115 protein-coding genes, 4 pseudogenes and 2 riboswitches (1 of these 121 running past the window's edge) are annotated in these 115,343 nt (G+C 37.2%); of the genes and pseudogenes, 38 read left to right on the forward strand and 81 right to left on the reverse strand.

The window, feature by feature from the left end:
* Nucleotides 1-105 precede the first annotated feature (105 nt).
* The 12 genes and pseudogenes from ACOI1C_RS10870 to ACOI1C_RS10925 all read right to left on the reverse strand — a co-directional run bounded on the left by ACOI1C_RS10870 (nt 106) and on the right by ACOI1C_RS10925 (nt 17,046).
* Nucleotides 106-561, reverse strand: a complete 456-nt coding sequence (locus tag ACOI1C_RS10870) for a hypothetical protein (RefSeq protein ID WP_422510556.1) — start codon at nt 559-561, stop codon at nt 106-108.
* Between the two features lie 18 nt (nt 562-579).
* Nucleotides 580-6,960, reverse strand: coding sequence for a DUF6531 domain-containing protein (locus ACOI1C_RS10875; RefSeq protein ID WP_422510557.1), 6,381 nt, complete (start codon nt 6,958-6,960; stop codon nt 580-582).
* Nucleotides 6,935-7,168 (reverse strand): hypothetical protein, encoded by a 234-nt coding sequence (locus ACOI1C_RS10880; protein ID WP_422510558.1) that lies wholly within the window; start codon nt 7,166-7,168, stop codon nt 6,935-6,937. Before ACOI1C_RS10880 ends, ACOI1C_RS10875 begins: the two co-directional genes overlap by 26 nt.
* A gap of 4 nt (nt 7,169-7,172) precedes the next feature.
* Nucleotides 7,173-7,772: a DNRLRE domain-containing protein gene (locus ACOI1C_RS10885; RefSeq protein ID WP_422510559.1), complete on the reverse strand. Its 600-nt coding sequence runs from the start codon at nt 7,770-7,772 to the stop codon at nt 7,173-7,175.
* Nucleotides 7,738-7,872, reverse strand: coding sequence for a hypothetical protein (locus ACOI1C_RS10890; protein ID WP_422510560.1), 135 nt, complete (start codon nt 7,870-7,872; stop codon nt 7,738-7,740). The genes ACOI1C_RS10885 and ACOI1C_RS10890 overlap by 35 nt, the downstream gene beginning before the upstream one ends.
* 422 nt (nt 7,873-8,294) lie before the next feature.
* A pseudogene (locus ACOI1C_RS10895) lies at nt 8,295-8,909 on the reverse strand (thiolase family protein); the annotation flags it as partial.
* 551 nt (nt 8,910-9,460) lie between these two features.
* Nucleotides 9,461-10,324, reverse strand: a complete 864-nt coding sequence (locus ACOI1C_RS10900; RefSeq protein ID WP_422510561.1) for a hypothetical protein — start codon at nt 10,322-10,324, stop codon at nt 9,461-9,463.
* A gap of 1,096 nt (nt 10,325-11,420) precedes the next feature.
* A complete protein-coding gene (locus ACOI1C_RS10905) occupies nt 11,421-12,596 on the reverse strand; it encodes a thiolase family protein (protein ID WP_422510562.1) in 1,176 nt (391 codons plus the stop codon).
* 84 nt (nt 12,597-12,680) lie between these two features.
* Nucleotides 12,681-13,421, reverse strand: a complete 741-nt coding sequence (gene fabG, locus ACOI1C_RS10910) for a 3-oxoacyl-ACP reductase FabG (protein WP_422510563.1) — start codon at nt 13,419-13,421, stop codon at nt 12,681-12,683.
* Nucleotides 13,422-13,712: 291 nt separating this feature from the next.
* Nucleotides 13,713-14,267 (reverse strand): signal peptidase I, encoded by a 555-nt coding sequence (gene lepB / locus ACOI1C_RS10915; RefSeq protein WP_422510564.1) that lies wholly within the window; start codon nt 14,265-14,267, stop codon nt 13,713-13,715.
* Nucleotides 14,264-14,917 (reverse strand): TVP38/TMEM64 family protein, encoded by a 654-nt coding sequence (locus ACOI1C_RS10920; RefSeq protein ID WP_422510565.1) that lies wholly within the window; start codon nt 14,915-14,917, stop codon nt 14,264-14,266. Before ACOI1C_RS10920 ends, lepB begins: the two co-directional genes overlap by 4 nt.
* Nucleotides 14,918-15,078: 161 nt before the next feature.
* A complete protein-coding gene (locus tag ACOI1C_RS10925; RefSeq protein ID WP_422510566.1) occupies nt 15,079-17,046 on the reverse strand; it encodes a S9 family peptidase in 1,968 nt (655 codons plus the stop codon).
* A gap of 159 nt (nt 17,047-17,205) precedes the next feature.
* Between ACOI1C_RS10925 and ACOI1C_RS10930 the strand changes: the two genes are divergently transcribed.
* Entirely contained in the window at nt 17,206-17,565 is a 360-nt protein-coding gene (locus tag ACOI1C_RS10930) for a hypothetical protein (RefSeq protein WP_422510567.1), read from the forward strand.
* A gap of 2 nt (nt 17,566-17,567) precedes the next feature.
* Here ACOI1C_RS10930 and ACOI1C_RS10935 read toward each other — a convergent pair whose 3' ends face one another.
* Both ACOI1C_RS10935 and ACOI1C_RS10940 read right to left on the reverse strand, forming a co-directional pair.
* Entirely contained in the window at nt 17,568-18,098 is a 531-nt protein-coding gene (locus ACOI1C_RS10935) for a competence protein ComK (protein ID WP_422510568.1), read from the reverse strand.
* Nucleotides 18,099-18,233: 135 nt separating this feature from the next.
* Nucleotides 18,234-18,458 (reverse strand): hypothetical protein, encoded by a 225-nt coding sequence (locus ACOI1C_RS10940; protein ID WP_422510569.1) that lies wholly within the window; start codon nt 18,456-18,458, stop codon nt 18,234-18,236.
* A 178-nt stretch (nt 18,459-18,636) separates the two neighbouring features.
* On the opposite strand from ACOI1C_RS10940, the gene ACOI1C_RS10945 reads away from it, so the two are divergent.
* Nucleotides 18,637-18,864: an IDEAL domain-containing protein gene (locus ACOI1C_RS10945; protein WP_422510570.1), complete on the forward strand. Its 228-nt coding sequence runs from the start codon at nt 18,637-18,639 to the stop codon at nt 18,862-18,864.
* 271 nt (nt 18,865-19,135) lie between these two features.
* Here ACOI1C_RS10945 and ACOI1C_RS10950 read toward each other — a convergent pair whose 3' ends face one another.
* Complete coding sequence (locus ACOI1C_RS10950; protein ID WP_422510690.1) at nt 19,136-20,614, reverse strand: flotillin family protein; 1,479 nt, start codon at nt 20,612-20,614, stop codon at nt 19,136-19,138.
* 29 nt (nt 20,615-20,643) lie between these two features.
* The gene (locus tag ACOI1C_RS10955; protein ID WP_422510571.1) at nt 20,644-21,162 is read right to left on the reverse strand and encodes an NfeD family protein; all 519 of its coding nucleotides are present in this window, start codon (nt 21,160-21,162) and stop codon (nt 20,644-20,646) included.
* A 286-nt stretch (nt 21,163-21,448) separates the two neighbouring features.
* Between ACOI1C_RS10955 and ACOI1C_RS10960 the strand changes: the two genes are divergently transcribed.
* Together ACOI1C_RS10960 and ACOI1C_RS10965 are read left to right on the forward strand one after the other, a co-directional pair.
* Nucleotides 21,449-22,411 carry a processed acidic surface protein gene (locus ACOI1C_RS10960; protein WP_422510572.1) on the forward strand — a complete coding sequence of 321 codons (963 nt, stop codon included), beginning with the start codon at nt 21,449-21,451 and terminating at the stop codon, nt 22,409-22,411.
* Between the two features lie 35 nt (nt 22,412-22,446).
* Entirely contained in the window at nt 22,447-22,962 is a 516-nt protein-coding gene (locus ACOI1C_RS10965) for a class D sortase (RefSeq protein WP_422510573.1), read from the forward strand.
* Nucleotides 22,963-23,099: 137 nt separating this feature from the next.
* Here the strand turns inward: ACOI1C_RS10965 and ACOI1C_RS10970 are convergent.
* From ACOI1C_RS10970 to ACOI1C_RS11000, 7 genes and pseudogenes are all read right to left on the reverse strand, one after another.
* A pseudogene (locus ACOI1C_RS10970) lies at nt 23,100-23,615 on the reverse strand (isocitrate lyase); the annotation flags it as partial.
* 71 nt (nt 23,616-23,686) lie between these two features.
* Nucleotides 23,687-24,631, reverse strand: coding sequence for an aminoimidazole riboside kinase (locus ACOI1C_RS10975; RefSeq protein WP_422510691.1), 945 nt, complete (start codon nt 24,629-24,631; stop codon nt 23,687-23,689).
* A 53-nt stretch (nt 24,632-24,684) separates the two neighbouring features.
* Nucleotides 24,685-25,956, reverse strand: a complete 1,272-nt coding sequence (locus tag ACOI1C_RS10980; RefSeq protein ID WP_422510574.1) for a M48 family metallopeptidase — start codon at nt 25,954-25,956, stop codon at nt 24,685-24,687.
* Nucleotides 25,957-26,835: 879 nt separating this feature from the next.
* Nucleotides 26,836-27,147, reverse strand: a complete 312-nt coding sequence (locus ACOI1C_RS10985) for an AzlD domain-containing protein (protein WP_422510575.1) — start codon at nt 27,145-27,147, stop codon at nt 26,836-26,838.
* Nucleotides 27,137-27,850, reverse strand: coding sequence for an AzlC family ABC transporter permease (locus ACOI1C_RS10990; RefSeq protein ID WP_422510692.1), 714 nt, complete (start codon nt 27,848-27,850; stop codon nt 27,137-27,139). The genes ACOI1C_RS10985 and ACOI1C_RS10990 overlap by 11 nt, the downstream gene beginning before the upstream one ends.
* Before the next feature lie 530 nt (nt 27,851-28,380).
* Entirely contained in the window at nt 28,381-29,931 is a 1,551-nt protein-coding gene (locus ACOI1C_RS10995) for a fatty acid--CoA ligase family protein (protein ID WP_422510576.1), read from the reverse strand.
* Between the two features lie 132 nt (nt 29,932-30,063).
* On the reverse strand, nt 30,064-30,807 hold the full coding sequence (locus tag ACOI1C_RS11000) for an MBL fold metallo-hydrolase (RefSeq protein WP_422510577.1): 744 nt from the start codon (nt 30,805-30,807) through the stop codon (nt 30,064-30,066).
* Nucleotides 30,808-30,967: 160 nt separating this feature from the next.
* Between ACOI1C_RS11000 and yhfH the strand changes: the two genes are divergently transcribed.
* Complete coding sequence (yhfH, locus tag ACOI1C_RS11005) at nt 30,968-31,099, forward strand: protein YhfH (protein ID WP_422510578.1); 132 nt, start codon at nt 30,968-30,970, stop codon at nt 31,097-31,099.
* Between the two features lie 271 nt (nt 31,100-31,370).
* Here the strand turns inward: yhfH and hemY are convergent, their stop codons facing one another.
* The 4 genes from hemY to ACOI1C_RS11025 all read right to left on the reverse strand — a co-directional run bounded on the left by hemY (nt 31,371) and on the right by ACOI1C_RS11025 (nt 37,101).
* On the reverse strand, nt 31,371-32,774 hold the full coding sequence (gene hemY / locus ACOI1C_RS11010) for a protoporphyrinogen oxidase (RefSeq protein WP_422510579.1): 1,404 nt from the start codon (nt 32,772-32,774) through the stop codon (nt 31,371-31,373).
* Between the two features lie 17 nt (nt 32,775-32,791).
* The gene (gene hemH / locus ACOI1C_RS11015) at nt 32,792-33,730 is read right to left on the reverse strand and encodes a ferrochelatase (protein ID WP_422510580.1); all 939 of its coding nucleotides are present in this window, start codon (nt 33,728-33,730) and stop codon (nt 32,792-32,794) included.
* A gap of 3 nt (nt 33,731-33,733) precedes the next feature.
* Nucleotides 33,734-34,792, reverse strand: a complete 1,059-nt coding sequence (gene hemE, locus ACOI1C_RS11020) for a uroporphyrinogen decarboxylase (RefSeq protein ID WP_422510581.1) — start codon at nt 34,790-34,792, stop codon at nt 33,734-33,736.
* Nucleotides 34,793-34,980: 188 nt separating this feature from the next.
* Entirely contained in the window at nt 34,981-37,101 is a 2,121-nt protein-coding gene (locus ACOI1C_RS11025) for a transglycosylase domain-containing protein (RefSeq protein ID WP_422510582.1), read from the reverse strand.
* A 182-nt stretch (nt 37,102-37,283) separates the two neighbouring features.
* On the opposite strand from ACOI1C_RS11025, the gene ACOI1C_RS11030 reads away from it, so the two are divergent.
* On the forward strand, nt 37,284-37,796 hold the full coding sequence (locus tag ACOI1C_RS11030) for an antibiotic biosynthesis monooxygenase family protein (RefSeq protein ID WP_422510583.1): 513 nt from the start codon (nt 37,284-37,286) through the stop codon (nt 37,794-37,796).
* A 329-nt stretch (nt 37,797-38,125) separates the two neighbouring features.
* Here ACOI1C_RS11030 and ACOI1C_RS11035 read toward each other — a convergent pair.
* From ACOI1C_RS11035 to ACOI1C_RS11045, 3 genes and pseudogenes are all read right to left on the reverse strand, one after another.
* Nucleotides 38,126-38,484: pseudogene (locus ACOI1C_RS11035) on the reverse strand (terminase large subunit); the annotation flags it as partial.
* 238 nt (nt 38,485-38,722) lie between these two features.
* On the reverse strand, nt 38,723-39,265 hold the full coding sequence (locus tag ACOI1C_RS11040; protein ID WP_422510584.1) for a hypothetical protein: 543 nt from the start codon (nt 39,263-39,265) through the stop codon (nt 38,723-38,725).
* A gap of 72 nt (nt 39,266-39,337) precedes the next feature.
* A complete protein-coding gene (locus ACOI1C_RS11045) occupies nt 39,338-39,778 on the reverse strand; it encodes a hypothetical protein (RefSeq protein WP_422510585.1) in 441 nt (146 codons plus the stop codon).
* 275 nt (nt 39,779-40,053) lie between these two features.
* Here ACOI1C_RS11045 and ACOI1C_RS11050 point away from each other — a divergent pair, with 275 nt between their 5' ends.
* On the forward strand, nt 40,054-40,245 hold the full coding sequence (locus tag ACOI1C_RS11050; protein WP_422510586.1) for a hypothetical protein: 192 nt from the start codon (nt 40,054-40,056) through the stop codon (nt 40,243-40,245).
* Between the two features lie 64 nt (nt 40,246-40,309).
* Nucleotides 40,310-40,459: pseudogene (locus ACOI1C_RS11055) on the forward strand (hypothetical protein); the annotation flags it as partial.
* Between the two features lie 23 nt (nt 40,460-40,482).
* Here ACOI1C_RS11055 and ACOI1C_RS11060 read toward each other — a convergent pair.
* Complete coding sequence (locus ACOI1C_RS11060) at nt 40,483-41,178, reverse strand: phosphatase PAP2 family protein (RefSeq protein ID WP_422510587.1); 696 nt, start codon at nt 41,176-41,178, stop codon at nt 40,483-40,485.
* Between the two features lie 187 nt (nt 41,179-41,365).
* Between ACOI1C_RS11060 and ACOI1C_RS11065 the strand changes: the two genes are divergently transcribed.
* A complete protein-coding gene (locus ACOI1C_RS11065; RefSeq protein WP_422510693.1) occupies nt 41,366-42,529 on the forward strand; it encodes a M20 family metallopeptidase in 1,164 nt (387 codons plus the stop codon).
* 43 nt (nt 42,530-42,572) lie between these two features.
* Here ACOI1C_RS11065 and ACOI1C_RS11070 read toward each other — a convergent pair whose 3' ends face one another.
* Genes ACOI1C_RS11070 through ACOI1C_RS11080 form a run of 3 tightly spaced genes read right to left on the reverse strand, consistent with a single transcriptional unit; the run spans nt 42,573 to nt 45,248 of the window.
* Nucleotides 42,573-43,280: an EcsC family protein gene (locus ACOI1C_RS11070; protein ID WP_422510588.1), complete on the reverse strand. Its 708-nt coding sequence runs from the start codon at nt 43,278-43,280 to the stop codon at nt 42,573-42,575.
* Nucleotides 43,281-43,288: 8 nt separating this feature from the next.
* Nucleotides 43,289-44,509: an ABC transporter permease gene (locus ACOI1C_RS11075; RefSeq protein ID WP_422510589.1), complete on the reverse strand. Its 1,221-nt coding sequence runs from the start codon at nt 44,507-44,509 to the stop codon at nt 43,289-43,291.
* A complete protein-coding gene (locus tag ACOI1C_RS11080) occupies nt 44,496-45,248 on the reverse strand; it encodes an ABC transporter ATP-binding protein (protein WP_422510590.1) in 753 nt (250 codons plus the stop codon). The genes ACOI1C_RS11075 and ACOI1C_RS11080 overlap by 14 nt, the downstream gene beginning before the upstream one ends.
* A 703-nt stretch (nt 45,249-45,951) precedes the next feature.
* Here ACOI1C_RS11080 and ACOI1C_RS11085 point away from each other — a divergent pair.
* Nucleotides 45,952-46,383 carry an HIT family protein gene (locus ACOI1C_RS11085; RefSeq protein WP_422510591.1) on the forward strand — a complete coding sequence of 144 codons (432 nt, stop codon included), beginning with the start codon at nt 45,952-45,954 and terminating at the stop codon, nt 46,381-46,383.
* A 19-nt stretch (nt 46,384-46,402) separates the two neighbouring features.
* Here ACOI1C_RS11085 and ACOI1C_RS11090 read toward each other — a convergent pair whose 3' ends face one another.
* A complete protein-coding gene (locus ACOI1C_RS11090) occupies nt 46,403-47,284 on the reverse strand; it encodes a hypothetical protein (protein WP_422510592.1) in 882 nt (293 codons plus the stop codon).
* Between the two features lie 202 nt (nt 47,285-47,486).
* Here ACOI1C_RS11090 and ACOI1C_RS11095 point away from each other — a divergent pair, with 202 nt between their 5' ends.
* The 3 genes from ACOI1C_RS11095 (at nt 47,487) to ACOI1C_RS11105 (ending at nt 49,345) form a co-directional block, all read left to right on the forward strand.
* Nucleotides 47,487-47,996: a tryptophan transporter gene (locus ACOI1C_RS11095; RefSeq protein WP_422510593.1), complete on the forward strand. Its 510-nt coding sequence runs from the start codon at nt 47,487-47,489 to the stop codon at nt 47,994-47,996.
* Between the two features lie 241 nt (nt 47,997-48,237).
* Nucleotides 48,238-48,618: a YtxH domain-containing protein gene (locus ACOI1C_RS11100; protein WP_422510594.1), complete on the forward strand. Its 381-nt coding sequence runs from the start codon at nt 48,238-48,240 to the stop codon at nt 48,616-48,618.
* Between the two features lie 166 nt (nt 48,619-48,784).
* Nucleotides 48,785-49,345 (forward strand): HTH-type transcriptional regulator Hpr, encoded by a 561-nt coding sequence (locus ACOI1C_RS11105; RefSeq protein WP_422510595.1) that lies wholly within the window; start codon nt 48,785-48,787, stop codon nt 49,343-49,345.
* On the opposite strand, the gene ACOI1C_RS11110 is transcribed toward ACOI1C_RS11105, so the two are convergent.
* Together ACOI1C_RS11110 and ACOI1C_RS11115 are read right to left on the reverse strand one after the other, a co-directional pair.
* Nucleotides 49,342-49,695 carry a DUF1878 family protein gene (locus ACOI1C_RS11110; RefSeq protein WP_422510596.1) on the reverse strand — a complete coding sequence of 118 codons (354 nt, stop codon included), beginning with the start codon at nt 49,693-49,695 and terminating at the stop codon, nt 49,342-49,344. The genes ACOI1C_RS11105 and ACOI1C_RS11110 overlap by 4 nt on opposite strands.
* 33 nt (nt 49,696-49,728) lie before the next feature.
* Nucleotides 49,729-50,316, reverse strand: coding sequence for a YpmS family protein (locus ACOI1C_RS11115; RefSeq protein WP_422510597.1), 588 nt, complete (start codon nt 50,314-50,316; stop codon nt 49,729-49,731).
* Between the two features lie 180 nt (nt 50,317-50,496).
* Between ACOI1C_RS11115 and ACOI1C_RS11120 the strand changes: the two genes are divergently transcribed.
* A complete protein-coding gene (locus ACOI1C_RS11120; RefSeq protein WP_422510598.1) occupies nt 50,497-50,676 on the forward strand; it encodes a hypothetical protein in 180 nt (59 codons plus the stop codon).
* A gap of 198 nt (nt 50,677-50,874) precedes the next feature.
* On the opposite strand, the gene ACOI1C_RS11125 is transcribed toward ACOI1C_RS11120, so the two are convergent.
* The 3 genes from ACOI1C_RS11125 to ACOI1C_RS11135 all read right to left on the reverse strand — a co-directional run bounded on the left by ACOI1C_RS11125 (nt 50,875) and on the right by ACOI1C_RS11135 (nt 51,301).
* Nucleotides 50,875-50,958 (reverse strand): YjcZ family sporulation protein, encoded by an 84-nt coding sequence (locus ACOI1C_RS11125; RefSeq protein ID WP_422510694.1) that lies wholly within the window; start codon nt 50,956-50,958, stop codon nt 50,875-50,877.
* 61 nt (nt 50,959-51,019) lie between these two features.
* Complete coding sequence (locus ACOI1C_RS11130; protein WP_422510599.1) at nt 51,020-51,115, reverse strand: YjcZ family sporulation protein; 96 nt, start codon at nt 51,113-51,115, stop codon at nt 51,020-51,022.
* Nucleotides 51,116-51,211: 96 nt separating this feature from the next.
* A complete protein-coding gene (locus tag ACOI1C_RS11135) occupies nt 51,212-51,301 on the reverse strand; it encodes a YjcZ family sporulation protein (RefSeq protein WP_422510600.1) in 90 nt (29 codons plus the stop codon).
* Nucleotides 51,302-51,629: 328 nt separating this feature from the next.
* Between ACOI1C_RS11135 and ACOI1C_RS11140 the strand changes: the two genes are divergently transcribed.
* The gene (locus ACOI1C_RS11140; RefSeq protein WP_422510601.1) at nt 51,630-52,517 is read left to right on the forward strand and encodes a peptidylprolyl isomerase; all 888 of its coding nucleotides are present in this window, start codon (nt 51,630-51,632) and stop codon (nt 52,515-52,517) included.
* Between the two features lie 49 nt (nt 52,518-52,566).
* Here the strand turns inward: ACOI1C_RS11140 and ACOI1C_RS11145 are convergent, their stop codons facing one another.
* The 6 genes from ACOI1C_RS11145 to ACOI1C_RS11170 all read right to left on the reverse strand — a co-directional run bounded on the left by ACOI1C_RS11145 (nt 52,567) and on the right by ACOI1C_RS11170 (nt 60,549).
* The gene (locus ACOI1C_RS11145; protein ID WP_422510602.1) at nt 52,567-52,770 is read right to left on the reverse strand and encodes a sporulation YhaL family protein; all 204 of its coding nucleotides are present in this window, start codon (nt 52,768-52,770) and stop codon (nt 52,567-52,569) included.
* A gap of 78 nt (nt 52,771-52,848) precedes the next feature.
* Complete coding sequence (yhaM, locus tag ACOI1C_RS11150) at nt 52,849-53,793, reverse strand: 3'-5' exoribonuclease YhaM (protein ID WP_422510603.1); 945 nt, start codon at nt 53,791-53,793, stop codon at nt 52,849-52,851.
* A 227-nt stretch (nt 53,794-54,020) separates the two neighbouring features.
* Nucleotides 54,021-57,050 (reverse strand): AAA family ATPase, encoded by a 3,030-nt coding sequence (locus ACOI1C_RS11155; protein ID WP_422510604.1) that lies wholly within the window; start codon nt 57,048-57,050, stop codon nt 54,021-54,023.
* A gap of 11 nt (nt 57,051-57,061) precedes the next feature.
* Nucleotides 57,062-58,291, reverse strand: a complete 1,230-nt coding sequence (locus ACOI1C_RS11160; protein WP_422510605.1) for a metallophosphoesterase family protein — start codon at nt 58,289-58,291, stop codon at nt 57,062-57,064.
* Between the two features lie 124 nt (nt 58,292-58,415).
* A complete protein-coding gene (locus ACOI1C_RS11165) occupies nt 58,416-59,654 on the reverse strand; it encodes an ABC transporter permease (RefSeq protein WP_422510606.1) in 1,239 nt (412 codons plus the stop codon).
* Nucleotides 59,647-60,549 carry an ABC transporter ATP-binding protein gene (locus ACOI1C_RS11170; RefSeq protein WP_422510607.1) on the reverse strand — a complete coding sequence of 301 codons (903 nt, stop codon included), beginning with the start codon at nt 60,547-60,549 and terminating at the stop codon, nt 59,647-59,649. The genes ACOI1C_RS11165 and ACOI1C_RS11170 overlap by 8 nt, the downstream gene beginning before the upstream one ends.
* A gap of 130 nt (nt 60,550-60,679) precedes the next feature.
* On the opposite strand from ACOI1C_RS11170, the gene ACOI1C_RS11175 reads away from it, so the two are divergent.
* A complete protein-coding gene (locus tag ACOI1C_RS11175; protein ID WP_422510608.1) occupies nt 60,680-60,865 on the forward strand; it encodes a YhzD family protein in 186 nt (61 codons plus the stop codon).
* Between the two features lie 67 nt (nt 60,866-60,932).
* On the opposite strand, the gene ACOI1C_RS11180 is transcribed toward ACOI1C_RS11175, so the two are convergent.
* From ACOI1C_RS11180 to ACOI1C_RS11190, 3 genes are all read right to left on the reverse strand, one after another.
* Nucleotides 60,933-61,700, reverse strand: a complete 768-nt coding sequence (locus ACOI1C_RS11180; RefSeq protein ID WP_422510609.1) for an enoyl-CoA hydratase — start codon at nt 61,698-61,700, stop codon at nt 60,933-60,935.
* A 144-nt stretch (nt 61,701-61,844) separates the two neighbouring features.
* Nucleotides 61,845-62,696: a Cof-type HAD-IIB family hydrolase gene (locus tag ACOI1C_RS11185; protein ID WP_422510610.1), complete on the reverse strand. Its 852-nt coding sequence runs from the start codon at nt 62,694-62,696 to the stop codon at nt 61,845-61,847.
* A gap of 106 nt (nt 62,697-62,802) precedes the next feature.
* A complete protein-coding gene (locus ACOI1C_RS11190; RefSeq protein ID WP_422510611.1) occupies nt 62,803-63,783 on the reverse strand; it encodes a nuclease-related domain-containing protein in 981 nt (326 codons plus the stop codon).
* A 93-nt stretch (nt 63,784-63,876) separates the two neighbouring features.
* On the opposite strand from ACOI1C_RS11190, the gene ACOI1C_RS11195 reads away from it, so the two are divergent.
* Both ACOI1C_RS11195 and ACOI1C_RS11200 read left to right on the forward strand, forming a co-directional pair.
* On the forward strand, nt 63,877-64,872 hold the full coding sequence (locus ACOI1C_RS11195; protein ID WP_422510612.1) for a hypothetical protein: 996 nt from the start codon (nt 63,877-63,879) through the stop codon (nt 64,870-64,872).
* On the forward strand, nt 64,869-65,429 hold the full coding sequence (locus ACOI1C_RS11200; RefSeq protein ID WP_422510613.1) for a hypothetical protein: 561 nt from the start codon (nt 64,869-64,871) through the stop codon (nt 65,427-65,429). Before ACOI1C_RS11195 ends, ACOI1C_RS11200 begins: the two co-directional genes overlap by 4 nt.
* A 24-nt stretch (nt 65,430-65,453) precedes the next feature.
* On the opposite strand, the gene ACOI1C_RS11205 is transcribed toward ACOI1C_RS11200, so the two are convergent.
* Both ACOI1C_RS11205 and ACOI1C_RS11210 read right to left on the reverse strand, forming a co-directional pair.
* Nucleotides 65,454-65,807: a YlbF family regulator gene (locus tag ACOI1C_RS11205; RefSeq protein ID WP_422510614.1), complete on the reverse strand. Its 354-nt coding sequence runs from the start codon at nt 65,805-65,807 to the stop codon at nt 65,454-65,456.
* A gap of 69 nt (nt 65,808-65,876) precedes the next feature.
* Entirely contained in the window at nt 65,877-67,013 is a 1,137-nt protein-coding gene (locus ACOI1C_RS11210; RefSeq protein ID WP_422510615.1) for a DUF445 domain-containing protein, read from the reverse strand.
* A 115-nt stretch (nt 67,014-67,128) separates the two neighbouring features.
* Between ACOI1C_RS11210 and ACOI1C_RS11215 the strand changes: the two genes are divergently transcribed.
* The 6 genes from ACOI1C_RS11215 to ACOI1C_RS11240 all read left to right on the forward strand — a co-directional run bounded on the left by ACOI1C_RS11215 (nt 67,129) and on the right by ACOI1C_RS11240 (nt 72,516).
* On the forward strand, nt 67,129-68,511 hold the full coding sequence (locus tag ACOI1C_RS11215; RefSeq protein WP_422510616.1) for a YheC/YheD family protein: 1,383 nt from the start codon (nt 67,129-67,131) through the stop codon (nt 68,509-68,511).
* Nucleotides 68,508-69,581 (forward strand): YheC/YheD family protein, encoded by a 1,074-nt coding sequence (locus ACOI1C_RS11220; RefSeq protein WP_422510617.1) that lies wholly within the window; start codon nt 68,508-68,510, stop codon nt 69,579-69,581. The genes ACOI1C_RS11215 and ACOI1C_RS11220 overlap by 4 nt, the downstream gene beginning before the upstream one ends.
* A gap of 13 nt (nt 69,582-69,594) precedes the next feature.
* Nucleotides 69,595-70,956 (forward strand): YheC/YheD family protein, encoded by a 1,362-nt coding sequence (locus tag ACOI1C_RS11225; protein WP_422510618.1) that lies wholly within the window; start codon nt 69,595-69,597, stop codon nt 70,954-70,956.
* Nucleotides 70,953-72,026, forward strand: coding sequence for a YheC/YheD family protein (locus ACOI1C_RS11230; protein ID WP_422510619.1), 1,074 nt, complete (start codon nt 70,953-70,955; stop codon nt 72,024-72,026). The genes ACOI1C_RS11225 and ACOI1C_RS11230 overlap by 4 nt, the downstream gene beginning before the upstream one ends.
* 29 nt (nt 72,027-72,055) lie before the next feature.
* Nucleotides 72,056-72,268, forward strand: a complete 213-nt coding sequence (locus ACOI1C_RS11235) for a YheE family protein (protein WP_422510620.1) — start codon at nt 72,056-72,058, stop codon at nt 72,266-72,268.
* Between the two features lie 62 nt (nt 72,269-72,330).
* Nucleotides 72,331-72,516 carry a hypothetical protein gene (locus ACOI1C_RS11240; RefSeq protein ID WP_422510621.1) on the forward strand — a complete coding sequence of 62 codons (186 nt, stop codon included), beginning with the start codon at nt 72,331-72,333 and terminating at the stop codon, nt 72,514-72,516.
* 52 nt (nt 72,517-72,568) lie between these two features.
* On the opposite strand, the gene ACOI1C_RS11245 is transcribed toward ACOI1C_RS11240, so the two are convergent.
* Nucleotides 72,569-73,087, reverse strand: a complete 519-nt coding sequence (locus ACOI1C_RS11245; protein ID WP_422510622.1) for a plastocyanin/azurin family copper-binding protein — start codon at nt 73,085-73,087, stop codon at nt 72,569-72,571.
* A 151-nt stretch (nt 73,088-73,238) separates the two neighbouring features.
* On the opposite strand from ACOI1C_RS11245, the gene ACOI1C_RS11250 reads away from it, so the two are divergent.
* The 4 genes from ACOI1C_RS11250 to ACOI1C_RS11265 all read left to right on the forward strand — a co-directional run bounded on the left by ACOI1C_RS11250 (nt 73,239) and on the right by ACOI1C_RS11265 (nt 76,768).
* Entirely contained in the window at nt 73,239-74,120 is an 882-nt protein-coding gene (locus ACOI1C_RS11250) for a PucR family transcriptional regulator (RefSeq protein WP_422510623.1), read from the forward strand.
* Between the two features lie 222 nt (nt 74,121-74,342).
* Nucleotides 74,343-75,440 carry an ABC transporter ATP-binding protein gene (locus ACOI1C_RS11255; RefSeq protein WP_422510624.1) on the forward strand — a complete coding sequence of 366 codons (1,098 nt, stop codon included), beginning with the start codon at nt 74,343-74,345 and terminating at the stop codon, nt 75,438-75,440.
* Nucleotides 75,441-76,281: 841 nt separating this feature from the next.
* Nucleotides 76,282-76,491 carry a small, acid-soluble spore protein, alpha/beta type gene (locus tag ACOI1C_RS11260; RefSeq protein ID WP_422510625.1) on the forward strand — a complete coding sequence of 70 codons (210 nt, stop codon included), beginning with the start codon at nt 76,282-76,284 and terminating at the stop codon, nt 76,489-76,491.
* 142 nt (nt 76,492-76,633) lie between these two features.
* Nucleotides 76,634-76,768 (forward strand): hypothetical protein, encoded by a 135-nt coding sequence (locus ACOI1C_RS11265; protein ID WP_422510626.1) that lies wholly within the window; start codon nt 76,634-76,636, stop codon nt 76,766-76,768.
* A 36-nt stretch (nt 76,769-76,804) separates the two neighbouring features.
* Here ACOI1C_RS11265 and ACOI1C_RS11270 read toward each other — a convergent pair whose 3' ends face one another.
* From ACOI1C_RS11270 to ACOI1C_RS11290, 5 genes are all read right to left on the reverse strand, one after another.
* Nucleotides 76,805-77,539, reverse strand: a complete 735-nt coding sequence (locus ACOI1C_RS11270; RefSeq protein ID WP_422510627.1) for an amino acid ABC transporter ATP-binding protein — start codon at nt 77,537-77,539, stop codon at nt 76,805-76,807.
* A gap of 19 nt (nt 77,540-77,558) precedes the next feature.
* Nucleotides 77,559-78,257 carry an amino acid ABC transporter permease gene (locus tag ACOI1C_RS11275; RefSeq protein WP_422510695.1) on the reverse strand — a complete coding sequence of 233 codons (699 nt, stop codon included), beginning with the start codon at nt 78,255-78,257 and terminating at the stop codon, nt 77,559-77,561.
* Nucleotides 78,244-79,038 (reverse strand): amino acid ABC transporter substrate-binding protein, encoded by a 795-nt coding sequence (locus ACOI1C_RS11280; RefSeq protein WP_422510628.1) that lies wholly within the window; start codon nt 79,036-79,038, stop codon nt 78,244-78,246. Before ACOI1C_RS11280 ends, ACOI1C_RS11275 begins: the two co-directional genes overlap by 14 nt.
* A 227-nt stretch (nt 79,039-79,265) precedes the next feature.
* Nucleotides 79,266-81,287, reverse strand: coding sequence for an ABC transporter ATP-binding protein (locus tag ACOI1C_RS11285; protein ID WP_422510629.1), 2,022 nt, complete (start codon nt 81,285-81,287; stop codon nt 79,266-79,268).
* Entirely contained in the window at nt 81,284-83,044 is a 1,761-nt protein-coding gene (locus tag ACOI1C_RS11290) for an ABC transporter ATP-binding protein (RefSeq protein ID WP_422510630.1), read from the reverse strand. The genes ACOI1C_RS11285 and ACOI1C_RS11290 overlap by 4 nt, the downstream gene beginning before the upstream one ends.
* A 543-nt stretch (nt 83,045-83,587) precedes the next feature.
* Between ACOI1C_RS11290 and ACOI1C_RS11295 the strand changes: the two genes are divergently transcribed.
* Nucleotides 83,588-84,079 (forward strand): hypothetical protein, encoded by a 492-nt coding sequence (locus tag ACOI1C_RS11295; protein WP_422510631.1) that lies wholly within the window; start codon nt 83,588-83,590, stop codon nt 84,077-84,079.
* Between the two features lie 75 nt (nt 84,080-84,154).
* Nucleotides 84,155-85,168: a DUF3231 family protein gene (locus tag ACOI1C_RS11300; RefSeq protein WP_422510632.1), complete on the forward strand. Its 1,014-nt coding sequence runs from the start codon at nt 84,155-84,157 to the stop codon at nt 85,166-85,168.
* Nucleotides 85,169-85,240: 72 nt separating this feature from the next.
* Here ACOI1C_RS11300 and ACOI1C_RS11305 read toward each other — a convergent pair whose 3' ends face one another.
* From ACOI1C_RS11305 to ACOI1C_RS11375, 15 genes are all read right to left on the reverse strand, one after another.
* Nucleotides 85,241-85,552: a hypothetical protein gene (locus ACOI1C_RS11305; RefSeq protein WP_422510633.1), complete on the reverse strand. Its 312-nt coding sequence runs from the start codon at nt 85,550-85,552 to the stop codon at nt 85,241-85,243.
* On the reverse strand, nt 85,549-85,758 hold the full coding sequence (locus ACOI1C_RS11310; protein ID WP_422510634.1) for a hypothetical protein: 210 nt from the start codon (nt 85,756-85,758) through the stop codon (nt 85,549-85,551). Before ACOI1C_RS11310 ends, ACOI1C_RS11305 begins: the two co-directional genes overlap by 4 nt.
* Before the next feature lie 322 nt (nt 85,759-86,080).
* The gene (thiE, locus tag ACOI1C_RS11315) at nt 86,081-86,716 is read right to left on the reverse strand and encodes a thiamine phosphate synthase (protein ID WP_422510635.1); all 636 of its coding nucleotides are present in this window, start codon (nt 86,714-86,716) and stop codon (nt 86,081-86,083) included.
* A complete protein-coding gene (thiD, locus tag ACOI1C_RS11320) occupies nt 86,713-87,522 on the reverse strand; it encodes a bifunctional hydroxymethylpyrimidine kinase/phosphomethylpyrimidine kinase (protein ID WP_422510636.1) in 810 nt (269 codons plus the stop codon). The genes thiE and thiD overlap by 4 nt, the downstream gene beginning before the upstream one ends.
* 11 nt (nt 87,523-87,533) lie before the next feature.
* A complete protein-coding gene (locus ACOI1C_RS11325) occupies nt 87,534-88,553 on the reverse strand; it encodes a thiazole biosynthesis adenylyltransferase ThiF (protein WP_422510637.1) in 1,020 nt (339 codons plus the stop codon).
* Nucleotides 88,550-89,317 carry a thiazole synthase gene (locus tag ACOI1C_RS11330; RefSeq protein WP_422510638.1) on the reverse strand — a complete coding sequence of 256 codons (768 nt, stop codon included), beginning with the start codon at nt 89,315-89,317 and terminating at the stop codon, nt 88,550-88,552. The genes ACOI1C_RS11325 and ACOI1C_RS11330 overlap by 4 nt, the downstream gene beginning before the upstream one ends.
* 1 nt (nt 89,318) lies before the next feature.
* Nucleotides 89,319-89,522 (reverse strand): sulfur carrier protein ThiS, encoded by a 204-nt coding sequence (gene thiS / locus ACOI1C_RS11335; RefSeq protein WP_422510639.1) that lies wholly within the window; start codon nt 89,520-89,522, stop codon nt 89,319-89,321.
* On the reverse strand, nt 89,506-90,648 hold the full coding sequence (gene thiO, locus ACOI1C_RS11340; protein ID WP_422510640.1) for a glycine oxidase ThiO: 1,143 nt from the start codon (nt 90,646-90,648) through the stop codon (nt 89,506-89,508). The genes thiS and thiO overlap by 17 nt, the downstream gene beginning before the upstream one ends.
* Nucleotides 90,632-91,258: a thiamine phosphate synthase gene (locus tag ACOI1C_RS11345; RefSeq protein WP_422510641.1), complete on the reverse strand. Its 627-nt coding sequence runs from the start codon at nt 91,256-91,258 to the stop codon at nt 90,632-90,634. The genes thiO and ACOI1C_RS11345 overlap by 17 nt, the downstream gene beginning before the upstream one ends.
* Nucleotides 91,259-91,276: 18 nt before the next feature.
* A complete protein-coding gene (locus tag ACOI1C_RS11350) occupies nt 91,277-92,059 on the reverse strand; it encodes an energy-coupling factor transporter transmembrane component T family protein (RefSeq protein WP_422510642.1) in 783 nt (260 codons plus the stop codon).
* A gap of 954 nt (nt 92,060-93,013) precedes the next feature.
* Entirely contained in the window at nt 93,014-94,480 is a 1,467-nt protein-coding gene (locus ACOI1C_RS11355; RefSeq protein ID WP_422510696.1) for an ABC transporter ATP-binding protein, read from the reverse strand.
* 2 nt (nt 94,481-94,482) lie between these two features.
* A complete protein-coding gene (locus ACOI1C_RS11360) occupies nt 94,483-95,064 on the reverse strand; it encodes an ECF transporter S component (protein ID WP_422510643.1) in 582 nt (193 codons plus the stop codon).
* 14 nt (nt 95,065-95,078) lie between these two features.
* On the reverse strand, nt 95,079-95,759 hold the full coding sequence (gene tenA, locus ACOI1C_RS11365) for a thiaminase II (RefSeq protein WP_422510644.1): 681 nt from the start codon (nt 95,757-95,759) through the stop codon (nt 95,079-95,081).
* 105 nt (nt 95,760-95,864) lie between these two features.
* Nucleotides 95,865-95,970, reverse strand: a riboswitch (TPP riboswitch).
* A 153-nt stretch (nt 95,971-96,123) separates the two neighbouring features.
* A complete protein-coding gene (locus ACOI1C_RS11370; protein ID WP_422510645.1) occupies nt 96,124-97,587 on the reverse strand; it encodes a methyl-accepting chemotaxis protein in 1,464 nt (487 codons plus the stop codon).
* 526 nt (nt 97,588-98,113) lie between these two features.
* Nucleotides 98,114-99,331: an EAL and HDOD domain-containing protein gene (locus ACOI1C_RS11375; RefSeq protein WP_422510646.1), complete on the reverse strand. Its 1,218-nt coding sequence runs from the start codon at nt 99,329-99,331 to the stop codon at nt 98,114-98,116.
* A gap of 610 nt (nt 99,332-99,941) precedes the next feature.
* Between ACOI1C_RS11375 and ACOI1C_RS11380 the strand changes: the two genes are divergently transcribed.
* Complete coding sequence (locus ACOI1C_RS11380; protein ID WP_422510647.1) at nt 99,942-100,319, forward strand: hypothetical protein; 378 nt, start codon at nt 99,942-99,944, stop codon at nt 100,317-100,319.
* Between the two features lie 231 nt (nt 100,320-100,550).
* Complete coding sequence (locus ACOI1C_RS11385; protein WP_422510648.1) at nt 100,551-100,751, forward strand: hypothetical protein; 201 nt, start codon at nt 100,551-100,553, stop codon at nt 100,749-100,751.
* A gap of 719 nt (nt 100,752-101,470) precedes the next feature.
* Here ACOI1C_RS11385 and modB read toward each other — a convergent pair.
* Complete coding sequence (modB, locus tag ACOI1C_RS11390) at nt 101,471-102,133, reverse strand: molybdate ABC transporter permease subunit (protein WP_422510697.1); 663 nt, start codon at nt 102,131-102,133, stop codon at nt 101,471-101,473.
* Between the two features lies 1 nt (nt 102,134).
* Nucleotides 102,135-102,902: a molybdate ABC transporter substrate-binding protein gene (gene modA / locus ACOI1C_RS11395; protein ID WP_422510649.1), complete on the reverse strand. Its 768-nt coding sequence runs from the start codon at nt 102,900-102,902 to the stop codon at nt 102,135-102,137.
* A 164-nt stretch (nt 102,903-103,066) separates the two neighbouring features.
* Here modA and ACOI1C_RS11400 point away from each other — a divergent pair, with 164 nt between their 5' ends.
* The 3 genes from ACOI1C_RS11400 (at nt 103,067) to ACOI1C_RS11410 (ending at nt 104,461) form a co-directional block, all read left to right on the forward strand.
* Nucleotides 103,067-103,879, forward strand: a complete 813-nt coding sequence (locus ACOI1C_RS11400) for an EcsC family protein (protein WP_422510650.1) — start codon at nt 103,067-103,069, stop codon at nt 103,877-103,879.
* A gap of 139 nt (nt 103,880-104,018) precedes the next feature.
* Nucleotides 104,019-104,357, forward strand: coding sequence for an erythromycin esterase family protein (locus ACOI1C_RS11405; protein WP_422510651.1), 339 nt, complete (start codon nt 104,019-104,021; stop codon nt 104,355-104,357).
* The gene (locus tag ACOI1C_RS11410) at nt 104,330-104,461 is read left to right on the forward strand and encodes a hypothetical protein (RefSeq protein ID WP_422510698.1); all 132 of its coding nucleotides are present in this window, start codon (nt 104,330-104,332) and stop codon (nt 104,459-104,461) included. Before ACOI1C_RS11405 ends, ACOI1C_RS11410 begins: the two co-directional genes overlap by 28 nt.
* A 279-nt stretch (nt 104,462-104,740) precedes the next feature.
* Here the strand turns inward: ACOI1C_RS11410 and ACOI1C_RS11415 are convergent, their stop codons facing one another.
* Both ACOI1C_RS11415 and sugE read right to left on the reverse strand, forming a co-directional pair.
* Complete coding sequence (locus ACOI1C_RS11415; protein ID WP_422510652.1) at nt 104,741-106,126, reverse strand: aldehyde dehydrogenase; 1,386 nt, start codon at nt 106,124-106,126, stop codon at nt 104,741-104,743.
* A 196-nt stretch (nt 106,127-106,322) separates the two neighbouring features.
* Nucleotides 106,323-106,646 carry a quaternary ammonium compound efflux SMR transporter SugE gene (gene sugE / locus ACOI1C_RS11420; RefSeq protein WP_422510653.1) on the reverse strand — a complete coding sequence of 108 codons (324 nt, stop codon included), beginning with the start codon at nt 106,644-106,646 and terminating at the stop codon, nt 106,323-106,325.
* Between the two features lie 127 nt (nt 106,647-106,773).
* Nucleotides 106,774-106,871: riboswitch (guanidine-I (ykkC/yxkD leader) on the reverse strand.
* Between the two features lie 437 nt (nt 106,872-107,308).
* Here sugE and ACOI1C_RS11425 point away from each other — a divergent pair.
* Both ACOI1C_RS11425 and ACOI1C_RS11430 read left to right on the forward strand, forming a co-directional pair.
* A complete protein-coding gene (locus tag ACOI1C_RS11425; RefSeq protein WP_422510654.1) occupies nt 107,309-108,619 on the forward strand; it encodes a hemolysin family protein in 1,311 nt (436 codons plus the stop codon).
* 125 nt (nt 108,620-108,744) lie between these two features.
* Nucleotides 108,745-109,707, forward strand: a complete 963-nt coding sequence (locus ACOI1C_RS11430) for a cation diffusion facilitator family transporter (RefSeq protein ID WP_422510655.1) — start codon at nt 108,745-108,747, stop codon at nt 109,705-109,707.
* A gap of 40 nt (nt 109,708-109,747) precedes the next feature.
* Here the strand turns inward: ACOI1C_RS11430 and ACOI1C_RS11435 are convergent, their stop codons facing one another.
* The 5 genes from ACOI1C_RS11435 to ACOI1C_RS11455 form a co-directional block, all read right to left on the reverse strand.
* Entirely contained in the window at nt 109,748-111,052 is a 1,305-nt protein-coding gene (locus ACOI1C_RS11435) for a hemolysin family protein (RefSeq protein WP_422510656.1), read from the reverse strand.
* A gap of 107 nt (nt 111,053-111,159) precedes the next feature.
* Nucleotides 111,160-111,582, reverse strand: a complete 423-nt coding sequence (locus ACOI1C_RS11440; protein WP_422510699.1) for a MerR family transcriptional regulator — start codon at nt 111,580-111,582, stop codon at nt 111,160-111,162.
* A 152-nt stretch (nt 111,583-111,734) separates the two neighbouring features.
* Nucleotides 111,735-112,379: a CPBP family intramembrane glutamic endopeptidase gene (locus ACOI1C_RS11445; protein WP_422510657.1), complete on the reverse strand. Its 645-nt coding sequence runs from the start codon at nt 112,377-112,379 to the stop codon at nt 111,735-111,737.
* Between the two features lie 165 nt (nt 112,380-112,544).
* The gene (locus tag ACOI1C_RS11450; protein ID WP_422510658.1) at nt 112,545-113,756 is read right to left on the reverse strand and encodes an efflux RND transporter periplasmic adaptor subunit; all 1,212 of its coding nucleotides are present in this window, start codon (nt 113,754-113,756) and stop codon (nt 112,545-112,547) included.
* Between the two features lie 11 nt (nt 113,757-113,767).
* On the reverse strand, nt 113,768-114,442 hold the full coding sequence (locus tag ACOI1C_RS11455) for a hypothetical protein (protein ID WP_422510659.1): 675 nt from the start codon (nt 114,440-114,442) through the stop codon (nt 113,768-113,770).
* A gap of 223 nt (nt 114,443-114,665) precedes the next feature.
* Here ACOI1C_RS11455 and ACOI1C_RS11460 point away from each other — a divergent pair, with 223 nt between their 5' ends.
* A protein-coding gene (locus tag ACOI1C_RS11460) for a DUF6044 family protein (RefSeq protein WP_422510660.1) crosses the window boundary here: on the forward strand, nt 114,666-115,343 show its 5' portion. The gene runs 990 nt beyond the window's last position; the window shows 678 of its 1,668 coding nt (coding positions 1-678); it begins with the start codon at nt 114,666-114,668; its stop codon lies off the right edge, out of view.

Raw genomic sequence — 115,343 nt, forward strand, 5'->3', positions numbered from 1 at the left:
GTTTATCCGTCAAGCCTTCTACCAATTCAAATTCGCCTGCATTACCACCATATAATAATAAAAAACCTTGAGAGGCTTACAAGCCACTCAAGGGTTTATCGAATATTATTCTATATCAGACAGATCGAGTTCTAATGTCTCCTCTTCAGAATTGTAATTAGGATTTCCAACAATTTCATCTGCAACTATTCTTTGTACTTTTCTAATATCCTCTTCAGGCACATTATAATTATTAAACACTAATACTACCGCGTCAAAATAATAACTTAAATAAGATTCCACCTGATTGGTGTTATTTACAATCTCATAATAAGGTAGCCACAATCCCCAATTTACAAAGCCCTCTTTATTATTAACATCAGGTCCTTTTGCATCTACACATGTAGTGTTTTTATTAGTTGAAACAATTAAATTTAAATATTTTTCCTTTTCACTTCTACTTATTTGGAGTTTTCCTCCAATCAAATAATTCAATTTTTGTCTAATAAGCAGGTCAACTTTATGGCTAATTGAAAAATAACTTTCCTGCTCACTATACAAACTACTCGTCGTTATTTTCAAAAATTACACACCTTTCTCTTACTCTTTTAAACCAGGGTGATTTTTATTACCTTGTGGGTACTGTTTATATTTATCATAATAGTTTTGAACTGCTTTAGTTTCTATCTTTTTAATGACCCGTGTACTTATACTTTTGTTATCATAAATCACCCTCCCCATAACTTGTGAGTCTGGATTTTGTTTCTGTAGCTTGTTTAATTGAGACTGTAACCTTTTAGGAAGACCAGTACTTGATGTGCTTGTCATATCTGCCTTCCCGTACTTATGAAGTTTACCATCTTTCTTTATTTCATAAACACCTTGGTGCCCAACGTAATCATTTGAGTTTTTGTGTACTTTACCCGTACTCTTATTTGGATTAGATCTAATCTTCTTTTCATCTTTCACTGAGCCCGAAGCTAACTTCTGAACCTTCTTAGCCTTCTTGCCATATTTAACCCCTGCAACTGCACCTTTTACTGCCCACTTAGCTTGACCTGCACCAGGTACAAAGTTACTTGCAATGGAAAGAGTAGCTCCTGCCTTTTGATACCATTTTGCTTTTGGATTCCTTAAGGTGTTGATATCATCACCAATCGCAAGGTTGTAAGCCGACTTGCTGTATTTTTTTGTCGCCTTCCACCCTTTTTGCAACCACTTCGGCGCATGTCCATCTGGATCAATGTTGTTGACTGGATCTGCGTCCGCATACAGGTAACGGTTTAGGGAAGTTGGGTCCTCTTCTGTTCCTTCATATTCATCTGGAGTAATGAATCTTCCAGTTGTTGGATCGTAGTCTCTCCAACCCATGAAGTAAAGATTTGTATCCTTATCATACATGACCCCATACTTACCTACATAGCGATAAATGTTGGCTTCAGCTAATGCTTTGTCACCTGTGATTTGGATGACATTTCCCCACTCATCGTAATCATACGTGGCTTTGATGTTTCCTGCCGCATCTGTAATTGCGATGACATCACCACGTGCATTGAACTGATAGTAATACACCACTTCATCTAAGCTAAAGCTGATCGGGTTTCCGCTCGCATCACGATAATATTTTAATCGTTGTACTTTAGTTGGCCCCTCAATCGTTTCTAAGAAAACATTTCCGTTTGTGTCGCGGTGGTAATGGTAATGTGTATTAGAAGTGCCATCATTGACGTTTTTCGCAATTCTGGTTCCTTCTGTGTCGTATTCATACAAAATGGTTGGTTGTGCCTGATCATTGACAACCTTATTAATTTTCATTAACTGGTCATCACTATTGTATCCATAATCAACGACGGTTGTGGAAGAACCTTCTTTTGTCGTCACCTTAGAAATCGTTCCATTTTCATTATGAACGTAATCGATGGTGCGAAGCAAAGAACCTGTCGATTCATTGAATTCTTTCTTTTGAAGAATTCGATTTCCAGTAGAGTACGTGTAGGCCTCTTTTACTTTTCCTGTTGTAAGGTTGTCTACTTGTATGATGTTTGAATTTCCATCATACGTGTATTTTAACACCTTACCGTTTGCCTCAACTGTCTCTAAATTACCCGTTGGGGTATAGGTGTACTTCTTCTTGACAGCACCGTTTTCTGAGATTTGAGTAATCTGGTCGGTTGCTGAGTGCTGATATTCTAGATCGATAATAGAAGAACTATTTCCTCGGTTTATGCCCTTGATTGTCTTAACTTTTGAACCTCCGTTATACGTAAGCGAGGTTTCAATTCCTGGTGCCGAAACCTTGGAGAGGGTATCATCCACATTATAGTCATACGTAAACATGTCAAAGTTTGGCGTGACAATTTGTTTGGTTCGGTCGTTATTATCGTACGTCACAACTGTATTCCCAAGCGATGTGGTCAGTGTTTCTTCATTCTTCCTATCATCGAACGTATTGGTCGTTGTTGTCCCAGTATGACTGATTGTTTCTCTTAGTAGACGGTTATTCTGATCGTATACTGAAACCGTTTCACTATTAAAGAATCCATCTTTGTCAGGGTCAACATATATCGGGACAGGATTGGTTTCGTCGTAAATCCATGTGTTTATAACGTTTCCATTATTATCATGGTAGAATCGACTTTCGGTTTTAAAACCAGTATCAATCGATTTACCTGTTTCTTTTACTAATCGACCTAGTTCATCGTAAAGATAGGAAATCTCCTTGGATGTCGTAGTCGATAGTAGTCCTTTCGATTCTTTTATAATTTTCTTCGTAACTTGTCCAAGAGAATTATACTCGTACAAAACAATTTGAGTACTTTCCTCTTTTGTATCAGGGTTGATGATGGTTTTTCTTTCTTCTTTTAGTTGTCCTTCTGCATCATACTCCCAATTTGTTACAGTGCCAGTTGCATCAACTAGCTTCGTCTTATCTCCAGCAGCATTGTATGTGTAAACTGTTCGCTTACCTAATGCGTCCACTACTTCCTTAAGAAGCCCATTGGCATCATGTATGGTCGTTGTAGCTCCTAGCTTATCCAGGAAGATGGCCTGATTCCCCATCCCATCATAATGCGACCATGTCTCAACTGCTGGAGTCGATGAATCTTTACTGTAAAAACTTTGGTTATATTCATCAAAAGCAAACTCCGTTGAAGCTGATCCAATCGTTTTTTTGACGATATTACCAATTGCATCAAGTTTATACTTTTCTACAAGAGTATTCTGATCTTTTGTCGGATCTGAGAATGCTGTTAAGCGATTTAATTGATCGTAACGATAATGTGTAATGCCTTTAGAATACAATGTTGAAGTAATATTATCCCATGCAAGATTCTCTTCTGTACGTTTATTTCCGTTTTCATCGTACGTCATTCTCAATTCATTACGCAAAGGATCTATACTTTTAACTTGTCGACCCATAGCGTCATACTCATAGAGAATGACCGATTGATTCCCATCACTTTCTGCTACTTTGTCTCCAAGCTCATTGTACTCATTTACTAGCGCAAGAGAGACTATTTCCGGAGTTCTAGCAATCTGATAATCATAGAATGTCTTCGTAACGGTAGGATTTTTTGTGACAGTAAGTTGATTTCTCTCATCGTATTGATACTCCACAACGTGACCTAGCGCATTGGTTTCTTTTACTAGATTACCATTTGTATCATATACAAAAACTGTCTTCTTTCCTAATCGGTCCATAGACTCCAAGATTTGATTATCTGCATTATACAAAAAGGTGGCTGACTGGTTTAATTCGTTGGTTTCTTTAATCTTGTTCCCAGTCAAATCGTATTCCGATACTTTCTTCTTTCCGTAAGGGTCGCGAGACTCTATGACGTTTAACCCATCTGGACTATACACAGAAGTGTGTGAGTAATTCGATTCCTCTAGAGTTATTTCATCCACATACACATTACCAGACTGATTAACGATCTTGTACGAAACATATTCTGCATCTGTGGGGATGCTCGAAACAATATGCTGCATATTCCAGTCATTAGTACCTGTAATAGAACTACTTTCTTTAGAAGAAATTAGTTGTTTTGAAGCATCATAGAACTGAATGAGCGTCTTAACTCCTGTCGTATTCTCCGTTTTAACGTAACCTAAAGCACGTGCAGGTAGTCGTCCATCTTTAACAGGTACCAATTCTGACTCTAACGAGGCTGCATTAGTAAGAACAAGACTTCTGCTACCACTTTTCTTGTTCGTCGTGTCATAAGCCCATGTACCATTAACCTTCCAATTTTTAACAGAAGTAGTTTCTCCTTCTTCAAAACTGAAGTTCGGAGTCCTTCCATATAGAGGACCTCTCTCATACGTAGTTTTTTCCAAGTTACCAAAAGGATCATAAGCTAAGACTTCTTTAAATCCTTTTGCATCCGTCTTAGATACTTGGTTACCACGATCATCGTACTCATAACTAGTGACTCTAGTTAGCGGGTCGATTACTTTTGAAATCAAACTTGAATTTGGTTTATATTCGTACGAGATGTTTGGAGTTACGGATCCATTTTCCACATCGACTGTAGTTGGTAAAGTTTTGGTTAAAATATTCCCACGATTATCGTAGGTGTATTTTGTCAGTAACCCTTTACCGTCAATGTTCTCAAACAATAAATTATTTTGATATACATATCTTGTATTTATCTTTGCTCCTTGTGTATCTTCCGTAACAGATGTCAGATTTCCGTTTTCATTTGTTATATATTCAGTAGAAGTAGTTACGTTGGGTCCACCCTCTGAAAACGCGACTTTCCCATTCGTAAGATCATAAATAAACCCTTCATTGATAGTATAGGGCTCCTTGGCTAAGCCTGTAGAAGCACTAATAGATGTTAATGAACTCTTAACATTGACTACTCTTAAGCCGTTATACTCATATGTTACTTTATGTCCTCTTGGTGAGGTGCTAGTTTTGAGTTTACCATTCTCGTATGAGTAAGGTATGGTACGATATACGGTGCCAGCACTATTTATATAATCAACTTTTGACAGCAATGAGTCTGTGTAGCTGTACTTTATTTTTGTCCCAGTAAAAGATGTTACCTGGTCTATCTTATTGTCTACATAACTTAAGGATATCTTCCTCCCAACTGAATCTACTATTTCTTTTAGTAGATTTGCTTCATAGAGGTAAGAAATTTTGTTGTTGTTTCGGTCTTGTATAGAAGATAACCTTCCATTTTGGTTAAATGTTTGTACGAGTTCATAAGAATCTAAATCGCTCAGTGTATAGGATCCATCTGCTAGTTTTTTTAATTCTTTAAAGATACCAATTGGAGAAGTAAAAGCTTCATCTGCATTCTTAGTGAATTTATGGTGAGTACCGTCCGCGTCTATATAGACAATATCCCCATTTGTTTCATCTACTATTTTTGTATCGGTGTTAAATCTCCACCCTTTTCCTAGAGCACTTTCAGTAGAATCTTGACTATTGTATGTTCGGTTGAAGACAGTGTTTAATCCTCTTCCTTTCAGGTTCATATCTTCTACTTGAAGGACAAGATTACCGTTTGCGAGATTTACTTTGCTTTGCCCAAACGCACTTTCCGTGTCAACAAACCCCCAGAAAGATTCCATACCTAGCGAGTTTTTGAATGGGTCTACCCAAACGTATCTTCTTTCTTCAGAAGTGTTACCCGCTTGGTCTTCTACTAATAATCGAATCGTATAGATTCCAGTAGTAATACCAGACGTATTCCAATCAGCTAATACAGCTTTATCAACTACAGAATTATTTGTTTTAATTACTGACCATGTCATAGGAGAAGTGCCTTCTCCAAAGCTAATCTGATAAGATTTTAAATCGTTATCAGAAGCAGTTCCTATTATTTTTACGATACCATTAAGGTAATCCAACGCATTAGGTGTGTCTAACTTTGCAGTTGGATAAGAAGTATCCAGCCGAATTGTATCTAAAGAGACAACAGATTCATTTCCACTTGGATCCTTATATTGTACAGAAACCGTTTTATCACCGTTCCCCTCAGAAAGTGTCCATTCTTTTGATTGGCTAGAGGCTTCATATTCATTCCAAGCTAATTCTTCATTTTTTAATCGTTGTGAGAATGGACCATTTGCGTTGTCGGTTAACCCTAAGCTTAGACTAACAATTGGAGAGTTTGTTAAATTTGCTCCATTGTTAATAATGATGTTTCCTGTTGGTGGTATTGTATCTACAACATTCACTTCTCTACTTAATGTGTCACCTAGTCTACCCACATTTAATTTGAGCATTCCCCACTCGGTTCGGTAACTTCCAATATTCTTAGAACCTGTGAAACTCAAATTATAGGTTTTAGTTTGAGTTGGACCAATTGAATCAGTACTTACCAATGGTAAACGAGTATCTAAAGTTAACGGATCTGTATCCTCAATTGATCCTAGGTAATAACCTCCTGCGGATGTCCATGTTTCTAATCCTTCATTTCTAACCGTAATTTGAACAGTATATGCTCCACTAGCTTCCATGGTAGAAGGGATTGAATACGAATTAATAGAAGCATCCCGTGGCAACCTTGCTATATATTGATTGGATGTTGAAGAAGTCCCTGAAACATTGTTTGTATTATCTACTGCTTTAACAAAAGCGTAGTAACGTTGTCTTGGAATCAAAGCAGTTGGATGCGTATAGGAATTTGTTGAAACAAAACTTCCATCTACAACATCAGTAGCACCCGGTGTTGTTCCTACATAAATGTGATAGCCTTTTACTCCAGAGTTAGAATCTGAAGAGCCACTCCAAGTCCAAGTAAATGCTGAATTTAAAGCGTTACTCACTGCTGGGATTCCAGGAGTTGAAGGTTTAGTTTGGTCTATAATGGTTGGCGTAAAAGGTTCTGATTGAGCAGTTTCTCCATATGCATTATATGCTTTTACTCTAAACCAATAATTTTTATTGTCTATATAGGTAGGATTACCTGAATTCCGGTATACAGAACGAGGATCATCAGATAATTCTGTTCCTGATTCCATCTTTTCTCATTGTGTAATTACCCTGAGAAATTTGAGTGGGTGTTGGCCAGATTCTTTTATTCTGACTCGTCCATGAGGTTGTGTTTCCAACATCAAATTCTTCATAGTAACTTCCATTAAAAATTAATACTTTGTAGCCAGTTGCCCCTGAGACACCAGCCCATTTTAAATTAACATGGCCAGAATCTGTCCCTGACCCATTGCCCACTGCATTACCTGTAGGTACTGATGGCTTTGGAGAATAAGTGATTTCTAGTCTTGGGTGAGTAAGCACCACCGCTATAATCACTTGAGTAAAACTTTCGATAGCTCCCACTTGTATCTTCGTTGGAAGCTTGCATAACGAGTCCATGATAATTGTTTGGATTATCATACCAGTAGTCAGCTAAGCTAGAGACATCCCAGGAATACCATCCATTTGCTGCTCCTTTGGGAAGGTTTAATGAAGAGTATGAACCCCCGAAACCAGGTTGGTTATTCCACTTTACGGTCGAACTTGCCCAAGAAGAATAGGCTCTATGAATAGTAACTGATGTATCAACACTTGAAGGTTCATAATATTTATAAGCCTTAAATGTAGCATTCGTTATGATTCCACCTTCCAACCCAGGCAAAGTGCTTCCAAATTTAATATAGGATCTATGACTGTTTACTGATGGAGCATATCCTGTCCTTAACTCCGTTGCTCCACCATAATTAACACCGCTATAATACTCTCCGACATAAGAGTCATAGGTATTACTAATACTTCCTCCAGCAGTTACTGAAGGATCATCATTACCTGTCCACCAACTCTTTGAAAGTCTTATCATATAACCTTTTAATTACATCAAACGCTTCTTCATCCAATTCCTTCTCAAAATTAACTTCTTCCTCTTCTTTTTCCTTTTCGATACTGTTTTCATCTTTCATAAAGTAATCCTCCTTCCTTATCTTCCCATCTTTATTTACCCCTAATTATATCACAGTATTAGAAGCCAATAATGAATGGAATTCATACTAAGCCTAATGGATAGGACAATGTTACAGGATTTTGTTTACCTATACTTACTTATAACACTGTAAAATTGGCCCCCATTATACCTCCTGATTTACTTAAACGACTCAGCCATTTTCATCGCCGTTTCCTTACAGAATTGTGTTTGATTACAGAAAAGAGAATAAAAATCATGGAAGTCCCCCGTGCATAAATAATTAGAAAAATTATCCAATCGACTCCTACTTTATATGCTAACACTAAAAAACCGAGGATAAAACCTGTTCGATTTTATACTCGGTTCGATATGTTATTTATGAATCGGAGCTACTTTTACTCTGACTCTATTATTGCTTTCTTAAACCCTCTCAATAAAAACAGCCGCTCCCATTCCACCACCGACACAAAGTGAAGCAATACCTCTCTTCAAATCACGTCTCTTCGATTCATAAGCAAGACTCGTGATAATTCTCGCACCTGTACAACCAACAGGATGTCCTAAGCTAATTCCGCTTCCATTTACATTCACGATATCACGATTCAATCCAAGCTCTTTTTCAACAGCTAAATACTGAGCAGCAAATGCTTCGTTCACTTCGATCAAATCCGCATCTTTAATGGACCAGCCAACACGCTCAAGTCCCCTTTGAATAGCTGGCACAGGACCTCTGCCCATCACCTTCGGATCTACACCTGAAACCTGGAAACCTACAATTCTAGCTAAAGGCTGAAGTCCTCTTTTTTTAGCGGTTTCTTCATCCATTAAAACAAGTGCTGAGGCACCATCATTTAAGCCGGATGCATTCCCAGCTGTAACCGTTCCATCATCTCGGAATGCTGGTCTTAATCTTGCTAGGTCAGCCATCGTTAAATGAGGGCGAGGGTGCTCGTCCTTTGTAATGATTGTTTCACCTTTGCGAGTTTTCAAGGTGATTGACACCATTTGTTCATCAAAGTACCCCTTCTCAATCGCAAAGACTATTGTCCCAATAAAGAAGGATACTAATGCCGCTTCAAGACCCTAATTCTCCATTTATCGGTGCTTGTGTACCGGCGAGTATTCCACCTATTACAGCGATCATCACCATTAAGAGTTTTATATGGTTCCTTCTAATGGAGTCCTTGCTTTTCTGGAGTCTATTTTTAATTTATTCGAATAAGGAGGACAAAATGTGTAAAAATTAGTTTAGAAGCATTTTTTTGTATTAGGGTACTTAAGTTCTTTTTTACCTCAAAAGCAATCGTTTTCTTTTACAAATAATGGACTGTAAATTCGAGAAAACCACTCTCGATACTTGTGATATCCCCAAGTAGCAAGAGTGGTCTATGATGTTATATAACCTTAAGCATTTCGTTTTTCATTTCTCTCAAAAAGATAAAAAATTAACCATATGACACCTAAAAATATCGGAAGTCCAATTAGTAGATAATAAATGTTCTTAGTTATTTGAAAATGGTTGACTAGGTAAAGATAAAATATTACCCATAGAAATACAGTTATATACTTAATCCAAGGCTTCTTCATTAAAAATTAATCCATCCATTTCGAGGTTTACTATCTTTTGAATCAAGATATCTCGCAATTTGTGAACCAATGTTTAAATAGTCTAATGCCCAAACAACTGCTGCTCCAACAAAAATTGCTAATTTAGGTGCACCCCAAGCAGTTAGACGACTTACTACTGTTCTTGAAAACAATCTTATTGCAGCATCTTTTCCCTTATTAACAATAAATGCTTGAATTGCACCCACTCCTCCACCAACTGCAAATCCAATGAGAATATTAAATGTAGATGCTGCAACATTGACACCTATTGCTAGACCAAGTGACTGAGTAGTGTATCCTAAGTTAGTACTAGTACTAACTGAAGAATCAGGATTAACTGAAAAGTATTCATTAGATGGCGGTTTAATTACATCTTTATTATTAAGTTTTGATTCAATTGCTTTCTGAGTAGCCTCAAAATCTAATGCTGTTTCTGAAGTTTCATCAAAAAAGTCTGTAAGTAACTCTTGATACAACTTGGGATTATCTTGACCATACAATTTTGCCTCTTCTTCAACTAACTGATTAAAAAGAGTCTTTTGTTGATTATTCATCTCATGAACAGAAGGCATATCATTGAAATCTGTAGTATCAAGAAAAGTCCGACTACCATCACTATTTACTTCATACTCTTTAACTACAATTAATTTCGTACCATCATCTAATTGCTTCATGGACTCCTCGTATTCGTAAACTTTATTAACTTCTGCTGGAACTACTATCTCTCCCTTACTTTCTATTGGTAGAATTACATCAGGAGTATTCGCTTTAACATAATTTTCTGTGTGCACTGAAAATGTAAATATTACAGTGAAAATCAAAATATAAACTAATTTTTTCAACCTTCTCCATCTCCTCTGTTGTAACTTAATTCTATTGCATAAAATAATAATCTTTGCACAAAAATATGCTTTTGTTGAAGTGGTAATTTACTAGGCCTATTGTCTTACCAAATCCTATCATAATCATAAAACCCGTTTGATGTTGACGAAAATTGTCGAGTGAATATTGGGAAAGTCAGCTGTTTTTCAGCCTCTAACGGAGCTAAATAACCTACTAATTTCCCAATATGATTTTTAAGAAAACTGTGTTATAATTTTAGATTTTTGATCCTATAATTTGTTACGTTCGATCATTGTTATCATATGTAAACCGTCTGACCAAGGACTGTTGTTAGAGTTTCTTCACTTTTTTTTATCGCCGAACGTGTTTGTCGTTGTTGTCCCATTATGACTAATTGTTTCTCTTAGTGGTAGGTTTGATCATGGTAGAACTTTCAATACTCAAAATCCTTCTGAAAATGGGCTCGGAAAAGGTTAGATTTAATACTGTTAATAAGATTAATTCTGTATATAAGAATATGACCCAATTTAATGTTAATCTATTCCTAATTTCTTTTTGATTTTAGTTGTAATGTAATTATCGATTGAACCCCAAAAAGGTAGGTCTAAAAAAAGCTCTTGGGGCTTCTTGAAAATTCTAGTGATTAGTTTTACAATTTATGGGTATATCACATCTTGAAGGAGGAAAGCACTCCTATCTTATGCGGTATTAGCCCTGTATTTGCTCACTGCCTTAAAGTTATAGGCTAATATTTTGGTGTGTATCCATATTTTTGAGCGCACTAAACCAAGGACAGGGATATCGTCTATTTTTAATCCTCTCCTAGGTGCAGATATTATTCCCTCAATACCAACTCTAAAATTATTAATATCCTTATAGCACTAACGTTTATTGGACTCTCCATCAACAACCGCTTGTTTTGGGGTGTTAGCTGTGATCGTTTCTCTATCCAGTCTAGATCCCAGTTCACATGCACTCTCTCCTTTTTGAAAACACATGTAATATGTTATCTACTATAAGGAGAGGTAGTTGCAAATGAGTTACATGAGGCTGGGTAGATAAAAGAAGCGATCCTAAGACCACTCTCATCCCAACCTATGCCCTCTCCAAGAACACTGCCGCTCCCATTCCACCACCAACACAAAGTGAAGCAATACCTCTCTTCAAATCACGTCTCTTCAATTCATAAGCAAGACTCGTGATAATTCTCGCACCTGTACAACCAACAGGATGTCCTAAGCTAATACCGCTTCCGTTTACATTCACGATATCACGATTCAATCCAAGCTCTTTTTCAACTGCTAGATACTGAGCAGCAAATGCTTCGTTCACTTCGATCAAATCCGCATCTTTAATGGACCAGCCAACACGCTCAAGTCCCCTTTGAATAGCTGGCACAGGACCTCTGCCCATCACCTTCGGATCTACACCTGAAACCTGGAAACCTACAATTCTTGCTAAAGGCTGAAGTCCTCTTTTTTTAGCGGTTTCTTCATCCATTAAAACAAGTGCTGAGGCACCATCATTTAAGCCGGATGCATTCCCAGCTGTAACCGTTCCATCATCTCGGAATGCTGGTCTTAATCTTGCTAGGTCAGCCATCGTTAAATGAGGGCGAGGGTGCTCGTCCTTTGTAATGATTGTTTCACCTTTGCGAGTTTTCAAGGTGATTGACACCATTTGTTCATCAAAGTACCCCTTCTCAATCGCAAATGCTGCACGCTTATGACTTAACAATGAGAGTTCATCCTGTTCTTCCCGAGAGATCCCATGAAGATCAGCCAGATTCTCCGCTGTTTCTCCCATCATAAAATGATGAATCGGATCTTCTAAAACTTCCCATACAGAATCTGTCACCTGACTATGCTGCATTCTAGCTCCCCAGCGATGCTGTTTTAACAGATATGGACTCGAGCTCATTGCCTCCACCCCACCTGCAATTACAACATCCGATAGTCCAGCTTGAATTTGCAAGGCTGCAGAAATAACAGCCTGCATCCCTGAAGCACATTGTCGTTGAATCGTATATCCAGTCGTTTCATTCGACAAACCAGATAGCAACGCAGCTGTTCTAGCTGTATTAGGTTGGTCTGTCCGTTGAATACAATGTCCTAAAATGACCTCATTTACTTCATCCTGTCCCAGTCCACTTCTTAAAACCACTTCCTGTATAACAGGTACAATTAAATCAGTCGGAAGCAAATCTTTAAATACCCCACCAAAATCACCAATTGGCGTTCTAGCAGCAGATGTAATCACTACATTCCTCATCTGAATTCCCTCCTTAAAGCAGTTCTTAGAGACTGTTCCTTCATCGCAGTAAAGTGATGGGGGTTCCCCCATCACTTTAACGCGTTACATCATGATTCCGCCATCGACTTGCAATACGGTGCCTGTTACGTAGTCTGAGTCTTCTGAGGCTAGGTATAGGTAAGCTTTGGCAATATCTTGTGGTTTTCCTAATCTTTGTAGTGGAACCATGGCAATCATTTGTTGAATGACGTTTTCTGGAACGGAGGCAACCATGTTGGTTTCGGTAAACCCAGGAGCGACAGCATTCACGTTAATGCCTTTTCGACCTAGTTCCTTTGCCCATGTTTTCACCATTCCGATAACACCAGCTTTGGTAGCGGCATAATTGGTTTGGCCTACGTTACCATACACTCCTGAAACAGATGATGTTACGACAATTTTTCCTTTTCCTTGCTCAATCATGTATGGTGCAACTGCTTGTGTGCAGTGGAAAACACCTGTCAAATTAACATCCAGTACAGATTGAAAGTCTTCGGTGGATAACTTTGTTAACATTCCATCTCTTGTTATTCCGGCATTATTGATTAAAATGTCAACACGTCCAAATGCCTCGACTGTCTTTTGCACCATCTCGTCCACGCTTACTCGATCAGCCACATTGACTCTAACAAATAAAACATTTGCCCCTTCAGCACGAAGCTCTTCAGCCCTTGCTGAGCCTGTTGCCTCATCAAAATCAGCTAGAACAACCTTAGCTCCTTCTTTACTAAAAAGTCTAGCGGCCTCTAACCCTATTCCATTTGCTGCTCCTGTTATGATCGCTACTTTGTTTTCTAATCTCATTTTGGTTCCTCCAGTTTAGTGACAAATTGATAACACTTTTACTAATTTCCTATATGCTTTAGCGATAAGTGAATGTTTTCCATTCATCAATTCTATAACTATTCTTGAATTGGGTACCCTACTACTCTACCACTCGATAACTCTACTGTTTTTAATTAGATACTCATGGTTCACAATCCTCTATTTCCTCATAAAAAAAACGAACATTCTGACTGATCCGAATAAATGTGTTGAAGCATAAAAGTAATATAGTTGTCCCAAAAGACAAAGAAAAAACCCAGATCGCTGGGTTTAGAAGGATGTATCTATTAAATGAAAAGGATAATAGCGAAGGTTTACCTTGCCCACCACTTGATCTACGTTAATAAATCCAAATTCACGACTGTCATAGCTTCCAAGACGATTATCCCCTATCACGAATAACTGACCTTCCGGGACTGTTTCAACACCCGTTTTGTCAAGGAGTGTAAAATCCTCCATGACCTGATTACCCTCGAAAGTAGGTTGATACACATTTAAAAAAGGTTCTTCAACCAACTGATCATTGACATACAGCTTATCACTTTGATAGGAAATGCGATCGCCAGGAATTCCAATAACACGTTTCACATAATCCTCTTTTTCGCTTGCATGAAACACAATAACATCAAATCTCTTTAAGTCACTAAACTGAAGGCCAATTTTATTAATGACAAGTAAGTTTCCATTTTGTAGGGTAGGGGTCATCGAACTCCCCTCCACAATATAGCTTGAGAAAAAAAACATACGTAACACAAAGGCAATAACAATTCCGATAGCAATTGGCTTGATCAAGCTTATACTTTGAAGAAATGACTTCGTTTTCACTGCTGTTCCCCAACTTCCTTTCTCCGGCTTTTTCTCTCTTTAGTATTTAAATATAGTTCAACCCTTTTACCTATATACCACAAAACAACGATTCCTAACACTACCAACGCTGAACGGAACGGTTTCTGTATCAATGATTGTATATCATACCCGATAAAACTAATGATGAAGATCATCACCATTTTACCTGATAAAACGGCTAGGACAAATTGAGAGATACTAACACGCGAAAGGCCTGCTACGACATTAATAACAGCCGACGGTGAAAAGGGAAAGCATAATAGAAGAAAGAGTGGTCCAAATCCATGTCGTTCTACCCATCCCGTTAATTTTCGTACTTGTTCATTTTTACTCAGGAACCTGAAAAAACGTTTTTGGCCAAGTCTACGAATTACCAAAAACACAATGATGGCTCCAATACTAGCTCCAAGCCATGAATAGAGGAAGCCAAGCCATAACCCAAAGGCAGCTGCATTTGCCACTACAAACACGAACAATGGTAAAAACGGCAAAAGTGCTTCTAGCATGGGAAGTAAGATTCCCGGTAATGGGCCTAATTCGCGATAGTCTTTCATAAGCTCTTGTGTATTTTCTAGTGTAAAAAAGTCTTGAATGAATGACCAAAATTGCTGCAGCGACTCTATGTCCATGAAAAACATTCTCCTAGGCTTGTCTGTTCTTACAATTATTGTACACCAATGAACGATGAAACAAAAAGAAAAAGAAGATGAAAATCCACAAAATAGAAACATAACAAAATTTCACCTTTTGCTATTACCTTCTATTCTCAAACATTCATCTTCCCTCAATTTTACAGATACTCTTCAAACCACTTTGCAATATGATCTAAACGATGTATTCGTAGATTCGGATTCCCGCTTCTTGATAAGTCATGATTGGCTTCAGGGAATCGAACGAGTTTCGTTACCTTTTTTTGATGCTTTAAAGTGACATAGAGTTGCTCTGCTTGCTCAATCGGGCAACGATAGTCTTTTTCACTATGCAAGATCAATAGGGGTGTTTGAATATTGTTTGCATATTTTATCGGAGAATGATTCCACAGCCTCTCGGGATCAAACGCATCCCCTCTTAACACTTCCCACTCCGCAAAAAAGTACCCGATATCACTAACTCCATAAAAGCTGATCCAATTACAAATACTTCTCTGTGTAACGGCTGCTTTGAAAAGATTCGTATGACCAACAATCCAATTCGTCATAAAGCCGCCGTAGCTACCACCCGTAACTCCTAGACGGGTTTCATCAACAAAATCATAGTTCTCCAGTACATAATCAACCGAGGACATAACATCCAGATAATCTTTTCCACCATAATCTCCTCTTACTGCATCAACAAAGGTTTGACCATAGCCATCACTACCTCTTGGATTCGTAAACAACACCGCATATCCAAGAGCTGCGAGCATTTGGAACTCATGGAAGTACGTATTCGCATACATGGCATGTGGGCCACCATGAATTTCAACCACGAGTGGTACCTTTTTCCCTTTTTCAAATCCAATCGGCTTCATGATCCAGCCATGAATCTTCCAGCCATCCTGCGCTTGAAAAGTAAGTGGTTCAGCCATTGCAAGTTCTATGTCCTTCAATACCTCATCATTTACAAAGGTAAGCTGTTTCTTAGCACCTGACTGCAAGTCAATCAAATATAAGTCACCCGGATGGTGTGGCATGCTAATTCCCGCTACAACTTGATGTGATTTTACATCTGCTGTAAACGAGTACACATGCTGATCCCCTAATACGACTGGGTACATCAACCCCTCAATATTTCCATAGTAAATAGCGGTACTTCCTTGATCACTTGCTAGGAAATAAAAACCCTCGCTATCATAGGTCCAAATAAGTCCTCGTGCCACACTTCCTATATGGAAATCACCAATGGCAGCATCGCCCATTTGAACGTCCCATTCTGCTGTTAAACATGTCAGTTCTTCTAAATGAACGTTATACATCCAAATTCTCGATAATGTGGCTGACTTAAACTCTCTGTAATGTCCAATAAAGCTAATGGATTCTCCGTTTGGAGACCAGCTTGCATGACTAAAATTTCCGCCATTTGTGATCCGTTCTAATGTTCGCTCCACTAAGCTAAACACATACAAATCATTTACTAATTCATAATCTGCATCTTCTGAAGGGTTAGAAAATAAAGTAATATACTTTCCATCAGGTGACCAGCTTCCGATTGTGTAATTATACATACCATCAGTTAGGACCTGTATTTCACCTGTTTGGACATCTACAAGTGCAGCTTGTGTGAGTTTGTCATCTAAAAAGCCAGCGGCATCAGACTTATAGAAAAGTCTATCTACGACTAATGGCTTTAGCTCATCCTTTTTCGCTTCTTTTTCTTCTTCGTTGGCTCCTAGACTTAGTGATAGGAGTAGGCTCGTTCCATCAGGAGACCACGCAAACTGACTAACCCCGTTTGCGGTATTCGTTACCTGACGTGGTTCTCCACCTTGCTGGTTCATGATATATACTTCTGTTTGCTCAGTCCTTTTTGATAAAAAGGCAATCCATTCTCCATCAGGTGACCAAGATGGCTGAGTATCCCTAACCTTACCGTATGTATATTGACGAATACGTTCGCCGACCTTTCTTGATACAAATAGGTGTGAGTAATACTTTCCATCTTCTTCGTTCATTTCGGTCTGAACAAAGAGTAAATACTCACCGTTTGGAGAAAACAACGGATTGTTCACTGATTTTAGCTTGTATAAGTCGGTTGATTGAATTCCTCTTTTTTTGCTCATACTGTTCGGTACACACCCTTCTTTTCTTTTATGAAAATATTTCGACAACAGAAATATATTTTCCTTCCTGTCACTTTATATTTTTCACTTGCAATTATCATGTTCTTATCTTATGATATACACACAAGAACACTTGTTCTTTAAAAGGAGAGGATGAACGTGACACGTATACCAGACGACGATCGTGATATACTTGAGCAATTTCTATTTCTACCTATGGCTCTGACTATCTTTCAACGAGATATGTCCATTATTGAACGTGCCCCATTCAAGCTTAAACAGCCCTACATTCGGTGTATTGAGGAATCCATGAACCATATTCAACGCGACCTAGCCATTCTAAAACATGAAATGAAGAAGAAAAAAATGAAAGCAGAACAGGTAAAGCGGGATGATACATTCACTTCATTCCTGTTCATCTATAAAGGCTATGAAGAGCATCATAATTACTTTAATCCACGAATCCGAAACAATGTTCAAACCATCATGGAAAAGTACCTACTTCAAACGCGTGCTTAACACTACCTTACTTCCCTTTGACGAAGATGGGATGTGGTTAGGAAGGATGTCTTTCTATTTTCTTTAGAAATCCTACTAGATAACGTGGTTATAAGCTGCGCAGTTCGGTATAGCTGATTTTCAAGTGATCCTTTAGAGACAGGTAATGTTGTCTTTTGTCTGTTTGTAAAAATCAATAACGTTTCATCATACTCACTAGATTGAATGTTTTGAACAAATGAATGGGAGATCCAAGCGCATTGTTGACGGCTTGGGGATAAAGTAGGAAAAAAATAGATGTAATTACTGGGGTCAATAACAATAGGCGCTTTATGGGTGATTCCCATGATTTCTTTAGTCCCTTCACGCCTTCCTTTCATGCTGCTTCCGAAGAACCGACAGCTACGTTCCATAATGTCAATTGGCTTCATTTTGACGAGATAATCGCCATCCATTTCCATGACCCTCGAATACAAGCCTTGTTCCGTAACCTCTGGAAGTATGGCCATCGTGTAAGGACTAATTTCATATTCAGTTAAAAGTGTTTTGTTCAATTCACTTGCCCCTTTCAATTTTTATTCCCTTTTATAGTAAGGCAAACCATTTGGAAAATAAAGATATTTATGAAAATTTTACAAAAAATTAAAAAAGCAATCTTCTTTTAGAAAGAAAATTACTTTTTTGAGTGATTATGAATTATTTGTTATCTGGGAGATTTCCTTTTCGGCAATGTACTCATTACCTTCTTCAACCGAAATGTGTTGATCAACAGAATCACCAAGATTTGAACCACTGAATTGATTAAATCTGGAGGTAACTGTCATTTGGGGATTTAGTGGCGTGTTAAACGGATTTTCTTTCTTATTCTCAAATCCATGATTTGCTTCTGTCACGGGATAACCACCTCCATCCATAATATTCCCCTATTTACAGCAATTATTCCTACTTACTACTTTTTATCCATTACTACTACTATCATCTAAATTAAATAAATATTCAGTAAAGTGTTGAAGTTAACACTTTACTTACATACAATAGAAGAACAACTTAGAAAACTTGATTCCTATCAAGTCATATCAGGAGTGAAGAATGATGGAAAAAAGACGTTCCTATTCTGATCTAATGAAAGCCTCAGCCATGAGAAAGACCTCTGAAACAGAGCAAACAAATATTTATGTTCAAATGATGCTAGACGAAATTATCTTTAATGCAAAAGCACGTAGATTGGGCCTTGAAATTGATCATGCTTTAGATACAAGAGACCTCTTGGCATTCCAACAACTTTCTAAAGAATTCAACTCATTAATGCGACATGCTTAAGTACGTTCATTTCTTTTCATATAATTCCATATCCATACAAAAAACTCGTCATTTTTGACGAGTTTTTTATTTATTTTTTTCTCGGGATCATATAAACCTTTTGGTTACCGCTCTTGCTCTTTTTTGGGGTTTTCGGGCATCATAGAGGATACTGGTTACGAATCGACCTCTTAATTAGGTTACAAATAAAATGACGTGTGACCATTCACACGTCATTCTGTTTTTCATTTATTTGGTTTACCCAATTTACAGAACTTTTCATTTTATCTCTTCACTCTTTTGGAGCGTCTGGTGCATTAATTGTCGCGTGACTTGGTTTTCCTTGACCTTGAACAGGTGATTTCTTAGTGATATTGCTAATAATATCAACAAGATCAAGACCCGAGACATCTTTGACCATGTTTGGAGCTGTTGCCATTAGCTGTGTCACATAGTTCGTGATACGGTTTGCCCCTTCGCCATTGCCTGTATCAACAACTGTAATCTTATCAATATTTCCAAGCGGTTCAGCAATCTTTCCAGCTAACTCTGGTAGCATTCTTGCTAATATATCAAGAACTGCTGCCTCGCCATAATTCATAAACGCTTCAGCAAGCTTTTCCTTTGCTTCAGCCTCGGCTAGACCTTGCAGTCGAGTGACCTCAGCCTTAGCTTTACCTTGGGCAAGCTCTGCCTCTGCGGTTGCTTTTGCCTCTGTCTCAATTTTGTATTGTACGGCATCTGCTTCACGCATTCTTTTGGCTTTTTCAGCTTCGGCTGCTTGTTCAACCGAATAACGATCAGCATCTGCTTTTTTTCTTACCTCTGCATCATATTGCTTTTCACGACGTAAAATCTCTTTTCCTTCTAAATCAATTTGACGTTCTTTACGAACGATTTCTACCTTCATTGTCTCTTCAACAGCTAGCTGCTGGGAACGAGCCTCGGCAATTTGATACGCCTGGTCAGCTTCTGCTTTTGCTGTATCCTGTTCTCTTTTATAGGCAGCCACTTTTAATTGATTATCCTTCGAGGCCTCGGCAATTGCTGTATCACGTAGTAACTCGGCACGTTGCCCCTCTTCCTCTGCCACAGCCTTTTTAATCCGTGAATCTCTAATCGCCTCTGCTTCAGCAATCTCTGCATCTCTCTTTACAGCCGCAATTCTTGGACGGCCAAGTGCATCTAAGTATCCGTGTTTGTCACGTACATCCTTAATTGTAAATGAGACAATCTGTAGACCCATTTTCTTTAAATCTTTTGCAGCACTACCTTGAACTTCTTGAGCAAAACGATCACGGTTTCTGTAGACCTCTTCCACTGTCATCGACCCTAGAATTGCACGTAAATGTCCTTCTAATACTTCTTGTGCTTCACTTCTCAAATCTGCAATAGGCTTACCTAGGAACTGTTCAGCTGCTGTTGCAATTTCTTCGACTGATCCACCAATTTTAATGATGGCTACTCCATCCGCCATTACGGGTACACCTTGTTCAGTGTACACCTCTGGAGTTGTCACATCTAACTTATGAGATAATAAAGAGATAAATTCAGCCCTCTGGAAGATGGGAAGAATAAAGGCTCCTCCCCCTCGAACAATCTTAATATGCCTACCCGACTCATCAGATAACACATTTTTAGATCCTAAGAAAGTTCCTGTTACAATCATCGCCTCATCAGAGCTAACTGTTTTGAATCTAGCCCAAAACGCAATACCTAGTACAAAAAAGACTGCAACAACTACAATCGGAATTAATAAGTAAGTTTCCATCATCATTACTCCACTCCCTTGTTTATTATCTATAATTGCTCATAAGGCGACACTAATAAGGTGTTTTCCCTTACTTGTATAACTAACGCCTTTGTTCCTGATGGGATTCCAACTTGGTCAAAACTTGCGGCAATTTGGTTTGATAGACTTCCACCGATTGAAAGTACGATTTCTCCATAGCCTTCTTTCGGTATCGGAATCGTTACTTCTCCTACCATACCAACCAAATCTTGAATCGAGAATCCTGTAGAGTTTTCTGTGTTTTCCATTGGTTTAACATAGAAAAAATAAAATAATACACTTAAAACAGAACCAATACCAAGTGAGAATAAGAGAATAACTGCAGTTGAAAATGCGGTGTATGTAGTGAGTAAGATTCCTGCTCCTCCCAATGACGTCAAGGCACTCATAATGACAGTTGTCTGGAAAATTCCATGTAAATCAAATGAAAGTGCATCTAGCATACTTCCAAGAAAGTCATCAAAAAGAACCGTTAATAATGAAAATATAATACCTGTGATTAGGCATCCCCAATAGATTTCTAACACTCTTCTCACCTCCTGCTTCCCTATGTAATACGGATGCTGTAAAGAAAGGTTTCAGCATTTTTGAGTGTATTCAGCATAAATAATTTTAATAATGGTGAATTTTCTGCACATTATTGTATAGTATGTATATTTTTTTGCGAAATGACGTTTGTTTTGGTGGATTTAGTAAATTTGCCAATTCTACTAAATCAGAGAATACTAGCAAATCATTGAGATCTATACATGAAATTCTTTTTTTCTACAAATAATACCAATATTCTAAAGGTATGTAATGGAGGAATGAAGTTTGAGAACATTTATTATGGGATTGGTCTTATATATGTTGTTGGGTGTGTCTAGCTCTGTACTAGCAGCTCCTCCGGATGAAGATCTTCAGCTTTATTTGCAAAAGCTTGGCTGGACGAAAGAGGATCTAACTGAATACTTAGGCACGTATGAGCTTTCACTCGAAGAATTTGAAACGATGGAAGACTTAGTTGAGGTGTTGGGTACACCGATCAATGAATCCAATGTTCAGAATGTGCTAGATAGCTATGGTCTTTCAATGGATCATTTAAAAGAACTTCTTGCTCAATTTGGAGAAACGACTGAAGATTACACCTTCATCGAAGACTTGAGTAAGGCGGTTAGTTTTTACATAGAACACACGGAAGCCATGACGGGAATGTCAGATTTTCTTTCCTATGTTGGTGTGACAGATGGTGAACTGACACGAATGTTTGATCATATTTCCAAGATTGAAAAGGGATCCTTGCAAGCAGAGCTCCAGGCTATCAACCAACGAATTGATCAATTGGGATCAGTAGATGAAACAAACGGGCTTTCAGAAGAGCAACGCATTGAATTACTTGCCCTATTTGAAGATGTGATGTCCATTTATCAACTTAATCCTACCTATCAAGTAAGTCCTGTCTTGGGCACTAGTAATGAAACCATTAGCTACAATCAGCTTACAGATATAGATTCAATAGATGGAAGAAGTGTTAAGGTTTCCTTGTTTACTAGTCAGGGGAACCTCTTGGCTGATATGACTCTTTCATCTGACATGCTAGCTTCGGATTTTGTTATTCAAGCTAGTGAACAGTTTGCACAAGTTGGACAAGTTGCTTCAAACATGAATAGTTTCATGTACGGTGATCTGTTACCGAATACGGCTTCTAGTTACTTAGTGAATGTATTGTATGGCTTGATCCTACTGGTAAGTGGAATTTGCTTATACTTATTTACTAGAAAAAGAGCTGTTTTTTGATAAGGTTTTTCTCTTTTGCGCTTGGGATTTTGGGATTGGTCATTATACTTCATAATGGCTTTTGGTTCTGGAAAGGAAATACTCTTACAGAAGAAGTCGCCAATAAATCAGAAACGGAGCAGGTTCAATCTGTTTCCGTTCAATCTCCAACATTCGTTGTCGGGGATCACATAGGAATGCTCTCCATATCCGCTTTGGAGATGAAACTTCCTATATTCCATGGAACATCTAAGAACGAGTTAAAAAAAGGGGTTGGACATTACGTAAAGAGTGCGGTGCCTGGTGAGAATCGCCATACTGTCTTAGCCGGGCATCGAGATACTTTGTTCCGGGAGTTAGAAGATATTCATGTAGGCGATGAAATATTGGTGGAAACGAATAGAGGGGACTTTCTTTATACGGTGTTAAAAACTAGGATTGTGGATAAGGATGATCGTACTGTGTTAGTAGAAAAACCGTCGGAAACGCTAAGTTTAGTGACTTGCTATCCGTTTCGGTACGTTGGTGATGCTCCGGAGCGGTTTATTGTGTCGGCAAGGCTGGTAGAATAGGTGCGAGGTGTTTATATTGGCTAAGCTTGGATAAATTAAGCGGTTGTATTGGAGAAATGTTTGGGGTGTAAGAATCGAATATGGAATATATGTGTCAAACTGATATTAACAACTTCTATGAAAACAGGTAGCCACCATCAGGCTACCTGTTTTTTCCATTTATTTTGTAAACCCTCCGTCGATCCTCTCAAAGCAGTAGTCGATGATTTCCCACCCGTAATCACCTGTGCAACCTCGTCAAAATAACCCGTTCCTACTTCGCGTTGATGTCTAGTTGCAGTGTATCCAAACTGTTCACTCGCAAATTCTGCTTCCTGTAACTCTGAATATGCTGCCATCCCTTTTTCCTTGTAGCCTCTCGCTAATTCGAACATGGAATGATTCAGCGCATGAAATCCAGCCAAAGTTACAAACTGGAATTTCTACCCCATCCTACCTAGCTCTTTCTGAAATCTCTCAATCGTTTCATCATCTAGCTTCTTCTTCCAATTAAATGAAGGTGAACAATTTTAGGCTAGTAGTTTTCCAGGAAATTGCTCGTGTATCGCTTCAGCAAATGCCTTCGCTTCCTCAAGACTCGGTTCTGATGTCTCGCACCAGATCAAGTCTGCATAAGGAGCATAGGCTAATCCTCTAGCAATCGCTTGGTCAAGGTATAATTAAAGCTTTAATATCATCATAAATAAAAAAGCAGCCGTGATTTAAGACCACTACTGCTTCCTAGTTATTTGAGTAAAGCTACTACCTCTTCCTTCGTAGGCAGTGCTGTCATGGCTCCTTTAACAGATGCTGCTAATCCGCCTGAAATGCTTGCAAACTTAACCATTTTCACAATATCTTCTAACTTAAGATAAGTAAGAGCTACATCCAACTGACTCATCTGATAAAGCATGGCAGATACAAATGCGTCTCCAGCACCTGTCGTGTCCACTGCATTTACCTTCATAGCCCTTACTTTTTCTGCGTCGCCTTTAAAGTGAATAACGCTTCCATCTGCTCCTAGTGTGACTAAAACAAGAGGAATATTATACGATTCGAGCTTTACTAACCCTTCTTGAATATTTGTTTCACCTGTTATGAAATGGAGCTCTTCGTCAGAAATCTTCAAAAAGTCTGCTTCATGTAGCAAAGAAACAATCACTTCTTTTGCCTTTTCCCGGCTTTTCCATAGCCCTAATCTCAAATTCGGGTCATAGGAAATGAGTAAACCGTTCTCCTTTGCTAGCTGGATTGCTTTTAAAGTCGCCGAACGAACTGGCTCGTGAATCATGGAGATGGAGCCAAAGTGTAAGATATTGTGCTCTTTGAAAAGCTTCTGATCTACATCCTTTTCATGTAGAAGTTGATCAGCACTTCGATCAATAAAGAAACTAAAGCTACGATCGCCATCTTCACTATTTGTCACAAAAACAATGCCTGTTTTCGCTTCATCTGTTTGACTAAAGGCTTCTACTGAAACTCCATAGGAATCCAGTGTTTTAATTAGAAAGTCACCTAATACGTCGTTCCCTACTTTTCCAAGAAAACTTGATCTCCCTCCAAGTCTAGCTACCCCAACGGCTACATTAGCCGGTGCTCCTCCTGGACATTTTTCGTATGTTAAATTAGAAGAATCCTGCGGAATAAAGTCAATTAATGCCTCACCTAAAGAAATAACACCCTTCAATATGTCCAACCCCTACCTCGCATTTCCTCCTAGTGTATCTCATTTCTCCCGCAAAATCACTTTTTCTCGATTTCTTTTAATTCATAGTTTTCTAGATAATGAATTCGTTCTAACATGGTTGGATGAGTATAGCGGAAAATTTTGACGATCAATGGTGGGTTGATCTGGCTCAGATTGGATTTTGCTAACTCCTGAAACGACCCCACAGCAGAAGTTGGATCTTCCGTTAACTCAACCGCATAGCTGTCTGCTTCTAGCTCATGGGCTCTAGAAACGGTGTTACTAATTGGTGTAAATAGGAATGACAATACCGATAGTAGTAAAAAGAATAATGGAATACTGGCCATTTCTTGAACTTCACCTATCTTAAATTTGTCTCCCCACCTACGAATGATTACATTCATGAGCTTATAAATGAGATACAAACCCGCGAGTGTAACAAACATCGAGCCAATGATGCTTAGGAACACATGCTTTTTTACATAATGGCCCATTTCATGTGCCATGATAAATAGCACTTCACTGTCTTTGAGCTTGTTTAATGTCGTATCCCATAACACGATTCTAGAATTCCCACCGATTCCAGTTACATAAGCATTCATGGAATTTGTTTTTTCTGACATGTTTACTTCATACACATGCTCAGCAGGTATTCCGGCCTCATCTGCAAGGGACAGAATTTGCGCCTCAAGCTCCTTGTCCTTTAACGGATAAAAATCATTGTATAAAGGGTCAATAAACACGGGCTGGATAAATGTGAGGAAAAGGGTGAATGGAACAGATAGAATCCAAGCATAGAGCCACCAGCGTTTTGGACTTCTTCTAATCAGGCTGTATAACACAATCACAATTATTCCTGTAATGAAAAAATTAATCCAGAAATCCAACAGGTAGTCCTTCATCCAGCCCTGAAACGGCTGAACACTGATTCCGTATTCTTTTGAAAGGTTATAGCCGTATAATTTAAAAGGAAAGCTTAAGATCGTTGTAAAAAGTGTAAGCCAAAATAAATAAATGAGCACCTGCAAAGATTGAAACTTTACGGTTCCCACTGACCAATTCTGAAACTTCTTCGACAACCCCACACCAAGTAATATAAACAAAAGCAGCCACTCAAACGGTGTTGTGATGAAATATAAAGCATTTCTGATTTTTGAAAAATCCTCACTTAACAAGAGCTCTTGATCATTCATGAACGTGGCCGGATCAGCCGAGGTCCCCTTATACACATCCGGAATCGTCGTATCTGCCCACTGGTAAATATACAAACACATAACTAAACTAAATAGCACGTAAACAATGATTGAACCCCATACTGCCTTTTTCATTTATGTATGCCCCCCTAACTAGTCCTATTTTTATACTTAGTTAGTGAAAACAGAATATAGAACTTTACATAAAATTTTTATCATAGAATGTCTTTGTGGAGGTAAATGGTCGAATGAAATAGAACTATAGATGATAAATCATTTCTAAATACGAATGGTGGTGAATTTATGAACCGGAAAAATTTCTTTCAGACAAAAAAAGTTTAATTCTTGAAAACCTAGTAGGAAAGGAGATTTCACTTATTTATAGTGATACACTCATTTATACTTATTACAATCTTACCCCTAACAGAGCCTGTTCAAAAAGGAGGACAAAAAGAGCAAAGAAGTTCAAGGAAGCGAAGTCTTGAGCTACCTGCGCGTATGTTTTGTATACGTGAGGAGCGGAAAGACGAGCTGACGAAGAAATTCGAAGCTATTTTTGCCGGACTTTTTGAACATCCTCTAACAATGATACTTTTCAAATATATGAGGGTGTTAACATTGAGGTAAATAGGGAATTTTTATTTCTGGGTTGTAAAGAATATGAAACAGAAGATTATGATGAATATTATGAGTTAACTATTAAAATCCAAAAAATATCCAGATCCCTTATCGTATGAAGTCAACGATTTAAATATATGCTTTACAAAACCTATATAACATATTGCAGTGTGGTTAAAAATAAAAGGAATCACTGTCTATTCTGCAAAGGAAGAGGTTAAGTATAAAAAGCAATTTACTGCATTTATATTTCATTTATCAGGTGGAAGAGCATTATGCTTGACCCCTAATCAACCTTCTGGATTTTATCTAACCTTTAACCAAGAGAGAATTCTAGAGTTAACAAAGGATCTAAATGAAGTGTATTGCTTTAAGTAATAGGGTGTTTTTTCATGCTTACATAGACATGAGATATGAATAACAAGTTAGTACAGTGATTGATCCCAGCACCACAATGATTACATTTGCTCCTATATAGGCGATGATAAAAGCTGCAGCAGCACCAATAATCCCAAGCCAGATATCATCACTAATCAAAAAAATTCCTGGTACAACGAGGGCACCTAATGTAGCGTAGGGCACATTTTTTAATATTCCCTGAAGAAATGGTGGCAATTCTTTCCCACTTAAAGAAACAAGGGGAAGCATTCTAGGTAAGTAGGTAACGATTGACATCCCGATAATCATCAACACTATATTAGTTTCCATCTTGCTTCTCCTTTCTACTTGCAACAAGCTCTACAATGACAGAGGAGAGTAAGGTCGCACTAACGATTGCCCAACCTGGATCCACGACTAGATAGAATATGGAATTTAATACAGCTGCTAGCCCAGCCAAATATATAACCTTTCGATGCTTTTTTAAAGAAGGAACAAGTATTCCTACAAACATAGCATATAAAGCAATTCCTAAGCTCTCCTTTAATGTACTAGGAAGACTTGAGCCAATTAGATGACCGATGACGGAGCTAACGACCCAGCTTGAATAAGAGATCGATATGACTCCGACTAAAAATCCTGTTGGAATTTTTCCTTCTCTTGTTGAAACGATTGAAAATGATTCATCTGTGATTCCAAAAGAATACAGTGCCTTAACAGACCTGGGTGCAGCCTCCATTTTTTCATTCAAAGATGCACTCATCAGGAAGTGTCGAATATTTACAATAAAAGTCGTCAAGATAATTTCAAACATGCCTGTTCCTAGAGTTAGTAGATTTAATGCGATATATTGGGATGCACCAGCAAACACTAACAAGCTCATTAACATAGTCTCCGTGACAGATAAACCAGTTGCTTTAGCCAAAAGTCCAAAGGTTAAAGCAATTGGTATAAAGCCAATGGCAATACTTACCCCTGCTTGCAAACCGTATGTAAATTGTGAGGACTTTTTTTCGATTGCTGTTACTGACAAAGCCATGGCACCTCCTTTTAAAATCAAAATTGTAACCTTATTTTCTATTAATCTATTCGTTTTTGCAATGTCTAATTCTCGGCTCAAAAGGAAGTTGGTTTAATAAATAAGGAAAAAATTTCTTAGTAGAATCCTTGTAATTTAAATTTAGTTGGACTCCAGATTCAACACTAATGGGCAAAATATTGATTTTTTTTGGTAAAAAATGTATAATTTCCGATAAAAGTAGTTTTTCGGCTGATAAAATTGAATATTGGACCATAAAAATGAAAAACGGCTTAAAAATCCTATTTTGGGCCGATATAATCAAACTTCTGGCTTATAAGTGGAATTGGGCCGGCATTCTCTAAGCCTATACTACTTCAAATCTAACACCTAATAGATTTCTACCTCCCTTTGCATTGAATTAGACCAAATTAAAGGCAAAGTTAATTCGTATATAGTAGATTTATAGTAAGAACGGTGGATTTTCTTGATAAGGGGCCATTAAAAAAAAGAAAACCAGCCAAAAGCCAGTTTCCTTATTATTTCTATGAATTTAGCACTTTATCCTTCAATGCTCTTCTTAATATTTTTCCTGTCGTGTTCTTCGGTAGTTCCTCTAAAAATTCTATTGAACTAGGAATCTTATATTTCGCAAGACTTTCTGCGCAATAACTAATTAGTTCTTCTTCTGTCACTATTGAACCCTGTTTGACTACAACAAAGCTCTTTACTGCTTCACCGAAGTTCAAATCAGGTACACCAACTACAGCGACCTCTAATAGAGAGGGGTGAGAGTAAAGCACTTCTTCTACCTCACGAGGGTAGACATTGAATCCACCGACAATGATCATATCCTTCTTTCGGTCCACAATGTAGAAATAGCCTTCATCATCCATTCGCGCTAAATCACCCGTGTATAACCAGCCATCACGAATGGTATGAACAGTTTCCTCAGGCATTTTGTAATAGCCTTTCATCACATTTGGACCTCGGACTATTAATTCTCCAACTTCACCAACAGGTACTTCTTCTCCAAGCTCATTCACGACTTTATTTTCAACGTTGATGATACTTGTTCCAATTGAACCTGGCTTTCTTGGACGATCCAATGGATTAAAGCATGTAACAGGTGCTGCTTCTGATAAACCATAGCCTTCAGACACAGCGACTTGGAATTTCTGTTCAAATGACTTTAATAAAGCCACGGGCATCGAGGCTCCACCAGAAATACATAATCTCAAGCTCTTAAGGTCCTCAACAGCAGCAGTCGGGTTTTGTAAGAGGAAGTTGTACATAGTAGGTACTCCCGCAAATACTGTAGCCTCATGCTTCTTTACTATTTCAAAAATTTCACCAGGACTGAATCTTGGTACGATAATAACTGTTCCGCCATTCATTACCGGAGCGTTTAGTGCTACAGTCAAACAAAACACATGGAACATTGGGAGTGTTGCAATCACTCGGTCTGTATCATTAATTTTCAAATAATCAGCTGTATCCTTGGCATTGCTATAAATATTTTTATGAGTAAGCATCGCACCCTTTGGCTTTCCTGTTGTTCCAGAGGTATAGAGAATAATACCTACATCTTCTTGATTAAGCTCAGGTCCTTCAAACAAATGACTACCAGAAGAAACGAGGGTTGTAAACGATTTCATTTTGGAATAAATCGAGAGCTTCGTGATATCCGCTTCTTCTTCCTTTGGTGTTTCACAGTAAATAATCTGCTCTACTTTGGGTAATAAGGCATTCATCTTTTCAAACAATGGGAGTAATAAATCAAGCGTCACAACTGTTTTAACATCTGCATCATTCAATATGTAACCTATTTCATCTGGCGTGTAAGTTGGGTTAATTGGAATAACAGTAACACCCGCTCGAATCGCACCGTATAAACCAATCACAAAGTGAGGGCTGTTTCCTAGTAAAAGAGCAATATGATCTCCTTTTTGAACGCCCATCTCTGTTAAGCTATGAGCAAACTTTGAAACCGCTGCATTGAATTCTCTGTAAGAAGTTGGTGTGTCAAGGAAATGGTATGCTGGCTTATCGCCGTATTTTATTGCGTTTTCATTTAGCTTATAACTAATATTCAAACGATTTCCCTCCCAATTGAATGAACAATCATTCATTTTTTGTTTAAAATAAAATATTCTAAATATATTATATTTCAAGATAATAATTGGTACAAGGGAAATATTTATTTGAATAGAAAAAAGGGTAGTTCATTACCCTTTCTGTTTACTCCATTCCCACCCACTCTTCGCTAATGAGATGGGACCCAAGTATTCTTTTTGTGCTTGTTGAATTAACTCATTATGGTCACCAAAATGAGGGAGATGAGTTAGCAGAAGCTGCTTCACGTCTGATTTCTGAGCTAACAAACCTGCATGTGTACTTGTCATATGACCTGCCTTCTCTCCATCCATTCCTTCGTATAAATTGCATTCACATATGAGCAAATCAGCGTTAGTTGAAAAAAGTTCAAGTTGTTCCAAATAGGAAGTGTCTGCGGTATAAATGATCGTTGCTGATTCTGTTTGTATTTTCATCGCATAACATGTGACGGGATGCTTCGTTTTTAAAAATGAGATGGTAAAAGGACCTAACGTCAATTGTTTTCTAGGATCATAGGCTGTTACAGTTGTTACATTTTCATAAGTCAATTTCATAAATTCTACTTCATTCTCAGCATGACCATAGATGGGAAGTGGAAACATTTGGTGGCCAAGATAGCCTTTTATTAGTCTTGCATACTGAAGGGCACCTATATCACAAACATGGTCATTGTGATAATGCGAGATGAGGACCGCATCTAGATCTTCAGGATTTACGTAATACTGAAGCTGTGCTACAACACCGCTCCCACAATCTACAAGAACTTTATAATCATCACTTTCTACTAAGTACCCTGATGTTGCTTCTCCCTTGCCTGGATAGCCGCCCCAAAAACCGATTACGGTAACCTTCACGATTGAATCCTCCCTAACTTTGTTTGATTTTATCATAGCAAAATATATGGGCATTCGCACAATTACTCAACTGTTACAAAACAGTTGTTGACTATGGACGAATTGTTATAATACAATGTAAGTAATAGAATATAAGTTATATATCAAGGGGGAATGCTTCATGTTAATGAGTAGCATTGAATTTTTTAAGAACCTTCCACCAAAACAATGTTCGGAATGTGGTAAAGAAATCGATGAACAGCATGAATGCTATATGAGTCACTGTGAAAACTGCAACAAAATTGGGAAATAAGTTCGTATAGAGCCAGAGTTAGCTCTTTTTTTGAAGGATTTATTTTAAGCCAGTCAGTCAAACTGACTTATCGGCGATTAATTGATTTTATCAGCGATTATCAGTTTTTATCAGCGATTATTGATTTTTATCAGCGATTATCAGTTTTTATCGGCGATTATTGGGATATATCGACTTTAACTGCATTCTTCCAGTTCAAATCTCACTCGAAAGAAATAACAATGACCTTTCTAGACAAAATAAATAGACCTTCATCAGAAGGTCTATTCTTTTATTCAGCGATACTAGCCAGGATCTCATCCACAGCCCGCTTCCCTTGATCAATACAATCAGGTAAGCCAATTCCTTCAAACGAGCTCCCGACTAGAAATACATGAGGTAATTTTTCTACAACCTGCTTCTTCATCTGGCCTACTTTTTCCTGATGCCCTACCATATACTGAGGCATGGATTTTTTCCATCGAGTCACGATCGTGAACTCAGGATCTGCTGTAATTCCAAGTATGCTATCTAAATCAGCCTTCACCGCTTGTATAATTTCCTCATCTGATTTAAAGACGATACCTTCATCAGACGCTTTCCCTACATAGCATCTAATTAAGGCTTTACCCTCTGGCACAGTATGTGGCCACTTCTTATGGGTCCACGTACATGCGGTAATGGTGTAAGAACTGTTTCTGGAAACAACAAAACCAGTTCCCTCCAGTTCACTAGTCATCGCCTCGATCGGATAGGCCATCGCAACGGTCGCAACAGATGTTGATGGAACTTCTTTGAACTCTTCTAAAATTCCAAAAGGTTCAAGTAGCGTCTGCGATACCTGGTGTGGAGTAGCAAATACAACAAAATCAAACACGGCTTCTTTCCCACCGCTTGTACGTATAGCATAAGCGCCTTCACTCTTTTCAATGGTTGTCACCTGTTCTCCCATCCAAATACTTTCTGGTGGAAGATGATCCCGTATTGCTTCAACAAACGATGTAAGACCCGTATTAATCGTTTGAAAATGAGCTTTTCTATCTTTTTTAGAACCACTTGTTGCAGGAGTAGTAGCTTTCATCCCTAAAATAAGACTTCTGTATTTTTTCTCAACCTGTTGAAATTGAGGAAACGTTGACTGGAGACTTAGTTTATCAATGTCCCCGGCATATATGCCTGATAATAAGGGTTCAATCAGATTTTCTACCACTTGACTGCCTAAACGTCTCCTGAAAAATTGACCTAAAGACTGGTCTCCATCTTGACTGCTCTTAGGTAAGACTAAATCAGCAGCAGCACGTAATTTTCCTACCGGTGTAAAAAGGCCGGTAGTTAAAAATGGTGACATCTTTGTTGGAATCCCCATGACTGCACCATCTGGAATCGGGTGTAGCACGTCTTTGACTAAGACGTAAGCCTGTCCTGTCGCATTATTGACAAGTCTATCCCCAAATCCGACATCTAAAGCTAACTGACCTGCACTCGCCTTTCTTTCTAAAAAGGAGTCCGGACCTGTTTCAATTGTATATCCGTCACGCATTTTCGTCGAGATTTTTCCACCTAATTGCTGACTAGCTTCTATTAATGTAAAAGTGAGGTCTATATCTTTTTCCAACGCCAGCTTTTGAAGATAAAAAGCAGCTGCTAGTCCTGTGATACCCCCACCAATAATGGCTACTTTCTTTGGTGTATTCATTTCATTTCATCGCCTTCTTATTTCTCTATGCTAGAAATTTCATTTAAAACTACTGTCACCATTGCATCAATGAATTCTGGTTTTGAATTTGGCATCTCTGGTCGATAATAGCTTGCACCGATATCATCTGTCACGATTCTACATTCTGTATCATTATCGAAAAGGACCTCTAAATGGTCAGATACAAATCCTACAGGAATATAAACAAACGCTTTATATTGATGTTTTTCGAACAATTCTCTCGTTAAATCCTGGACATCTGGTCCTATCCATGGCTCAGGGGTGTTCCCTGCACTTTGCCAGCCAATTTCATAATTTGTAATACCAGCCTGCTTGGCGATTAAATCCGCTGTCTCTTTTAGCTGCAAGGGATATGGATCTCCTGCCGCGATTATTTTTTCAGGAAGACTATGTGCAGAAACAATAAGAACAGCATTGCTTCTCTCGTCTTCAGTCATACTTGCAAATGTAGTCTTAACTTGCTCCACCCAGTAATCAATAAATTTCGGCTCTTTATACCAGCTTTCAATACTCCGAATGCTTGGACCGCCAATTCGCTCTGATTCCTCTTTTGCACGACCATTATAAGACTTTACACTAAAGGTTGAGAAATGAGGCGCAAGCACAATACTTACGGCTTCTTGTATTCCGTCTTCTTTCATCTGCTGGACTGCATCTTCAACAAACGGGTCAATATGCTTTAAACCCAGATACATTTTAAACTCAACTTCATCTTGTATCTCATTTAAGCCCTTTTCTAACGCTTCCGCTTGTTCTAATGTGATTTTGGCAAGTGGTGAAATACCACCAATAGCTTCATACCTTCCTCGGAGCTCTTCTACCATCTCTGGTGAAGGCTGCCTACCTCTACGAATATGAGTATAAAAACGTTCTAAATCTTCTTCTTTATATGGGGTTCCATAAGCCATCACTAATAAACCCATTTTCTTTTTCATGAATTAATTCCCCCTCTTACTTATTTGATTTTTAGAGTAGTCATGAACAAATGCAGTTAATCTCTTAAGTGTTTCAACTTGAACCTCTGGAAACACACCGTGACCAAGATTGAAAATATACCCTGGTTGATTCATTCCTTGATCCAGAATTTCCTTAGCTCGTTCTTCAATAACTGCCCATGGTGCTAATAGTATAGAGGGGTCTAAATTACCCATAACAGATTTGGTGATTCCTTTTGCACGTGCCTCTTGAATAGGCAAACGCCAGTCAAGTCCGACTACGTCTAAAGGTAAATCGTGCCAATCATTAACTAAATGACTTGCACCTACACCAAACATCGTCAAAGGTACATTTTCTGCGCGTAGTGCGCTGAAAATTCTCTCCATTGTCGGTTTGATAAACACCCGATAATCCGCTACATTAAGTTGTCCAACCCAAGAATCAAAAATTTGGAAAGCCTTTGCTCCGGCATGAATTTGAGCCCTTGCATATGTAATCGTCATTTCAGCTAATTTGTCCATTAATAAAAACCAGGCCTTAGGTTCAGCATACATAAATGCTTTAGTACGGTGATACCCTTTTGACGGTCCACCCTCAATCATATAGCTTGCAATCGTAAACGGTGCACCTGCAAAGCCGATTAACGGTACATTTAACTGTTCTTGTGTTAACAATCGAATGGTTTCTAATACGTAAGGAACATCTACTTCTGGATTGATTTCCCCTAATTTTTCTACATCGGCTAATGATTGAATTCGGTTTGAAATAACTGGACCAATTCCACCCACTATTTCAACGTCCACACCAATTGCAGGTAATGGTGACATGATATCCTTGTAAAGAATTGCAGCATCCACATCATATTGATCCACAGGTAATTTCGTCACATAAGCACATAATTCTGGCTGATGGGTAATTTCAAACAGTGAGTACTTTTCTTTTATCTTTCTGTACTCCGGCTGAGACCTCCCCGCTTGTCTCATATACCATACGGGTACATGATCCGTTGATTCTCCTCTGCAGGCTTTTAAATATGTATCATTAAATGTTCTTGTTGTCATACGTACACACCTTTCACATCACTAATCTATTCATTATATTTCTACTATCCAATCTAACTATACAATATTTCTTTCATTTGTGTAGGGATTGAGCATACTGTTCATAAAAAAGTCAAACCTTGAGTCAAGTTAGAGATTAACACAAACAAGAAAACCTCTTATCGCTTAGTAAGAGGCTACTTGTTTACTTAGGGTGAGGCGACATTGGAGTCTTTTCCAGCTTCTTCTGTTTGTGGGTTATATGGAACGACGTAATAGTTTGAAAGGTTAAAGATATTAACATTTTCTTTTTCGAAAGTGCCTTTTCCTCGAACATCATCAATATGGTTCCACTTTCCATTCTTTTCTTCATACACCTTGAATACTACTCTCTCATCTTTACCAGGGTTCCAATGCAATTGAACGGTGAAAAGTCCAAATGGTTTGAATGTAAGGTTAGCTGTAAGCTCTGTCTCATTTGGCAATTTGATTGGCTTTTCAAGTTCCTCTACACCCGTTGGAGCGATGAAGCTTGCTGTTTGGTCTAATTCGGAAGATGAGAGGATCTTTTTAAACAATGCCGTTGGATAGGTGCTTCCTTTTGTGAGATAGTGATTCTCGTCTGTCGTATCATACCCCATCCATAACGCACCAACCACATCGGGTGTATAGCCAACAAACCATGCATCTCTAACGGCACCGTCTATCTCTGTTAAAGAGGTTGTCCCCGTTTTCCCAGCAAGATGGCCTTCAAACTCCCCTGCTTTAGCCGTACCTTCGTCTACTACCGCCTCCAACATTCTCGTCACATACCAGGCTGTTTGAGGCGAAAAAACTTCCTTTTCGTTTACTTCTGGATTGGAAATAAGCTCACCTTTTTGGTTCATCATTTTCTTAATAAAGTAGGGCTCGATCACCTTTCCATCTTTTGCAAACGCTCTATACGCTTTTGTCATTTCAAGCGGTGAAACACCCTTTTCAAGTCCACCAAGTGCGATGGCAAGACCCTTGTCAGGAATAGAGATACCTGCTTTATCAATATATTTCTTCCCAGATTCAACACCAATTTTATCTAATAACCAAACTGCTGGTGCATTCGCAGAGGTCTTTAAAGCATCATACATTGAAATTTTCCCTTTATACGTTCCACTTAAGTTACTTGGTGAATAATCACCATAACTAATTTTCTGATCAACCAGCATCGAGTAAGGATGATATTCTTCTTCCTCTAACGCTGGCCCATACACAGCTAATGGTTTGATTGTCGAACCAGGCTGTCGATTAACAATCACTCGGTTCGTACCCTTATGAACGTAATCCCTTCCACCCGTGACAGCTAATACCCCGCCATCATGAACATCCATTAACACAAATGCTCCTTGGGCATGGTCATCGGTCCCAGGAAAATATTCTTTGTTTTTAAAAAGTTCATAAGACATTTGTTGTATTTGTTGATTAATAGGTATTGTAATTGTATATCCACCTGTCATTAGCTCCTCATTTGAGAGGTTAAACCGTTGTTTTGCTTCCTCCATGACCATATCTATATACGTTGAAAAGGCCGGATTTTTTGCATATTCGTTAACATCTAAAGCAATTGTCTTTCCCTTTAAACGAACGGCTTCCTCTGCCTTGATGTACCCTTTTTGATGCATCCTATCAAGAACTAGATTACGTCTATTTTTACTATCTTCCATATAATTTATTGGTGAATAGTTGGTAGGGCTTTTGGGAATTCCTGCGAGCATTGCCCCCTCTTCAATTGTTAGTTCTGATGAAGATTTACCAAAATAAAACTTAGCCGCGGTCTCGATTCCATAAGCTCCGTGTCCAAAATAAATTTGATTTAAATACATTTCAAGAAGCTTCTTCTTACTATATTTTCGCTCTAAATTAATCGAAATTATCGCTTCTTTTGTCTTTCTTAGCCACGTTTTTTCATTTGATAAGAACACATTTTTCGCTAATTGCTGTGTGATGGTACTTCCACCTTCAACTTTTCCACCGGCTAGTATATCTTTATATAACGCCCTTAGAATAGCCTTTACATCTATGCCATGATGTTCGTAAAATCGGGCGTCTTCTATGGCAATGAATGCTTCTTGCACATGTTCTGGTATTTCATTAATCGTTACAAGGTCACGGTCCTCTATATAAAGCTTTGAAATGATACTTCCATTTTCATCAACTAAGGTTGTGGTTGAATCCATCACTAGCATTTGTTCATCAACGACTTGGTTACCGGCAATTAAGATCACAATATAACCAATTAACCCTACAATCATAGTAGATACCAGTGCCAATGCACCAATTAGAAGCTTGCGTTTCATTTTCGCCACCCCTTTCAAACAATTACATCTCAAATCATACACTATTTTCGACAATTATTGCATGTTTCCACCTTATTAGTATCGTTTTATAGTCGGATAGTTATGTATGATTTTCCAAAACACCCGAGATTTTCTTTCATACCCATTTTACAGTTATACTACTAGCTAGGAGGTTGATAAACATGAACATTTATATTACATATGGTACGAATGATTATTTACATCAGGTTAGAGAAAACCATTCAAATGAAATAATGCTGATTTTGACTGGAGAGGAAGACCAAGCTCTCTTACTCCACGAAACCGGTAAAGAGACTATCTTTAAGGAAGGCAAACATTATGAAATACTAGACCAGTCAGGCATTCTAAAAGAATCTGGCTTTGCCATCTTAAACAACATACCTGTCAGTGATGAAGGAAGAACATTGTTTGAGTATCGATTTAAAAACCGTGCGCGAATGATTGAAAATGAACCAGGATTTGGAGCCATTCGTGTACTTAGACCACTTAACAGCGACACGTATATCATCTTCACTCAATGGGAAAGTAAACAGGATTTCTTAAACTGGCAAAACTCAAAAGCCTATGATACTGCCCATAAAAAAAGAGGCACATCAGAAGGAATAGACCAACAATCCATCTTCCCAAGACCTTCATATGTAACGAAATATTCAATCTTAACAAATCAGTCTTAAATGCCCGCCATTTTGTAAGTGAAAAAAACATCCCACCTGAATGCTGACATTCAGGTGGGATTGATCTGACTAATAACAAGGCGAATCGTGGTACAAATCCTCGAAATATTTCCTGGGAAAAACATTATACGACAGATTCACCTTGATATAGCTTAATTGTTACAATTACCGCCTAATAAATATGAAAAAAATGCCACTATTTCTCTTAAATTAGCATTAATATTTCATTACTACCCTCACACGTAAGCCCTAACATCATATTCTGTTGTTTTATAAAACGGATTCCATTCCCTTAACCAACTCGCAAAGCTCATTTTATGATCACCCCCCTACACAATAATTGGTTTAAATCCGATATTAGTAAAATCGATTTCCCCGTAATCTTCTAATTCGCTATCAGCATCGAGAGCATGTAAAAAAGCGTAGAACCCATCGGTCTTACGCTTTTCTTTGTCTATCTTCTTGTACTCTTTATTCTATTCCCGTTATTCAAATAATCCACATACACATTTCCTACATACCAGCGCATTAATGGATCATTTCCGAAAACAAGATTCTGATTTATAAAGCTGTCATCAACAATAGGAGATAGTTTACTATGAGTAAAGTTACCTGTACGGCATATTTCAACTTCAAAGCCTACCTCTTCAAGTTTCGGACCCAATATAGTTGCCCTATGTGTATCCATGCCCGTTTCCTCATCAATGACGTATCCGTCATTCACACTTAAAATCATTACATACACCTTCTATTATCATTCGTAATCCAATTGAAGATAATAAGAAAGAATTATTATTAATGCACTCACAATTTGTTCATATAAATTGGCTATGAGTTCTGGTAAATGGTCAAATTCCTTTTAAATTATCCTATTCAATTAAAGAAAATTTCAATTCAAAAAATAGAAGCCATCAAAAATGGCTTCTTTATAACCTTTCATACTTTAATATACTCACTGAATCGTCAATGTCGCAAATATGTACACTATTGCTAATCAAATTATTAATATCATCTGTATTAAAAATAATTCTTGGTCCAAAAGGGAATACAGCAGTTAGTCCTATGATTTTTTTATTTTCTAAATGAATAAGTATACCCGTTAACCTGCTACTACTATCTATTTTTTCATCTGGGGTAAGAATTGTTATTTTCTTAACATTTGACCAAATATCAATACTAGAAATAGGATTTTTGTATACTAGATTGAAATATTCATTCGCCTCATACTCTAATGGATCTGGATGGCTTTGTTTTTGAATGATTAATCTACAATAATCATTTTCAACCTCTTCACAACCAATAGATAGATACTCTTTTCCAACACCTATAACTACCGGTTCAAAGATATCAAATGAGTGATTATTTAAGTTATAACTCATTGTATTACTGTTGATTGTTGTAACATCCTGACCTATGATACCCCTAAGAGTTTTAATCTCATTAATAGTTAGTACAGCCTTTTTATCCATATTAAAACACTCCAATTGATAGTAAATAACGAGTTATTAATATAACTTCATAAACCTAACCTGTTTGAATAACTATGGTATATATCTAATTACTTCTCTGCCATCTGGCCATTTAATTGTTGGTTGACCTGTAGTTGTTGAATTCGGATACAGACTTACATTACCGTAGGGAGTTCTAACATACCAGCCAGTACTATTTTGAAATGGAATTGAACCTCCGTTATTATTACCCAAATATCTTCCGAAGTCAGATACAGCCTTTAAGTAAGTGCCTGGTTTATTATAGGTTTTGTAATTGATTCCACCACCATATGTTGCTGTTGAACGTAGTGAAGACCAACCTGTTGGAGAACCACCATTACACATTGGTTTCACAATATCAGTATTTTTTAAGTGCTTTGTAGGTTGGCTATAAATATTATAGCATGCTGCAGAAGACTCACTAGTGGCAAATTGTGTTGAAACGACGATTAATAAAACTGCTGTTAGAAGGTATTTTGTGAATTTTAACATTTTTGCACTTCTATTATTTAAAATTTTTGTTGTATTCTGCGCATATACAACAATCGAATTTTAACACAAGTTTTCCATAATTGTAAAAATATTTATAAAAGAGGAAAAAATTATAATTAATAAAATTTTCATAATTAATCTTTTAATTCCCTTTTTTCTGCTATTACTTCTAATTTTAATTTTAAAAAACAAAGAGCATTCTTTACGAATGCCCTTAACTCTTATAAACTTCCTACTTTCACATTATAGATGAACTAATCGGAAAAACCGAACAGTTGCGTGAACAAGAGAAAAAAATAACCCATGAACTGAATCAATACAAACAGGCTCAAAGAACGAATGTGGATGAAAATACGTATATCTCTGAGAACATCAGGACATTATGGGAGCATGCGGATGACATTGAACGGAAGCAGATAATGACGACCATATTTAATCAACTGGTGATTGATACGGAAGATGACTAAAAAAGAGGTGTAGGTGGTAAACCTAGAGAAATCCTTATTGTATCAGCAAAATAAAAAGATGTCTTTTGTCGATAGAAGTACGCTTGTACCTTGGGCGCTCATTCCTGCGGCAGCCATTTGTGGGGTCGATCCATTTGAGTTAGCAAAACGAAATCTATTACCTGTTGTGATTGGTTTGGTTGTTACGACCATTGTTGCCATGTTTTTAATATAAGCAAAAAGAGCGAACATAACCATTCACATGGATAGTTCGCTCTCTTTCTTTACTCTTCTTGAAAGCAAAGTTGAAACAATTTCGTAGATATAGATACATAGCATTAAGTAGACTAGCGCGATCGAGAACCCTGCGAGCACATCTGAAAAATAGTGGGCTTGAAGAAATACTCTACTTAACCCCATAAATCCTAGGTAACAGCATAGAAAAACTATAGCTATTGTTTTTAAGTGTGACTTCTTCATATATCTCAAGATAAAGTATATTAAGATCCCGTAAAATGCCATAGAAGTAGTTGCGTGGCCACTTGGAAAACTATAACCAGTTGCATCAATAGCCGAATCATAGATTGGACGATCTCTTTGAAACACATCCTTTAAAATCTTGTATAATTGATCGCTTCCATATAACACAAGCGCTATGGTTGCCATGCCGAGATAATCCCTTGTTTTCCACCACACGATGATAAGTGATAAAACAGCGATCGAAATGACGATATTTCTTGTTCCTAGATTCGTAAAAAACGCGATAGTCTCATAAGTACTGCCAGTAATAAAGGAACTTGAAAAATCTAAAAGCAATTGATCAAACCAGAACCCCTTTTCCGTATGTATCAGATAAGCAATAAAAAGAAACAAAACTAAGCTTAATGTAGTGACGATTAGTCTTAGTGATAGATAATTGCTGAAACCCTTTTCTGTTTTTCTTTGCATTTCCATATTAATCCTCCTCCCTATATCAATATTATATACGATTTACTTAGCAGTGAAGGAATTTTTATTCAAGAATATTTTGAATAATGATATAATGGTTTGGAGTAATATTTCGAAAATTCAGATCGGAAATAAAGGGGGAAATCAAGTGTTAAGTTCACTCTATCAAGAACTAGATTCTAGGTTTGAAAAGATGGTAGAAATAAGACGTTTCCTACATATGCACCCAGAGCTTAGCTTCCAAGAGGTTCAAACCGCTGAATATATTGCCAACTTTTATCGTGAATTAGGTGTTGAAGTTCGAACAAATGTTGGAGGAAACGGTGTCGTTGCGACTATTAAAGGTGGAAAACCTGGTCCTACGGTTGCACTCCGCGCCGACTTTGATGCACTACCCATTCAAGATGCGAAGGATGTACCGTATAAGTCTAAAATACCGGGAGTCATGCACGCTTGTGGTCATGATGGGCATACAGCCAGTCTCCTTGTATTAGCTGAAGCGTTAAACATAATTAAGGATCAACTTCCTGGAAATTTCGTTTTAATTCATCAGCATGCAGAGGAATATTCACCAGGCGGAGCGATTTCAATGATTCAAGATGGCTGTTTGGATGGTGTTGACGTTATTTTTGGTACTCATCTTTGGGCGACTGAGCCAACAGGGCATATTCAATACCGAGTAGGTCCAGTGATGGCAGCAGCTGACCGGTTTGAAGTAACGATAAAGGGTTCAGGTGGACACGGTGCACAGCCACATAAAACGAAGGACTCGATCGTTATCGCTTCTCAGTTTATCATGAACCTTCAACAAATTGTCAGTAGACGAACAAACCCAATTGAGTCTGCGGTCGTAACAGTAGGCAGCTTTGAAGCGAAAAATGCCTTTAACGTCATCGCAGATCAAGCTAAACTGATTGGAACAGTTCGGACCTTCAATGAAGAGGTTCGAGATCAAATCGAAACAGAGATCGAAAAAGTTCTTAAGGGCACTTGTTTCGCTGCCGATGCTGAGTATGATTACCTTTATGACAGAGGATACCCTGCTGTCGTCAACCATAAGGAAGAAACAGATTTACTCGTTCGAGTTGCTGGAGAAACGCCTGGCGTAACAACTGTCGTTGAAACCGAGCCTTCAATGGGCGGCGAAGACTTTGCCTACTATCTACAGCATGTAAAAGGCACCTTTTTCTTCACAGGCGCTAAGTCAGAGGACGTTGTAAATCCTTATCCACATCATCATCCTCATTTTGATTTTGATGAGGGTGCCATGTTAATCGCGGCGAAGACTTTAGCAAAAGTAGCAATTGCCTATCAAGTGGAGCATAACGGAGTAACTGAATTGGTGAATAAGCTTTAACACATAATGTAAAAAGCAATCGGAAGCCCGATTGCTTTTTTCCTTACTTTTTCAACAACCTCAACCGATAACACTGAATGGCCGTTTCCCCTAAATGATCTAATAAATGATAATTCGCAATGGCTCCGACAACTGCGCCAATTCCTGGTACAAGCTGTAACAGCTTCACTAGATCGATGTAATCGCGGTAATCCTGCTGCCACTGTTGCCAATTTACCTCATGCTTAAATGAATCTTTATCCCAATGTTCAATCCTACTAAGTAGTTCTCCCTTTTGTTCCTCACTTGAAAAGGCAAGCTGAAACACATAAAGAATAAACAGACGCTCGTCGTAATTCTTTGTATGAAGACCATAGATAGACCCAATTTCAAACAAGAAACGCATTTTAATCCCAAGCAATAAAGGAAAATCGGCTAAAGCTAGTAATATTCCGCCCGCTCCCGTTCCTGCACCTTCAATCGCTGCCATACGTTTATAAGTTAGTAATTTTTCATGAATGAGTTGCTCTTTCTCGTGAATGGACATATCAGGATTATAGCTTTCAGCTGGTAAGTAATTAGATCCATTCAAAGTCATTTCAACCATTTGTTTAATGCTTTCGGTTACAATTTCATGTGCTTTCTTAGGTATAAAGCTGTTTAATTTTTTCTGTGTACTTTTGGAAAGTCTTTCAACCATACTTTTTTTCCTTATTAGCTTCTTCTTCCATTGTTGTGCTTCTTGGTAAATTTCTCCTTCATACTTCAACATTTTCTTACCTAATTAGAGCTTGCTTTTAGCAGCTTATTTTTCAAATAAAACTGAACAAACAAATAGCTAAATAGTGAAGAGACAAGTGCACCTAAAATTGCATCCAAAAAGCCATTCTCCCATAACAGAATCACAGATAATACGATCCCTTTACCAATCATTAACTTTAGCAAAAGAGCCAAAAAGGCTTGCTGTCGATTCGTTATGGATACTGGGTATAAATCTAACCATAGTTTATTGTCATGCTGTTTATATAATGCAAGCAGCTGTAGTCCAGATAAATAAATAAAAAAAGGGATTAGGATAAAGGCTGAATATTTTAGGTTGATACCCATGACGATAAAGCCAGCAATGACAAGAAGTCTCACATATAACCCCAAGTATTCACCTGACCGGATAAATGTTTTCAGATAAAGAAATTCATAAAGTCGATCTTTCTGAAGTGGTATGGATGCAGAAATCCAGTCTAACCATCTTCTTGGTTTGACTTCACTTCTTAAATGCGGAACATCTACAAATAGATTGGCTAGTCGGTAAAATCGGTTCATTTGTCTGGTTTCAGCTTGAAGTAAAATTTCCCATTTAACTGATTTTTCTTTTGTGATGACAAGAAACGAAACCAACCATAAGACTGCAATTATGAGAAGGATCAACATGAGTAGGAATGGGGCAGATTTCAAAAATAACGCAATAAACACGATATTAAAAACGAATCGCATAACGGTATCCATGACTCTTGAATTTCGATCAATAAAATAATGCATCATCCATGATAAAGCCATGTTCCACAACTTTAAGATGATCAAAACAAACAACACAACAAGTAGTCGGTAAACTGAGCTCTTTGTAAACTCAACATACATCGGGACCAGTGCAATAAATGTACTAAGTAACAAAAAGCTTTGTAAAACGAAACTATACACAATCCCATTTCGGAAGAATAAAGCTAACTTATGTTCAACTGGGAGAAGGAACACTAAGTCTGGTTCTTTCAGAAAAGATTTTATCGGTGAGGATGTTATGACTAAGCCTAAAATAATAGCCATGACCCACTCGAATGGGAAACTTACAGGAAGCTGTGAGAGCCATTGCTTGTAGTAAACTGCACCCGCACTAATAGCGATGAGTAACACGATCATTAGATGATCGTTAAACATGTAACGAAGGTATCCGCTAAGTTCCTTAATATGGTCGGCAAACCGCTGCTTCCAAATATTATTTATATACATTCGGTTTTTCTTCCTTCGTTAGTGCAATATACATCTCATCTAAATTTGCATTTGGCATAGAAAACTCTTCTTGAAGATCCTTCAATGTTCCTTTTGCTCTAACCTTTCCCTCATGCAAAATAATGAAGGTATCACAATATCTCTCCGCTGTTGCCAAAATATGTGTCGACATTAAAATCCCAGCACCCTCTTCTTTTTTCGCTTGTAGAAGCTGAAGAAGTGATTGGATTCCAAGTGGATCTAGACCAACAAAAGGCTCATCTATTATGTATAAAGAAGGTTGTACCAAAAAGGCGCACATAATCATTGCTTTTTGTTTCATTCCCTTTGAGAAATGGGCAGGAAACCATTTTAGTCTTTTTTCCATATGAAATTCCTTCAAAAGAAAATCCATTCGTTCTTTATATTGATTTTCCTCGAGTGAATAAGCCATCGCGGTCATTTTCATATGCTCTTCTAACGTTAACTCTTCATATAAAATAGGAGTTTCTGGAATGTAGCTAAATTGTGAGCGATATTTTTCTCTATCATCCTTTATAGTTTGTCCATTTATTGTAATCGTGCCTTCTTTTTGATCCATCAAACCGATAATGTGCTTAATGGTTGTACTTTTCCCAGCTCCATTCAGACCAATTAAACCTACGAGCTCATTAGGATTAACATTGAAGTTGACTCCGTGTAGTACAGGATTTTTTGAATAACCACCTGTAAGGTTTGTAATTTCCAATAAAGGATTCATCGCTGTCCCCCACCCTTTTCGTTTAGATTCATCTTAACAAAATTTTCTTGTAAAGGAAAAATAATAAATTAATTTTATAAGCATACTTTTGAATTTACCTGGACATCATAATTAGGGAAGAGGAGATGACGAAAAAAGAAATGAATCGTTCCTATAGCCAAAACCAAAAAGTTGACATTAAAAAGCCAAATGAGGTGTGTGTCGCAGGAACAAATCGATTCAACTCAGCCTTCATTAATTTAGAAATAAATTGCCTGAGGGGATGGTACGCTTGAACAAGGATCCTAGATCTTTCTAAAAAGCATTTACCATAAACGAGTAAATGAGGTGTTTGTCAAAGATCACTTACTAGCATTATAAAACACAATTCATTGCAAAATGAGGTGTTTGCGGTAGGCCATCTAACATTATTGTCGAAATAATGGTCTGGTTTATCATAATAGCAAATGAGGTGTCTGCGGAAGATAACCTACATTAATTCCAATTTCCTCTCTCTCCTCTTCACCAGAAGCAGGGTGCAACCAAGCGTTGCACCTTGTTTTAATTTTTTGTTTGAAATGGTGTTCGTAGGGTTGTTTCCATTTCGGAGAATGCACTGGACATGACTAAACTAATTTCTTAAGGAAACAATTTGTAATACTACACCCTCTCCATTAAAATATGGATATATATAGAAAAATATCCCTAGAAAGGAAGATGACTTATGGAACTTAAAGACGACTGTATCTTCTGCAAAATAGTAAAAGGAGATATTCCCAGTGCAAAGGTATTTGAAAATGAACATGTACTAGCTTTCCTTGATATTAGCCAAGTATCAAAAGGTCATACACTTATCATACCTAAAATACATAAAGAAAACGTTTTTGAATTATCTTCTGAAACTGCCCAAGAAATTTTCAAAGTTGTTCCAAAGATCTCGAACTCAATTAAAAATCAGCTTTCACCTTTAGGATTAAATTTACTTAATAATAATGGCGAACTAGCTGGTCAATCCGTCTTTCACTTTCACCTGCATTTAATTCCACGCTACGGTAGAGGTGACGGATTTGGAGCCGTCTGGAAATCTCATGCAAGTGATTATTCACCAGAAAAGCTTAGCGAGATTGCAAACAAAATTTCATCCGGCTTACAATAAGGGGCAAATAGCCCTTTTTTCATTTTCTTTCTCTTATTTCTTGTAAGGTTTGAAACGAAGTAGCTAGATTCCAATCAGGATGTTCTATATTCACTTCATAGTTGGCTAGTAAAAGTTCTATTTGATGACGAAACGAATAATTCGATCTAATCAAGTGAATAAACTCTTCCCTCGTACCTTCAAAGGGTGATATATCATGTAATCTGTTCAACATATCCGCTTGCCAGGATGATGGTATAGGTGAAGTACCAGGAATGTCTGTGAATCGATAGAATGAATCGTCGATTATGAGGGCCTTTGGGTAATGGTAGGCATAGACCCTCTGAACCTGCTCTTGTAAATACATCTGCAGTTTGTTTCCTTCGTAATATTTAAGTTTATACCCTCCTTCGGTTGTTGTCATATGCTCTAGCTGTTTAGGATCAAGAAGTGTTACCCACACTTCAGTTTCTGCCCCGTCTATTGGTGCAAGTATAGCTGGTAATGCCCCATAGGGTGCCAAAAATGATCCATAAATCACATCTGTATCTTTTAATGTCGCCCGAAAGCAAAGATATAGGTCTGAAACGGCTGAGTTCAGACTTGATTTGTAAAGGAGCTGCGCTAAACACACATTAGATCCATAGGCAAGAACAGGTATCCTATCATGAATAGACACTTCATTGTTACTACTCAAAAACTCCCCAACAGTCATTTGCTCACTTGTTGATGTTAAAAAAGAGCCGTTCAAATGATCACTCTTTGATACATGAACAATTGACTCTTCAAAAGAACGATGTTCTTCTTCGATTCGATGGGCGACTCCTTTATAAAAAATAAACGAACTACATGGTCTTGGGCCAGGGTAAATGTCTGGATGATCGTAAGGACTTAAATGAATAGGTTTATTTTCACGAAGCACACCCACACACTCCAATTACTAGAATTTTCTTTTATCTTAATGGATGTATTCGTGTAAGACTAGTAATATGTTGAAATCTCCTAAAAAAAATTCTTTTCACCAAAGTTGTTCACTGTTATAATGAACATACTTCTTCGCAACAGGCACGCGTGCACTGTTGGGGGAAAAAAATAGACTAGTATAGCTTGAGGAGAGATGAGAGATGAACACAAGAATTTTAGTTACAATTTCTTTATTGGTAGGTATTGGAGCAGTACTCAACGGTGTGGTGCCTGCTATTTTTACGATGAAGCCAGATATGACACTACTTATGATGTTTCTTGCAATCGTATTATTTCCAAAACGTAAATATGTTCTCTTAGTTGGATTAAGTACAGGCTTTATTTCGGCACTCACTACAACATTTCCAAGTGGACAAATTCCTAACATGCTTGATAAGCCCATTACAGCCTTTATATTCTTTGGATTATTCTTGCTTGTAAAACGGTTTAGCACAAGATTAACTTCTGGAATTTTAACCTTTATCGGAACGGTTGCATCAGGATTTATCTTTTTAACGTCCGCATTAGTATTATTCGGCTTACCAGCAGGCTTCCTTGCTCTTTTTACCACAGTTGTGATACCAGCTGCTATTATCAATACCATACTAATGACGATTTTGTATCCGATTGTCATAAACATTCAAAAACGAACTAATCTAGTTACAGTATAAATATAACTCTAATTTAGTAACCCACTCCTTTGAGTGGGTTTTTTATATAAAATAAGGGAAATTAGCACAAAATAGAATAAAGACCAGAAATTGTTTCACAAAACCGTAGTAAGGGTAGTACTATAGAAAGGAAACTGCTGGTTTTTGTCGAATTACGCACTAATTGAACTGGACTAAAATCATTAGCTAAACTTTTTCAAACTTGAGTAATTTAACAATTCATTTATTGGAGTGAGTAAATATGAATAAAGGAAATTCATTATTTCTTGGACTTGTTGTTGGTGGTGTCATTGGGGGACTATCGATGCTACTAACGACACCAAAATCGGGTGCTGAGCTGCGAAATTCGATAAAGGACAATAGTAAAGATTTATCAGAGAGACTTCAAAATATAAAAGTAGAGACGAAAGATTTTTTACACCTTCTTGAGAGATCAACAATAGAAGGTAAAGAAGTGGTAAAAGACTTTGCAGAAGATGTCCAAAAGAAGATTTCTGTTTGGAAGAAAGAAATTGAACCACATCAAGTCAATATTCAAAGAGAACTTAAAGAAATTGAACAAACTTTGCTACGCCTCGAGGAGGCAACATCACAAAATGAGCACTTCCCCACTACCAATTAAGCTGGTGGTGGTTTTTTTTATTTAAAAATTTTGTTTATTCAAATAATCCTTCTTTATTATTTACTAGTTTATTGTCATAATAGAAATAATAGAATGATTACTAGTGTATAAACACTAGCTAATGAACCATAAATAAGATAAAAGTACCGTGAGTAGGTGACTAAACGTGAAGAATAACGAAGAATTTTCTATTAAAGAGGCACTAGTATTTAGTCAAAGAGTTGCACAGTTAAGTAAGGCTCTTTGGAAGTCTATCGAAAAAGATTGGCAGCAATGGATTAAGCCCTATGATCTGAACATTAATGAGCACCATATCCTTTGGATAGCATACCATCTAAAGGGTGCCTCTATTTCAGAGATTGCCAAGTTCGGTGTTATGCATGTATCGACTGCCTTTAATTTTTCAAAGAAATTAGAGGAACGTGGCTATTTAACATTTTCCAAGAAAGAGGAAGATAAAAGAAATACGTACATCAAATTAACAGATCAAGGTGAAGAGCTATTATTAAAATTAATGGAGAGCTATCAGCCATCTACTTATTCTGTATTTGGAGGAGCACTCCCACTCAAAGAGCTGTATGGTAAATTCCCAGAATTTCTGGATATGATGAGCATTATACGCAATATTTATGGAGACGAATTCATGGGCCTTTTTGAAAGATCAATTGAAAATATTGAATCAGAATTCATTGAAGTAGATGGAAAGCTTTACAAAAGAGTAAACTAACCACTGATATAAGCATCATCAATCACTGCTTGTCGAAGTGCCGTCATTAAAGGAACATACAATTGCTCCTTTTGAAGGGCATCCATTACCTCGAGTGAAGAAAGCTTAGGATTTAATAATTGCTTGAACGTCTGCAGAAGCGGAGTAAAGCCCACAAAGCCCTCTGCTTTTTGTCTTTTATACTCTTCTGTTAAATCCTCGCACATATGAAAAAGTTCTCTTACCTCTTCCTCTGTTAATTGTCTGTTCATGATTAAATGATGAAATGGCCATTGTTCGTTTTCAACAAGGCCCATCATCAGCTTATGGTAATACTCTAGTCGTTCAATCCTTTGCTCAATTGAATCCACTTGCAATCCTCCGTTACTTGAAAATTTTTCACCTTATCTAGTTAAATTAAATTCAAGTTGATCCTGCTTAAGATCAAATCGTTTAATCGATAACTCCATTCCCTTTTCCAGTTCAATATTTTTAACATCAACGATTATTTCCTGTTGGGTTGGCTCTACTTTCACCCATTCCGGGAAATCAATTTGTTCATGTATCAAGCTTAACACAATTTCACCAGGTAATTGAAGCTTCCCTAAGCTGATTTCCCGTTCCTGAAGTGTAAGACCTCCTTCTTCATTAACATGTGGGTGAAACACCATCTGAAAAGGTATTTCTCTGTTGAAAACAAGGAGACCACCCTTTAGATAAATATAATCGTCCAAGTAAACCTCATAATTAATATTTTTGACCGTTTTTTCTTTTTTATCTAGTTCTTCCTTTATCCATGAATTTATGGCAGACTTTGAAGTGGATAATGTAAAAAAAGGCTTCGTACCTTTTCCAGTCTCAGCAAAGTCAGCTTCTAATTCTGGTTTACTTAGTATAGAATAGACGACCAGTCCTATTAAAACAGTACAAATAATTAGAACCGATCCCAATAAAATAAAAAATGCCCGTTTCCAATTACTTTTTCCTTTCAAGTCATGCCACCTCAATTTTGAGCATATTTTTTGAAAAAATCACATAGTAATTATCCAATTCATGTTCATATATCTGCATTATACCTCATACATAGAGATGCTTAACCGTAGGAACTCTTAAAATTTTCAGGTTTTCATGTCATGACAATTGTCTTATACTATAGGAAGGAGGGCTTACATATGATTATTCTATATATACCACTAGCTGTATTGATTCTTTATTACATCAACAGCTTAACAAATGCATTATGTATTCAAAAAGAAATTCCTGAAGAGCGTCAGTCCAAAGTCTTTCGTACCATTAACATCCTGGTCACCATTTTGCTCATCTCTTCATTTGTTGAGGTTACTTTTACATAAGCAAAAAAGGCTGAAGCGCCTTGCTCAGATCAGAAAAGTAAATGATCTGAAATAATAAAAGGCACATTTCCCCTTTTACTTATCTCAGGTTTTTTGACCTCGGGGTTCTAGGCGCTGAAGCTAGACACTAAAACTCTTAAAAAAATTTATACTTTCTATAACATAGAAAAAGTGGTGAAGCTAATCACCACTTTTTTCTTATATCCAAGAAGCTCCAATGATAATTAAAAGGATAAATAACACAACGATTAACGCGAAGCCTGAACCATAGCTTTGTGACATGAACAATTCCTCCCCTATTCATAATAATAGGCAGAGACAAACTCTGCCTAGTTTTCTTAAATTACATCCAAGAAGCACCAACAATAACTAAAAGAATAAACAACACTACGATTAACGCAAAACCTGCACCTGCACCTGCACCGTATCCGTGGCTCATGAGAACACCTCCTTATATTCAAGGGCTAACATATGATATGCAACCACCTTACTAAACGAATAGGCGTTTGTCTCTCATTTAAACATTATTTCGGGGTTAATATCGTACGTAAGCAGAACCAACAATAACGAGTAAAATGAACAGCACTACAATTAACGCAAATCCACTATTGTATCCGTGACCCATTCAAATTACCTCCTTTTAGTCATATAGTCGTAATTCTTTTCCTGAAAGCAACTAAAGAAACAAGTCATTTCGTTAGGCTTTTTACATTGTATTGAATATCATCTCTTTTTGACTAAACGTTTGTCACGGTTTGCTACTAATTGGGCCCTTTGCCTATACGTTTTTTAACTTTTTCATTAATATGTCATCAAATTTCCATTTCGCAATGACTTATATTATTCCCTTGTTAGAAAATATGGTATAGTTATCAATGTAGCTTTTGGGACATACTAATGTCGGAAATCAACCAAAATTCTACAAAATTTCTTACATAATAGGAGTGTTAAACATGAAGAAAGTGGTACTTGCCCTTACCATTTCTGCTGGTGTATTAGCTCTAACAGCTTGCAATAATGCAGAAAGTACAGATTCAGAGGCAATTGTTGAATCAAGTGCTGGAAATGTCACGAAAGATGAGTTATATGATGCAATGAAGGAAAAATACGGTGAGCAAGTTCTACGTGAACTCGTTTATAGTAAAGTTTTAAGTGAAAATTATGAAGTAACCGATGAAGAAGTTGACAAAGAACTCAATTCATTAAAAGAGCAGTATGGAGACCAATTTCCAGTAGTTCTTCAACAAAATGGCTTTAAGTCAGAAGATCAATTTAAAAAGACATTAAAGGTTGGTCTTTTACAAGAGAAAGTGGCTATGAAGGATGTTAAAGTAACGGATGAAGAGGTTGAAGAGCATTACAACACTCTAAAGCCTGAACTTAAAGCAAGTCATATTCTTGTAGATGACGAAGCGAAGGCACAAGAAGTGAAGAAGAAACTTGATGAAGGTGGTTCATTTGAGGAACTAGCAAAGGAGTATTCTAAAGATGGATCAGCAGCTGCTGGTGGAGATTTAGGTTATTTTGGAGCTGGTAAGATGGTTCCTGAATTTGAAGAAGCTGCTTATGCACTTAAGGTTGGTGAGGTTAGTGGCCTCGTTAAATCAGAGTTTGGCTACCATATTATCAAGCTAACTGACAGAAAAGAACTAGAGCCTCTTGAAAAAATGAAAGAGCAAATTAAAGAAGAGCTAGGTCGTGCAAAAGTAGACGTAACTCAAGTAGAAGCACAAGTACAAAAAGAATTAGATGGTGCAAAAGTGAAAGTAAATGATAAAGAGTTAAAAGATACTTTTAAGAAAAAAGAAGTAGCAGAACCTGCTGCTACAGAAGATAAATAATTGAAATGCTAAAAGGAAGGCTTCCGTTAATGGACGCCTTCCTTTTAGATTAATGCGCTGTATTTACTTCTTCTGTCTTTTGTTGCTCTCTTTTCTCTTTTTCGTACTTGATTCTCTCGATAAAAACTTGACCCTCACGCTCAATATAGAATTGCTGCATAACCCGGTCCTGCTTTCCTGTTCTTACCATCATAATGCCACTACCGATAATACCTACTGAAACTAAATAGATCCACCATGGAAGAGTTATCATATTTTTTACCCCTTTCAAAGACAAGCTTCGTTAGGGAAATTATATGAGTCGGGACACAATATTATGACTTTTTTCCTTTTACTCGTGAAAAGTTGGTTTGTAGAATGATCGATTATCCAAAGCAAATATTCGTTCTGAGAAATCACCAGGCTTCACTCTAGCTAAAGCACGATCTAACATATTCATCTTCGCATCTAGATTATCGATATAATGAAGAATCTCAGCTTCTTTAATTAATGGAGGTTTCGGGCTACCCCACTCTGCTTTTCCATGATGACTTAACACAATATGCTGTAAAATCGTTACTTCCTCGCCTGCTATTCCAAGCTCATCAGCAGCTTTCCCAATTTCATTAATAATAATGGTAATATGGCCTAATAAATTTCCTTCAGTCGTATAAACAGTTGATACTGGCCCAGATAATTCAATGACTTTTCCTAAGTCATGTAAAATAACGCCGGAATAAAGCAAATCAGTATCAAGTGAAGGATACAATGTAGAAATAGCCTTTGCAAGGTCAAGCATGGATACAACATGATAGGCGAGTCCAGAGACAAACTCATGATGATTTTTAGTTGCCGCAGGATACTCTAGAAAGGATGTCTGATATTTTTTAACCAAATGTCGAGTAATTCGCTGTATATTTGGATTCTTCATTTCAAAAATATAGTGCGTGATTTTAGCCATCATGTCATCTTTTTCTAATGGAGCCACTTCTAAAAAGTCTGAAACCTTCACCGGATCAGACTCGGTGACAGGACGAATGTTGCGTATTTTCAATTGATTACGGCCTCTATAGTTGTGAACCTCACCATAAACCTTTACGATACTCTGTGCATTGAGTTCACTTTCATGCTCTGGAGAACAATCCCAAAGCTTTGCTTCGATATCACCAGTCTGATCCTGCAGTATGAGGGTAAGAAATGGTTTTCCGTTACTCGCCAAACCTTTTGTACTCGTTTTTACTAATAAATAGATATCTAATTGTTCACCGGCATTATAATGTATAATCCCTTTTCCCATTTCTTTTCCCCCTATCATGTTATCCATTGTTTTGAGTGAATTATTATCCATTTTATTCAGAATGAAGAAAGGCTGTTTGTGTAAACTTTTTTGCTATTTAGACTTTTAGAAAAGAGCCATTTTTAAGAAGTTCTTTTATAAGCGTAAAACAGTTCGTACATTGAGTCATTATAGCATAATCCATGCACAAACGTGCTCATGCAGTTTAGCAACTAATCTTAAAAGCCCTAAACTCTTACTTCATTTCTTGTTAAATAGGTTATACCTTTTTCTTGTTCTCCGATATGACGAATGGCTTGCTTATGACATGTAAAGAAAAGGACTTGCCTCTCTTTTGAAAGCTCCTTTAAAAGCTCCATTGACACTTTAAACCTGCCTTCATCAAAGTTTACAAAGCCATCATCTACAATGAATGGGAGTATTTCAGGAGATTGATAATAGCTAGCTAATGCAACTCGTAAAGATAAATATAATTGTTCTGAAGTGGCTTGACTTAGTTCCTGAGGAGCAAACCTTGTTCCATCCTTTCGTTCTACAATAAAATCACTAGTTTCCTCATGAGAGAATAAGTGAATATACGCTCCATTCGTCAGTATAGAGAAATAGGACTCAGCCTTTACTATGACCTGTGGTAGGCGTACTTTTCTGTAGTAATCCTTCGTCTGAAGAAGCACGTCCTTTGCAACAGCAAGCTTTGCCCATCTCTTTGCTTGATCGTTGAGCTCTGACTTTTTCGTTTCAAGTAATTGAAGTAAAGAGGAATACGTTCCTTTCTCTTCTAATTGTCTTTTTTGAAGAGAAGTTTCTGCTAACTCCGTTACTAAAGCCTTTTCTTTCTGCTTATATTCCGTCCATTGGATATCAATTATATCCTTATTTCCAAGCTCATCATTTAAATAAATCCATTCTCGGCAAAATTCCTGTTCTAAGATCTCATTATTTTTCAGTAGTAGCTTTATCTTATCCTTTAAGTTTGATATTCTTTCTTCTAACTTAATCCATTCATCTAGTAAGCTAGCTTTATTTCTAAAATCTTCTTCCAAATTTACTTCTGCAGTGCTGAATAAAGTCAAGATTTGTTCGTTAATGTATTGAATTTCTTTGTTGTATTGGTCTATTGTCTCTTTTATCTCAATCAGCTTTTCCTCAATAGCCTTCATTTGCTGTTTTTTATTCTTTTCTTCTTCTAGTAATTTTACAAGTATATGCGGGGAAATGTCATTAATATCCAATTTAACTCGTTGAAGAAGGACGTAATAGCTTCTAGCATAGTGATTAATTTCTTCTTCCAGCTTTTGTTTCTCTTGAGTCATTCTTTCGAATTGGTGGATGAATCCGACTAACTTCTCCAGTTGTTCAAAATGGTCCATTACCAACTCGTATCCATAATGTTGAGGTATATGTAATTGGTTGTGTAAAGCCACGAATTTGGCAGAAATTTCTGCTGAAGAATCTTCCCATTTCTCAAATTGATCGATACAACGTTCGAATTCTTTCTCAAACTGTTGGAGCAACATTTTTTCTTTTTGCAAAATCTTTTGAATTTCTATATCTTTGGCGAGTAATTGCTGGGCATGCCGAGTATAGTTCTCATCTTGAGTGAATCTCTCAAACTGATCCCATTCAATGATTTTTTGCTGTAATTCCGCCTGTTCTTCTTTTAGAAGGGATAAATATTGATTGTTCCTTACTAAACCAGTTAATAAGAAGACAACTGCAAATAAAGCAGCTGCAAAAAGAATAAAAGAATAGGATACAGAGTTGCTATTTATAGAAAGATTCCAGATTCCATAAAACAGTAAGCAAAAAGACAATGGGAAAAGTAGTGCATTTCTAATCAGGAGAATCTTTTGGGTACGTCGCTCAAATTCATCTATTTGTTTTGTAATTCGAGCATGCTTGTTGAGGGTTTTTTGCTGATCCTTCTCTGTTGTGAAATATTGCGACTGATTATGTAGGATATCCTCCATTTCTTTTTTCTGACTATCTTCAAGTAATTGGTCACTGTAATGAATCACATTAGATTCCGAAGCTTCTATATTAAGTTTGATCTGTTCTTGTTGCTGATCAAGAACCTCTTTCTTGTTCCGTACGTTTGAAAATTGGTGTGTGAGGGCTCTAATCTCTTCTTTTACGCTCATTGTTAATTCGACTTGGGCGATCTCCGTGTCAGATACTTTGATGCCTAGTTTTCTTTTGATAGTAGCGATTTCTTCTTGAAGAACTTCAATTTTCATGTTTACTACTGCAGAAGAATCTTTTGCCAGTTCGATTCTATGGTAATGTTTGGCAAGATCCTTTATGTCCATTTCAGCATTTACTAAATCTTCGTTAACAAAGATGCTCAACGCTTTTGTTTTTTGTTCTTCATATTTTTCACTTAAACTCATTAGTCTTGCCTCAGTTGGTAAAAGGTGTGAGGATACTTGTTCAAACCGTTTAATCCCGTCTACTGGAAATACTGGTTTATCCCCCATCTCTTTTCGTCTTTTTCGAAGTGAAAATACTTCATTTTGGAGTGGTACATATTGCTCAAATAAGGTAAGTTTCCCCTCTAAGGAACTGAGTTGTTCCATTTGAGCTGTGATTTCTTTCAATTCTTGTTCGTTTTTCAACTCCGTTTCAGAAAGATTTTGATAATCTACTATTTGTGCCTTTGCAGCCTGGACTTGCTGTGACAGTTGGGATGTTTCATCAAGAATCTGATTGATTTCAGGCTTTTTTCCAGTAGGCTTAAAGAGGGCATCCATCTCTCTTCCTATTTTTTTCTCTAACTCTAAAATCTGTTCATTTCCAAGAATACTTGATGAAAATAGATAATTACTTAAGTCATCGGTTTTAATCGTTTGGATTTCTTGTAATCCTTGTAATCCAAATGAAAAAATGGACGAAAAAAGTCTTCTGTTCATTCCGTGCATGATATCACTTAGTTCTTTATCATATCCAACAGAACCATTTTCAAAATATACTTTTACATCACCTGTTGCTTTTCCTGCTACTCGTTCAATAGTAATCTCGCGATGGTGTTTTGTTTCCACGGTCAACTTCCCACCGTATTTCATCCCGTTCCTAGGTTCATAGCGATTCTCGGTCTGATTCTTCGTAGGGAAACCAAATAAGATACTATGGATAAAAGACATGATGGTTGTTTTTCCAGCCTCATTTTCTCCATAGAAAACTTGGAGTCCACTAGAAAGTTCAAACTCTTGATCTACGATTTTTCCGAATCCATATATATGTAGTTTTTTTATAAACAAGGCTCCACCTCCTATTTAATGAAATTTAATAATTCATTGACAATCCATGCCTCAGCTTCATGTAGCAAGGCTTCTTGCTCCTCCTGAAGCAGCGGTGCAATAAATCTACGTCCTTGTTTATGATCATAAAGAGGCGACAAAGCCTCTTGTAAGTGATCATACTGTTCAAAATGCTGCAGTAAATCTCCAACGAAGTGCATATCCTTCTTCAATTGTTCAAGGTCTTTAACAGATTGTGTTTGGTTTTCATACGAGCAAATCCAAACGAAATTTTGCTGTTCTTCTTCACCCGCTATAAGAATTTCTAACATGTCTTCTATTACCGCAAATTCTTGCAGTAATGCAGACAATTCACCGTGACCAGTAAAAGAGACATTCACGAATACACCTTGATCTGTCCTTCTCAATCTATCCAACACTTGTTTACAACGTTTTATTAGTTCATCAATTGTATGAATATCCGTGATTGGAACCTGGATATTTTCCCATATGATGTCACATGTATCAATAAAAGTGTTCTTGCTAGCTGTTTCGGATATAGAAACGAGGTAGCAGCCTTTTTCACCTGTTTCCTTCTTATGTCGTCCTTGAATGTTGCCTGGATAGACAATGGGGGGATCTTCATTTACTATCTGTTTTTGATGAATGTGTCCAAGTGCCCAGTAATCGAAGTCTTTGTTTTTCAAGTCTGATAGCTGGAAGGGTGCATAAGGAACATGCTCATTGTTGCTAGAAATTGTTCCATGAAGAAGTCCGATGTGAAAACAATTGTCGCATTTTTTCTCATACTTGGCGGCCATATTCTCAGTAATGGCTTTTTGAGAATAACTAAATCCATAAAGATTAGCCAAGTGCTTTCCCTCTTTAATAAAAGTCTTTACTTCGATTTCACCTGAGAATATATGGACATTACTTGGCCAGTCGAGTTTAATCCAATTTCCATTTAAGGGATCGTGATTTCCATGAATCACATAAACTTGGATACCCACACGCTCAAGCCGTAACATTTCATTCCGGACACGAATTTGTGCCTTTAAGCTCCGCTGCTCTGCATCATATAAGTCACCTGCAATTATGATAAAATCTACTTGATTCTTGATTGCATATGTAACCAATCTTTGTAAAGAAACAAATGTACTCTCCTGTACCCGTTTGAACAGTGAATCAGGCAAACGCTTCAGTCCTATGTATGGACTATCTAAATGTAAATCTGCTGCATGAAGAAATGTAATTTGTTCCATGTTTCTCCACTTCCTTTTATCTTCGTGCCCATATTGTACCATTTCTCGCATGCGAATGCACGTTCCTAAATGATATATCAACAAAACAAAACGCTCCCGCCTGAAGAAAGGAGCGTTTTGTTTACTATGCTTTTTTTGTTAACTGTATTGCCTTTTTAATATCTTTAAAAGAAGATGATTTACCGTACATTAAAACTCCGCCTTTATAAACTCTAGCTCCAAATAAAGCAAGGAGGATAATTGTTCCGACAAGTAAGCCTATACCTAAGGCAATTTCCCAGCCTGGCACATTGAGCATCCCGACACGTAAGAACATGATCATGGGTGCAAAAAATGGAATAAAGGATGTTACCGTAATAAATCCATTCTCTGGGTCCCCTAAACCAAACATTGCAATCATAAAAGCTGCCACAATTAAAAGGGTCATAGGTGTAATCATCTGCTGCACATCTTCTATTCTGCTTACGAGTGAGCCCAGTACAGCTGCCATTGTCGCAAACAGGAAATAGCCTAGTATAAAGAAGATAACCGCATAAATAACGGTTGATACAGGTAGGTTGTTAAAGCCTAAATCCTCAAAAATAGTTGAATCCATGCTTTTAATGGATTGATAGCCTGTTAGAATGAGGACTGAAAACTGAGTTATACTTAACAAGGCAATTCCAATTATTTTCCCAAACATTTGCTTAACTGGAGAAACGCTTGAAATTAAAATTTCCATCACTCGAGAGGACTTTTCTGTTGCTACTTCCATTGCGATCATATTCGCATACATAATGACAGCGATATAAATCATGAATAGGATAATATATACAAGCCCTCTTGCTGAACTCAACTCTTCCTCAGTTTTTGCATTTTCCTCTAACGCCACTTTTTCAAATGCAACAGGCTCGTAAAGTTGTTGGATTTGTGCTTCTGTTAAGCCAATTTGAGTAGTAGCCATCGAGACCTTCACCTGTTGAAGGGCATTTTCTAGAGTGAGGGTGGCATCTGAATTCGTGATAGAACTTGCTTTATACAGTGCGTCTGGCAGCCCATCCTCGTTGTAGGAAAGAAGGAGAACACCTTCATATTCTTCCGCTTCAATGGCTATCTCTGCTTCTTTTAAAGTTCCCGAATAGGCTTCAAGCTGCAGCTTCTCATCGACACCCTCTACCTGTGGTTTAAGAATAGGCAGTAATTCATTTGTTTCATCTATGACCGCTATTGTTGTCGTATTGTCCTTGTTAAAAAAATCAATAATGTTTTGAACATTACTTAATCCAAAAATAAACAAAGCCGTAACAAGCGTTGTGATAATAAAGGATTTTGACTTTAGCTTGCTAGTGTACGTATGAAATAATATGATCCAAAACTTATTCATGATAGGAAGCACCTACCTTTTCAATAAAGATATCATTTAGTGAAGGCTCTTCTAGCTCAAACTTACGAACAAAGCCTTTTCCTTGAAGTTGTTCAAATAATCTACCAGAAACTTCTTCATTTTCTACCTGTAGAATGACTCCTCCAGAACGTTCCTTTGCCTTAATAACACCAACAGTTTGCTGTAAGAAAGAAAGATCAAAATCAGCTTGAACGGACACATTTTTCTTTCCAAATGTACGCTTAATTTCTTTTAAAGAACCGTGAACAACAGGCTTGCCGTGGTGCAAGATACATAAGTGCTCACAAAGCTCCTCCACCTGCTCCATCCGGTGACTTGAAAAGACGATTGATGTACCACTGTTTTTTAATTCCAGGACCGACTCTTTTAAGAGCTCAACATTAACCGGATCCAATCCACTAAAAGGTTCATCTAGGATTAATAACTTGGGCTTATGAATGACTGAAGCAATGAACTGAATCTTCTGTTGGTTCCCTTTTGAAAGCTCTTCCACTCTCTTATTCTCGTATTCAGGTACTTTAAATCTCTCTAGCCAATCCTTCATTTCTTTTATGATGGACTGCTTATTCATTCCACGAAGACGCCCTAAATAAATAAGTTGATCCTTCACCTTCATTTTTGGATAGAGTCCTCGCTCTTCAGGCAAATAACCAATAATATCACTAGTACCATAGTTTATTGGTTGACCATCCCAAGTAATGGAACCCGAGGTTTGATGAATTAGTCCAAGAATCATTCGGAATGTTGTGGTTTTTCCAGCTCCGTTTGCCCCCAGAAAACCAAACATCTCCCGCTCTGGTATCGTCAGTGAAAAATCATCCACTGCAGTAAAAGATCCAAATTTCTTTGTAACATTTTTTAATTGTAACGACATCTCGATGCCCCCTTTTCATATCTTACATACGTTTTAAAATGTAGAAAGATTCACTTTTTTGAAAGAATTTTTAATAGTATAATAAAAATAGTAGTACAACATCACTGAGAAAAATTTTGGAGGTTATTATATGTCCATCTATACATTAACAGTTTTTGATAAAACTGGGAACAAATTATACGATGATAATTTTAAAGCCGAGTCTGAATTAGAAGCAAAGACAAAAGGTGAAGCTCTTTTAAAAGAAAAAGGATTTGAGGACCATACGCATCGTTGTGTGTCTTCTGCTGGAAAGTTGGTTTTGTTTCATAGTTAATTAATAGGCTTGTCTAGTCCTAGGATGAAGGAAACGGTCACCAATTGGAATGGCGACCGTCGTTTCTTTATTTACCAACGAAATTAGGCTGTCTTTTTTCAAGGAAAGCACGAATTCCTTCTTGATGATCAGTGGTCGTTCTCATTTCTCCCTGATACTTCGTTTCTAGCTTAAGAATGTTTTTAAGTCCCTCAGCATTTTGGTTCACATAAATCAATTTAGTGGCGATCATAGATTGCACTGGTTTTCTGTTCCATTTTTCTACTTTCTCAAGTAGAGAATTCTCTAACTGGTCCGTCACTTCATCGACAATACCGATTTCAAGAGCATCATCTGCTGAAAGGGTTTTTCCTTCCCAGATGACGGATCTCGCTTTGAAGTCACCCAATCTTTTTTGAAGGAAGAAATGGCCACCTCCGTCAGGTACTAACCCAATGCCAATAAAATTCATAGCAACCTTTGCTTGTCTTTCAACCAGAACATAATCACATGCCAATGCAATGCTAAGCCCAAGACCCGCAGCTGCCCCATGGATGGCACAAATTGTTAACTTAGGCATTCCATATAAGGTAGTAACCACTTCCCCAATTGTCCCCATAATAGATTCAAAGGGCGTATCAAAGGAAGACAGCATGGTTTTAACATCTCCTCCAGCGGAAAACCCTTTTCCACTACCCTTCAGGATGAGGATATTCTCCTCAAGCTCGGATGCAACTTTGAGCTTATGGACTAATTCTTGAAGCATAGGTACATCTAACGAATTATAAGCCTCTGGTCGGTTTAATGTTATGGTAATGACACCGTTACTTTGTTCGAGTAAAACTGTTTCGGGCATTGTCTTTCCTCCTAGTGTGTATTTTTTTTACTATTTCGAGATAGTTTGCTTAAATTCCTTTAAATTGATGAATTAGTGAGGTCCATTATCTATAAACCTATGTAAAAATGACTGCTGACATATATATGTCAGCAGCCACTTTCCCTATTTATTTAATTGAGTAATAGAAAGTTGCTTCCGAAAGTGAGATAACACCATATAGGTGACCCCGTTTTGGTCATTGCTTCTAGTTACCCATTTCGCTGCTTGCTTCAAATCTACCGGAGAATTCCCCATAGCGACCCCGAGACCGGCCTTTTGGATCATCGGTAAATCACTATAGGAATCACCAATCACGACCATTTCACTCATTTCAATTCCCAGATGTTTTCCAAGTAGTTCTAAACCTTGACTCTTCGAAACCTGTTCAGTGACTATATCAAAACGAAGTGGATGATCTGAATAAATATGAATGCCATCAAATGCTTGTTCAATTGTAGTGCGAGCTCGCTCCAATTCCTCTTTATCTGAAAAATAGACATCTATCTTAGGGGTGGATACTGGAACATCCCGGAGAGAATCACCTAAGAATTCAACAAATTGCATCGGGTAAAATAGCGGATCGCCTGTTTCTATGACCGCTCTTGCTACCATATTATTTTGCAAGTGAACCCGATTACCGAGTGAGTATCGCTCATGCAATAAGCGGACATTGCAGTCGAAATTTTCTAAGACCTGGACTAGATTAAAAGTCTTCTCTTCTGAAATTCGCAAATCTATAATAGGGGAGTCCACAGAAGATGCAATAAACCCTCCCCCATGGGTGACTAATAGACTATCTATCTTCAGCGCTTTTGCAACCTTTTTAGCTGAAGGGAAGTTCCGATTTGTTACTAACGTTATATAAATCCCTCTACGCTTCACAAATTCAATCGCTTCTTTCACACCTTTTTGTAACCTTCCGTTCGAACGAAGCAGCGTTCCATCTATATTTATCGCAAGCATCCGATAGAACATGAATTCATCCCCCCCTCACGAGTCTGTTATTCTTAAAATATGATGATATTGCGGGCGTTAGAACAAAGTGCAATGCTAAAAGACTAGTTACCATTTTGTCAAAAGCTCACTTACGAAATTGGTCTTCAGGTTGGTGGTATCTCCTGCCTTTATTCTCTCCAGTATGGGGGAGATTCATGGAGGTAAGGAGTCGTTTCACTACTGAGCTAGAGGAGATATGGAGAAAATGCCGTGCCTCACTATTGGTTATTGATGGACCGAGCAAAAGAAGATAGTCCCTGATCGCCGAAATATGTGCTTCTTTAGAAGTCGTCTTACAGGCTTGGCAAAACCAGCCTCCCTTTCTATTTTTCATTGGATTATATTGACACTTAGGACATTGGACCCCTGAGATAATATCATTTTCAGATAGCTGATATTTAGCGAGTATGTCTGTGTTTATTGCATGATGCTTTTTTAATATTTGTTGCGAAATTTTCTTTACTTCTTTTGTCGTTAATACCTCATCTTTTCTGTTATTCTCTAAAGACTCTACCCTACTTGTGAGAAATGCTGTATGGAGTACTTTTTGGGAAACGTAATCATGTTTTGAGGTAGCCTTTATGATTGTCTCGGGGTTACTTATGACAACTAGGGATTCTATTGGGGCTAAAGGAAGATTATTAGTTTCTAACCAGTTTCTCAGTTGAGTGGAATGCCTTTTAATTTGCAATAGTGGATCAGAAAAAGCTTTTTCTTTTCCATCCTCAGAAATTCGGATAAGTTGATTAAATTTCGGATCAAAGATTAAAGTACCTGAATAGTTTTTCACTTCAATGATTAGAAAAAAGTTTTGGGATATAAGGAGTAAGTCTAGTTGAAAATGACTGTTACCATCAAATAGTCTTAAATCTTGAAAAATAAGGTATTTCTCATTTGGTAGGAAATTCAAATAATAGTCTAGTGCCAGTTCTCCTTTGAACCCAGCCTTCTTCCTACCTAAATATCCTTTAACAAAGGGATATTTTTTGTGAGTCTTTGATAACCTTCGTTCAAGTGCCTCCAATTTCTCAATAATAATCGGTTTTTCACGCTTTTTTATGATCAAATAACCACCCCTTTTCTCTTTCAACGGAAGAGTTCGACGCAAAAACATCTAATCCTGCATAATATGTGAATTCATTAAAAAATAGAGGCTGAAATGCTTCCCCAATTGGATATATCAGCGATTATCGGGATATATCGGCAATTATCCATTTATATCAGCGATTATCGGATTATATCAGCGATTATCCATTTATATCGGCGATTATCGAGATATATCGGCGATTATCCATTTATATCAGCGATTATCGGGATATATCGGCGATTATCCATTTATATCAGCGATTATCGGGATATATCAGCGATTATCGGATTATATCAGCGATTATCGGATTATATCAGCGATTATCCATTTATATCAGCGATTATCGGATTATATCAGCGATTATCCATTTATATCAGCGATTATCGGGATATATCGGCGATTATCCATTTATATCAGCGATTATCGAGATATATCGGCGATTATCCATTTATATCAGCGATTATCGGGATATATCGGCGATTAATGGATTATATCAGCGATTATCGGGATATATCGGCGATTATCCATTTATATCAGCGATTATCAGGATATATCGGCGATTATCCATTTATATCAGCGATTATCGGATTATATCAGCGATTATCCATTTATATCAGCGATTATCGGGATATATCGGCGATTATCCATTTATATCAGCGTTTATCGGATTATATCGGCGATTATCCATTTATATCAGCGATTATCGGGATATATCGGCGATTATCCATTTATATCAGCGATTATGTGATTATATCAGCGATTAATGGATTATATCAGCGATTATCCATTTATATCAGCGATTATCGGGATATATCGGCGAATATCCATTTATATCAGCGATTAATGGAATATATCGGCGATTATCCATTTATATCAGCGATTATCGGGATATATCGGCGATTATCCATTTATATCAGCGATTATCGGATTATATCAGCGATTATCCATTTATATCAGCGATTATCGGGATATATCGGCGATTATCCATTTATATCATCGATTATCGGGATATATCGGCGATTATCCATTTATATCATCGATTATCGGGATATATCGGCGATTATGTGATTATATCAGCGATTATCGGGATATATCAGCGATTATCCATTTATATCAGCGATTATCGGATTAAATCAGCGATTATCCATTTATATCAGCGGTTATCGGGATATATCGGCGATTATCCATTTATATCAGCGATTATCAGGATATATCGGCGATTATCCATTTATATCAGCGTTTATCGGGATATATCGGCGATTATCCATTTATATCAGCGTTTATCGAGATATATCAGCGATTATCCATTTATATCAGCGATTATCGGATTATATCAGCGATTATCGGGATATATCGGCGATTATCCATTTATATCAGCGATTATCGGGATATATCAGCGTTTATCCATTTATATCAGCTATTATCGGGATATATCGGCGTTTATCCATTTATATCAGCGTTTATCGGGATATATCGGCGATTATCCATTTATATCAGCGTTTATCGGGATATATCGGCGATTATCCATTTATATCAGCGATTATCGGGATATATCGGCGATAAGGTATAATCACCACAAAAACTACCCCATCCAACAACAAAAAAACACCACAGCCCCAAATTAGGCTGTGGTATTTCGTCCTCACTTCTTAAGGCTGCATCGGTCCATACAGATCATCAAGTGGTTTCATGATAATACGGTTTAATTCACCGATGACCATGCTCATTCGTTGCTCGGCTTCCATGAGTTTGGCAATTAATTCGTGCTTTTGCACTAATGCAACCTGTTGCTGTGCATGTTCCATTTCCTCTTGTGTGATCTCTATACCTGACATCTGCTTTTGCTGAATGTCCATTTGTAAGTCACGGAACTGGTCAAACAGTTGTTTTGCCATTTTGTCCGAATTAACATCATCATAAAGCTTTTTTAATGTTTGATACTCGTTGCTTTCGCGTACTGCTTTTTCTAGTTCATACGCCACGTCATAATAGTTGCTAGCCAAAGAAATCCCTCCTCCTAGTTGTTAAAATTATTCATTCTTTTACAACTATAACAAATCTGTTTAGGTATTTCATCCAATAAGCAAAACCAATAAACCTTGAAATAAACCAATGATTCCGCCCAATAGTGCGCCTAGATACGTAATCATCTTGAATTCTTTCTTAGATATTGAAAGAATCATTTCCTCCAACCGAGCAACTGGAAAACCTTCAACCTGGGTACGTACCATTTCTTCAACACGTAGCTTTCGAAGAAGATCCTCAGAGCGATCAGCTAAGTAATTCGCAATGTAATTCACTATGGAAGGAACACCTTTATTCACAATGTATTCTTGAAAAGGAGCAATAAATTCCTTAATGGGTCGAGATGTATAACTTGACACATTTAACTCCAGAACGATTTTCTTAGACACAGAGTGAATGATTTCTTCTTTTGAAATAAAAGATGCAGCTTTACTTAATCGATATTCTTTCATCTTCTTCCACTCAGTATCGATAACTCTTGAAAGGATTTCAATTGTCCCATGATGCTGTAAAAACTTAACTATTTCTGGCTGAATCTTGTCGACTAAGCTTGCTTGTCCAAGGAACATTTGGACCATATTCCCGAGCATTCCTCTTGTTAAAAGGAAGTCGTCAACCATCTTCTTTAGCCTTTGTTTACCCTCCTCGCTCTGAAAAAACGCTACACCCTTTTCAGAAATATAGTGACTGATCACAGGAATCTTTTCATCTATCTTCAATTTCATACCTTCGGGCAAGATCTCACCTATGGACAAGTCACTATTTTGCAACCAAAGCTGTTCTAACCGTTCTTCAATCAATGCTTCTAACTTCATACCGATTTTTTTATCAATATCATCAATCTCAAGTTTCTCTAGTAATTGCTCCACTGTTGTTTCTAACAAAAATAACTTTTGACATTCATTTTTAGCTATTTCATTTAGCTCTTGGATGAAAACGGGGTCCGTGAACTTTTTTCGAAACCCTTCTGCTGTGACAAGATGCTCGACTACCATACGTCCCATTTGAACCGCAAGCTCTTCTCTCCGTTTCGGGATGATCCCTGGAGTAAATGGAAGTCTTTTTCCCATAAAATAAATGGGATTATAAGGGCGAAAAAGCATTTGAATGGCAAGGTGATTTGTAAATCCCCCAATCAGAGCCCCGATTCCTACCATCATCCCAAGCGTTACTAACACTGACATACTAATCAACCTTTCTTTTCACCATCTAAGCCTACTTCTCATACGATACCAATATCAGCATTTGCCTAATTTATTATAGTGCTAGTTAACTATTCAATCAAATGAGGGTCGGTTTATGATTGTTAGCGAAAAAATAGAAATTCTTATGAATGCTTCAAATGAGAAATATGTCATTCATATGTGTGAGGGCCTTTTTGTAAAATGGTCTCTTTCACCTATTAAAAAATATCATTTCCAATGTGGTGATTTTTTCACAGATGTTACCATTCTTCCGGTTTCATTGGAGGAATCTACGATAAGCCTGCACCCATTGCTCATGAAAGAATGTAGGCTACCCAAGTTAAATTATAAGCTATCTTTACATTTTCATCAAAATTCAGATATGATTTCAATTGGTCTATTCGTTGGATTGTTAACCGAAGTAAGGGAAACTGAACAAGGTCCCTCTTTCGGTTCCATTCAGGATTTCACTGAAGAACTTGCTATGTATTGCGAAGAGAATCATGTGTTTTTTTATGTGTTTTCACTAAAGGAATTCAACCGGGCCAATAATCAGTTAGATGGATATACTTGGAACGGAGATTGCTGGAAACTTACTGAAGTCCCAACCGCACATGTAGTCCATAATCGAATTCACTCTAGAAAAAGAGAGAAATCAACACCCTATGAACAGCTCCTAACCATGCTACACGACAAACATATTCCATTCTTTAATGATCACTTTTTAAACAAGTGGGAGACACATCAAAGCTTAGCTCAGCAAGAGCATTTACTACCCTATCTCCCCGAAACTCACCTATTACTTAGCTTCAACATTTTAGAGGAATTTTTGCAAAAGCATGAAAAAATTTTCATCAAGCCGATTCATGGTAGCCAAGGAAAAAAAATTATTCGAATAGAGCGGCATGGTGAGGAATATATCCTTGACTATACAACGTTTTCTGGAGACATCGAAAAGAACTTTCCAACTATTCGTGAGTTGTTCAAAGCCATCAAGCCTAGACTAGCTAACCAAGCGTTTATTATTCAGCAAGGTATACCATTATTAAGCTTTCAAGATCGAATCTTAGATTTCCGCTTTCTTTGTCATCTAAACTCTATGAATCTATGGAAAGTGACCTCTTCTGTCGCACGAATATCCTCCCCTAACGAATTCGTCTCTAATTTAGCTAGAGGGGGAGAAATTCAAAAAGTAAGCAAGCTTCTTAAAGAGATACTTGACACTAAGGTAGCCATTGATGTTACTAAGATGCTCCATGAACTTGCCTTGGAGGTTGCCTCATCAGTAGGACAGTCAGAAGAAGGACTCTTTGGGGAGCTTGGAATCGACTTGGCATTGGATATATCTGCTAAGCCTTGGATCATTGAGGTCAACACAAAGCCTTCTAAAAATATGGAGGCACCGACAGTCAAACAGTCTATCCGCCCATCTGCAAAGGCCATTATCAATTATTGCTTATTTTTAGCGAATCCCTTCCAAAGGAGCGATTTACAATGAGATCTATAGGTTTTCTAACTGTAAGAAAAGATCAAGAACTTACTTATTTTACTGATATTGCATCCGTATCAAATGATACTGCGGTTGGAATATTTCGTTTCACTCCTCTTGATATTAACCCTATAACCGAGCAGGTCCATGGCTATCAATTCGACAAATCTACTAAAACTTGGGGACACTCTATCTTTTCTATTCCAACATTTATTTATGATCGTTGCTTTTATCATGTTGACGACTTATCCAAAAAGAGTGAACCTATCGTTAAATGGTTAAAGCAAAGACCTGGTACCACCTTTTTAGGATATGGTTTACCTAACAAATGGGAGGTCTATAAAGCACTTCATGAACAGCATCCCATTTCTTCTTATCTTCCAACAACAGTAGAAATTCGAACCTATATGCAGGTAAAACGATTACTTAAGAAAGAACAGTCTATCATCTTGAAACCCATAGCTGGTTCTCAGGGAAATGGAATCCTTCATATCAAGCTAGATACCAATGAAATCATCATTCAATCTCAACAACAAGGAGTTTCTAGCACTAATACTTTTAAGAAATTGCTAGATTTCAAGCTATATATTGAAAATCTCTTAAAAGAAACTTCCTATTTAGGTCAGCGATTTCTTCGTTTACAACAAAATAAAAAACCATTTGATGTTCGAATCCTTTTACAAAAAAACGAGATTGGTCAATGGGTCGAGCAGGGTAGAGGAGTTCGTATTGGCAAAGAAAATGGTCTTGTGTCAAATCTTCATAACGGCGGAGAAGCAATACCTTTCGAGGAATTTTTAAATGAGATGCCGCCACGACGAAGATCTTTAATTCAAGAAGAAATTCAAACTATCACAAACCGCCTTCCAAGCCTGCTAGAGAAAAAGTTCGGTCGATTGTTCGAACTTGGGCTTGATATTGGAGTCACTGATGACGGTGCAGTTTGGTTACTTGATATTAATTCGAAACCTGGGAGAAAAGTCATTACCTCTACTTCTCTTTCAAAGAAAGAACAATTATTACAAGCTCCCTTACACTATATGAACTACCTTGAGCAACAAAGAGCCAATATTAAATAGAGAGGAGCTGGTGATGATGAAGAAATTTTTGAAAACAAAGGAATTACTAGGATCAATAGCGACCATACAAATTCCACGGGTAGTAGATGTTGGCGAAATAACTAGAGTTGGCTTTGGTACCAAAACGACTAGTTGTCAGTTTATTGCTGGAGAAGAAAACGAAACGATCTATATAAGCCGAGACCTACTATCCACCTTGAAAATACCTCTTAATCGAAACCTACATTTTTTTATTAATGACGACGTTCTTCATATCGGTCCATTAATTGGCATATTTACCGCTGGATTCACTGAATCCTTTTTACGCCCAATTGGGGAACGCTCTCTTTTCTTTGCCAAACTATTGACCATGGAAAAATCAGTCGGAGTCTGTGCCTATGTCTTTGGTGCACACCTCATTGATTGGGATGAAGGCATGGTAAATGGCTATTTTTATGATGAAAAGGAAGGTTGGACACAGCAAGAGATCCCCTTACCAAACGTCATCTATGACCGATTACCGAATCGAAGAACTGAAAACCACGGAGCCTTAAAAAAAGTAAAACAGCGCCTACAAGACGAATATTTGATTCCTTGGTACAACCCTGGCTTTTTTAACAAATGGGATATTTATAAAATATTAGTCAATGAACCCGCTCTGTCACAATTTCTACCAGAAACCATTCATCAACCAACATTTCAGGATATTGAAGATATGGTGAAAAAATATAAATATGTTTATATAAAGCCTGCGAATGGAAGTTTAGGGCTAGGTATTTATCAGGTTGTGGCGAATGAAACAGAGGATTCCTATTACTGTCGCTACAAGGACGGTGAGGAAAATCGGCTGCAAAAGTTCTCATCCTTACGAAAATTAATTCAATATGCTTTCAAGGATAGAAACTTAGATACGTACCTTATTCAACAAGGCATACATTTAGTTCGTTATGAAAATCTACCCGTAGATTTTCGAATTCATACGAACCGAGATCATGAAGGTAAGTGGCAAGTGACTGCGATTGCGGCTAAAGTAGCAGGACGAGGAAGTGTGACCACCCATTTAAGTAATGGGGGAATGATTAAGACACTTGATGAGCTTTATCCAGACAAAGATAAAAGAAATGAGCTTCAATCCCAGTTATATGAGACAGTATTATCTTTGAGTAAAGCGATCGCGGCAAAGACAAATGGTTATATAGGGGAAATCGGTTTTGATATAGCCGTAGACCGTGCGGGGAAACTTTGGCTATTTGAAGCCAATTCAAAACCAGGCAGGGCCATTTTTTCCCATCCTAAACTCCGTTCACAAGACAAATTTTCACGGCAACTTTCCATGTCCTACGCTATCTATTTGACTGAGCAAGGCTTTTTAAAACCAGAGGTTCAATATCAATGAAGCGCGGGTATCAACCACTAGTGGGGATTCTTGCGGGGAATAGTTCAAATAAGCATTTTAGTGGGAATGAACTAGCTTTTCAACGAATTCAATTAGCCCTTCAAAAAAACGGAGGGCTTTCCTATGTATTCAGAACCGATGGATTTTTAGAGCACTCAGTCATAGGATATGTCTATGATTTTAAACGTAAAAAGTGGATTGAAAATACTTTTACGCATCCTGACGTAGTTTATAACAAAATTCCGTTTCGAAAATATGAGCAGAGTCCCCCTTTTTTTGATATAAAGACAAAATTGCACTCTTTGGACATTCCTTATTTTAATGAGAGTTATTTTAAAAAATGGGAGATTTACGAATTATTATTTAAAAACAACGATTTAAAGTCTTTGCTACCTGTAACAATTCAACTCGATTCGGTTCAATCGTTTGAAAGCATGTCAAAGCTTTACAAAAGAGTCTATCTAAAGCCGAGTAAAGGGAAAAAGGGAAAAGGAATTTTTATCATTGAGCAGACTACTCCTGATAAATGGAATATACAAACGATTGAACATATTATTCAAGATATTCCCTATAAAGAGTTGATACATGAGTGGATTCTGACACAAATAGATCAAAATTATATCATCCAACAAGCCATCACGCCATTAAGATGGAAGGGGTCAAGGTTTGACTATCGGGTTTTGGTTCATCGGAAAAACGAGCAAGAGTTTGTCGTAAGTGGCATTGGGGTCCGTCAGTCACAAACACAAGAAGTGACCACCCATGTGCCTGCTGGAGGGAAAATAATACCGTTTGGGGATTTACCCTTTCAAAAAGATGCTGACATTATTGATGAGATAGTTTCTACAACAGGTCAACTACTACTTCAGCAATTCAAAAATATCGGTGAGTTTTCCATGGATATTGGAAAAGATGTGAATGGCGATTTATATATTTATGAAGTGAATTCAAAGCCGATGGTTTTTGATGAAGATGACATCCGCCGAAAAGGGTTGGAGCATTTAGTAAAGCTCTTTACTTTTCTTTCTTCTAAAGCCGCTACTTCTTTTTTAAATCATACACTTTTATAGTATGATAAAAGGAAAAAGGGAGCGGTTTTATGCTATCTCATTTTATGTACAAGCCCCTTTTTAAGGACAAGTCCCTACCTGGCTGGTCTATTCGTTTTTATTATAAAGGGACGTTATATGAAGCAACGTATCATAAAGACGGAAATATTGAATGGAGACAACAGCAACCTCCTATCGATGAAACAGAACTAATTCGTTCTCATGTCCACGAATTAATGCTTTTTCATGTTTACGATTCCTAATCTAGTAGTAATTCCTCCCTTTTAAGCACAAAATAGGTGGACTTGAAAAGGAGGGAAATCTTGTGACAAAAAAAGAACCAACATTTAGAAAAGATCTTCAAAACGAAGGAAAAGAATTTGCTTATTTAGATGTCGATCGGATGATAAACGAAGGGTTATCTGGGGGATCTGTTCACAGAGAAGGCAACATGGCCAACATTGAGCCGACTATTCATCTACCAGAAGAAGCACCTCCGAATGAGAATTAAAGAAACAAAAGATGCTTGTGACGAAGATATTCGTCCAAGCATCTTTTGTTTTTTATTCAACTACGATTGCCACATTATGCTCGGCAAAATCCTGATTCGTCCAAGTGATTGTTGTACCTGGTGCAACAGTGATTTCCATTTCACTAAATTCATATCCCGCAATATCGAGTGCTAAATTCTTCTCAGACATTGCATCTGCTTGAACTATTACTTTCATCTTCATGACAGGGTGTGGTTCACAATAGATGTTATTGACTCCCGCGTTTGGGAATGTGTAGCTAACGGTTTCTCCCTTTTGTAGAAGTGGTGACGTTACATTTGCTGTAACAGCTTCACCGGATTGGGCAGGTTCAGGTTGTTCAGTTTCTGGTTGTTTAGTATCATCTTCTTTATCACTGTCTTCCTTCTCATCTTTGTTCATATCTTGACTTATAGGTTCTGAAGTTTTCGTTTCTTCCTCGTTTTCTGATTCCATAACAGGTTTTTCTGCTTCCATCGAACTGCAGGCACCCATACTAGAAACCACTGCCAAAATAAAGAAACCCATTTTCCATTTTTGTAGTATTTTCATTTAAATCATCCCTTCCCTTCCTGTTTTCTAACAAGTAAACGATTGATTTGAAGATTTGGATCACCTTTCTTTTTTCTCATACGTCTTGGAGTTTTTAATTTTCACATTCGTCTTGGTATAATAAAAATAAAACTAAAAGGAAGCCAAAAAAATGATTGATAAATTACGTAAGCAATATCCAAGCTTAGTTGTGGAGGAAAGTCTCCCTAAAGATTCAACCATGCAATATTATCGACTTGATAGTGGATCATACATCGGTATCCATAAAGGAGAGCTATCCCAAAAAGATCGTAATTTACTATCAGTATTCTTGGCTCCAATCTCAATAGAAAACTCTCTTTCCACTGAGCAATCACTTTGGAAGCAAGCCATTCTATCAAAAGAAAAAAAAGATTTATGTAATCATTATGAGGAAAACACTAGCTTCCGCCTTATACACTTTTTTCTACAAAATGATGTGGATGTAAAGTCTTTTGAAGAAGCGATATCTTCTCTATCCTTTACCAATAAGGTTGTTGTCTGGATAACCCCTCAAAACGGGATTATTGTTGAGCAGCCAAAACATGAATGGGTTCCTAAAGAGGAATTAATGGACTTAAGAAGTGCAATTGCAACTGATTTTTATACTGACATGTACTTTTATATTGGCGAATTTTTTTCTCTACAACAGCCAATCCATGAGCTTTATGAGTGGGAGACTCAATGTTTCAACTTATCACGAGTCCAATTTAAAAATAAAGGAGTATTCCAATTTTTTGAAACCATTCCCTACATATTGTTAAAAGACACAAATGAAGAAACGAGGAAAAGGATCTCACACCTTGTCTACGACTTTACAAAAGAGGAACTTCATTCAATTAAAGTATTCATTGAATCTGGACTAAACATTTCTTTTGCAGCTAAAAAACTTTTTATGCACCGAAATAGTCTTCAATACCGAGTAGACAAATTCACCGAAAAAACCGGCATTGACGTAAAGTCGTTTCAAGGAGCACTTGTCGTATACCTAGCTATATTGAGCGAAAACTTTTGATCTTAGGGTATGGTTTTAAGGTCTATCTGTCTATCTATTCCCCGCCTGAATGGGAACAATCGAGTGGGGAGTTCACGGAAAAACAAGACTCATTTTTTAAATACCCAATTATGTATACATGCCCAAATCACTTGTAAGTTTTTTGTGCACCTTTTACATACCATCCTCAAATCCTATTGGTTACAATAAAGTTAGAATTAAATTCCTAGGAGGTTTTTACTCATGGCAGAATTACGCTTAAATCATATTCATAAAATTTACGATAATAAAGTAACAGCAGTTAAGGACTTTAATCTTCATATACAAGATAAAGAGTTTATCGTCTTTGTTGGTCCGTCTGGTTGCGGTAAATCAACAACACTTCGTATGATTGCAGGACTTGAAGAAATTTCAGAAGGTGATTTTTACATTGATGATCGCCGTGTAAATGACGTTGCACCGAAAGACCGCGATATCGCAATGGTTTTCCAGAACTACGCTCTATACCCACACATGAATGTGTATGACAATATGGCATTTGGACTTAAGCTACGCAAGATTCCTAAGGATGAAATTGATCGTCGTGTTCAGGATGCTGCTCGTATTCTTGGCCTTGATCAATATCTAGATCGTAAGCCTAAAGCTCTTTCTGGTGGTCAGCGTCAGCGTGTTGCATTGGGCCGTGCTATCGTTCGTGATGCGAAGGTATTCTTAATGGATGAGCCATTATCAAACCTTGATGCAAAACTACGTGTTCAAATGCGTGCTGAGATTACGAAGCTGCATCACCGTCTTCAAACAACAACTGTCTATGTAACTCATGATCAAACAGAAGCAATGACAATGGCAACTCGTTTAGTTGTTATGAAGGATGGACTAATTCAACAAGTTGGAGCCCCAAAAGATGTATATGAAAAGCCTGATAACATCTTCGTTGGTGGATTCATCGGTTCTCCAGCAATGAACTTCTTTGAAGGAACTCTTAAAGATGGGTCATTTACAATCGGAGATATCAGTGTGAAAGTTCCAGAAGGCAAAATGAAAACTTTGCGTGACCAAGGCTATGTGAATAAAGAGGTAATCCTCGGAATTCGTCCAGAAGATATCCATGATGAGCCAGTATTCATTGAGTCTTCTAAAGATACAAAGATACAAGCTGAGATCGAAGTATCTGAATTAATGGGTGCTGAGACTATGCTTTACTCTAAAGTAGCAGGACAAGATTTCATCGCGCGTGTTGATTCACGTACAGATATTAAGCCAAGTCAAAAGATTGATCTAGCACTAGATATGAACAAATGCCATTTCTTTGATAAAGAAACAGAATTACGTATTAAGTAAGTAGTAGCAAGAAGATTCTATATATATGTTTTAAAGACTTTCTAACATCAGTTAGAAAGTCTTTTTTAATACTTTTGATTAGAAAGAATATGAGTAGTAACAAAAGCATCCTACTAATTCAGGTAGGATGCTTTTGTTACACATTACATTGAAAAGAGATCATCATTTTACCTTGCTAGCGAGATTCATGTTACAGTTAATCACAGCTTAAGCACATTAAACTCCTTCTTTGGTTACCGCCAGCTGCCTTTTTCACAGTTCACGGGGCATCACTTGAGCTCCTTTGGTTACTTAACAATTTTTTATTCTTGAATATGAACTACATGTTCAGCCTCACATTGGTCACAATATAAGAGGTGCGCACAAAGATTTCCTTCCCAGGTTTGTTCGTAACTATCTATTCGTTTCATAACCTCAATTTCCATATAAGGACTATAATCATCAAAATAGTCAATAACTCTCCCCTTGTCCTTTAAAAGTTGATTACATGTAGGACAGTTCGTTAATGAAGATTTAAACCCATTACATAGTGGACATATCCCCATAAGTCACCTCAGCCTTTTTCAAAGATGTTTTTACAATGATTCATTTTGTCTTACTCTTAGTTTCACAATTTTCTAGTAGCAATATGTATTTGTTCTTTAACTTAATAGGCTGTTGGAAACATTTACTACTAGAAATGTGAATAGTTATACCCCCAAAAAAACATAATAGAAGTACAAACAAAGCAACAACTTACTTCAATGGGTTAGAGCCCGGCGGCGGCGGACATGCTCCGTTATACTCTGGTTCAATTCCAGCTAGCCCAGCCAAAAAAACTTTATGAGGAGATGGACACATCATGGCATCAAACAGAAGCAACTCTTCAAATCAGTTACTAGTACCTGGAGTACAACAAGCTCTTGACCAAATGAAGTACGAAATTGCTACAGAATTTGGAGTAAACCTTGGAGCTGACACTACTGCTCGTGCAAACGGTTCAGTTGGTGGAGAAATCACTAAGCGATTAGTTTCAATGGCCGAGTCTCAACTTGGTGGATCATACAAGTAATTAGCTTTACAACTAAATAAGATGGATCTTGAGGAGGCGCATAGCCTCCTCTTTAATTTATAAAAAAAAATTTAGAAACGTTTAGTCATACACCAATGAACCTTCCAGACCATATATTAATTATGAGAAGGAGGCGTTTACAATGGAAGTTATAGATCTAAAATTAGTAAGTTTCCTCGCAGTTGCCTTATTGCAAGATCATTACTTTTCTCTCCATCGCCCTCGAATTTATTTCTGGTCAATGCAAGATCGATATGCAAATAAAAAAACGGTATAGCTTCATACCGTCTTTGTAAACCTTGGGAAATAACTATCATTGTAACAAATTAAGAAATTGTCTGGTTCGTTCCTCTTTTGGTGAGGTGAACAATTGGGTTGGGTCTCCACGTTCGACAATGGTTCCATGATCCATAAAGATGACCTCATCAGCCACTTCTCTTGCAAAGCGCATTTCATGTGTAACAACGATCATGGTCATCCCTTCGTGAACTAAATCTGTCATTACTTTTAATACCTCACCCACAAGCTCAGGATCAAGGGCTGAGGTCGGTTCGTCAAATAACATAACCTCAGGTTCCATCGCTAAGGCTCGTGCAATTCCAACACGCTGTTGTTGTCCTCCAGATAATTGAAAAGGATAGTCATTCATTTTTTCCTTAAGTCCTACTTTATCTAAAACCTTCTCTGCATTACCCCTAGCCTGTTCTTTTCGGAGTTTTTTCACGGTTATTGGACCTTCCATTACATTTTCGATCACTGTTAAATGTGGAAATAAATTATAGCTTTGAAAAACCATTCCTGTTAATTTTCGAAAGGAAAGAATCTGTCTCTTGTTAACTTTAGAGGAAAAGTCCAACGAGGAATCTCCAATCTTTATGATTCCAGTGTTTGGTGTTTCCAATATATTCAAACAACGAAGAAGAGTTGTCTTCCCGGAACCGGATGGACCAATGACCACGACTACTTTTCCTTTTTCAACCTTTAACCCAATTCCATTTAATACATATAAGCTGCCAAACTGTTTATGTAAATCTTGAATTTCAATCACGCCAGAAACTCCTTCTCTTTTAAGCTACATAACGATCCATCCGTCTTTCAAGCCTTTCTTGAACCAGCGAGAGACCAAGACAAATTATCCAATATAAGAGTGCAGCCTCCGTATATAAAAACAAAAACTCATACGTTTGAGCTGCGATTTCTTGTGCTTTTCTAAACAGTTCAGTTACTAGGATCAATGATGCTAAAGATGTATCCTTCACTAAGCTAATAAAGGTGTTTGATAGTGGAGGAATAGATACTCGAGAAGCTTGTGGCAGGATGATTCGCCTTAGCGTTTGTTGATCGTTCATTCCGATTGAGTACGCTGCCTCCCATTGCCCTTTTGGAGTAGAGAGGATTGCAGCTCGGATAATCTCAGAAGCATATGCTCCTACATTTAACGAAAATCCAATAATCGCAGAAGGAAAAGGATCAATGACTAAACCGATTGTTGGTAGACCATAAAAAATAATAAATAATTGAACAAGTAGAGGTGTACCACGAATAATGGATACATACACCCTGGCAATTGGTGATAGGAAACGGTTCCTTGAGATTCGTGCGAGAGCAGTTAAGACAGCAATTACAATCCCGACAATAAATGAAGCTATAGTTAATGGAATCGTATAATAGAGAGCTCCCTTCACCATCGGAAGAAGAGAACTCCATAATATTGTAAGGATTCTATCCAATTTCTCAGGGTCAGAAAATATACTACTTAGATACATCTTCACCAAACCATTTCTCTGAAATTTCTAGATAAGTCCCATCATCCTTCATTTCAGCCAATGCTTTGTTCACAGCTTCCACTAACGATTCATTACCCTTTCGGAACATTAACCCGCTCGGACCTGCATCATCTGAAGTAGCTATAATTTTTATGTCGGCATCCGGCTTTTGATTCAAAAAATCTAAAACAGACAGCTTATCATTAATTGTAACGTCCACTCGCTTTGAGGTTATCAATTCGATTGCTTGAGTAAATCCTTCAACTCCGACAATTTCTGCTCCATTTTCCTTTGAAATATTAGCATAGTTACTTGTTAGTGATTGTGCAGCTTTGAGCCCTTTAATATCCTCAAAGCCTTTTATATCATTATTTTCTTTATGTCCTACTAGTACAGCGGAAGAAGAAATATATGAGTCGGAAAAGTCATATTTTTCAACGCGATCTGGTTTAATGCCTACTTGGTTTGCAATCATATCAAATCGCTCTGCATCTAATCCTGCAAAGATGGCATCCCATTGTGTTTCTTTAAAAACAGGCTCCACTCCTAAACGTTCAGCAATTCCTCTTGCAATTTCAACATCAAAACCTGTCAATTCACCTGATTCATCATGAAAAGTAAATGGAGGATATGTACCTTCTGTACCTATTAAAAGCTCTCCTTTTTCTTGAATGCTTGAGAGTAAATCACCGTCGTCTGTTTTGGCAGCATCTTCTCCACTACACCCTGAAACAAATAGTAACCCTAAAGAAATACTAAGTAATAATAAAAGATTTTTCACTTGAATGCCCCCCAAATTTATAGGTATTTCTACCAAATTTAATGACCTAAGGATATTGTGCCCAGACTTATTGGACAAAAACTTAGTTTTAAAAAATTATTCGTTTAAATTGAGAAGAACCAAAAAACTCTGACTTTCAAATACTTGAAACAAACCAAGAATCGCTCATATATTTCTAAACTCAAAAAAGAGGCCCCTCAAACTAGGCCTCCAAAATTTCATACTATTTATACAGCTAATGTTGAACCTTGCTGTAATTGATACATTTGATAGTATCGTCCACCCTTTTGCATCAACTCATCATGATTTCCTTTTTCGACAATTTGCCCCTTATCTAATACTAAGATTTGGTCTGCATTTTTGATCGTAGAGAGACGGTGAGCAATAATAAAGGTAGTTCGACCCTTTTTCAAGACTTCTAGTGCTTCTTGAATGATGGATTCTGTTTCTGTGTCGATAGACGCCGTTGCTTCATCTAGAATTAAGATGGCTGGATTAAAGGCTAATGCTCTTGCAAAAGAGATCAATTGGCGCTGTCCAGCAGACAATGTACTTCCCTTTTCAATAACAGGCTCATCATACTGACCAGGAAGATTCTCAATAAACCTTGCAGCCCCAACATCGTTCAGCGCTTTTATTACTTGTGCGCGAGAAATTGTAGGGTCATGCAAGCTTACGTTTGTCGAAATGGTACCTGTAAACAAGAAAGGATCCTGTAATACAATTCCCATATGCTTTCTAATTTGCTGCTTGGATAATGATTGAATGTCTCGACCGTCAATAAGAATCTTGCCTTCTTTTATATCATAGAATCGGAATAACAAGTTCATGATCGAACTCTTCCCTGATCCTGTATGTCCAACAAGGGCAACAGTTTCTCCTTGAGCCGCTTCAAAATGAATGTCTTTCAATACATAATCGCCTTCTTTATAGCCAAAAGAGACATGATCAAACGTTACATTTCCACGGTATCTAGGAATATTGTCTTCTGTAACATCTACACCTTCTTCATCTAGTAACTCAAATACTCGTTCTGATGCAACAAGTGCTTGCTCTAATAATGCGAGCTGGTTTACTAACCCTGTAATCGGCTGGAATAAGCGGTTTAGATAGTCAACAAACGCATATAAAACCCCTAAGGAGATGACCGTCCCAATTTCTAAAGATGCTCCGCCAAAATACCAAATTAAGGCGACGAAGGCTAGATTCCTAAGAACGAACACTAAATTATGTGATGTCATGGCATTTAAGCTTAAGAGCTTATTCTGAACAGTGAAATATTCCTTGTTTAATACTTCAAATTCTTTATTTGTTTCCTTTTGACGTTTAAAAGCCTGAATAATCGTCATACCTTGAATTGCTTCATTGATCATTCCGTTTATATCACTTAGAGTAGAACGAATGACATGGTTATACTTAGATGCATAAATCCGGTAAAAATAAATCCAAACAACCAAAATAGGAACTAAAATTAAGCAAATAGCTGCAAGCTTCACATCCAGTAGGAACAATGCAATATAAATACCTGTTATATAGATCGTACTTGTAAAAAAGGTCGATAAGACGGTTACAAATAAATCTCTTATTGCTTCCGTATCATTCGTAACCCTGGACACCACTTTTCCTGCAGGTAGGTTATCAAAATAATGAATAGGTAACCGCTGAATTTGCTGAAAAACATCCTTCCTCATTTTTTGGATAATCCGATTTGCGGAAATTTGTAAATAAAGCCTTTGACCATACTGAAATCCGGATGAGATGACTATTAAGACAAAATAGATACCAACTAACCAAAGGATATCATCGATTTCAGGCGAGTAGAATAACATAAGCTCATCAACTGTTAGTGTTTCAGCCGAATAACTGACTTCGTTTTCTCCTCTACTAATGGTTAACTGACCGTTATTGAAAACTCGTGCTCCATCAAACTCAATGCTAGAATGAACGAAATAATAGCTTCGACCAGCTTGTAGAATTCGAGCCTCGTTTCCTCTCGTCTCTGTTTCCTCAAAATGATCCGCTCGTTTATAAGTGATATCTCGGTAGGTAACCGTATCCTTATCATTTTCAGTTGTTTCATACCAGGATTTTTCAATACCTAAAATATGTTGATCAATGATTGTTTTTGCAATAAAAGGACCTGTTAATTCCGCTGCTACGGCAAAGGTTAACATGATTAATGCCAGAATGATCGTACGTTTATACAGTAGTGCATATTGAAAAAGGCGACGTCCTATTTTCTTTTTCATGCTTGGACCTCCTGCCCAGTTAAAGCGGCTTCAACTTGCTGACGTTCAAACTGCTCTTTATACCAGCCATTTTGCTGAATTAAATCTAAATGCATTCCTTCTTCAACAATCTTCCCATCTTCGAAAACAACAATCCAATCAGCATGTTGTATACCAGATAACCGGTGTGTTGTAATGATAGTTGTCTTACCTGCACGTTCCCTTTGGATATTTTCAATGATGGCAGCTTCTGTTTTGGCATCGACTGCTGATAAAGAATCATCCAAAATCAAGATCTCTGGGTTAATCAACAAGGCCCTCGCAATCGAAATCCTTTGCTTTTGTCCTCCCGAAAGTGCTACCCCTTTTTCACCCACTAATGTATTCAATCCATCAGGTAGCATTTCTAAATCCTTTTTAAATGCAGCCTGCTCTATCGCATTCATGACATCTGCCTCGGTACTATTACTATTTCCAAACATAACATTCTCCGTAACGGTCCTTGAGAATAAAATGTGTTGCTGAGGAACATAACCAATCCAGCTTTGAATATCTTCAATTGGTAATCTTTCAATTGGAACTCCCGATATCGTAATTTCGCCTGCTCCCAGTGGGTATTCTCTTAATAACTGCTTAATAAAGGTGGTTTTACCACTTCCTGTTTTCCCCACAAGTCCAAGTGTTTGACCACGTTTTATTGTCACATTTACATCTACTAAGTTAGGCATGGTGGATGATGGATATTGGAAATTCACTTCTTTAAATTCAATATCCTCAGGACTTTCAACATGGATTGGTTCCTTGTGGTCCTCCACATCTTGCTTATAGGAGAGTGTTTCACTAACACGATCTAGGGAAGCATTTCCCCTTTGCATAATATTAATCAATTCACCAACTGCGAACATCGGCCAAATGAGCATCCCTAAATATACATTAAAAGAGACAAGCTCACCAAGCGTTAGTGACTGATTGAAAACTAAATAGGCTCCATATCCAAGTCCAATTAAATAACTAATTCCGACTAAGACTTTGATTGTCGGCTCAAATAAGGCATCGATCTTAGCTACATCCACATTTTTATTGAAAATATCTTCAGTGAATGTATCGAACCTAGCTTCATCTGCACGTTCCTGCACATAGGCACGGATAACTCGAACTCCTGAAATTGACTCCAGCACCTCGTCATTCATATCACCAAATGCATCTTGTGCAACAGTAAATCTCTTATGAATCTTTTTTCCGTAAATATTCATGGCAATCGCCATAATTGGGAGTGGCAATAGAGCTGCTAATGTTAAAGGCCAGCTTATTAGAAAGCCCATTGTCAATAAAATAGTAATCATAAAGACAAAAGAATCTACTAAGGTCAATATTCCGAATCCCGCTGTTTGGGAAATGGCCTTTAAATCATTTGTAGCACGAGCCATTAAATCACCCGTACGGTTTTTTTCGTAAAATGTTGGTGTCATCTTGAGTAGATGTCCCATAAGTTTAGAACGAAGGAGACGTTCAACTAAAAACGACCCACCAAAAAGCTTATACATCCAAACGTATGTTAAACCATATAGGATCACTGTTAACCCTAATAAAAATCCAATATACTTAAATAGTTCATTGCTCGTTAATGAGCCTATATGGATTGCATCAATCGCTACTCCGATCAGTCTAGGTGGGATGACTTCAAGTATACCAACAACGATTAATAGTGAGATTGCTAAGGCATATCTCTTCCAATACTCTTTAAAAAACCAACTTAATTTCTTTAACACTGCGAACATAAAATTTTAGCTCCTTTCTTTTCATGAACATGGTTGTCGTTATCCGCTTTCTTTCTCTCCAGCAAAACAGATCAACAATATTTCTACATTTCTCATAATCTTTTCCTCCCTTTTAAATTAAAAATATATATAAAACCGGTCATTATAACCGAATTCTACCAACAGAAAAAGCACACCCTAAAGGAAAGAGGAATGTGCCTTTTTACAAACATAAAAAGGCGCAAGCCATAAATATGACCTACGCCATTAATTAGTTGTTTTTAGGGTAAATTAAAACAAATATCTAGAGGTCGTCACGTTATGAAGATATGATTTAGTTTTGACAGATACAATGTGCTTAATCATCAACGTAACCTCCCTTTCCAAAATATTCTATCATACGTAGCTTATCATCATAAAAAATGTCTGTCAATTACCATTTTTATTTATTTTAGATTTACTAAAAAGAGAAGGAAAAAAAATACAGTAATAGGATTTATTATATTTTTGATTCTTTTGGCTCATTTTAATAGTAGGTAGATAAAATGGATGGGTAGGGTCGAGATGGAAGATAAAAAACGGGAAACGTATCCAATAGAGATGATTTTTTGGAGTATTGCTCTACCTGGCTTCGGCCAAATATTAAATAAGCATTATTTAAAGGCCATCATTTTTATTACATTAGAATTCCTAATCAATGTACAAGGAAGAATTAATGTCGCTATTGTCTATAGCTTTCAAGGAGATATAGATCTAGCTATTCAGGCTGTCGATTATGAATGGATCATGTTCTATCCATGTTTATATGTTTTTGCGATCTGGGATGCGTATAAAGGGGCAAAGGAACGTGTTGGTATGAAACAACATATCCCTTTTGAATCCATTCCTTATTCAATAGCGGCATACTTTACAACAATCGGGGTCATTTATTCAAATAAACCTATTCTATCTATAACTTTTGGCCCGATATTTACTCCCATTATTGCAATTACGATTGGGTTTATTATCGGTGGGATTGTGAAAAAGGTTCTAACCAGGAGGTTTGTAAAAGGATAACGGAAGATGTGTGTATAATATTTCTACGATATTTAGAGCAAAATAAAGATAGAAAAAATTTAGGAGGTTACATTTATGCCTGAGAAACCTACAATAACGTCATCTGAACTCGGTGTCCTTTGGCTTACATACCAAGAGAAGACGATGATTTTGCGAATGTTAGAATATTTCATTGAAAAAGCAGACGACGAGAAAGCTAAAAAAATCATGACTGATTTATACAGTGAAATAGACACTTACGTCGGTAAAATAAAAACTATTTTTGAAATGGAAGGTGCGGTTATCCCAGTCGGTTTTACTCCACAAGACGTTAACAAGGATGTTCCTAAGCTATATGATCATGGATTTGATATTATGTTTGTTCGGTTACTAAAAGAGATTAGTATGGGGCTGCATACGATCAATATAACCATGTGTTACCGTGAGGATATTATTATGCTATTCAAGGACCTTACTGCTATTACCCAGGCCGCTTACAATGCTTGTACTCAATATTTGATTGAAAAAGGAATGTTGGCAAGATCTCCTTATGTTACAATGCCCGAAACGGTTGAGTTTGTTAAAGATAAAAACTATTTGAGTGGTATGAATCCACTTACTAAACTAGGAAAAAAACGAACAGTAAATACGGTTGAGGTTGCTTATGTTTATCATGGTATTGAAGCAAATGTTACGGGGTTACAAATGATTACCGGTTTTGCTCAATGTGCCGATAGTTCCGAAGTCAAGAAGTTTTTCTTAAAAGGAGCAGAACTCTCCAAAAGTGTTATTAAAGAGATGGGTGAAACATTTCTCGAAGATGGTATTCAAGTTCCTGGTTCTTCAGGAGGAAATGCCACGCGTTCAACAGTGGCTCCATTTTCAGATAAACTCATGATGTACTGTACCAGTATGTTTTGTAGTTTTTCGATGGGCAGTAATGCAATTGGTACAGCCTTTAGTTTACGGAACGACTTAGCAGCGAAAATGATGCTTTTCTCAAAGGATATTTTTGAATATGCTCATGAAGGTGCAAAAATCATGATTAAGAACGGTTGGATGGAAGAACCACCACAGATGGAAGAACGGAAAGATATAATTAAAGAATAAAATTCTAAAAGTAAAAAAGTAGTGCGATTTCGTAAGTGGAATTGCACTACTTTTATGATTAAGTACGTGTAATTAGGCTTCAAATGCACCTTTAAGTTTTTCTAACTGCCCACTATCAGCTTTTTTTATAGCCACTTTAATTAGTGGTGCCATGATTTTCATGAATCCACCTGCTTCGAATTTTGCAATTAGTGTGATTTTTGTGTCATCATCCTGTTTCGCAAAAGAATATATGTAGTCGGCTCTAAATTTACCTTGAACAGAGGTTATGGTGATTGATTTATATTTAGTAAACTCTGTTATGGTTGAAATATTTTCTTTGCCTCTAGTATGAAATTTATATTCCGTCCCTTTTTTGATTGGTTCGTCTGTCACCTTTATCATAGATGAAACACCTGGAAACCATTTGGAACCGTTTTCTTCAAGGTTAAAAAAAGTTCGATAGTAAATGATTGAGCTGTTACGGTACTAATCCCCCTTTCAAGTGATGCAGAGTTACCAACACCATGATTTGCATAGCCAGTCAGACTTGTAAAAAGAAACACGTAAATAGATAATACTCCTGTTAAGATTGATAACTTCCTTACCATTTAGTCTCCTCCTAATTCCCATTGTGAATTCCACAATTTAACTATTCTACACATATATTGAAATTTATTTTAAATATATATTGGGAAAATCCATACAAAAAACAACGAATTAGGCACAAGAAATACATCCCACTTTCCCAATACCCTTTTCTATAGATTTGAGGTATAATTATAACCTTTTTCAATTGAGGAGTTTTGATAGCAGTATCTTTGGATCATTATCCATGAAGTCTATCGAAGATAAGGTACTGGGTTATCAAAAGTAAAATAAGGAAAAAGGGGATGTTGAATATAAAAATATCATCCCTTAACGCCAAGGGACCTAGTATAAACTACTCCCATTTAAGTTCTTCGCAGCTACTTGGGGTGATTCCATTTTACTTATTGCCGAAATTATTGCTACCCCATCAGCACCTGCCCGCATAACATGACGCGCATTTTCAGCTGTGATCCCTCCAATTCCAACTAATGGAATGGAGATACTAGCCTGTCTCAATTGTGCAATAAGCTCAGGACCTACTACATCCCTGGTATCTAGCTTTGAGAGTGTTGGATACATCGGTCCGACCCCGATATAGTCTGCCCCGTTTTCAATTGCCTGTCTTGCTTCTTCAAGGTTATGGCAGGAGACTCCAAGTAGTTTATTCCCAATTCTCCTCCTAACAGAATCGATATTGCCATCCTCTTGACCAATATGGACACCGTCTGCATCTAGTTTAATCGCAAGTTCTAGATCATCATTTACAATAAAAGGAACCTTATGAATTTTACAAACAACTTGAAGTTTTTTGGCGAACTGAACTCTTTCTTCCCCAACAAGAGCCCCTTCGCCTTTTTCACGAAACTGAAACAGTGTGACGCCACCTTGTATCGCCTGCTCTAACACAAATACCGGATCCTGAATACAGTTGGTACTTCCCATAACAAAATACAACCGAAGTGCTTCTCTTATGTTCATCCTGTAAAGACCCCTTGCTTACGGTATGCCCAGTGATTAGTTGGACCATGTCCGCTTCCGATCATTAGATCGTGTTTGATTGCAGAGTGTATAAATGCTTTTGCTGTTTGAACGGCCTCGAATATCTCTGCACCTTTCGCTAGCTCGGCAGTGATAGCAGCCGAAAACGTGCATCCTGTGCCATGGGTATTTTTTGTATTAATCCTTGGTGTACTAATGGTTTCGAATTGATCCCCATCATAAAAAAGGTCAATCGCCATTTCTTCTGCACCGTGTCCACCTTTGATGACAACATAGCGTACTCCCATTTCCATTAAAACTTTGGCTGCTTCTTTTCTGTCTTCCATGGTTTGAATCGTTAAGCCTGTAAGAACTTCTGCTTCTGGAATATTTGGCGTAATGATTGTTGCTAACGGGATAAGTCTTGTTTTGATTGAATAGATTGCCTCTTGCTGTAACAAGGTAGCACCGCCCTTTGCGATCATGACCGGATCCACAACAACTTGGCTCCAATTATATAGCTGAATAGCATCTGCAACCGATTCAATCAGTTCAGGACTGAAAAGCATCCCAGTTTTTATTGCTTGAGGTGAAAGGTCGTCGGCAACCGATTGCAATTGTGCTCGTATGACCTCCACCGGAACTGGATGCACAGCTTGCACGCCTATGGTATTTTGAGCCGTAATCGCTGTGATGGCTGTCATACCATATACACCTAGCTCTTGAAAGGTTTTTATATCAGCTTGAATCCCTGCTCCTCCACCACTATCTGATCCTGCAATTGTTAATGCTTTGGCAACGTTCATTTTCTCCACCTCTAACCTAAGTAACGATGATATATCCCTTTAGCTTCTGAAATATCCTTCGTTCCATGAATGAGGACACGCCCGTCTTGGAATATAACAAGTCGATGTGTACCCGTATCAAAAGATAGTAAAAAGGGATTTCGTTCTATTTTTCCACCTGTAGCTCCTAATAGTGTGGCTACTTCATCTAAATTTCGCTTTGCCCCTTCTTGTGGACGAATTTGAACGGTATCACGTCCGCAAAGTACAGCCGATTTTAATTGATTTTCAAAGGCAAGAAAAGGATAGCTTCGTTCATCACCGCACGATAAGCAATCTGTTCGTTTTAATTTTGCAACCGAAATAGCTGTATGCTGATTGGTCCATAAATCAAACGTTACGAGTTTCCTCCGGACATGCTCTAAGTCCTCAACCAGTATTTTCAACGCTTCTGATACTTGGTAGGCGACGACCATACTAACGGCAGGGCTAATGATTCCTACCGTGTCACATGTGATGCCCCCCATTGGGACCTTCTCTAGCAAGCAATGTAGACACGGTGTTTCTCCGGGTAGAATTGTGTAGCTAATTCCATAGCTTCCCACGCATGCACCATAAATCCAGGGAATGCTGTATTTTTGTGAAATATCATTCATGATCAGTCTTGTATCAAAATTATCGGTTGCATCAATCAGGATATGGACATTTTGAACAAGTCGTTCTAACTCAAGTACATTGGCATCCGTTACAACTGCATTAATTTCAACTTCGCTATTTATTTCAACTAAGCGAAGTCTAGCAGCTATTGCTTTTGGCAGTCTTTCTTCCGCATCCTTCTCAGTGTAAAGTTGCTGGCGCTGGAGGTTGCTCCACTCAACATAATCTCGGTCGACAATGGTGACTTTCCCGACTCCAGCACGTACCAATGCTTCCGCATTGGCACTACCTAATGCACCTGCCCCTATAATTAATACATGTTTTTGTTTTAATTTTCGTTGTCCTTCTACTCCGATTGGAGCAAATAATTCTTGTCTTGAATATCGTTCACTCAAACAGTGCTCAATCCTTCCATTGGACTACTAGCCGTTGCATATCTTTTTTTTGGAATACGTCCTGCTTCGAAACCAAGTCTGCCCGCTTCAATGGCAAGCTTCATTGCTCTCGCCATTTTGACAGGATCCATTGCAGCCGATACAGCTGTGTTCAGAAGAACTCCGTCTGCCCCAAGTTCCATCGCCAGTGCGGCGTCCGCTGGTGAGCCGATTCCTGCATCCACGATAATTGGCACTGTTGCTTGCTCAATAATGAGACTAAGGTTTAGTGGATTAAGGATTCCTTGACCTGATCCAATCGGCGCGGCACCTGGCATGACAGCATGTACGCCTAATTCCTGCAATCGTCTTGCTAGTATCACATCATCTGAAATATATGGTAACACAATAAACCCTTCATTTAATAATATCTCGCATGCCTTGAACGTCTCGATTGGATCTGGAAGTAAGGTGTTAAAGTCCCCTATAACCTCTACTTTTATCATGTCACAAAGCCCTGAAGCTTTCGCTAATCTGGCAATTCGCAAGGCTTCTTCGGCGTTTTTCGCTCCAGCAGTGTTAGGTAAAAGCGTAAAACGTTTTACATCAAGCTTACTTAACAAATTCGGCTGCTCTGAATCAAAAATGTCCATTCTTCTTACAGCAAACGTCAAAATTTCTGATTCTGAAACATCCACTGCTTCTTTTTGAACATCAAAATTTGGATACTTCCCCGTTCCTAAAAGTAACCGTGATGTAAATGAATATGAACCAATTTTCAACATATTACCCGCCTCCTACAAAATGTACAATCTCAATTTGGTCACCGTCATTTAGATGGACAAGGTGATGCCCCGATTTTTCTAAAATATTTTGATTATGTTCAATAATGATAACCTTTTCTTGTAGCTGAAAATGCTGTACTAAATCTTCAACACTATTTACATCATCTGAAACAATCACATCTTCTCCGTTAATTCGTAGCTTCAATTCGGGTCTTCCTCCTTTTCTTGTGATCTAGTGAAAACGCTGCTAGATTATGGGATTCCAGTTTCCCTTCTATCATGTCTGCCATGATTTCTCCCGTTATCGGACTTAATAATATCCCATTTCGAAAATGACCACTTGCTACATAGAGCCCTTTAATGAAAGGATGCTCTCCTAAATAAGGTTGACCATCAAAGGTCTGTGGTCGAATGCCAGCCCATGATTTTTCCCATTCTGCTCCTTCAAGAGCTGGTAATAGATTAATTGCAGATTTTAAAAGCTGAGAAATGCCAGCAACAGTTACTGTCTCGTCATAGTTGTGAGGAATCATCGTTGCCCCGACTATTAAACGACCTTCCCTCTTCGGAACAATATAGCAATCCTCAGAGAAAATGGTTTTCGCTAATAGTTCCTCTGTCGTCCTTACTGAAAAACATTCCCCTTTTACAGGGTAGATTGGAGGAATGAGATTAGACTTTTGGATGATGTGCTGTGTCCAAGCCCCACATGTTACAACGACAGTTTCGGTGTAGAAATTTTCAGTGTTAGTTATTACACCTTGAACACGACCTTCTTCGATGATAAAGTCCACAACTTCTGTATATTCTAGTATTCTAGTTCCTAATGATTCTGCTCCCTTTGCAAAGCTAGCAGCTAATTTAGGGGCCGAAACCTGCCCATCATTTGGTGCGTACATAGCCCCAAGAACTTTTTTTGATAAATGAGGTTCAAGCCTTCGCACTTCATTATCTGACAACCAACTTGTCTCCTCGCCTGTTGCCTTCTGAAAACGAGTCGAAGCTTGGAGTTGATGTACTTTCTCTTCAGTCAAAGCGACGGAGAGCATTCCTTTTTTAATCAGTTCAATATCTATATTAGTCCTTTCTTTTAATTCCTGAGCTAATGAAGGAAACATATTGCGGCTATCTCTTGCTAATTCAAACAGAGGTCCCGCTTCAGTGAATTCAGCTTGAACGGCTAGCATCCCAGCTGCGGCACTTGTTGCCCTCTGATTGATTTTTTCCTTTTCTAGTATCAGGACTGATTTTCCTCTTTTGGAAAGTGAATAAGCAATGGAATGACCAATGATTCCTCCACCAATAACTAGGACATCATAATGTTGTTTCATGCTGTTCCTCCTTCCATTTTGTTAGTACTTGTGAGTATCTTTCTGCAGCAATATGCGGATCTTTCGCATCTAAAATCCCAGAAATCACAGCAATTCCAGAAGCACCGTGGTTAAGAACCGTCTTGGTATTCTCAGGTGTAATCCCACCAATTGCAATAATTGGCAGACTGATATTTTTTGAGAATTCCTCTAGTAGCTTACAACCCCGTGGCTCTAAACCCAATTTTGAGCTTGAATGGAAGATATGGCCAAAAAATGCGTAATCAGCACCTCCTTTTTCTCCCTTTTGTAGCTCTGGCAAAGAATGTGTAGAGCAACCAATTGTTAAATTTGGAAATGTACTTCTGACTACCTTTACTTGAAGACTATGATGTGCGAGTTGCACTCCACTAACCCCAAGAGCTACTGCGACATCCACTCTATCATTAATGATGATTTTCTTTTTAGCAATGCCTGCATCAAGTAGCCATTGTATTCCTTCATATAGCTCGAATGCCGTTTTCTGTTTTTCTCGAATATGAAAATAATCAACAAAAACATCGACTTTACTCGCAATTTCGGCAAAATCTTTTAGTGAAAGCTTTCCGTTTGAGACTAGATGTATACCCACCTTTCAAATCCTTTCTTCTTATTGATATCGAACATCTTGTATTGAAAAGTAAGGAAAATAGTTTCCTAGACCATAGGAAGCTGCTATCAAAAGGATAAGGAGGAGAACGAAATAGGTATCCATTCTTGAAAAGCCAACACGGTAATAAAAGGTTCTCGATTGAGACGAAGAAAAACGTTTCGCTTCCATCGCTACGCCAATTCGGAAAGCTCTTCTAATGCTTTGAGATAATAATGGAATACTATAAGCTTTAAGCTTTGACGGTATAGAAGATAACCCCTTTTTACGGTGAACGCCTCTTACCTTTAATGCTCCATGAACGACTTGAAATTCCTCGAACATAATCGGTAGTAAACGATATCCAGCGAGAAAGCTATAGGCATATTTCGGACTTAGTTTAGCCTGCTGCATTAATGAATAGAACAAAAGTACAGGCTTTGTCGTTAATGAAAACAGGAGACCTATAAATCCAAAGACGAGAGCCCGGAGACCAATATGAACTCCTCTAAAAAAACTTTCCTCCGTAATGTGCACAAGTCCCCACTTTACCCAAGTGGTGTCTCCCAAGCCAAATAAAATCATGGAAGTGGACGTCGAGATAAACACGAGTATAAATGGCAGTAAAAACAAAAAAACTAGTTTCATTGGAAATCCATTGAAGGCAAAAAAGATCATGCAGACAAGGATTGTTAAGTTGAGCAAAACATTGATGTTATGAATCATTAGAATAGCAACAAATAATAAAATCATCCCGATTAGTTTTAAAGTAGGGTTAATTTTATACATCCACGTCTCTATCATGTGTGTGTTCACACCTTTTTTACGGTTTTATGCTCGTGACCGCATAGTTTTTGTGTTTATTGATGAATACTCAGGCTTTTGCCTGCTAATCATTCATCCTTCATCAGTGATCATGCGATATATCGGCGATTTTCCGAATATATCAGCGATTATCCAAATATATCGGCGATTTTCCGGATATATCAGCGATTTTCCGAATATATCGGCGATTTTCCGAATATATCAGCGATTTTCCGAATATATCAGCGATTTTCCGAATATATCAGCGATTTTCCGAATATATCGGCGATTTTCCGAATATATCCGCGATTTTCCAAATATATCGGCGATTTTCCGGATATATCAGCGATTTTCCGAATATATCGGCGATTTTCCGAATATATCAGCGATTTTTCGAATATATCGGCGATTTTCCGAATATATCAGCGATTTTCCGAATATATCGGCGATTTTCCAAATATATCGGCGATTTTCCGAATATATCGGCGATTTTACAAATATATCGGCGATTTTCCGAATATATCAGCGATTTTACAAATATATCGGCGATTTTACGAATATATCGGCGATTATCCAAATATATCGGCGATTTTCCGAATATATCGGCGATTATCCAAATATATCGGCGATTTTACAAATATATCAGCGATTTTCCGAATATATCGGCGATTTTCTGAATATATCGGCGATTATCCAAATATATCGGCGATTTTCCGAATATATCAGCTATTTTCCAAATATATCGGCGATTTTCCGAATATATCAGCGATTTTCCGAATATATCAGCGATTTTCTGAATATATCGGCGATTTTCCAAATATATCGGCGATTTTCCAAATATATCGGCGATTTTCCGAATATATCAGCGATTTTACAAATATATCGGCGATTTTCCGAATATATCAGCGATTTTCCGAATATATCGACAATAATCCATATTTATCCTATTTATCTTTATTTCACATATTGAAGATGCTTTGTTACTTCTTTCTTTGTGATGTAGCTGTCCTCCACTAATTGCCCATCCCGAATCGTCCACTTTCTGGTTGCAAAATGTTCAACGATGTTTTCGTCATGTGTCACCATGAGAATAGTAGTGCCTTTTTTTCGTTCTTCTTCTAAATCATTCAATAAGGCAAAGGTGTTTTTACTGTCTTGACCAAAGGTTGGTTCATCTAATAATAAAATCGCTTGATTCTGTATAATGGATGCAGCGACACTCAGCCTTCTTTTCTGTCCCATTGACAGCTGGTAAGGGTGCTTATGCTGATGGTCAACTAATTGAAAACGTTCAAGTTTATCGACTACCTTTTCACGGATTACACTCTCATTCTCTTGGCAGAGACGAAGAGAATGGGACAGCTCGTCGTAAACAGAATGGGTAACAAATTGAAACTCTGGATTTTGAAAAACAAAGGCTAATTCAAGAAATAGTTCTCTTTTTCGGTGAACTAGCTTCCCATTTAGCACATAATCACCACTTGTTTTAAGTAGCTGCATCAAGCCTAGAAGCAAACTACTCTTACCTGCCCCATTTTCTCCAAAGATAGTAATCCACTCGTGAGTATCGATGTCTGCTTTTGGGACGAATACAACTCGTTCCTTCTTTCTTTTAACCTCAAAGTCTTTTAAAGATAGAATAGGGGTAGTTAGTTGTTGCGCAAAAGTTTCCATTTTTTCTTCCCGTTTGGCAGCAAACTCATCCCAGACTCCAGGGTACCAAATACCGTGTTCGCGTAATAAAGATAAATGAGAAGATAAGACCTCCGCCTTTTTCCCATCTGCTATTATTTCTCCAAACCTATTAAACACAATCACTCGATCAACTATTTCTATAACATGTTCGAGTTTATGCTCAACAATAACTAATGTTTGATTACTCATCAATTTCCTTATTGTATCCCATACATCCTTCGTTCCCTCTGGATCGAGCATGGCCGTTGGTTCATCTAAAAATAAAACATCCGGTTCAAGCGCCAAGATTGAGGCAATTGCAAGCCTTTGTTTTTGACCACCTGATAAAGTTTGGATATTTGTATGTGAATCTGCTAATCTTAACCCTACCTTTTCTAGGTAACTATCTATTTTCTCCTTCATCAATTCTCTTGGAGTTTGCAGATTTTCTAGGACAAAGGCAATTTCCTCATCCACATATGGCATACAAAATTGGCTATCTGGATCTTGAAATACGTAACCCGATGAGTCCGGAATGTGGAGTGCTTCTGCTTTCATCGGGACTACCACTGAGTGTGGAATAATACCTGCAAACACCTGTAACAATGTTGATTTCCCACACCCTGAAGGGCCAAGGAGAAGCACTTTCTCCCCCTTGTTTATCGATACACTCAAGTCCTTAAACAGCAATCCTTCTTCTTTTGGAAATTTTAATCTCAATTTCTCAACATGGATGTAAGGCTTCATTATCATTGATTTAGTGCATCATAATCAGATTGGTCAGCCGTCCGAACAAGGTTTGTAACCCCAGTTTTTTCTAAAGCCTTCACTAATACATAAGCAAAAATTCCCGCTAATAGAATCGCACCCACTGTTCTAGCACCAATGAACAGACTCAGGTTCCAAAGTGCTAGATCGCCAAGATACCCTTTATACCAATCCATAAGTAGGGATCCAACAGTTGAACCGATTGCTGCTAGGATTACTACACCCATGTCAAAGCGTTTATATAAGAATAATAGAAACACTAGCTCAGCACCTAATCCTTGAAGCACACCATAAAGTAAAACTTCTACTCCGTATTGTGAACCCAATAATAATTCTCCAGAAGAGGCTGCAATCTCTGCTAGAAGGGCAACACCCGGCTTACGAATAATGAGAAACGCGACTGTTGCCGCAATAAACCACATTCCATACACAAGCTGGTCGATATGAAGACCTAATGGTGCAACGAATGAATACAGTGGTCCCCATAGCTTATAAACAACCCCAAACACAATGGCTATCACAATCGTTATTAATACATCTGTTAATTTTAGTCCTCTTGACATATCAATTTCCTCCGTTATATTAGTTGTGATGAGTTAGATACAGGCCATTTTTCTTTTGTATAGGCCATTTCCCAAAAAGAATACTCATACTGACTACTCAACCAGAAATGCTCTCTCATCCGGTTACGATCGTCTTCTGTTACCGTCTCGGCAATCTCATCTAAGCGATTAATTTGTTCTTCTACCAACTCTCTAAACCATTCCCCGCCATATGCAGCAATCCAATCCTGATAGATTGGCTCTGCTGGCGTTGCACCTTGAAGTCTTTCACCAATCTCATAGTAAAGCCAATAGCAAGGCAGCAAGGTTGAAAGAATATCTCCTAAATGCCCATAGCCTCCTCGGTACATATGTGAGGTATAAGCATACGCAGTAGGTGCAGGGCGAAAGGCATCTCTTTCTTCCTGCGTTATTCCTAAACGTTTTGAGAAGTTTTCGTGTAGCTGGAGCTCCGCTTCATATGTGCCTTGAGCGTGAGCAGCAAATCTTGCGGTTGTATGTATATCTCCTGCTTTGGCTGCCCCAAGTGCTTGAATTTTTGAAAAATGAGTTAAATAGTAAGCATCCTGTAAAATGTAGTACCGAAAGCAATCGAGTGGTAAACTTCCGTCAGCAATTCCAGTAACAAAAGGATGTGTAAAGCTTGCTTCCCAAATTGAGTCAGCGTTTTGTCTTATTTGCTCAGTAAATTTCATGCTTTTTCCTCCCATTTTTTTTGATAATAGGTTAGCTAGACGCAAAAAAACCACTTCCCTTACAAACGTAAGAAAAGTGGTTAGTATTGGAGACCATAATAGACATAGTTCCATCCCTCACTTCCCTACGCTGGTATAATCCAGATCAGGTTCAAAGGGTCTTAAAGTATACTTTAATCTCAGCCTTTTAAAGGCTCCCCCAGTGGAAAAATATTCAATTTCGAATTCGTATTTATCATAACATTTCAAATCGAATTGTCAATAATAAATTTTCACCCTCTTACACTATATTTTAAAATATGGATAACTGAAATTATTTGGATTCAAAAAAGCACGCCCAATAAGCGTGCTTTTTAAGCATAATTTAATTCATACTTGATAAACGCTCAACCGCTTCATCCGTTTGTTTAATTGTAACTAGTAGTTCTTCATTTTTGTCATTTTGCGTTTGGGCAGTTGCAGTAATCTCTTCAATGGCTGCCGTTGTTTGTTGGATTACTGCCGCAAACTCATTGACTGCTCTTTCAACTTGATTTGAATCATTCCCAATTTTATTTGCAAGCTCTTCAAACGAATTGACTTCTTGAAGTAGTGTGTGGATATGTGTGTCAATCCCTTCAAATATCGCCTTCGTTTGTTGTGTTATTTGGATATTGCCATCCATCTCTGTTCCAATATCCAGCATTTGTCCTTGCGTTTTGGTCGTACTCGTGCTGATTTCAGAAAGGTTACCAGATATTTTTTTGGCAGTCTGTTCTGTCGTTTCAGCTAATTTACGAATTTCCTCAGCAACGACCGAGAACCCTCTTCCACTTTCTCCAGCTCGTGCGGCTTCAATAGACGCATTTAAGGCAAGGAGATTCGTTTGAGTGGTAATGTCTTGAATAGCTTTAATAGATGAAGTTGATTCACTTACAAATTGACTCAACTGCTTCATTTCCTGTGACATAGACACAATAAGAGCTCTGAATTGATGCATTTTGTCTTCTAACTGAATGGCTTTTACACTACCTTGTTTTGAATCTTCAACCGATTGAGTTGTACGCTCGCTAATCGTATGAACACGTCCAAGCATTTCCTGAACCATGCCATTTGTATTTTCAATAACATCCATAATATCATTTACTGCATTTGCCTGAGATTGCATACCAGTTGCAACCTCTTGAATAGAGGTATTTACTTCATTAAAAGATTGCTGATTAATACCTGATTGATCACGAATATCTCTCATATTTACAGCGATAATTCCAGTGTTTTCTATTATAGCAACTTTTGTATCTTGTTCTTTAGCTAATGATTCTTCCATACTAGCAGACATTTCTTCAAGTCTAGTATTAAATTGTCTTGAAATCACTTCTTGTAAGAAAAGCACGACAAACACCAATACTAATAAAAGTAACGTAGAAGTCATATTTTCAATTAGTTCATAAGCAACTGTCATATAATATCCAACCATAAGTCCAGTTGATAAAATCATACCCGTTACTACAAGCTTACGATCCAAGTAAAGGGCTGCGCAGGCTAATAAATAAAAAGGTAACAAAATATTCGTTTCAGAGATACCACCAAACATAATCAAACCTAATACTGCTGTAATTCCTACTAAAGCTAAGTATGGAAGAGCATTTGTAAGCTTCTTAGTAAAATGAAGTGAACCAACAATTGCAATGACAGTAGATCCACCGATAACCACTTTGAGGATAGTTGCCAATTTAGCTCCTATTGAAAGATCCACAACTGTTGCTAGCACAACAGAAACAACTAACATAATAAACATAATCTTGTTTTTTCTTCTTAAAGTCTCAAACTTAATCAAATCTTGATCCATTTGGCCCACTCCTCTTAATCTATGTATCCTTATTATCGGTTCAACTATATTGATTTTTTATAAAGTAAAATTTACCAATTTAACTTAAAACGACAAATAACGACAAGTTTACTCTTTATATAATATGAGATTGATAAGCCTTCGTCTATATTTATTTTTGATTAATCTTATAAGAGGATGTTCAAAAAGTCCGGCAAAAATAGCTTCGAATTTCTTCGTCAGCTCGTCTTTTCCGCTCCTCTCGTATACAAAACATACGCGCAGGAAGCTCAAGACTTCGCTTCCTTGAACTTCTTTGCTCTTTTTGTCCTCCTTTTTGAACAGGCTCTATAAGAAAGAAGGTTTAGACTTTTTAAATAAGTGGTAAGGATACGTATAGCGATTTGGTGGAGGAATTTTATGACTGAAAACCATCTTCTTCGGTGTTATGTGGTTTCTAGTGAACTATATTTTTACCTATATCTTAATTTAAAAAATTCCCTTTATTTACCAAGGGAATTTTCAGCGTATTCGTAAAAAGTTCATACTATGCAGTCACAATCACATCTACAATATAAGTAGACCATTCAATCGCTTTTGAGTAGCAATCCATCCCCACTTCTTCTGTGATTTGTAATTTTTGGCATAGTTCAGAAAAAAGCAACCAATCCCCTGTCTCTAAGGACTTCATTAGAAGTAATGAATCTCCAAAAACATTATCTGACCCAATTAAAGCATCCTTTATCTCAGTAGAAAAGGGTAGTTCCTCCAATGCAATTTCCATTGGGCGATGAAGTAATGTATCAATTAAGGAAAACATCCCGAGTAAAAAAAGTTCAGAGCTGTTCTGTTTTACATGTTCAGCTAAAAGTTCACCCATTTTAGCTCTTGTTAAACATAATTGTATAACCTGAATAGAGACTTCTTTGTTCAAACTAGATAAAGAAATAATGAAGATCCACTTTTTTACTTCTGTTAATCCTAATAATACAATTGCTTGCTTAATAGATGTAATCTTACTTCTTAATTGAAAACCAGCAGAATTGATTAACTTTAATAGCTTGTATGACAAGGCTAAGTCTCGTTCTACTAGACTAGTTATATTTTCAATGTTAGGATCTATTTTATTAATCTCTTGAATTATCTCAACGTGAAAATGGGAGATAACAGGTACATCATCCGCTTTGATAATAACCGGCTTGCTAAAGAAGTATCCTTGAAAATAATGGTAACCAAGCTTTACGGCCAATTCAAATTCTTCTCTTGTTTCAACCTTCTCCGCTAAGAGCTTGATTCCGTGTTCCCTAGCCAGTTCTAACAATATTCTATGCTCTATGGCTGTCGTTTTAGGAAATTCAACTTTAATTATGTCCGCCAGGGATACTAACTCTTTGTATTTATCTTCATATATAAAATCATCTAATGCAATGGCATATCCTAATTTCTTCAAATTAGTTATGGCTTCAATAACTTCCACAGTTGGTTCTATGTCTTCTAATATTTCGACCACCACAGATTCAGCTGGAAAATATGTAGGAAAGCCCTTAAGCAAAAGATTCACTGTAAAATTAATAAAGCATTTTTTATCATTTGCTATCTTATCCACACCAATTGTCACAAAGCTATTCACTAAAACATCAATTGTTGCTTTATCTCCATCAAAATGATTATAAAAGTTCTCTTGACCATTTCTATATAATAATTCATAGCCGTATAGTTGTTCATTTGAATCTAAAATCGGTTGTCTTGCTACAAAAACTTCCAAGTAAGTTCCCCCTTGATGCGTAAAAATACTTTCTTAATTATAAACCACTTCGACAATAGTTAACAGGGGTTCACAGGGTTTTTTCCTGAAAAGAAAGTGGGAATTTCATGTTAAGGTTTAGAAAGATAAAGTAATCTCGAAATTTTTAAAGTATGTAATAGATTTCGAAATAAGCTTGAATTAGAAACAAGAAAAAAATACTTTTCAAAACTAGAGCATTTACTTAAAAAATCAAATAAGAATACGGAAGAGAAACAATTCTAGATTTGTGTTATCGATTAAACTAATTATCCCACTAGCTCAGAATAGGTAATGATTTTCGGTAGACGCACTCGGAGTGGATTAAAGACTAAACCTAGAAAATCTTTATATTTCCCCGAAAAATCATTTTAATAAAATAGAATTTAAAAAAGAGAGAATATTATAACATAAATTGAAAATAAAGTGTATTGGGAAAATAGGGCTTAATAATAGCGTTTAATCAATGAAAAACACCATGATTTTCCCAATACACTTTTTCTGAATATTGGTATATGAATGAAAATGGATATTGTTTACTGCATATTCAAATTAAGTATCTTTAGGATTTACAGATTTAGAAATTCAGAACATGGACAAAGAAGAATTTCTTCTAAATAAGGATCTAATTGGTGAAGTTGTAAGTTCTTCAACTGAGTATTTTAAAATAATTGCCCCCTCTTCAGAAGATGCATTAAACAATCAAATAAGTGAGCTATATAAAGAAAAAGAAAAAGTTGTTAAACCGTCTAAATTAATAAAGTTGGACCAACAGGCTTATTTTGATGAATTGGCTAAAGACAAGGAATTATCTGCGCTAGAAGATAATAAAGGTCTATTTTCGATTACAGCTAGTAGCGACACGGAACCTACATCTTATAAGCGAATGACAACAACTATAACTAAACTTAATACGAACACATATCGTTTAAAAAATTCTGTAACGTGGGATAAATTACCGTTTTACTGATATGTAGATGTTACTGGAGTTGGAATTAATGAATCCTTTTGGGGTCCTGTAGTAGACACTCAATATGGAAAGCAAGACTGGACAACCTGGAGTTACTGTAATAATACTCAATCTGGCAGTGCTACTTATAACACTAGTAGTAGTGCATTTAAAAAGGGTTCTGGTGGATATTCATTAAAGGTTAATCTTCCTAATGATGAAACAGTTGGAGGATGTGCTGCAGATAAAGTTATGACTCTATCAAGCTATATGTACTATTCTGTAAATGTGTTAGCAAGTAGTAATGTAATTGATGCTTATGGACAATATGCGCATCAAGAAGACGAATATACTCTTTCACCAAGTATTTCTTTAACGGGATTTTCTTTCGGAGTTACTCCAGCAAATGTATTTTCAATCCATCCTAATACTCATGCTCAGGTTTATAGATAAATCCAAGAAAACCTTCCATTTTATTGGAAGGTTTTGGTTTTTCTGATTAAAATTAAGTTATTTTTTTTTTAAAATGGCTTATTAATATATTTATAATATATATCATACCAATCGCTGCAAATAAAAAAATAATGAAGTTCATTCCTTCAGATTTATGAAAGTTATTAAACCCTCGTAAATAATAAAATAAAAAAGCAAATGATATATATATTGCTGCTGATACGTGTTTCAATCTTATCGACTCCTTTACTTTTCATCTGATTTACTTGACTTGCAAAAATATTGTCAGCTAGAATTTTGTCTATTGCCTCAATTGCTAATTACCATTGTCGAAACAGTAAAAAAAGTCATTGTGCATTTTTGGTGTAGAGTTTTGACCTACAACTTCTTAGAGCATCAACGTCATGATGGCAAAGAGAAATACCATTAAAGATAGGATTTGGAAAGACCACCTTGGTAAATCACTGTATACGCTTACGAACAGGCATTAGCTAAAAAATTGCTCGCTGAGGTACTGAAAGAACTAAAGCTTACAGCTTTAAAATCATTTAGACTGCATAAACTATCAGTCTGCCCTTTTTTAGGGGTCTGTCTTAAAAATGCATTAGTCATGTGATTTATAATTTTCTAACTATTCCGAATTTTAAACTAAATTACCTGAATTTAATAGGTTTTTATTTATTATTTACCAATAAATGACGCCCCTTTTTATGGAATATCTATTTCCCCGGTTTAATGTAATAAACAATAAGTAGCATCATAAACGATATAAAAATCATCACAGTAACCAAGATCCAAGCCGTCTCCATGTTCCCGGAATCCATCGCAATATAGATAGCCGTTGGAATGGTCTGGGTCTTTCCAGGAATATTTCCCGCTACAATCAAGGTTGCTCCAAACTCACCTAATGCTCTAGCGAAACTCAATATACTTCCTGTCACGATTGCTTTAAAAGCTAAGGGTAAGGATATTTTAGTAAATACTTTCTTTTCGCTCGCTCCATCCACTCTTGCTGCATCTTCTATTTCTGTATCTACAGCTTCAAAACCCGTCTTTGTTGATTGGTACATTAAAGGAAATGCAACAACCGTAGAAGCTAGAACAGCAGCCCACCATGTAAAAACAACGGGCTGATTAAAAAGCCACTCAAAAAACTCCCCAATCGGACTGTTCGCTCCAAACGTAACTAATAGGACAAAACCAACAACCGATGGAGGCAGCACCAACGGTAAAAGTAGCAGTGTTTCTATGATTACTTTCCCCTTAAACTGAGCTCGAGCCATTACACGACCAACAATAGTCCCTAAAATTATTACAGTAAGACTCGCTAAACAGGCCACCTGAATAGAAAGCATTATAGGTTCAATCAACTCAACCATCATTCTATTTTTCCAATCCTTTAAATCCATATTTTTCAAAAATCACGATCACTTGCTTTCTTTGTAAAAAATGATAGAAGATCTCCGTTTCTTCGAGGTGACTCGTATTGTTAATAACACCAATTGAATAGTTAATAGGAGAATGCCATTTCTCATCCGCTGTTGACAAAACGGTAACTTTTGGAGATGTTAAGGCATCAGTTAAATAGACGATTCCTAGCTCCACATTTTCTGTTTCCAAATAAGAAAGAACCTGTCTAACGTCTTTCCCATAAATTAATTTCGGTTCAATCTGTTTCCATATCCCGATTGATTGAAATGTTTCTTTCGCGTATTGTCCAGCTGGGACAGTTTCAGGAAGCCCAATAGCAATAGATTGTATATTATTATTTTTTATATCTTGAAAAGAAAGAACATGATTATTTGCATTTTTTTTTTCAATTAATACGAGTGAATTTTGAAGAATGTCTACACTTTTATCCTTCATAATCAGATCTTGTTGTTTAAGTAACTCGAATTTTTCTTTTGAAGCAGATAAAAATAGATCAATTGGTGCCCCTTGAACAATTTGTTGCTGTAGAGATCCAGATGAGCCAAAATTAAAAGAAACTTGTATAGTCGGATATTCCTTCGTAAATTCATCCCTTATTTCTTCCAAAGCATCCTTCAGACTAGCGGCAGCAGAAATGGTAATCTCTTTAGACTCTATATCAGACTGCATGCCACAACCAGTAAAACTCACAAGAATAAAAAGCAAAAAAAGATATTTCATAGTACACCTCTTAAATTTTAAAGTTTTTTCCTTATGTACTATACCGAAATAATCTGTTGTGACAACAAGTAATTGTTTTATTGCTTATATCAACTATAAATTAAGCTGAAACTATATGAAACAACATACGTACATTAACTGAAGTATTTTTAAGGAGATGGATAATGGAGACTAAAGAAGAACTAGAACTGGAACTGCGAAAGATAGAAGTCTGGGAGAACGATCAGAAAGGACTTTGGTTTTGGGAGAAGCTTGGACGTATTCCCTTTATGTTGTTGGACAAAGTGACACCAGCGTTTATTCAAAATAAGATAAGTTCACTACTTGATGAGCTAGGGCAATTTCTTCAAACAGGTGGCAAATATTTAGTCCAAGAACAGCATATTCTCTCTAAATTCAATCAAAATTTACCTCCGGATACACAAGTACATAGTATTGAAGAAGTTTCACAGGTTCCACTACAGACAATGTACAAAATTAGCTCTGAGCTGAGTAAAAGCAGACAGAACATAGCTACAGTACAAGGGGCTACAACTGGATTCGGTGGGATTTTCACATTAGCGATTGATATCCCCGTTTTGCTTGGATTATCACTAAAAACCCTCCAGGAAATTGCCATCGTTTATGGGTATGATCCAAATGACCGTGCTGAGCGAATTTTCATTGTAAAATCTCTTCAATTTGCATCAGCTGATGTTGTAGGAAAGCAGGCTATCTTAAAAGAACTAGCTGGTTTTTACAAACGAGAGGAACATCAGAAGGAAATGATGTCCCAGCTCCAAGGCTTTCGTGAGGTGGTCTATACATACCGTGATCAATTTGGCTGGAAAAAATTATTTCAGCTAATTCCAGTTGCAGGTATGGTTTTTGGTGCTTTCATTAATCGTTCTATGATTTCGGACATCAGCGAGGCAGGAACAATGCTTTACCAAAAAAGAAGAATAATGGAGAGACTTCATAGCAAAAATAAGGATTGATCGTAAAATTTGATGAATTGTTGGTGATGCCATTTGGTTTTAACCAAGACTATAGAAGAAAGCATCAAGAAACACTCCCTCCCCTATGAACATGATCAACATCTAGCACCTCTACTTGAGACCATTGGAGAGGTGAAGTATGTTCTTTTGGGGGGAAGCTTCACATGGTACATCAGAATTTTATACGAAGCGTTCAGAGATTACGAAAAGACTAATTCTAGAAAAAAAGTTCACTTTCATTGCAGTTGAAGGAGATTGTCCCTCCTGTTATGAAGTGAATCGTTATGTGTTGGGCTATGAAACTCCTTACACTAGTGGAAAAGAAGTACTACAAGCCTTTAACAGGTGGCCAACCTGGATGTGGGCAAATGAAGAAGTATTGGATTTAGTTGAATGGTTAAAAGAATATAATGAATCACAAGAAGTCTTGGCCACCGAGCAATTGGAGTTATTTATCACCCTGAGCACGAGCATTTAGGAAATTATGTGCCATCAAGAATGTCCGAACGCTATGATGCATTTATCTTTATTGATGAAACAAAAGCATTATCACCCATTTCCGTTCTGAATGAAACAATTTAGAAGCTACCCATTTCGATTGGGTAGCTTTTTGACGTTATATGTTTGATTTTTTGCTGAAATTAGAAATTCACCTCAACTAAACTAGTTCGCAATCACAATGAGACAGTGATTTTCGGCAATAATTTCAATATATCAGCGTTTTTTTCATTTTATCAGCGATTTATGAGATATATCAGCGATTCTTCCATTATATCGGCGATTACTCGGATATATCAGCGATAAGACGTTTTTCGACAAAATAATCACATCCAACCTCCGCAAAAACTATGCAACTAGATTCTATTTCAACAACTTCTTAACAATGGCTAGCCCATTCTTAAAAGTAGGATACCTAAACGGCAAATCAACCTTTGTTGTCTGTTTTAAAATACTTTTGTAATGGGAGAACGTAGAGAAACTAAATTCACCGTGATAGCTTCCAATTCCACTTTCTCCTACTCCTCCAAATGGTAAATACGGGGTAGCAATATGCATTAATGTATCATTAATACAGCCCCCTCCAAACGAAATATTCTCAGTAACCTTTGCTTGAGTTGTCTGACTCTCCGAGAATAAATAGAGAGCAAGTGGCTTAGGGCGAGACTGGATCAGTGCTATTGCATCTTCTAGAGTTTCATACTCCACTACTGGAAAAATCGGACCAAAGATTTCTTCCTTCATAACAGCTGAATCTAATGAAACCTGATCTAATATAGTTGGCTCCATTTTAAGCTCTTCCTTATTTGACCCCCCTCCAAAGATGACTTCCCCGTCTCTCAGATAAGTGGATAATCGATCAAAATGACTTTCATTCACTATGCGCCCATAATCAGGATTGTTCAGAGCATCACCGTAAAATTCTTTTATTGTGAATTCAAGCTTCTCTAGAAAAACAGATTTAATTTCTTTATCAACCAGTAAATAATCAGGTGCGATACAGGTTTGACCAGCATTTGTAAACTTTCCAAATGCAATTCTCTTAGCCGCTATCTCCAGGTTCGCATCTCTATGAACGATACATGGGCTTTTCCCACCAAGTTCAAGCGTTACGGGTATTAACTGATTTGCTGCCTCACGCATCACGATTTTCCCAACTGCTACACTACCTGTAAAAAAAATATAGTCTAGACGTTGCTTAAGAAGGATTTGACTTATTTTCACACCACCTTGTATAACACTTACAAGGTCCTCATCAAAAGTATTAGTTATTATCTTTTCAATAACGGCTGAAACATGGGGTGTTAATTCAGATGGTTTAATAATCGCTGTGTTTCCTGCTGCAATCGCACCTACTAGTGGGGAGATTGCTAACAAAAAGGGATAATTCCAAGGAGCAATTATAAGTACGACCCCATATGGTTCAGGTATAACGTAACTGGTTGATCCAACATGGGTAAGTGCTGTTTGACTCCGCTTTGGCTTCGCCCACCCTTTTAGTTTTGAGGTTACAAGACTTATTTCCTTAAGAAGCATTCCAATTTCAGTTGTATAAGCTTCTAAATTAGATTTGTTTAAATCCTTTTTAAGGGAATCCATGATCAGATCTTCATATTGAATAACAGCTTCTCTGAGTTGTTTTAATTGGGTAATTCTTCTATCTAAGTCCCTTGTTGAACCCTTGTAAAAGGAAATTCTCTGTCTTTCTACAATTTTACTTATTGAATCTTCATTCCAATCGTTCTTCATCCAAAGCACCTCTTCCAAAAAACAAGCTCTATCTTATAGTATAAGAATCTTATTCACAAAATGCTATTTACTTATTGCATCTCCCTCAAATAAAAAGGCAAGTACATGGAGAGCCGTGAATAGGTTAGATCCAATAAATCGAAAAGGATGTTGAAAATGCTCACTAAAGTCAGGTCATTTTTGTGTATTCCTCTATTTAATGACCACCTGCTGTAACCTTTAACCCAATTATTCCAGTTAGGATGAAAAGTAGAAATACAATTCGAATGAAGTCCCTTGGTTCATTGAATACAATCATTCCCACGATAATTGCACCTATAGCACCGATTCCTGTCCAGATCGCGTAAGCTGTTCCTATCGGAAGTGTTTTGACTGCTAAAGCTAGAAAATAGAAACTAATGATCATGCCTATGATGGTTACAATTGTGGGATAAAGCTTCGAGAATCCTTCCGTGTATTTAAGTCCAATTGCCCAAACCACCTCAAAAACTCCTGCAATTGCTAAATAAATCCAAGCCATGTCCAGTTCCTTCCTCCTTTAATTAATTAAAATTTATTTATATTTCTTACTTCTAAACACATAGGCTTCTCGTTTTTAGTTTGCACATTTTTTAAATAAAAAAGCCCTGAGAGTATTCAATAAAGATAGCTCCCGGGCTTTTGTCCATCCGTGTACATGAGGCATGACTCATGCGTTTTCTCTTGAACCAGACCAAGTATCTGCGGAACCCTAGAAAACCTTTTTATTACGTTCAAAGTTAGCACATGAATATATATTGAGTCAAAATTTTAAATAGAAAACAATTTCCCTTTTGACCCAATAATACCTAATTTCATAAGTGCATTCCATTGACGGGTTTGCTATTCTATTGTAAATTTAAATTAAATAACTTTTTAAAGGGGATGGATCCATTGGGAAGTATTATAGATTAGCAGAGTTGCCAAGTGTTAAGATGAGAATTCCCAATAGATTGTGATAATGAGTTATTTATAAAAATTTCGTATTGATCTTGTTTTCCATTACCTCAAACTCAATATCCCCTATTAGAACCCTCAATTCTTACACTTTAATTAATCTCTTCCAATTTTAGAATAAAGTGAGCTTTTTCAAAGTAAATATTACTAATCTAATAAAATCAGGAGGTGTAATCTTTATTAGTCGGTGACTGGTAAAGAGACTGCTTGGACATATTTAACTTGACGATGGTGGCTATTTTAATTGCGTTAACGGCGTTCTTTGTTGCTTCAGAGTTTGCAATAATTAGAATTCGTAGTACAAGAATTGACCAGCTTGTTTCAGAAGGAAACAAAAATGCAATAGCTGCCAAAAAAGTAATCACTAATTTAGATGAGTATTTATCTGCTTGTCAGCTTGGTATTACAATCACCGCATTAGCTTTAGGATGGATTGGAGAACCAACTGTGGCACATTTGCTTCATCCTTTGTTTAACTCTCTAAATGTGTCAGAAGCTGTTTCAAAAGTGCTGACAATTGTTATTGCATTTATACTAATCACATTTTTACATGTGGTCATTGGAGAGCTAGCTCCAAAGACTCTAGCTATTCAAAAGGCAGAAAAAGTAGCATTACTATCCGCGAGACCTTTAATGTTTTTCTATAAAGTAATGTATCCATTTATTAAGATGCTCAACGGTTCAGCACAGTTACTCCTAGGTGTTTTCGGAATGAAACCTGCATCTGAACACGAGGTTGCGCACTCACAAGATGAACTTCGTTCCATTCTAACTGAAAGCTATAACAGTGGGGAAATCAATCAATCAGAATATAAGTATATGAACAATATTTTTCAGTTTGATGATCGTATTGCAAAAGAAATCATGGTACCTCGTACTGAAATAATTGCTTTTGATCATGCAATGTCACTTGAAGAATCCATTCAGATTGCTTCTACCGAGAACTATACAAGGTATCCAATATACCAAGGTGATAAAGACCATATCATTGGAATGGTCAACATGAAAGAAGTATTGACTGATTACATTAGAGGAAGCCGAGATCAAGCATCTATTGCACATTACGTAAGACCCGTCATACAGGTCATCGAATCGGTTTCATTAGAAAACCTTTTAGTGAAAATGCAAAAAGATCGTGTTCACATGGCCATACTTATTGATGAGTACGGGGGAACGGGTGGACTTGTAACAGTTGAAGATATTCTTGAAGAAATTGTTGGAGAGATTCATGATGAGTTTGACCAGGATGAATCTCCTGATATTCGTAAGATCGACAACAATAAAACAATTATCGACGGTAAAGTATTACTTGAAGATGTAAATAATCTCTTTGGACTACAAATTGACGACAGTGATGTTGATACAATCGGGGGCTGGATGCTGACCGAAAAAATGGATGTCCAAATGGGAGATGCCCTTCAAGTTAATAATTTCGAATTCCGCATTATGGAAATGGAAGGCTTTCACATCAAAAAAATAAAGGTAGAGAGAACCATGATTCAGCAATCTTCTGCTTAAGAAAAAAAGGGAGCATACACTCCCTTTTTTATTTTGAATCTATTTAACAGTCGGGATTCCTTACATAATTATCAGGTTTATTTGGTAAAATTAAGATATGAATGAGAAAAAGAAAGGAACTAACTATGTCATTTATAAAATTATTAAAGCAGGGAAATAAATCATCAGGTATCGCAGCACTTGGAAACACTTTTTTGACCATTATAAAAGCAATAGCTGCCGTCATTAGTGGAAGTGGCACCATGTTCGCTACGACACTCCATTCTGCAGCGGATGCCATCAATCAAGGCTTTGTATTTTTCGGTAGTGCTCTTGCAGAGAAGGCCCCTACAAAACGATTTCCTGCTGGTTTTGGTCGAGTTGTCAATCTCTTCGTCTTAATCGCAGTAATCGTAATATCGATAATGGCCTATGAAACTTTATTAAAAGGCTGGGAGTTGATTCAGCATCCAAAACCAGCGACTAACATTATCCTCAATATTTTTATTTTAACCATCGCAGTCCTTATTGATGGGGCCATTTTATTGAAGGTTATGAAGGAAATTGCTGTAGAAACAAGAAGTAATGCAAAAGGGCTATCTGCTATTGCTGCAAACTCTTTCAAAAATGTAAATTTAGCTTCCCCGCCTACTCGTCTCGTTTTTTACGAGGATATCATTGCTACTTTTGGTGCTTTGCTCGCTTTATTAACAATTTTGATTTCGTATTGGACTGGTTTATACATTCTTGACGGTATAGGTACGCTATTAATTGGATTCTTGTTAATTGGAATTGCCATAAAGATAGGTTATGAAAATACGATTGGTTTAATTGGTGTTGCTGCTCCAAAGGTAGTTGAAGATCGTGTAGCATCTATTATTTTGTCTGACCCTGATATTGTGGATATTAAGAAAATGCGGATTATTCAAGAAGGACGCAAATATCACGTTGAAAGCTATATCGAGCTAAAAGTTGGGTTCACCTTAGCGATTGCAGATGATATTAAATTCCGTGTTAGAGATTTATTGCTCAGTGATTCGGATATTGGAGATGTTACTTTAGGTATTTTGGAATCTGATGGGATTCAGGATTGGAATTCTGAAAGATAAAAAGAAGAACCAGCTCATCACTTGAGCTGGTTCTCTTCTCTTATAAGGGTTGGTCAGCAAGCTTTGTAATTTTTATTGATCTAATTGTATAACCCTCTATTTCAAGTATTTCAAACTCAAAGTTGTTAAGAGTAATTGCATCACCTTGCTTAATCTCCATTCGTTCTGTTAAGATCCAACCACTTATCGTATCGACGTCGGTATCATCGATGTTCAAACCAAATAGGTTGTTGATATCTTCAATTAATACTTTTCCGTCTACGATCGTGACATCTTCGTTCACCTTTTTAATATCAGCGACTTCATCCATATCGAATTCATCTCGAATTTCGCCTACAATTTCCTCGAGGATGTCCTCAACTGTTACTAGTCCAGCAGTACCACCATATTCATCAATTAAAATAGCCATATGAACTCGATCTTTTTGCATTTTAACGAATAAAGTCTTTATTGCAATAGATTCCATAACCTGGATTACGGGTCTAATGTATCTTTCGATTGAATCATCTTGATTTTTTCCATTCACATAATCGGTCAATACTTGCTTCATGTTAACCATTCCAACAATCGTGTCTTTATCCCCATCATAAATGGGGTATCTTGTATAGTTCTCTTCCGAAACAACTCCGATACAATCTCGAACGGTTTGGTTCTTATCAAACGCAACGATTTCCGTTCGAGGTACCATGACCTCTTTTGCAATTCGATCATCAAATGCAAAAATATTACTTACATATTTGAATTCTGACTGATTAATCTCTCCACTTTTAAAACTTTCAGAAAGAATTAGTCGTAGCTCTTCCTCTGAGTGCGCTATTTCATGCTCAGAAACAGGCTTTAAACCGAATAAACCAACTAACAAACGAGCGGACCCGTTTAAAACTTTAATAAAAGGGTACATAATTTTATAGAAGACCATTAACGGTTTGGCAAACAATAAGGTTACTGCTTCTGCTTTTTGTATTGCTACCGTCTTAGGTGCAAGTTCCCCTATTACAACGTGTAAAAAAGTAATTAAAGCAAATGCAATCACAAAGGAAATAATATGTGAAACATTTTCAGCGATTTCAAACTGAGTAAATAAAGGCAATAATAGGCTTTCAACAGTTGGTTCCCCTAACCACCCAAGTCCTAGTGCAGTAATCGTAATACCTAGCTGACAAGCAGATAAATACTCATCAAGGTTGGTAACAACATTTTTTGCTGCATGAGCATTTTTATGACCGCTAGCAATTAATTGATCAATCTGCGTACTACGAATTTTTACAATCGCAAATTCTGAGGCAACGAAGAAGCCAGTTAAGCCAATTAATACCGCTACCATAAGTAAATTTATAATATCCAAGTAGTCTCCATACTCCACAAATGAAGTAAGGAATCCACCTCCTATTTTTTTATATAGTGTTATTAAATATATAGTGTTATTAAATATATTTTCCCCTAAAATCAAAGTTATCCAAGTAGCAATAACAGGGAATGAGCAAGTGTTACACCTTGAGGAGAAAGCTTATTCAAAAGTGCTTCCTTTTGATTAGCATTAAGATTCTCTAGGATTGGCTTCATCTCTTTCATTTCCGCGTTTAGGTGTATCATAAGATTAGATAACTGCTCAAAGTGGTTTTCCACTTTTTGATAATCCTGACAATTTGTTTCTTTTACGAATTCAATCGCTGACTTGATCTCAGACAAAGGCATGTTCAGTTTTTTATAATGTTCAATTAAATACAAATCATGAAGTGCCGTCTCTTCATATATCCTATAATTAGATTCCGTCCTCGTGTGGGATAGGAGGCCTAATTGGGTGTAATAATCGATTGTTCGCTTTGATACATTTGCTTTACTCGCTAACTCACCAATTCTATAGTCCTTCCCAATCTCCTCACCCCTTCCCTTCTATAACTAATCGTATACCGAAAAAACCGTACAGTCAACGTATTAGTTTTACCCACATGTGATGATTTTATGAAAATCTTCCCTACAGCTAGTGGGATAACTATTACATCTTATAGAAATCATACTATCATCGACTAGAATACATGTAAGAAATAAACAAGTATAATACCTAAATCAGCCAGTGCATGACTTATAATGGAAGTCATTATATTGTTTAATTTATATCTAAAATATCCCCACAACACTCCGGCTAGCAATACAGGAAGAACCGAAATTAAATTTAGTGGCCATGTAAACATTGGGATAACAGAAAGCAAATGATACAGGCTATAAAAGAGGGATGTAAGTAGAATGGATCCTTTTACACCTAAACTTTGGTGTAGTCGCCTATACATAAATTCTCTCCAATATAATTCTTCTAGTATTGGGTTAATAACGATTAATACGAGTACAAGCCATATTAATTGAATACCTGTAAATCCCCATTCTTTTACTATTCTTTGCAAGCTAATTAAATCAACAATGTAATCAAATAAATACGTCATTGTACTTAAGATTACAACGCAGCTCACAATCCCACTTATAAGTCCGACTATGACTACACTCTTTTTGTTTGGAATTTGACTAAACAAGCTTCGACTACTATTCCGTTTACTTAACAAAGGGACAAGCAGGAGCCAGCCATAAAAAAGGATGAAGGTTAATGGGATATTTCCGAAAATGGTTAAACCAATTACTATCATCAAGGTTGGTCCAATTAATAAAAGAAGGTGCTTCATTATGGAGTTTCCTTTCATTGGTTAAAATACATTAAATTTGCAATAGCGCTGGGGTCATTTTACTACCAACTCGATAGCATATGTCCCTATCCACTAGGAAAAAACCTATTTTCTCGAATGAAAGACTGCCCAGTATTTGGACAGTCTTTCTGTTAGTTATTCCTGTTAGTCATTACCTTTTCCTACAAAAGCCTTCAATATGATAGTTGCAGAATCCCTCTTAGATATACTTTTTAGGTCAGCCGTAATGAACTCAAAGCCTTTTAATGGCATAACAAAGTGTGAACCATCTTTTATGTCCTTACTTGGATTTCGCAATAATAGGGCATCTAATTCTAACTCATTAGTCACTTCTACTTTTTGTTTTTCCCTCAAGCCCAAAGTTACCTTTGTTTCTTTAAGCCTTCCGTTTTCTGCTAGGTATAACCGTCCTTCTTTACCCGCCTTTTCGACCATTGTATTAGTTGACACTAGGGTAGCATCTACACTTTCTGCCCTTACAATCTCCAACCGTAAATGATGACCAAATGCTAATTGTTCTTCTTCTGTGACACTGACTGTAAACGGAAAATAACTAGTTTCTTGGTCGAGAGATGGAGGATCAACAGGATATGGTGAAATTTCACTAATCGTCCCTACTAATTTTTTATTGTCCAATGAAACGTAAACCTTCTGCCCTATTTCAATCGTTTTGATATCTTGCTCTGATAGCTCCCCTTGAACGACATAAGGATTGCTAATAATTGTTACGAGTTCTTTCAAATTGTTTGAATTCACTTCTTTTACAATTCCGTTAATAGGACTTAGGGTAACGTTGGATTCTTCCTTAGCTTCAATGGCCTCAATTTGGCTATCGTACTCTTTGATATCCAACTCTAATAATTCCTCTTTTAATTCTAACTCTCTAATTTGGCTATCAATGATTATTTCATTTGCTTTTGCCTCAGCCTCTTCGATTTCTGTTTCAAAAGTTGTAGGTATTCTAATGGATCCCAGGGCAGTAATGTCCTTCCTTACTTTGTCTGCTTCAGCTATAGTTCTGTCAATTTTCATCTCAGTCTGTTGTTTTAATCGGTCATATTCATCTGTCTTATATTGAATTAGAACTGTTCCTTTACCGACAGTGTCTCCTTCTTTTACGAGCACTTCATCCAGTAACCCGAACTCTGGATTGTAAGCAATGACTTGCTCATCAGTTGTCGTAACAACTCCATCCTTCATAGTGGAGTTCCGAATATCACTTTTTTGGGGCTTAACGAAACCCTCAACCTTTGTCACGCTATACATTTCATCATTATATTTTTGATAAAGATATACATTTCCAAGTATGAAAATTAAACAAATCAAAATTGTGCAAGACCAGATCCACTTTTTCATATGTCCTCCTATTAACGAAGCATTGCATCAATGTTGATCATTGAAATGCCTGCTCCCAGTAATGCTAAGAATAAATGAATTCCAACTACAATTAAAGCGTTAATCATTGGCTTTTTAGAAGATATTCGATTCAAAAGAATGAATAAAAGCACAATTCCAGCTATGAAGAAAAGATTTAAATAACTCATAAAATGAATCAAAAATGGATGATTAAACAATAGCTGACCTACGATCCCAAGTGAGAATGGTGAAGAAATGGAGGGAATACCCCATGTATAGAATAAGAAAACCTGCGCAACATGATTTAACATGATAAAAGCAATAAAATAGAGGTGTATATGTATGTAAACGATTAGACTAGATTCTCTAAAAAAGAAATAGCTGAGTAGGACTGATAACGTTAAATAGAAGATTGGATAAAAGAATCCCTTTAATAGTAGACCGACTGTATGAAAAGTTTGCAAGGCTGCTATCTCACTTGTTGAATAATCTGCAAGACCCTTAGAAATTACTTCTGTACCATAACCCATCAGGCTGTATAGGATTGAAACGACAAGACTTACTAGCAAAAGGAATGATAACTTTACTATAATTGGTTTTATTGAAGTTTGTTCCTGTGATGTTAGTCTGTGTATGTAGGATTTTGGCTGAAAAAAACCTCGAAGAGCTTGGATATTTGTTTGCATAGCGATCCCCCCTGGCAATAAACGACAATACCTTTATATTTAGTAGCATATCATAGCTTTTTTTAACTTTTTGGAAGATTATGTCGAATAATCTAATATAAGTAGATTATTTTTTTCTTCCTGTTTTTTTAGGTTAATGAGTAAAAAATGGAATAGATTTTAGACCACTAGCAAACCTTAAAAGTAAAGAACTAGACTCTACTATTTGCGGGGTGTGGCTGAAGTGGATTCCTTACAAAAGCCTACTAGCGAGCAAAGACTTCTGTTCTTTGCCTTTTTGCTCATAGGCCTATATTTGTCTCCCTTGTTTATTCTCGGGGAAAATGCTCATATTCGAGTACACGATAATTTAGATTCGAACCTAGCCTGGTACAAGGTATTAATAAATAGTGGTGAACTCTTTGGATCATTAGACTCTACCATTCCTCAAATCATAAATGGGTTGCCAAGGAATGCTTTTGGGACGGAATGGAGTGGCATTGTATGGCTGCATGCCATCTTTCCAACCATGGTTGCATATGCTTTAAGCCAAACCATAACGAGAGTATTTGCTTTTATAGGAATGTATCTTTTGTTAAAAAAACACTTTATTAAAGAACGGGAATACTACATTATTCGTGTCGGAGTTGCCCTAGCATTCTCTTTAACACCGTTTTGGCCTTCCGGAATGCTTAGTACATTAGGAATGCCTCTTGCTACTTGGGCGTTTTTGAATATCCGAAATGGAGAGAACTCATGGAAAAACTTCTTGGTCCTCACGCTTTTACCGTTCTATTCAAGTTTTGTTCTAGGCATTTTCTTTTTTTTACTAGCAATTGGAATCGTTTGGCTACTTGATTTTTTAAAAGGAAAAGGCTGGAATCTACGTTTTTTACTTTCCATTGTATATATGACCTTTGTT

Origin of the sequence: Bacillus sp. DJP31, assembly GCF_049310945.1 — a bacterium.
GTDB lineage: Bacteria > Bacillota > Bacilli > Bacillales > SA4 > Bacillus_BS.

Bases quoted from the DNA above. Each gene is read 5' to 3' on its own strand.
- ACOI1C_RS10875 (WP_422510557.1), bottom strand. From the start codon at position 6,960: ATGGAATCAGGAACAGAATTATCTGATGATCCTCGTTCTGTATACCGG.
- ACOI1C_RS10885 (WP_422510559.1), bottom strand. From the start codon at position 7,772: ATGATAAGACTTTCAAAGAGTTGGTGGACAGGTAATGATGATCCTTCA.
- ACOI1C_RS10890 (WP_422510560.1), bottom strand. From the start codon at position 7,872: ATGAAAGATGAAAACAGTATCGAAAAGGAAAAAGAAGAGGAAGAAGTT.
- ACOI1C_RS10905 (WP_422510562.1), bottom strand. From the start codon at position 12,596: ATGAGGAATGTAGTGATTACATCTGCTGCTAGAACGCCAATTGGTGAT.
- fabG (WP_422510563.1), bottom strand. From the start codon at position 13,421: ATGAGATTAGAAAACAAAGTAGCGATCATAACAGGAGCAGCAAATGGA.
- ACOI1C_RS10920 (WP_422510565.1), bottom strand. From the start codon at position 14,917: ATGGACATAGAGTCGCTGCAGCAATTTTGGTCATTCATTCAAGACTTT.
- ACOI1C_RS10925 (WP_422510566.1), bottom strand. From the start codon at position 17,046: ATGAGCAAAAAAAGAGGAATTCAATCAACCGACTTATACAAGCTAAAA.
- ACOI1C_RS10940 (WP_422510569.1), bottom strand. From the start codon at position 18,458: ATGGATGGAGGTGGTTATCCCGTGACAGAAGCAAATCATGGATTTGAG.
- ACOI1C_RS10945 (WP_422510570.1), top strand. From the start codon at position 18,637: ATGGAAAAAAGACGTTCCTATTCTGATCTAATGAAAGCCTCAGCCATG.
- ACOI1C_RS10950 (WP_422510690.1), bottom strand. From the start codon at position 20,614: ATGGAAACTTACTTATTAATTCCGATTGTAGTTGTTGCAGTCTTTTTT.
- ACOI1C_RS10980 (WP_422510574.1), bottom strand. From the start codon at position 25,956: ATGAAAAAGGCAGTATGGGGTTCAATCATTGTTTACGTGCTATTTAGT.
- ACOI1C_RS10985 (WP_422510575.1), bottom strand. From the start codon at position 27,147: ATGGAAACTAATATAGTGTTGATGATTATCGGGATGTCAATCGTTACC.
- yhfH (WP_422510578.1), top strand. From the start codon at position 30,968: ATGTTAATGAGTAGCATTGAATTTTTTAAGAACCTTCCACCAAAACAA.
- hemY (WP_422510579.1), bottom strand. From the start codon at position 32,774: ATGAATACACCAAAGAAAGTAGCCATTATTGGTGGGGGTATCACAGGA.
- hemH (WP_422510580.1), bottom strand. From the start codon at position 33,730: ATGAAAAAGAAAATGGGTTTATTAGTGATGGCTTATGGAACCCCATAT.
- hemE (WP_422510581.1), bottom strand. From the start codon at position 34,792: ATGACAACAAGAACATTTAATGATACATATTTAAAAGCCTGCAGAGGA.
- ACOI1C_RS11025 (WP_422510582.1), bottom strand. From the start codon at position 37,101: ATGAAACGCAAGCTTCTAATTGGTGCATTGGCACTGGTATCTACTATG.
- ACOI1C_RS11030 (WP_422510583.1), top strand. From the start codon at position 37,284: ATGAACATTTATATTACATATGGTACGAATGATTATTTACATCAGGTT.
- ACOI1C_RS11040 (WP_422510584.1), bottom strand. From the start codon at position 39,265: ATGGATAAAAAGGCTGTACTAACTATTAATGAGATTAAAACTCTTAGG.
- ACOI1C_RS11045 (WP_422510585.1), bottom strand. From the start codon at position 39,778: ATGTTAAAATTCACAAAATACCTTCTAACAGCAGTTTTATTAATCGTC.
- ACOI1C_RS11060 (WP_422510587.1), bottom strand. From the start codon at position 41,178: ATGGAAATGCAAAGAAAAACAGAAAAGGGTTTCAGCAATTATCTATCA.
- ACOI1C_RS11065 (WP_422510693.1), top strand. From the start codon at position 41,366: ATGGTAGAAATAAGACGTTTCCTACATATGCACCCAGAGCTTAGCTTC.
- ACOI1C_RS11070 (WP_422510588.1), bottom strand. From the start codon at position 43,280: ATGTTGAAGTATGAAGGAGAAATTTACCAAGAAGCACAACAATGGAAG.
- ACOI1C_RS11075 (WP_422510589.1), bottom strand. From the start codon at position 44,509: ATGTATATAAATAATATTTGGAAGCAGCGGTTTGCCGACCATATTAAG.
- ACOI1C_RS11080 (WP_422510590.1), bottom strand. From the start codon at position 45,248: ATGAATCCTTTATTGGAAATTACAAACCTTACAGGTGGTTATTCAAAA.
- ACOI1C_RS11085 (WP_422510591.1), top strand. From the start codon at position 45,952: ATGGAACTTAAAGACGACTGTATCTTCTGCAAAATAGTAAAAGGAGAT.
- ACOI1C_RS11095 (WP_422510593.1), top strand. From the start codon at position 47,487: ATGAACACAAGAATTTTAGTTACAATTTCTTTATTGGTAGGTATTGGA.
- ACOI1C_RS11100 (WP_422510594.1), top strand. From the start codon at position 48,238: ATGAATAAAGGAAATTCATTATTTCTTGGACTTGTTGTTGGTGGTGTC.
- ACOI1C_RS11120 (WP_422510598.1), top strand. From the start codon at position 50,497: ATGATTATTCTATATATACCACTAGCTGTATTGATTCTTTATTACATC.
- ACOI1C_RS11125 (WP_422510694.1), bottom strand. From the start codon at position 50,958: ATGTCACAAAGCTATGGTTCAGGCTTCGCGTTAATCGTTGTGTTATTT.
- ACOI1C_RS11130 (WP_422510599.1), bottom strand. From the start codon at position 51,115: ATGAGCCACGGATACGGTGCAGGTGCAGGTGCAGGTTTTGCGTTAATC.
- ACOI1C_RS11135 (WP_422510600.1), bottom strand. From the start codon at position 51,301: ATGGGTCACGGATACAATAGTGGATTTGCGTTAATTGTAGTGCTGTTC.
- ACOI1C_RS11140 (WP_422510601.1), top strand. From the start codon at position 51,630: ATGAAGAAAGTGGTACTTGCCCTTACCATTTCTGCTGGTGTATTAGCT.
- ACOI1C_RS11145 (WP_422510602.1), bottom strand. From the start codon at position 52,770: ATGATAACTCTTCCATGGTGGATCTATTTAGTTTCAGTAGGTATTATC.
- yhaM (WP_422510603.1), bottom strand. From the start codon at position 53,793: ATGGGAAAAGGGATTATACATTATAATGCCGGTGAACAATTAGATATC.
- ACOI1C_RS11160 (WP_422510605.1), bottom strand. From the start codon at position 58,291: ATGGAACAAATTACATTTCTTCATGCAGCAGATTTACATTTAGATAGT.
- ACOI1C_RS11165 (WP_422510606.1), bottom strand. From the start codon at position 59,654: ATGAATAAGTTTTGGATCATATTATTTCATACGTACACTAGCAAGCTA.
- ACOI1C_RS11170 (WP_422510607.1), bottom strand. From the start codon at position 60,549: ATGTCGTTACAATTAAAAAATGTTACAAAGAAATTTGGATCTTTTACT.
- ACOI1C_RS11175 (WP_422510608.1), top strand. From the start codon at position 60,680: ATGTCCATCTATACATTAACAGTTTTTGATAAAACTGGGAACAAATTA.
- ACOI1C_RS11180 (WP_422510609.1), bottom strand. From the start codon at position 61,700: ATGCCCGAAACAGTTTTACTCGAACAAAGTAACGGTGTCATTACCATA.
- ACOI1C_RS11185 (WP_422510610.1), bottom strand. From the start codon at position 62,696: ATGTTCTATCGGATGCTTGCGATAAATATAGATGGAACGCTGCTTCGT.
- ACOI1C_RS11195 (WP_422510612.1), top strand. From the start codon at position 63,877: ATGCTTCCCCAATTGGATATATCAGCGATTATCGGGATATATCGGCAA.
- ACOI1C_RS11210 (WP_422510615.1), bottom strand. From the start codon at position 67,013: ATGTCAGTGTTAGTAACGCTTGGGATGATGGTAGGAATCGGGGCTCTG.
- ACOI1C_RS11215 (WP_422510616.1), top strand. From the start codon at position 67,129: ATGATTGTTAGCGAAAAAATAGAAATTCTTATGAATGCTTCAAATGAG.
- ACOI1C_RS11220 (WP_422510617.1), top strand. From the start codon at position 68,508: ATGAGATCTATAGGTTTTCTAACTGTAAGAAAAGATCAAGAACTTACT.
- ACOI1C_RS11225 (WP_422510618.1), top strand. From the start codon at position 69,595: ATGATGAAGAAATTTTTGAAAACAAAGGAATTACTAGGATCAATAGCG.
- ACOI1C_RS11230 (WP_422510619.1), top strand. From the start codon at position 70,953: ATGAAGCGCGGGTATCAACCACTAGTGGGGATTCTTGCGGGGAATAGT.
- ACOI1C_RS11235 (WP_422510620.1), top strand. From the start codon at position 72,056: ATGCTATCTCATTTTATGTACAAGCCCCTTTTTAAGGACAAGTCCCTA.
- ACOI1C_RS11245 (WP_422510622.1), bottom strand. From the start codon at position 73,087: ATGAAAATACTACAAAAATGGAAAATGGGTTTCTTTATTTTGGCAGTG.
- ACOI1C_RS11250 (WP_422510623.1), top strand. From the start codon at position 73,239: ATGATTGATAAATTACGTAAGCAATATCCAAGCTTAGTTGTGGAGGAA.
- ACOI1C_RS11255 (WP_422510624.1), top strand. From the start codon at position 74,343: ATGGCAGAATTACGCTTAAATCATATTCATAAAATTTACGATAATAAA.
- ACOI1C_RS11260 (WP_422510625.1), top strand. From the start codon at position 76,282: ATGGCATCAAACAGAAGCAACTCTTCAAATCAGTTACTAGTACCTGGA.
- ACOI1C_RS11265 (WP_422510626.1), top strand. From the start codon at position 76,634: ATGGAAGTTATAGATCTAAAATTAGTAAGTTTCCTCGCAGTTGCCTTA.
- ACOI1C_RS11275 (WP_422510695.1), bottom strand. From the start codon at position 78,257: ATGTATCTAAGTAGTATATTTTCTGACCCTGAGAAATTGGATAGAATC.
- ACOI1C_RS11285 (WP_422510629.1), bottom strand. From the start codon at position 81,287: ATGAAAAAGAAAATAGGACGTCGCCTTTTTCAATATGCACTACTGTAT.
- ACOI1C_RS11290 (WP_422510630.1), bottom strand. From the start codon at position 83,044: ATGTTCGCAGTGTTAAAGAAATTAAGTTGGTTTTTTAAAGAGTATTGG.
- ACOI1C_RS11295 (WP_422510631.1), top strand. From the start codon at position 83,588: ATGGAAGATAAAAAACGGGAAACGTATCCAATAGAGATGATTTTTTGG.
- ACOI1C_RS11300 (WP_422510632.1), top strand. From the start codon at position 84,155: ATGCCTGAGAAACCTACAATAACGTCATCTGAACTCGGTGTCCTTTGG.
- ACOI1C_RS11305 (WP_422510633.1), bottom strand. From the start codon at position 85,552: ATGATAAAGGTGACAGACGAACCAATCAAAAAAGGGACGGAATATAAA.
- ACOI1C_RS11310 (WP_422510634.1), bottom strand. From the start codon at position 85,758: ATGGTAAGGAAGTTATCAATCTTAACAGGAGTATTATCTATTTACGTG.
- thiE (WP_422510635.1), bottom strand. From the start codon at position 86,716: ATGAACATAAGAGAAGCACTTCGGTTGTATTTTGTTATGGGAAGTACC.
- thiD (WP_422510636.1), bottom strand. From the start codon at position 87,522: ATGAACGTTGCCAAAGCATTAACAATTGCAGGATCAGATAGTGGTGGA.
- ACOI1C_RS11330 (WP_422510638.1), bottom strand. From the start codon at position 89,317: ATGTTGAAAATTGGTTCATATTCATTTACATCACGGTTACTTTTAGGA.
- thiO (WP_422510640.1), bottom strand. From the start codon at position 90,648: ATGAAACAACATTATGATGTCCTAGTTATTGGTGGAGGAATCATTGGT.
- ACOI1C_RS11350 (WP_422510642.1), bottom strand. From the start codon at position 92,059: ATGATAGAGACGTGGATGTATAAAATTAACCCTACTTTAAAACTAATC.
- ACOI1C_RS11355 (WP_422510696.1), bottom strand. From the start codon at position 94,480: ATGAAGCCTTACATCCATGTTGAGAAATTGAGATTAAAATTTCCAAAA.
- ACOI1C_RS11360 (WP_422510643.1), bottom strand. From the start codon at position 95,064: ATGTCAAGAGGACTAAAATTAACAGATGTATTAATAACGATTGTGATA.
- tenA (WP_422510644.1), bottom strand. From the start codon at position 95,759: ATGAAATTTACTGAGCAAATAAGACAAAACGCTGACTCAATTTGGGAA.
- ACOI1C_RS11370 (WP_422510645.1), bottom strand. From the start codon at position 97,587: ATGGATCAAGATTTGATTAAGTTTGAGACTTTAAGAAGAAAAAACAAG.
- ACOI1C_RS11380 (WP_422510647.1), top strand. From the start codon at position 99,942: ATGGACAAAGAAGAATTTCTTCTAAATAAGGATCTAATTGGTGAAGTT.
- ACOI1C_RS11385 (WP_422510648.1), top strand. From the start codon at position 100,551: ATGACTCTATCAAGCTATATGTACTATTCTGTAAATGTGTTAGCAAGT.
- modB (WP_422510697.1), bottom strand. From the start codon at position 102,133: ATGATGGTTGAGTTGATTGAACCTATAATGCTTTCTATTCAGGTGGCC.
- modA (WP_422510649.1), bottom strand. From the start codon at position 102,902: ATGAAATATCTTTTTTTGCTTTTTATTCTTGTGAGTTTTACTGGTTGT.
- ACOI1C_RS11400 (WP_422510650.1), top strand. From the start codon at position 103,067: ATGGAGACTAAAGAAGAACTAGAACTGGAACTGCGAAAGATAGAAGTC.
- ACOI1C_RS11405 (WP_422510651.1), top strand. From the start codon at position 104,019: ATGTTCTTTTGGGGGGAAGCTTCACATGGTACATCAGAATTTTATACG.
- ACOI1C_RS11415 (WP_422510652.1), bottom strand. From the start codon at position 106,126: ATGAAGAACGATTGGAATGAAGATTCAATAAGTAAAATTGTAGAAAGA.
- sugE (WP_422510653.1), bottom strand. From the start codon at position 106,646: ATGGCTTGGATTTATTTAGCAATTGCAGGAGTTTTTGAGGTGGTTTGG.
- ACOI1C_RS11430 (WP_422510655.1), top strand. From the start codon at position 108,745: ATGTCATTTATAAAATTATTAAAGCAGGGAAATAAATCATCAGGTATC.
- ACOI1C_RS11445 (WP_422510657.1), bottom strand. From the start codon at position 112,379: ATGAAGCACCTTCTTTTATTAATTGGACCAACCTTGATGATAGTAATT.
- ACOI1C_RS11450 (WP_422510658.1), bottom strand. From the start codon at position 113,756: ATGAAAAAGTGGATCTGGTCTTGCACAATTTTGATTTGTTTAATTTTC.
- ACOI1C_RS11455 (WP_422510659.1), bottom strand. From the start codon at position 114,442: ATGCAAACAAATATCCAAGCTCTTCGAGGTTTTTTTCAGCCAAAATCC.